The 112,427-nt window shown below is 63.6% G+C and carries 115 protein-coding genes and 1 tRNA gene (1 of these 116 running past the window's edge); 24 read left to right on the forward strand and 92 right to left on the reverse strand.

What is annotated here, in order from left to right; translation table 11 throughout:
* The first annotated feature begins 176 nt into the window (after window positions 1–176).
* Complete coding sequence (locus tag MTR66_RS01305) at window positions 177–1,214, forward strand: glycosyltransferase family A protein (protein WP_243917226.1); 1,038 nt, start codon at window positions 177–179, stop codon at window positions 1,212–1,214.
* Window positions 1,211–2,677 (forward strand): lipopolysaccharide biosynthesis protein, encoded by a 1,467-nt coding sequence (locus tag MTR66_RS01310; RefSeq protein WP_243917227.1) that lies wholly within the window; start codon window positions 1,211–1,213, stop codon window positions 2,675–2,677. The genes MTR66_RS01305 and MTR66_RS01310 overlap by 4 nt, the downstream gene beginning before the upstream one ends.
* A gap of 25 nt (window positions 2,678–2,702) precedes the next feature.
* Here MTR66_RS01310 and MTR66_RS01315 read toward each other — a convergent pair whose 3' ends face one another.
* On the reverse strand, window positions 2,703–3,620 hold the full coding sequence (locus tag MTR66_RS01315; RefSeq protein ID WP_243917229.1) for a hypothetical protein: 918 nt from the start codon (window positions 3,618–3,620) through the stop codon (window positions 2,703–2,705).
* Window positions 3,621–3,769: 149 nt separating this feature from the next.
* Here MTR66_RS01315 and MTR66_RS01320 point away from each other — a divergent pair, with 149 nt between their 5' ends.
* The 3 genes from MTR66_RS01320 (at window position 3,770) to MTR66_RS01330 (ending at window position 8,310) form a co-directional block, all read left to right on the forward strand.
* On the forward strand, window positions 3,770–4,660 hold the full coding sequence (locus MTR66_RS01320) for a retroviral-like aspartic protease family protein (RefSeq protein WP_243917231.1): 891 nt from the start codon (window positions 3,770–3,772) through the stop codon (window positions 4,658–4,660).
* A 59-nt stretch (window positions 4,661–4,719) separates the two neighbouring features.
* Window positions 4,720–6,540, forward strand: coding sequence for an ABCB family ABC transporter ATP-binding protein/permease (locus tag MTR66_RS01325; protein ID WP_243917233.1), 1,821 nt, complete (start codon window positions 4,720–4,722; stop codon window positions 6,538–6,540).
* 282 nt (window positions 6,541–6,822) lie between these two features.
* Window positions 6,823–8,310, forward strand: coding sequence for a SulP family inorganic anion transporter (locus tag MTR66_RS01330; protein ID WP_243917235.1), 1,488 nt, complete (start codon window positions 6,823–6,825; stop codon window positions 8,308–8,310).
* A 19-nt stretch (window positions 8,311–8,329) separates the two neighbouring features.
* Here the strand turns inward: MTR66_RS01330 and MTR66_RS01335 are convergent, their stop codons facing one another.
* The gene (locus tag MTR66_RS01335) at window positions 8,330–10,021 is read right to left on the reverse strand and encodes a dipeptidyl-peptidase 3 family protein (protein WP_243917237.1); all 1,692 of its coding nucleotides are present in this window, start codon (window positions 10,019–10,021) and stop codon (window positions 8,330–8,332) included.
* 81 nt (window positions 10,022–10,102) lie between these two features.
* Window positions 10,103–11,404: a cytochrome P450 gene (locus MTR66_RS01340; protein ID WP_243917239.1), complete on the reverse strand. Its 1,302-nt coding sequence runs from the start codon at window positions 11,402–11,404 to the stop codon at window positions 10,103–10,105.
* A gap of 86 nt (window positions 11,405–11,490) precedes the next feature.
* Here MTR66_RS01340 and MTR66_RS01345 point away from each other — a divergent pair, with 86 nt between their 5' ends.
* The gene (locus MTR66_RS01345) at window positions 11,491–12,117 is read left to right on the forward strand and encodes a trimeric intracellular cation channel family protein (protein WP_243917241.1); all 627 of its coding nucleotides are present in this window, start codon (window positions 11,491–11,493) and stop codon (window positions 12,115–12,117) included.
* A 41-nt stretch (window positions 12,118–12,158) separates the two neighbouring features.
* On the opposite strand, the gene MTR66_RS01350 is transcribed toward MTR66_RS01345, so the two are convergent.
* The 11 genes from MTR66_RS01350 to rplO form a co-directional block, all read right to left on the reverse strand.
* The gene (locus MTR66_RS01350) at window positions 12,159–12,701 is read right to left on the reverse strand and encodes a hypothetical protein (RefSeq protein WP_243917243.1); all 543 of its coding nucleotides are present in this window, start codon (window positions 12,699–12,701) and stop codon (window positions 12,159–12,161) included.
* 110 nt (window positions 12,702–12,811) lie between these two features.
* The gene (locus MTR66_RS01355; protein ID WP_243917245.1) at window positions 12,812–13,366 is read right to left on the reverse strand and encodes a hypothetical protein; all 555 of its coding nucleotides are present in this window, start codon (window positions 13,364–13,366) and stop codon (window positions 12,812–12,814) included.
* Window positions 13,367–13,479: 113 nt separating this feature from the next.
* Window positions 13,480–15,612, reverse strand: a complete 2,133-nt coding sequence (locus MTR66_RS01360) for a prolyl oligopeptidase family serine peptidase (protein ID WP_243917247.1) — start codon at window positions 15,610–15,612, stop codon at window positions 13,480–13,482.
* A gap of 112 nt (window positions 15,613–15,724) precedes the next feature.
* On the reverse strand, window positions 15,725–16,147 hold the full coding sequence (gene rplQ, locus MTR66_RS01365; protein ID WP_243917249.1) for a 50S ribosomal protein L17: 423 nt from the start codon (window positions 16,145–16,147) through the stop codon (window positions 15,725–15,727).
* Between the two features lie 123 nt (window positions 16,148–16,270).
* On the reverse strand, window positions 16,271–17,335 hold the full coding sequence (locus tag MTR66_RS01370; protein WP_243917251.1) for a DNA-directed RNA polymerase subunit alpha: 1,065 nt from the start codon (window positions 17,333–17,335) through the stop codon (window positions 16,271–16,273).
* A gap of 107 nt (window positions 17,336–17,442) precedes the next feature.
* Window positions 17,443–17,832 carry a 30S ribosomal protein S11 gene (rpsK, locus tag MTR66_RS01375; RefSeq protein ID WP_007011846.1) on the reverse strand — a complete coding sequence of 130 codons (390 nt, stop codon included), beginning with the start codon at window positions 17,830–17,832 and terminating at the stop codon, window positions 17,443–17,445.
* A 54-nt stretch (window positions 17,833–17,886) separates the two neighbouring features.
* The gene (gene rpsM / locus MTR66_RS01380; protein WP_243917252.1) at window positions 17,887–18,255 is read right to left on the reverse strand and encodes a 30S ribosomal protein S13; all 369 of its coding nucleotides are present in this window, start codon (window positions 18,253–18,255) and stop codon (window positions 17,887–17,889) included.
* A gap of 295 nt (window positions 18,256–18,550) precedes the next feature.
* Window positions 18,551–19,270 carry an SRPBCC family protein gene (locus MTR66_RS01385; protein ID WP_243917255.1) on the reverse strand — a complete coding sequence of 240 codons (720 nt, stop codon included), beginning with the start codon at window positions 19,268–19,270 and terminating at the stop codon, window positions 18,551–18,553.
* 44 nt (window positions 19,271–19,314) lie between these two features.
* Window positions 19,315–19,962, reverse strand: coding sequence for an adenylate kinase (locus MTR66_RS01390; RefSeq protein ID WP_243917258.1), 648 nt, complete (start codon window positions 19,960–19,962; stop codon window positions 19,315–19,317).
* A 50-nt stretch (window positions 19,963–20,012) separates the two neighbouring features.
* Entirely contained in the window at window positions 20,013–21,380 is a 1,368-nt protein-coding gene (gene secY / locus MTR66_RS01395; RefSeq protein WP_243917260.1) for a preprotein translocase subunit SecY, read from the reverse strand.
* A gap of 226 nt (window positions 21,381–21,606) precedes the next feature.
* Window positions 21,607–22,086 carry a 50S ribosomal protein L15 gene (gene rplO / locus MTR66_RS01400; RefSeq protein WP_243917262.1) on the reverse strand — a complete coding sequence of 160 codons (480 nt, stop codon included), beginning with the start codon at window positions 22,084–22,086 and terminating at the stop codon, window positions 21,607–21,609.
* A 215-nt stretch (window positions 22,087–22,301) separates the two neighbouring features.
* Between rplO and MTR66_RS01405 the strand changes: the two genes are divergently transcribed.
* Window positions 22,302–23,786, forward strand: a complete 1,485-nt coding sequence (locus tag MTR66_RS01405) for a hypothetical protein (RefSeq protein ID WP_243917264.1) — start codon at window positions 22,302–22,304, stop codon at window positions 23,784–23,786.
* A 5-nt stretch (window positions 23,787–23,791) separates the two neighbouring features.
* Here MTR66_RS01405 and MTR66_RS01410 read toward each other — a convergent pair whose 3' ends face one another.
* From MTR66_RS01410 to rpsL, 26 genes are all read right to left on the reverse strand, one after another.
* Window positions 23,792–24,991 (reverse strand): ankyrin repeat domain-containing protein, encoded by a 1,200-nt coding sequence (locus MTR66_RS01410; RefSeq protein WP_243917266.1) that lies wholly within the window; start codon window positions 24,989–24,991, stop codon window positions 23,792–23,794.
* Between the two features lie 149 nt (window positions 24,992–25,140).
* Window positions 25,141–25,317, reverse strand: coding sequence for a 50S ribosomal protein L30 (gene rpmD / locus MTR66_RS01415; protein WP_007011854.1), 177 nt, complete (start codon window positions 25,315–25,317; stop codon window positions 25,141–25,143).
* A 6-nt stretch (window positions 25,318–25,323) separates the two neighbouring features.
* Window positions 25,324–26,040, reverse strand: a complete 717-nt coding sequence (gene rpsE / locus MTR66_RS01420) for a 30S ribosomal protein S5 (protein ID WP_243917269.1) — start codon at window positions 26,038–26,040, stop codon at window positions 25,324–25,326.
* A gap of 2 nt (window positions 26,041–26,042) precedes the next feature.
* Window positions 26,043–26,381, reverse strand: a complete 339-nt coding sequence (rplR, locus tag MTR66_RS01425) for a 50S ribosomal protein L18 (protein WP_243917271.1) — start codon at window positions 26,379–26,381, stop codon at window positions 26,043–26,045.
* Window positions 26,381–26,914 carry a 50S ribosomal protein L6 gene (rplF, locus tag MTR66_RS01430; protein ID WP_243917273.1) on the reverse strand — a complete coding sequence of 178 codons (534 nt, stop codon included), beginning with the start codon at window positions 26,912–26,914 and terminating at the stop codon, window positions 26,381–26,383. The genes rplR and rplF overlap by 1 nt, the downstream gene beginning before the upstream one ends.
* Window positions 26,914–27,309: a 30S ribosomal protein S8 gene (gene rpsH, locus MTR66_RS01435; RefSeq protein WP_243917275.1), complete on the reverse strand. Its 396-nt coding sequence runs from the start codon at window positions 27,307–27,309 to the stop codon at window positions 26,914–26,916. The genes rplF and rpsH overlap by 1 nt, the downstream gene beginning before the upstream one ends.
* Before the next feature lie 14 nt (window positions 27,310–27,323).
* Window positions 27,324–27,629 carry a 30S ribosomal protein S14 gene (gene rpsN, locus MTR66_RS01440; RefSeq protein ID WP_207094711.1) on the reverse strand — a complete coding sequence of 102 codons (306 nt, stop codon included), beginning with the start codon at window positions 27,627–27,629 and terminating at the stop codon, window positions 27,324–27,326.
* A gap of 26 nt (window positions 27,630–27,655) precedes the next feature.
* Window positions 27,656–28,237, reverse strand: a complete 582-nt coding sequence (rplE, locus tag MTR66_RS01445; RefSeq protein WP_243917278.1) for a 50S ribosomal protein L5 — start codon at window positions 28,235–28,237, stop codon at window positions 27,656–27,658.
* Window positions 28,230–28,547 carry a 50S ribosomal protein L24 gene (gene rplX / locus MTR66_RS01450; RefSeq protein ID WP_243917280.1) on the reverse strand — a complete coding sequence of 106 codons (318 nt, stop codon included), beginning with the start codon at window positions 28,545–28,547 and terminating at the stop codon, window positions 28,230–28,232. The genes rplE and rplX overlap by 8 nt, the downstream gene beginning before the upstream one ends.
* A complete protein-coding gene (gene rplN, locus MTR66_RS01455) occupies window positions 28,547–28,915 on the reverse strand; it encodes a 50S ribosomal protein L14 (protein WP_188819707.1) in 369 nt (122 codons plus the stop codon). The genes rplX and rplN overlap by 1 nt, the downstream gene beginning before the upstream one ends.
* A gap of 92 nt (window positions 28,916–29,007) precedes the next feature.
* The gene (rpsQ, locus tag MTR66_RS01460; RefSeq protein WP_243917281.1) at window positions 29,008–29,295 is read right to left on the reverse strand and encodes a 30S ribosomal protein S17; all 288 of its coding nucleotides are present in this window, start codon (window positions 29,293–29,295) and stop codon (window positions 29,008–29,010) included.
* Between the two features lie 12 nt (window positions 29,296–29,307).
* On the reverse strand, window positions 29,308–29,511 hold the full coding sequence (rpmC, locus tag MTR66_RS01465) for a 50S ribosomal protein L29 (RefSeq protein ID WP_067735996.1): 204 nt from the start codon (window positions 29,509–29,511) through the stop codon (window positions 29,308–29,310).
* Window positions 29,512–29,513: 2 nt separating this feature from the next.
* On the reverse strand, window positions 29,514–29,945 hold the full coding sequence (gene rplP / locus MTR66_RS01470; RefSeq protein ID WP_067735993.1) for a 50S ribosomal protein L16: 432 nt from the start codon (window positions 29,943–29,945) through the stop codon (window positions 29,514–29,516).
* Between the two features lie 22 nt (window positions 29,946–29,967).
* Window positions 29,968–30,663, reverse strand: a complete 696-nt coding sequence (rpsC, locus tag MTR66_RS01475; RefSeq protein ID WP_243917282.1) for a 30S ribosomal protein S3 — start codon at window positions 30,661–30,663, stop codon at window positions 29,968–29,970.
* A 3-nt stretch (window positions 30,664–30,666) separates the two neighbouring features.
* Complete coding sequence (gene rplV / locus MTR66_RS01480; protein WP_243917283.1) at window positions 30,667–31,044, reverse strand: 50S ribosomal protein L22; 378 nt, start codon at window positions 31,042–31,044, stop codon at window positions 30,667–30,669.
* The gene (rpsS, locus tag MTR66_RS01485; RefSeq protein ID WP_243917284.1) at window positions 31,044–31,322 is read right to left on the reverse strand and encodes a 30S ribosomal protein S19; all 279 of its coding nucleotides are present in this window, start codon (window positions 31,320–31,322) and stop codon (window positions 31,044–31,046) included. The genes rplV and rpsS overlap by 1 nt, the downstream gene beginning before the upstream one ends.
* A gap of 6 nt (window positions 31,323–31,328) precedes the next feature.
* Window positions 31,329–32,165 carry a 50S ribosomal protein L2 gene (rplB, locus tag MTR66_RS01490; protein ID WP_243917285.1) on the reverse strand — a complete coding sequence of 279 codons (837 nt, stop codon included), beginning with the start codon at window positions 32,163–32,165 and terminating at the stop codon, window positions 31,329–31,331.
* 4 nt (window positions 32,166–32,169) lie between these two features.
* Window positions 32,170–32,487, reverse strand: a complete 318-nt coding sequence (locus MTR66_RS01495; protein ID WP_243917286.1) for a 50S ribosomal protein L23 — start codon at window positions 32,485–32,487, stop codon at window positions 32,170–32,172.
* The gene (gene rplD, locus MTR66_RS01500; protein ID WP_243917287.1) at window positions 32,487–33,125 is read right to left on the reverse strand and encodes a 50S ribosomal protein L4; all 639 of its coding nucleotides are present in this window, start codon (window positions 33,123–33,125) and stop codon (window positions 32,487–32,489) included. The genes MTR66_RS01495 and rplD overlap by 1 nt, the downstream gene beginning before the upstream one ends.
* 3 nt (window positions 33,126–33,128) lie before the next feature.
* Entirely contained in the window at window positions 33,129–33,887 is a 759-nt protein-coding gene (gene rplC, locus MTR66_RS01505; RefSeq protein WP_243917289.1) for a 50S ribosomal protein L3, read from the reverse strand.
* Between the two features lie 352 nt (window positions 33,888–34,239).
* Window positions 34,240–34,551, reverse strand: coding sequence for a 30S ribosomal protein S10 (gene rpsJ / locus MTR66_RS01510; protein WP_007011873.1), 312 nt, complete (start codon window positions 34,549–34,551; stop codon window positions 34,240–34,242).
* A gap of 218 nt (window positions 34,552–34,769) precedes the next feature.
* Window positions 34,770–35,123, reverse strand: coding sequence for a hypothetical protein (locus MTR66_RS01515; RefSeq protein WP_243917291.1), 354 nt, complete (start codon window positions 35,121–35,123; stop codon window positions 34,770–34,772).
* Between the two features lie 100 nt (window positions 35,124–35,223).
* A complete protein-coding gene (gene tuf, locus MTR66_RS01520) occupies window positions 35,224–36,414 on the reverse strand; it encodes an elongation factor Tu (RefSeq protein ID WP_243917292.1) in 1,191 nt (396 codons plus the stop codon).
* A gap of 95 nt (window positions 36,415–36,509) precedes the next feature.
* Window positions 36,510–38,603 carry an elongation factor G gene (fusA, locus tag MTR66_RS01525; RefSeq protein ID WP_243917294.1) on the reverse strand — a complete coding sequence of 698 codons (2,094 nt, stop codon included), beginning with the start codon at window positions 38,601–38,603 and terminating at the stop codon, window positions 36,510–36,512.
* Window positions 38,604–38,715: 112 nt separating this feature from the next.
* Window positions 38,716–39,186, reverse strand: coding sequence for a 30S ribosomal protein S7 (gene rpsG, locus MTR66_RS01530; RefSeq protein ID WP_243917296.1), 471 nt, complete (start codon window positions 39,184–39,186; stop codon window positions 38,716–38,718).
* Between the two features lie 179 nt (window positions 39,187–39,365).
* A complete protein-coding gene (gene rpsL, locus MTR66_RS01535) occupies window positions 39,366–39,737 on the reverse strand; it encodes a 30S ribosomal protein S12 (protein ID WP_007682177.1) in 372 nt (123 codons plus the stop codon).
* Window positions 39,738–40,516: 779 nt separating this feature from the next.
* Here rpsL and MTR66_RS01540 point away from each other — a divergent pair.
* Complete coding sequence (locus MTR66_RS01540) at window positions 40,517–41,104, forward strand: MarR family transcriptional regulator (protein ID WP_243917298.1); 588 nt, start codon at window positions 40,517–40,519, stop codon at window positions 41,102–41,104.
* A gap of 136 nt (window positions 41,105–41,240) precedes the next feature.
* Here MTR66_RS01540 and MTR66_RS01545 read toward each other — a convergent pair whose 3' ends face one another.
* The 6 genes from MTR66_RS01545 to MTR66_RS01570 all read right to left on the reverse strand — a co-directional run bounded on the left by MTR66_RS01545 (window position 41,241) and on the right by MTR66_RS01570 (window position 47,909).
* Complete coding sequence (locus MTR66_RS01545) at window positions 41,241–42,074, reverse strand: response regulator transcription factor (RefSeq protein WP_243917301.1); 834 nt, start codon at window positions 42,072–42,074, stop codon at window positions 41,241–41,243.
* 50 nt (window positions 42,075–42,124) lie between these two features.
* Window positions 42,125–43,495, reverse strand: coding sequence for an aromatic ring-hydroxylating oxygenase subunit alpha (locus tag MTR66_RS01550; protein WP_268740180.1), 1,371 nt, complete (start codon window positions 43,493–43,495; stop codon window positions 42,125–42,127).
* Between the two features lie 171 nt (window positions 43,496–43,666).
* Window positions 43,667–45,277, reverse strand: coding sequence for an MBL fold metallo-hydrolase RNA specificity domain-containing protein (locus MTR66_RS01555; protein WP_243917305.1), 1,611 nt, complete (start codon window positions 45,275–45,277; stop codon window positions 43,667–43,669).
* Between the two features lie 103 nt (window positions 45,278–45,380).
* Window positions 45,381–45,998 (reverse strand): hypothetical protein, encoded by a 618-nt coding sequence (locus MTR66_RS01560; protein WP_243917307.1) that lies wholly within the window; start codon window positions 45,996–45,998, stop codon window positions 45,381–45,383.
* Window positions 45,999–46,091: 93 nt separating this feature from the next.
* Window positions 46,092–47,090 carry a sterol desaturase family protein gene (locus tag MTR66_RS01565; RefSeq protein WP_243917309.1) on the reverse strand — a complete coding sequence of 333 codons (999 nt, stop codon included), beginning with the start codon at window positions 47,088–47,090 and terminating at the stop codon, window positions 46,092–46,094.
* Window positions 47,091–47,300: 210 nt separating this feature from the next.
* On the reverse strand, window positions 47,301–47,909 hold the full coding sequence (locus MTR66_RS01570; RefSeq protein WP_243917310.1) for a TetR/AcrR family transcriptional regulator: 609 nt from the start codon (window positions 47,907–47,909) through the stop codon (window positions 47,301–47,303).
* Window positions 47,910–47,982: 73 nt separating this feature from the next.
* On the opposite strand from MTR66_RS01570, the gene MTR66_RS01575 reads away from it, so the two are divergent.
* Together MTR66_RS01575 and MTR66_RS01580 are read left to right on the forward strand one after the other, a co-directional pair.
* Window positions 47,983–48,516, forward strand: coding sequence for a peroxiredoxin-like family protein (locus tag MTR66_RS01575; RefSeq protein ID WP_243917311.1), 534 nt, complete (start codon window positions 47,983–47,985; stop codon window positions 48,514–48,516).
* Between the two features lie 16 nt (window positions 48,517–48,532).
* Window positions 48,533–48,931, forward strand: coding sequence for a nuclear transport factor 2 family protein (locus MTR66_RS01580; RefSeq protein ID WP_243917312.1), 399 nt, complete (start codon window positions 48,533–48,535; stop codon window positions 48,929–48,931).
* A 95-nt stretch (window positions 48,932–49,026) separates the two neighbouring features.
* Here MTR66_RS01580 and MTR66_RS01585 read toward each other — a convergent pair whose 3' ends face one another.
* The 4 genes from MTR66_RS01585 to MTR66_RS01600 form a co-directional block, all read right to left on the reverse strand.
* Window positions 49,027–51,507 (reverse strand): PhoX family protein, encoded by a 2,481-nt coding sequence (locus MTR66_RS01585; protein ID WP_243917314.1) that lies wholly within the window; start codon window positions 51,505–51,507, stop codon window positions 49,027–49,029.
* Window positions 51,508–51,649: 142 nt separating this feature from the next.
* Window positions 51,650–52,186: a Crp/Fnr family transcriptional regulator gene (locus MTR66_RS01590; protein ID WP_243917316.1), complete on the reverse strand. Its 537-nt coding sequence runs from the start codon at window positions 52,184–52,186 to the stop codon at window positions 51,650–51,652.
* A gap of 394 nt (window positions 52,187–52,580) precedes the next feature.
* Window positions 52,581–52,982, reverse strand: coding sequence for a response regulator (locus MTR66_RS01595; RefSeq protein ID WP_243917318.1), 402 nt, complete (start codon window positions 52,980–52,982; stop codon window positions 52,581–52,583).
* A 32-nt stretch (window positions 52,983–53,014) separates the two neighbouring features.
* The gene (locus MTR66_RS01600; protein WP_243917320.1) at window positions 53,015–53,668 is read right to left on the reverse strand and encodes a sigma-70 family RNA polymerase sigma factor; all 654 of its coding nucleotides are present in this window, start codon (window positions 53,666–53,668) and stop codon (window positions 53,015–53,017) included.
* Between the two features lie 467 nt (window positions 53,669–54,135).
* On the opposite strand from MTR66_RS01600, the gene MTR66_RS01605 reads away from it, so the two are divergent.
* Window positions 54,136–54,930: a response regulator gene (locus MTR66_RS01605; protein ID WP_243917322.1), complete on the forward strand. Its 795-nt coding sequence runs from the start codon at window positions 54,136–54,138 to the stop codon at window positions 54,928–54,930.
* Between the two features lie 20 nt (window positions 54,931–54,950).
* On the opposite strand, the gene MTR66_RS01610 is transcribed toward MTR66_RS01605, so the two are convergent.
* Together MTR66_RS01610 and MTR66_RS01615 are read right to left on the reverse strand one after the other, a co-directional pair.
* On the reverse strand, window positions 54,951–55,367 hold the full coding sequence (locus tag MTR66_RS01610) for a hypothetical protein (protein ID WP_243917324.1): 417 nt from the start codon (window positions 55,365–55,367) through the stop codon (window positions 54,951–54,953).
* Between the two features lie 162 nt (window positions 55,368–55,529).
* The gene (locus MTR66_RS01615) at window positions 55,530–57,209 is read right to left on the reverse strand and encodes a CHASE domain-containing protein (RefSeq protein WP_243917326.1); all 1,680 of its coding nucleotides are present in this window, start codon (window positions 57,207–57,209) and stop codon (window positions 55,530–55,532) included.
* A 240-nt stretch (window positions 57,210–57,449) separates the two neighbouring features.
* On the opposite strand from MTR66_RS01615, the gene MTR66_RS01620 reads away from it, so the two are divergent.
* Entirely contained in the window at window positions 57,450–57,644 is a 195-nt protein-coding gene (locus MTR66_RS01620; RefSeq protein WP_327194465.1) for a NepR family anti-sigma factor, read from the forward strand.
* Window positions 57,637–58,173: a sigma-70 family RNA polymerase sigma factor gene (locus MTR66_RS01625; RefSeq protein ID WP_243917329.1), complete on the forward strand. Its 537-nt coding sequence runs from the start codon at window positions 57,637–57,639 to the stop codon at window positions 58,171–58,173. Before MTR66_RS01620 ends, MTR66_RS01625 begins: the two co-directional genes overlap by 8 nt.
* 22 nt (window positions 58,174–58,195) lie before the next feature.
* Here MTR66_RS01625 and MTR66_RS01630 read toward each other — a convergent pair whose 3' ends face one another.
* A complete protein-coding gene (locus MTR66_RS01630; RefSeq protein ID WP_243917331.1) occupies window positions 58,196–59,356 on the reverse strand; it encodes an MFS transporter in 1,161 nt (386 codons plus the stop codon).
* A gap of 279 nt (window positions 59,357–59,635) precedes the next feature.
* Here MTR66_RS01630 and MTR66_RS01635 point away from each other — a divergent pair, with 279 nt between their 5' ends.
* On the forward strand, window positions 59,636–60,079 hold the full coding sequence (locus MTR66_RS01635) for a GNAT family N-acetyltransferase (protein WP_243917333.1): 444 nt from the start codon (window positions 59,636–59,638) through the stop codon (window positions 60,077–60,079).
* A 117-nt stretch (window positions 60,080–60,196) separates the two neighbouring features.
* Here MTR66_RS01635 and MTR66_RS01640 read toward each other — a convergent pair whose 3' ends face one another.
* Window positions 60,197–60,799, reverse strand: a complete 603-nt coding sequence (locus MTR66_RS01640; RefSeq protein ID WP_243917335.1) for a superoxide dismutase — start codon at window positions 60,797–60,799, stop codon at window positions 60,197–60,199.
* A gap of 240 nt (window positions 60,800–61,039) precedes the next feature.
* A complete protein-coding gene (locus MTR66_RS01645) occupies window positions 61,040–61,309 on the reverse strand; it encodes a GlsB/YeaQ/YmgE family stress response membrane protein (protein ID WP_243917337.1) in 270 nt (89 codons plus the stop codon).
* Between the two features lie 299 nt (window positions 61,310–61,608).
* Here MTR66_RS01645 and MTR66_RS01650 point away from each other — a divergent pair, with 299 nt between their 5' ends.
* The 4 genes from MTR66_RS01650 (at window position 61,609) to MTR66_RS01665 (ending at window position 65,360) form a co-directional block, all read left to right on the forward strand.
* Window positions 61,609–63,306, forward strand: a complete 1,698-nt coding sequence (locus MTR66_RS01650; RefSeq protein WP_243917339.1) for an FAD-dependent oxidoreductase — start codon at window positions 61,609–61,611, stop codon at window positions 63,304–63,306.
* Entirely contained in the window at window positions 63,303–63,827 is a 525-nt protein-coding gene (locus MTR66_RS01655; RefSeq protein WP_243917341.1) for a CoxG family protein, read from the forward strand. The genes MTR66_RS01650 and MTR66_RS01655 overlap by 4 nt, the downstream gene beginning before the upstream one ends.
* A gap of 114 nt (window positions 63,828–63,941) precedes the next feature.
* A complete protein-coding gene (locus MTR66_RS01660; RefSeq protein WP_243917343.1) occupies window positions 63,942–64,829 on the forward strand; it encodes a TauD/TfdA dioxygenase family protein in 888 nt (295 codons plus the stop codon).
* Between the two features lie 84 nt (window positions 64,830–64,913).
* Window positions 64,914–65,360, forward strand: a complete 447-nt coding sequence (locus MTR66_RS01665; protein ID WP_243917345.1) for an RrF2 family transcriptional regulator — start codon at window positions 64,914–64,916, stop codon at window positions 65,358–65,360.
* 15 nt (window positions 65,361–65,375) lie between these two features.
* Here the strand turns inward: MTR66_RS01665 and MTR66_RS01670 are convergent, their stop codons facing one another.
* Both MTR66_RS01670 and MTR66_RS01675 read right to left on the reverse strand, forming a co-directional pair.
* A complete protein-coding gene (locus tag MTR66_RS01670; RefSeq protein WP_243917347.1) occupies window positions 65,376–66,155 on the reverse strand; it encodes an SDR family NAD(P)-dependent oxidoreductase in 780 nt (259 codons plus the stop codon).
* A gap of 22 nt (window positions 66,156–66,177) precedes the next feature.
* The gene (locus MTR66_RS01675) at window positions 66,178–66,822 is read right to left on the reverse strand and encodes a TetR/AcrR family transcriptional regulator (RefSeq protein WP_243917349.1); all 645 of its coding nucleotides are present in this window, start codon (window positions 66,820–66,822) and stop codon (window positions 66,178–66,180) included.
* Between the two features lie 138 nt (window positions 66,823–66,960).
* Here MTR66_RS01675 and fahA point away from each other — a divergent pair, with 138 nt between their 5' ends.
* Window positions 66,961–68,277 carry a fumarylacetoacetase gene (fahA, locus tag MTR66_RS01680; protein WP_243917351.1) on the forward strand — a complete coding sequence of 439 codons (1,317 nt, stop codon included), beginning with the start codon at window positions 66,961–66,963 and terminating at the stop codon, window positions 68,275–68,277.
* A gap of 93 nt (window positions 68,278–68,370) precedes the next feature.
* Here the strand turns inward: fahA and MTR66_RS01685 are convergent, their stop codons facing one another.
* From MTR66_RS01685 to MTR66_RS01840, 32 genes are all read right to left on the reverse strand, one after another.
* The gene (locus MTR66_RS01685; protein WP_243917353.1) at window positions 68,371–71,037 is read right to left on the reverse strand and encodes a TonB-dependent receptor; all 2,667 of its coding nucleotides are present in this window, start codon (window positions 71,035–71,037) and stop codon (window positions 68,371–68,373) included.
* Between the two features lie 473 nt (window positions 71,038–71,510).
* Window positions 71,511–73,361 (reverse strand): methyl-accepting chemotaxis protein, encoded by a 1,851-nt coding sequence (locus MTR66_RS01690; protein ID WP_243917356.1) that lies wholly within the window; start codon window positions 73,359–73,361, stop codon window positions 71,511–71,513.
* A gap of 362 nt (window positions 73,362–73,723) precedes the next feature.
* Complete coding sequence (locus tag MTR66_RS01695) at window positions 73,724–74,704, reverse strand: bile acid:sodium symporter family protein (protein ID WP_243917963.1); 981 nt, start codon at window positions 74,702–74,704, stop codon at window positions 73,724–73,726.
* 108 nt (window positions 74,705–74,812) lie between these two features.
* Window positions 74,813–75,739 (reverse strand): NAD-dependent epimerase/dehydratase family protein, encoded by a 927-nt coding sequence (locus MTR66_RS01700; protein WP_243917358.1) that lies wholly within the window; start codon window positions 75,737–75,739, stop codon window positions 74,813–74,815.
* A complete protein-coding gene (proB, locus tag MTR66_RS01705; RefSeq protein ID WP_243917360.1) occupies window positions 75,736–76,866 on the reverse strand; it encodes a glutamate 5-kinase in 1,131 nt (376 codons plus the stop codon). The genes MTR66_RS01700 and proB overlap by 4 nt, the downstream gene beginning before the upstream one ends.
* 320 nt (window positions 76,867–77,186) lie before the next feature.
* The gene (obgE, locus tag MTR66_RS01710; protein WP_243917362.1) at window positions 77,187–78,242 is read right to left on the reverse strand and encodes a GTPase ObgE; all 1,056 of its coding nucleotides are present in this window, start codon (window positions 78,240–78,242) and stop codon (window positions 77,187–77,189) included.
* Window positions 78,243–78,340: 98 nt separating this feature from the next.
* A tRNA-Ala gene (locus MTR66_RS01715) sits at window positions 78,341–78,416 on the reverse strand.
* Window positions 78,417–78,542: 126 nt separating this feature from the next.
* Window positions 78,543–79,295 (reverse strand): hypothetical protein, encoded by a 753-nt coding sequence (locus MTR66_RS01720; RefSeq protein WP_243917365.1) that lies wholly within the window; start codon window positions 79,293–79,295, stop codon window positions 78,543–78,545.
* Between the two features lie 149 nt (window positions 79,296–79,444).
* Window positions 79,445–80,185, reverse strand: a complete 741-nt coding sequence (locus MTR66_RS01725) for a Bax inhibitor-1/YccA family protein (RefSeq protein ID WP_243917367.1) — start codon at window positions 80,183–80,185, stop codon at window positions 79,445–79,447.
* 143 nt (window positions 80,186–80,328) lie between these two features.
* Window positions 80,329–81,135, reverse strand: coding sequence for a pyrroline-5-carboxylate reductase family protein (locus MTR66_RS01730; protein ID WP_243917369.1), 807 nt, complete (start codon window positions 81,133–81,135; stop codon window positions 80,329–80,331).
* A 45-nt stretch (window positions 81,136–81,180) separates the two neighbouring features.
* Window positions 81,181–81,687 carry a type III secretion system chaperone family protein gene (locus MTR66_RS01735; protein WP_243917370.1) on the reverse strand — a complete coding sequence of 169 codons (507 nt, stop codon included), beginning with the start codon at window positions 81,685–81,687 and terminating at the stop codon, window positions 81,181–81,183.
* Window positions 81,688–81,882: 195 nt separating this feature from the next.
* The gene (locus MTR66_RS01740; protein ID WP_243917371.1) at window positions 81,883–83,595 is read right to left on the reverse strand and encodes an SPOR domain-containing protein; all 1,713 of its coding nucleotides are present in this window, start codon (window positions 83,593–83,595) and stop codon (window positions 81,883–81,885) included.
* A 135-nt stretch (window positions 83,596–83,730) separates the two neighbouring features.
* Complete coding sequence (gene ftsZ, locus MTR66_RS01745; RefSeq protein ID WP_243917372.1) at window positions 83,731–85,290, reverse strand: cell division protein FtsZ; 1,560 nt, start codon at window positions 85,288–85,290, stop codon at window positions 83,731–83,733.
* Window positions 85,291–85,477: 187 nt separating this feature from the next.
* Complete coding sequence (ftsA, locus tag MTR66_RS01750; protein ID WP_243917373.1) at window positions 85,478–86,758, reverse strand: cell division protein FtsA; 1,281 nt, start codon at window positions 86,756–86,758, stop codon at window positions 85,478–85,480.
* A 64-nt stretch (window positions 86,759–86,822) separates the two neighbouring features.
* Window positions 86,823–87,761 carry a cell division protein FtsQ/DivIB gene (locus MTR66_RS01755; RefSeq protein WP_243917375.1) on the reverse strand — a complete coding sequence of 313 codons (939 nt, stop codon included), beginning with the start codon at window positions 87,759–87,761 and terminating at the stop codon, window positions 86,823–86,825.
* On the reverse strand, window positions 87,758–88,711 hold the full coding sequence (locus MTR66_RS01760) for a D-alanine--D-alanine ligase (RefSeq protein WP_243917377.1): 954 nt from the start codon (window positions 88,709–88,711) through the stop codon (window positions 87,758–87,760). The genes MTR66_RS01755 and MTR66_RS01760 overlap by 4 nt, the downstream gene beginning before the upstream one ends.
* Window positions 88,711–89,211 (reverse strand): DUF4262 domain-containing protein, encoded by a 501-nt coding sequence (locus MTR66_RS01765; protein WP_243917379.1) that lies wholly within the window; start codon window positions 89,209–89,211, stop codon window positions 88,711–88,713. Before MTR66_RS01765 ends, MTR66_RS01760 begins: the two co-directional genes overlap by 1 nt.
* Before the next feature lie 8 nt (window positions 89,212–89,219).
* Window positions 89,220–90,188 (reverse strand): UDP-N-acetylmuramate dehydrogenase, encoded by a 969-nt coding sequence (gene murB, locus MTR66_RS01770; protein ID WP_327194466.1) that lies wholly within the window; start codon window positions 90,186–90,188, stop codon window positions 89,220–89,222.
* The gene (gene murC / locus MTR66_RS01775) at window positions 90,185–91,606 is read right to left on the reverse strand and encodes a UDP-N-acetylmuramate--L-alanine ligase (RefSeq protein ID WP_243917381.1); all 1,422 of its coding nucleotides are present in this window, start codon (window positions 91,604–91,606) and stop codon (window positions 90,185–90,187) included. The genes murB and murC overlap by 4 nt, the downstream gene beginning before the upstream one ends.
* A complete protein-coding gene (gene murG / locus MTR66_RS01780; protein ID WP_243917383.1) occupies window positions 91,603–92,862 on the reverse strand; it encodes an undecaprenyldiphospho-muramoylpentapeptide beta-N-acetylglucosaminyltransferase in 1,260 nt (419 codons plus the stop codon). The genes murC and murG overlap by 4 nt, the downstream gene beginning before the upstream one ends.
* Window positions 92,859–94,055: an FtsW/RodA/SpoVE family cell cycle protein gene (locus tag MTR66_RS01785; RefSeq protein WP_243917385.1), complete on the reverse strand. Its 1,197-nt coding sequence runs from the start codon at window positions 94,053–94,055 to the stop codon at window positions 92,859–92,861. The genes murG and MTR66_RS01785 overlap by 4 nt, the downstream gene beginning before the upstream one ends.
* Window positions 94,055–95,425: a UDP-N-acetylmuramoyl-L-alanine--D-glutamate ligase gene (murD, locus tag MTR66_RS01790; protein ID WP_243917387.1), complete on the reverse strand. Its 1,371-nt coding sequence runs from the start codon at window positions 95,423–95,425 to the stop codon at window positions 94,055–94,057. Before murD ends, MTR66_RS01785 begins: the two co-directional genes overlap by 1 nt.
* Window positions 95,426–95,437: 12 nt before the next feature.
* Window positions 95,438–96,508, reverse strand: a complete 1,071-nt coding sequence (gene mraY, locus MTR66_RS01795; RefSeq protein WP_243917388.1) for a phospho-N-acetylmuramoyl-pentapeptide-transferase — start codon at window positions 96,506–96,508, stop codon at window positions 95,438–95,440.
* A 17-nt stretch (window positions 96,509–96,525) separates the two neighbouring features.
* Entirely contained in the window at window positions 96,526–98,007 is a 1,482-nt protein-coding gene (locus tag MTR66_RS01800; RefSeq protein ID WP_243917389.1) for a UDP-N-acetylmuramoyl-tripeptide--D-alanyl-D-alanine ligase, read from the reverse strand.
* Between the two features lie 2 nt (window positions 98,008–98,009).
* On the reverse strand, window positions 98,010–99,485 hold the full coding sequence (locus tag MTR66_RS01805) for a UDP-N-acetylmuramoyl-L-alanyl-D-glutamate--2,6-diaminopimelate ligase (protein ID WP_243917390.1): 1,476 nt from the start codon (window positions 99,483–99,485) through the stop codon (window positions 98,010–98,012).
* Window positions 99,482–101,287, reverse strand: a complete 1,806-nt coding sequence (locus MTR66_RS01810; protein ID WP_407673016.1) for a peptidoglycan D,D-transpeptidase FtsI family protein — start codon at window positions 101,285–101,287, stop codon at window positions 99,482–99,484. Before MTR66_RS01810 ends, MTR66_RS01805 begins: the two co-directional genes overlap by 4 nt.
* Window positions 101,284–101,823 carry a hypothetical protein gene (locus MTR66_RS01815; RefSeq protein WP_243917391.1) on the reverse strand — a complete coding sequence of 180 codons (540 nt, stop codon included), beginning with the start codon at window positions 101,821–101,823 and terminating at the stop codon, window positions 101,284–101,286. Before MTR66_RS01815 ends, MTR66_RS01810 begins: the two co-directional genes overlap by 4 nt.
* Window positions 101,807–102,811 carry a 16S rRNA (cytosine(1402)-N(4))-methyltransferase RsmH gene (gene rsmH, locus MTR66_RS01820; protein WP_243917392.1) on the reverse strand — a complete coding sequence of 335 codons (1,005 nt, stop codon included), beginning with the start codon at window positions 102,809–102,811 and terminating at the stop codon, window positions 101,807–101,809. Before rsmH ends, MTR66_RS01815 begins: the two co-directional genes overlap by 17 nt.
* Window positions 102,808–103,311: a division/cell wall cluster transcriptional repressor MraZ gene (locus MTR66_RS01825; protein ID WP_243917394.1), complete on the reverse strand. Its 504-nt coding sequence runs from the start codon at window positions 103,309–103,311 to the stop codon at window positions 102,808–102,810. Before MTR66_RS01825 ends, rsmH begins: the two co-directional genes overlap by 4 nt.
* A gap of 583 nt (window positions 103,312–103,894) precedes the next feature.
* Window positions 103,895–104,290 carry a hypothetical protein gene (locus MTR66_RS01830; protein ID WP_243917396.1) on the reverse strand — a complete coding sequence of 132 codons (396 nt, stop codon included), beginning with the start codon at window positions 104,288–104,290 and terminating at the stop codon, window positions 103,895–103,897.
* A gap of 16 nt (window positions 104,291–104,306) precedes the next feature.
* Window positions 104,307–105,305, reverse strand: a complete 999-nt coding sequence (locus MTR66_RS01835; RefSeq protein ID WP_243917398.1) for a cysteine synthase A — start codon at window positions 105,303–105,305, stop codon at window positions 104,307–104,309.
* Window positions 105,306–105,410: 105 nt separating this feature from the next.
* On the reverse strand, window positions 105,411–105,728 hold the full coding sequence (locus MTR66_RS01840) for a 2Fe-2S iron-sulfur cluster-binding protein (protein ID WP_243917399.1): 318 nt from the start codon (window positions 105,726–105,728) through the stop codon (window positions 105,411–105,413).
* A gap of 106 nt (window positions 105,729–105,834) precedes the next feature.
* Here MTR66_RS01840 and MTR66_RS01845 point away from each other — a divergent pair, with 106 nt between their 5' ends.
* Window positions 105,835–106,452, forward strand: coding sequence for a DNA-3-methyladenine glycosylase family protein (locus MTR66_RS01845; RefSeq protein ID WP_243917969.1), 618 nt, complete (start codon window positions 105,835–105,837; stop codon window positions 106,450–106,452).
* Window positions 106,453–106,458: 6 nt separating this feature from the next.
* Here MTR66_RS01845 and MTR66_RS01850 read toward each other — a convergent pair whose 3' ends face one another.
* The 3 genes from MTR66_RS01850 to MTR66_RS01860 form a co-directional block, all read right to left on the reverse strand.
* Window positions 106,459–106,863 (reverse strand): c-type cytochrome, encoded by a 405-nt coding sequence (locus MTR66_RS01850; protein WP_243917400.1) that lies wholly within the window; start codon window positions 106,861–106,863, stop codon window positions 106,459–106,461.
* A gap of 76 nt (window positions 106,864–106,939) precedes the next feature.
* Window positions 106,940–109,174: a catalase/peroxidase HPI gene (katG, locus tag MTR66_RS01855; RefSeq protein ID WP_407673017.1), complete on the reverse strand. Its 2,235-nt coding sequence runs from the start codon at window positions 109,172–109,174 to the stop codon at window positions 106,940–106,942.
* Window positions 109,175–109,325: 151 nt separating this feature from the next.
* Complete coding sequence (locus MTR66_RS01860; RefSeq protein ID WP_243917401.1) at window positions 109,326–109,616, reverse strand: 4a-hydroxytetrahydrobiopterin dehydratase; 291 nt, start codon at window positions 109,614–109,616, stop codon at window positions 109,326–109,328.
* 47 nt (window positions 109,617–109,663) lie between these two features.
* On the opposite strand from MTR66_RS01860, the gene ccmA reads away from it, so the two are divergent.
* The 4 genes from ccmA to MTR66_RS01880 all read left to right on the forward strand — a co-directional run.
* Window positions 109,664–110,242, forward strand: coding sequence for a heme ABC exporter ATP-binding protein CcmA (ccmA, locus tag MTR66_RS01865; protein WP_243917402.1), 579 nt, complete (start codon window positions 109,664–109,666; stop codon window positions 110,240–110,242).
* Window positions 110,239–110,898: a heme exporter protein CcmB gene (locus tag MTR66_RS01870; protein ID WP_243917403.1), complete on the forward strand. Its 660-nt coding sequence runs from the start codon at window positions 110,239–110,241 to the stop codon at window positions 110,896–110,898. Before ccmA ends, MTR66_RS01870 begins: the two co-directional genes overlap by 4 nt.
* 121 nt (window positions 110,899–111,019) lie before the next feature.
* Window positions 111,020–112,165 (forward strand): sulfotransferase family protein, encoded by a 1,146-nt coding sequence (locus MTR66_RS01875; RefSeq protein ID WP_243917405.1) that lies wholly within the window; start codon window positions 111,020–111,022, stop codon window positions 112,163–112,165.
* A 34-nt stretch (window positions 112,166–112,199) separates the two neighbouring features.
* Window positions 112,200–112,427 carry the 5' end (the start) of a carboxymuconolactone decarboxylase family protein gene (locus MTR66_RS01880; protein WP_243917407.1) on the forward strand. 399 nt of this gene lie beyond the right edge of the window, so the window shows 228 of its 627 coding nt (coding positions 1–228); the start codon lies at window positions 112,200–112,202; its stop codon lies beyond the right edge, outside the window.

The raw sequence follows: 112,427 nt of genomic DNA on the forward strand, positions 1-112,427 counted from the left end.
GCCAGTTCCGAAGGTAATGGACGCCATTGCCGATCTCAACGCGCACAGCGAGCGCCCCCCTTCCCGCGATACCAAAACCGGGCGCTCCAAAGCAGGCCGGGAGAGTCGCCGGAAATACCGTGCTGCAGAACGCACCGTAGAGCCTTGATTAACCAACCGGGCGCTATGACGCGCGCATGGCCAAGGTCATTTCCAAACCGGATTCCACGCAGGTGCCGCGCATCGCGGTGATCGTTCCTGCCTATGGCGTTGCCCGCTGGCTGGGCGAAGCGCTCGATTCTCTTGTCGCCCAAGACTTCACCCAATGGGAGTGCGTGGTCATCGACGATGGCGCGCCGGACGATGTTGCGGGCGCCGTAGCGCCATACCTGAACGATTCCCGCATCCGCTTCATCAGCACAGCGAATTACGGCGTATCCGCGGCACGCAATACCGCGATCGCTGCCAGCAGCGCGCCGCTCATCGCTCTTCTCGACGGCGACGACCGGTTCTGCCCCCACTATCTGTCTACCATGGTGGGGCTTCTTGAAGGCGATCCCGATATCCGTCTTGCCACCTGCAATGCGCGTATATTCGGTGCGGTCCCCCGCGAACGGCTGTGTTTCGAAGGCAAGCAGGGCTCCGGCGACGGTATGCGCGGCACTCTGGCCGACGTTCTGGACCGCAGCTTCGGCGTCTATATCGGCTCCACCTTTCGCCGTGAGGACTTCGACAGCGCTGGCGGCTTCGATACCACGATGGCCCATGCGGAAGACTTCGACCTCTGGGTCCGCCTGATGCAGCTGGGCGGCCACGCCCGCTATACAGACACACTGCTCGGCGAATACCGCGTGCGGCCCAATTCGGCCTCAGCCAGTTCCAACCGTATGCTGATCGGCAATATCAGGGTGTACGAGAAGGCTCGCAGCACCTTGCCCGGCGATGCGCCCGAGCAGCCTTTGCTGCAGCGCCTGATCGCGGAAAGCGAGGATGATCTTGCCTTTGAACACGCAATAGACCGCGTGATCGAAGGCGATACGCGCAACGGCTTGGCCGAGCTGCAACGCGCGCGCTCCCGCGTGGAAGGCATGGTCTGGACGCTGTCATTCACGCTCTGGCGGATTCTCCCCTCGCTCGCTCGCCCCATGCTGGCCTGGCGGCGCAAGGCGCACCGGCGTGGCAACCAGTCTGCCAGCATCATCGGCGCGTTGCTACCCAGGGCGTTCCATCCGTGACAGGTGCCACGGAAGCAAAGCCTGCAGGGCCGACTCTGCGCGAACAGGTGCGAAGTGCGGTCATCTGGCGTTCCGGGACGCAAGTCTTCGGCCAGATCATTTCCTGGCTTTCGACATTTCTGGTCATCCGGATCCTGTCGCCTTCCGATTATGGCCTGTTCGCCATGACTTCGGTCGTTCTGGGCCTGCTTGCACTGCTCAATGGCTATGGCCTTGCCAATGCCTATATCCAGCAGCGCGAAACCAGCGAACGGATGCTGCAGCAGCTTTTCGGCATGCTGATCGTCCTCAACGGCACGCTGGCCGCCATCCAGATCGCCGCCGCGCCTCTGGCCGCTGCCTATTACCGCCAGCCGATGGTTGCGGACATGCTGCGCGTGCAGGCGCTGATCTATCTTACCAATCCATTCCTGGCACTGGGCTATGCCATCCTGTCACGGGAAATGGACTTCCGGCGGCAGGCGCAGGTCAACATCGTTTCCGCCATCATCGGCGCGTTCGCGGCACTGGGCGGCGCGCTTGCGGGTTTGGGAACCTGGACGCTGGTGCTGGCGCCGATCGTGCTGTTCGCCACCCGCGCCGCCGGCATGGCCTTCGTGGCCAAGGCATTCGTAAAGCCCAGCTTCAATTTCAGCGGTGTGCGGCACATCGCCGGTTACGGCGGCATGATGACCGTCTCCAGCATGTTCTGGTTCGTTCAGACTCAGGCGGACGTGGTCATCGCCGGGCGCGCCTTCTCCCCGCATGAGCTTGGCATTTACACGACCTCGCTGTTCCTGGCGCAGATTTTCGTCACCAAAGTAGTGCCGCCGCTCAACGAAGTGGCCTTTTCCGTCTATGCCCGGGTACAGAACGACCGGGCGGCGCTGGCCGCCGGTTTCGTCGCATCGACGCGGGTCATCATGCTGCTGACCTTCCCCTTCTGCCTGGGCCTTGCCGTGACGGCGGAACCGCTCGTCGAAGTCGTGCTGGGCAGCAAGTGGCTGGAAGCAGCCCCCGTCGTGCGGCTTCTCGCGATGGCCATGCCGTTCATGACGCTGCATGTACTGCTGGCCCCTGCAACCAATGCAGTAGGCAGACCGGGCCTTGCCACGCGCACGACAGCGCTTGGCGCAGTGGTGATGCCAACTGCATTCCTGATTGGCGTTCAGTTTGGAAGTACCGGGATCGCGGCCGCCTGGCTTGCCGCCTATCCGCTGCTGGCCATTTGTGCGCTTGCCTGGTCCCTGCCCGCGATTGACGTCGATTTCCGGGCGCTGGCAAAGGCCCTCGCCGCGCCATTTACCGCAGCCGTTGCCATGGCCCTGGCCGTGGTGGTGCTGGACCATGCCCTTGGAGCCATTGCCCCGGTCCTTCGCCTGGCCTTGCTCGTCGCGGCGGGAGCGGCCGTCTACGGGCTTTGGCTGTTCAGCTTTGCCCGCGAGGCGGTCTACGAGATGATAGCTTTTATTCGCCGCCGTTAAACGTCGGGCTTCTCCTGCGCCGTGATCAGCCTTTCAGTGCGGCGATCGCCTGCCTTGTGGCGGCATCGTAGTACCCGCCGTGAAACCGGTAGGTTCCCACGAAGTGGACGAAGTTCACACCGGGCGGCGGAGCTTCGTTCCAGAAATTCATGTAGCGGGCATAGGGCAGCAGAACCGGCTCGTTTTCCGCCGAGATAATCACGTTGGACATGACCTGTTCGGTCCCCCATTCCTGCCAGCGATCGCGGCCCAGCAAGGCAGAAGCCTCGCGCGAATAGGCATCGGCCACCGTGCGATCGAAACCGCCGGGCGCGAACCCCGCGAAACCGGCGCATCCGCGCACATAGCGGCGCGGATGCGGCAGTCCGGCGCCGATCCGGTCCAGAGACGTTTCGGCCAGAAGCTGGACATGCGCCGAAGGATCGAGCGCGGCAAGATCCCCGGCATAGTCTTCCACCGGCAGCAAGGCCGAGTCGATCCCGCCGCACAAAGTGAAATTGCGCCCCGCCGCGACGGCTTCAATGACCTCGTCGACAGGACCGGCCGTAACGGTATCGGAATCCAGCTGGATCACGTAATTCTCGCGCCGCAGAGCCAGCAGCGTAAGCAGCCGTTCCCAGCACCCTCCCCTTGGGCAGTCGCCGGGATCGACATCCCCGATCGCATATATCTGCGGCTTGCCGAGATGGGCATCCAACACGGCCTTGTCCGCCGCCGTCAGCGTGCCGTCGTCAAGGATCGCGAAACGGCCTCGATCCAGCCGCGCATGAAGCGACTTTGCCGCCACGAGATAGGGCAGCAGCACTCTGGTGCCGATCATCGAGAAGATCACCACCCCATCGTCACGCGGCCGGGCCGGGGGCGTGTCCAGGATTCCCCTGGCCACGCGCCTGTGGCGCGCCTCGCGCATCTTGTGCTGCACACGGTCTATCAGCGTTACCATTGCCGTCAGGGCCTAGCAGCGGAGCGTTAAGCAAACGCCAATCCCGCGTTCTGTTTCCCAGCCCGAAATCGCGGCAACCTTTGCCCGAAAGCCGGTTTTGTGGCATAATTGCGGCAGGGCAGGTAACTTGCCCAAGGAGAGGTACACATATGGAAGCGGTTACGCTTGCCTTGGCGCTGACGGCCGCCGCCCCGGTAATTCTGGGCGCGTCTCCCACGCCGCTGACGATGCCCGACGATGCCGAAACCATGCAGAGCGAAGTGGACCCGCACGATCGCATGACCGTCAACGTCGCGCTGGAGGGAACCGGCCCCTACCGGTTCCTGATCGACACCGGATCGCAACGCACCGTGGTTTCGACGGCGCTGGCAGGAAGCCTTGGCCTGCTGCCGGGCCCGCAAGTGCGCATCGTGAGCATGGCGGGCGAAGACCATGTCGGCACCGCCCATGTCGAAACGCTGGGCTTCGGGCGTCAGGAACTTTACGGGCTCGTCGTGCCGCTGCTGGAAGATCAGCATATGGGGGCAGACGGTATTCTCGGCACGGACAGCCTGCAGGACCAGCGGGTGCTGCTGGACTTTACCAAGAACACGATCGCCATTGGCGGCGCACGCGAACTAGGCGGGCGCCGAGGGTACGAAATCGTCGTGCGCGCCCGCGAACGGTCGGGGCGCCTGATCATGACCAATGCCATGATCGACGGCATCCGGGTCGATGTCATCATCGATACCGGGGCCAGCACCACGGTCGGCAACTTGGCCTTGCAGCAGGCCATGCGCAAACACACGCAGGGATTTGCCACCCTGTCGAGCGTGACCGGCCAGGAACTGACCGCGCAAATCGGTATCGCGCGCAGGCTCGAAGTCCGCAACCTGGCGATCATCAATGTCGCCATTGCCTATGCCGATGCCCCGGCTTTTCGCGAACTGGGCCTGCGCAAGCGGCCCGCGATCTTCCTCGGCATGCGCGAACTGCGCGCTTTCAAGCGCGTGGCCATCGACTTTTCCTCGCACAAGATCCTGTTCGATCTGCCTGGCTGATGCCGCTTTCAATGGCGTCCGGCGATTGCTTCGGGCGGCAGATTCCCTAAATAACGGGGATGCCGCCCGACACTGCTGTTCACGATCCCCATGCCCGCCATGATGGCTGGCGCACGCTGCTGCGTTTCCTGCCCTACCTCTGGCCGAACGATAACAAGGCCCTGCGCTGGCGGATCGTGGCCGCCTGCCTGCTGATTCTCGCCTCGACCGGCACCCAGCTGATCCTGCCCTACCTGCTCAAGTGGGCCGTCGATGCCATGGGGGCTACAGGCCCCAAGCTGCTGCAGCTCGCGATGTGGACGGTGCTCGGCTATGCCGCCGGGCGCTTCGCGCAGACGGCGTTCAACAACTTGCGCAATATCGTCTTCGAACGCGTGGGGCAGGATGCGACGCGTGCGCTGGCCGAGAATGTCTTTGCGCAGCTTCACCGCCTGTCGCTGCGCTTTCACCTCGCCCGGCGCACCGGCGAAGTCACCAAGACGATCGAGCGCGGGACCAAAAGCATCGACACGATGCTCTACTTCATGCTGTTCAACATCGCCCCCACCGTGCTGCAACTCGCGATAGTCGCGGTGATCTTCTATCTCAATTTCGGCATCGGCCTTGTCGCCGCCACCACAGTGGCCATCGCCGCCTATATCTGGGTGACGCGCACGATCACCGAATGGCGCACGAAGCTGCGCGAGCAGATGAACCGGCTCGACGGGCAGGCGCTCGCCCGCGCGGTCGATTCGCTGCTGAATTACGAGACGGTAAAGTACTTCTCCGCCGAAGCGCGCGAGGAAGAGCGCTACGCCCAGGCCACCCGCGCCTATGCCGCCGCCGCGGTGAAGAGCGAGAACTCGCTGGGCCTGCTCAACATCGCGCAGGCCGTGGTGGTGAACTTGCTCATGGCCTTCGCGCTCGCCTGGACGGTGTGGGGCTGGTATCAGGGCAAATATACGGCGGGTCAGCTCGTGTTCGTGCAAACCTACCTGACACAGCTCTTCCGCCCGCTCGACATGCTCGGCATGGTCTATCGCACGATCCGGCAAGGCCTGATCGACATGGCCGAGATGTTCCGCCTGCTCGATACCGAAGTGGAAGTGCCGGACCGGCCGAACGCCCCTGCCCTCATCATCCGCAAGCCCTCCGTGATTTTCGACAATGTCGTGTTTGGGTACGAGCAGGACCGCACGATCCTGCACGGCCTCTCCTTCGAAGTGCCCGCAGGCAAAAACTACGCCGTGGTGGGCCCATCGGGGGCGGGCAAGTCCACGCTCGCCCGGCTGCTGTTCCGCTTCTACGATCCGCAAGCCGGGCGCATCCTGATCGACGGGCAGGACATCCGCCATGTGACGCAGGCGAGCCTGCGTGCGGCGATCGGTATCGTCCCGCAGGATTCGGTGCTGTTCAATGACACCATCGGCTACAACATCGGCTATGGCCGGGGCGATGCCACGCAGGCCGAGATCGAGGCCGCCGCGCAAGGCGCTGCGCTGATGGGGCTGATCTGCCGGCTGCCCAAGCGTTTCGACACCGAAGTGGGCGAGCGCGGCCTCAAGCTTTCGGGCGGCGAGAAGCAGCGCGTGGCGATTGCCCGCACGCTGGTGAAGAACCCGCCAATCCTGCTGCTCGACGAAGCGACCAGTGCGCTCGACACCCGCACCGAGCAGGAGATTCTCGCCACCTTGAACCGCGTGGCCGAACACCGCACCTCGATCTCGATCGCGCACCGGCTTTCGACCATTGCCGATGCGGACCGGATTCTCGTGCTCAATGAAGGGACGCTGGCGGAAAGCGGCAGCCACGCAGACCTGCTGCGCCAGGGCGGCCTTTATGCGGAAATGTGGGCCCGGCAGGCCGCCGAGGCAGAAGCCCTGCACGAAGCGGCGGAATAACGCCGAACTGATCCTCCCTGTTCCCGCAGGGAATGGGGAGGTGGCATTCACGCAGTGAATGACGGAGGGGTTTTCTCCCCCTCCACCACCCGCTGCGCTGGCGGTCCCCCTCCCCATCCCCTTGCGGGGACAGGGAGGATTCGGCCACTGCGCTTGCCCTTTTCCTCCCGATCAGGCATGGCCGCGCGCGAATTTGCTGCGGGTGCGAAGGCGCTCGCCTTCCCGAAATCGGCCGGGCCTGCTCTTTGCGCGTGGCGCGGCCCCTTGCGGCTGGACGACACTATGCCTTTCTTCGCTAACTTCCGTCAGGACTGGCTCGGCAACGTGCGCGCCGATACCCTCGCCGGGATCGTCGTCGCCCTTGCCCTCATTCCCGAGGCTATCGGCTTCTCGATCATTGCCGGGGTCGATCCCGCGGTGGGCCTGTGGGCCTCGGTGGCGATTGCCATCATCATCTCGTTTACCGGCGGGCGCCCGGCGATGGTTTCCGCGGCAACGGCTTCCGTGGCCGTGCTCGTCGGCCCGCTGGTGCGTGAGCACGGGGTGGAATACCTCTTCGCCGCGACCATCCTGATGGGCGTGATCCAGATCGTTGCGGGCCTGCTGCGGCTCAACCTGCTGATGCAGTTCGTTTCGCGCTCGGTCATCACCGGCTTCGTCAACGCGCTCGCGATCCTGATCTTCATGGCGCAGCTGCCGCAGCTGACGGACGTCACCTGGCATACCTATGCCATGGTGCTCGGCGGCCTGGCGATCATCTACCTGTTCCCGCGCGTGACGACGGCGGTGCCCTCCCCGCTGGTTTCGATCGTCGTGCTGTCGGCTATCTCAATCGGGATGGGCCTGCCGGTCCACACCGTGGCGGACATGGGCGATCTGCCCTCCGGCCTGCCCAGCTTCGCGCTGCCGCACGTACCGCTTACCTGGGAAACGCTGCGCATCATTGCCCCCACCGCCGGGGCCATGGCCGCCGTGGGCCTGCTCGAATCGCTGCTGACCGCCCAGATCGTCGACGACATGACCGACACCGATTCGTACAAGCGCTACGAGTGCCGGGGCCAGGGCATTGCCAATATCGTGGCCGCCCTGTTCGGCGGCATGGGCGGCTGCGCGATGATCGGCCAGTCGGTGATCAACGTCACCTCCGGCGGGCGCGGGCGTCTTTCGACCTTCGTGGCCGGGTTCTTCCTGTTCATCCTGCTGGCGATTCTGGGGCCCTGGGTCGGCCAGGTGCCGATGCCTTCGCTCGTTGCCGTTATGATCATGGTTTCGATCGGCACGTTCTCGTGGAACTCGATTCCCAACTTGCGCCGCCATCCCTGGCAAAGCTCGGTGGTCATGCTCTCCACGGTCGTGGTGGTGGTCGCCACCAGCGACCTGTCGATGGGCGTCGGCGTGGGCGTGCTGCTCTCGGGCATCTTCTTCGCGCAGAAAGTGCAGCGCCTGTTCCGCGTCACCCGCGAAGTGAGCGAAGACGGGCAAACCGCGACGTACCGCGTCTCGGGCGAGATCTTCTTCGCTTCGGTCCACCGCTTCACCGAACAGATGCAGACCGAGAAGGAAACCGCCCCCAAGGTCACGATCGATATGACCCACGCCCACTTGTGGGACATTTCCTCGGTCGATGCGCTGGACAAGATCGTCGGCAAGCTCGCCAAGGGCGGCGCGGACGTGAAAGTGATCGGCTACAACGAAGCCAGCGCGGACATCGTCGACAAGTTCGCCCTCCACGACAAGACCGGCTTCGAACTCGGGACGGTGCCGCACTGAGCGGCACCGGACCCGGAAATCAGATCGCGTCGGGATAGATCGGCCGGATATCGACCGGGATCGTCTTCATCGACGCAATCGCCGCTTCGGCCTCAGGATCGAGCTTCGCCCATTTCGCCATGAAGGCCTTGGTGCCTTCGTAGTCTCCCAGCGCCTGCAACATCAGAATGTCGTGCAGCAGGCTGCGCACGCCCTCCTCCATCTTCGCGTCATCGACCGTATAACGCCGGGCCGCCGGATCATACGTAAAGGCGCCATGCGCGCGCAGATAGGCGTATTGCAGCGCCGCGCCCTTGCCATGCGCCTCTACCGCGCCGAAACGCACCGCGCGGAAAATGCCGGTGAAATAGCTGGCAAAGAGCTGCGGCTTCTCTGCCGCCGGGATTTCGCCCTTGCGCATCATCAGCAGAATGTTCCACACCCCCGCGACATCGGCCTTGGCCTCTTCCAGCGCCGAGTTCTGTTCCCTCAGCGCCTTGTCCACGGTCGTCTTCTCGCCATTCACCACGATCGTGCCCGGGCCGAGGCTGTGCGACAGTTCGTGGAACAGCGTCTCGAACTGCATGTATTTCTTGGCGACGAGCCCCGCCTGCGCCGGTTTCAGCACCAGTGCACCCATAGGCTTCAGAATACGTTCGAACTTGGCGCCCAGCACGTTCGAGAGAATGACCTTCTTCGCCCCTTTGGCCTCGCGCACGCGCTCGTCATTGGGAAGGTTGAAAGCGATGGTCTGCACGCCTGGTACATTGTCGCCGCCGCCGTGGACCTGCTCGGCCACCGCGATCGGGCTGGCGAAACCGCGCTGGAAGTTCTTGTACTTGTCCTCGATCGGCAGGTTCGCTTCCATGTCCTTGAGGTAGTTCTTGTACTTGGCAAGCGCCGCCGACTGCACAGGATCCTTCAGGGTCACGAAGCTTTCGAACGCGGTCTTCGCGCCCATCAGGCGGTCGGTATAGACCTCGTAAGGCCCGATCGCGACTTCGATGGGCGTATCCTTGAGGTCCATCCACGCCAGTTCGCTGGCGAAATAGTCATCGGTGCGAAAGGCCTTGGCCCGCAGCGAAAGGAACTTCTTGAGGCTGGGATTGCTGGTCTTCGCCGCCGCCTGCTCCAGCAGCTTCGCCGCCGGTTCCAGCCACTGCCGGTACGCCACCGAATAGGGCACCGCGACCAGCTTGCCCCCTTCCCGCTTCACCACGGTATAGGGGCTGAGCAGCGCATCCTTCTGATCGGGATGGGCCGCGATGTAAGCTTCGAGTTCGCCGCGCGTCAGATCCTCGGGATAGAACCCGGCCCCTTCCGGCATCGGGGTGGAGCCCCAGAACGGATGGAGTTCGGCCAGTTCGTCCCAGGGGCCGAAATTGCGGTCGAACATCTCCACGAGCAGATCGCGATCGGCCCGCCGGTTCATGGAAATGGCCCGGCGCACTTGCGGGTTTTCGGCATAGCGCTGGCGCAAATATACTTCGCTCAGCAAATCGGATGCCTTGATCAGCAGGTTCACGACCTCGCGCTGTTCGGCATTGAGGAAGCCGGTATCGACATCCATCGTAACGTCCGCCAGCTTCGCTTTCTGCGCGGCAAGATCATAGGCGGGTTCGGCCGGAGCCACTGGCGCCGATGGCGCGGAGACCACTTCGCCGGGCCCTTGCGCGCAGGCCGCGCTCGCCAGCAGCAGCGCTGCGGGAGAGATACGTTTCACTATCTTCATGGGGGGAATTTCCGTCAATTCTCAGATGGCGGCACCCTAACCCGCTGCCGCGCCGGTGCAAGCCTGCCTCAGGCCCTGAGTCTAAAGCGGATCGAATTCCAGATGCAGACTCCTGAGCGCGCGCAGCACGTAAGTCGGCTCGTACTCGAAACGGCGTGCGCCTTTGGGGCCATGGTGCGCTTCGGAAAGGCGGATATTGCCCATCCGCGCCAGCAGCCGCTCGATACTGGTGGCCACTTCCCGCCGGGCCAGCGGCGCCCCGATGCAGGTATGCGCGCCGCGGCCAAAGGCCATGTGTTCCTTCAGCTTCGGCCGGTTCATGTCGAACGTGCCGGGATCGGGAAAGCGCGCGGGGTCGCGATTGGCGGCCATGTGGCTCGCCAGAACCGGCGTGCCCGCCTTGATCTCGACGCCGCCCAGAACCGTTGTCTTCTTGCAGATCCGCCCGGCGCTTTTCACCGAGCCATCGTATCGCAGCAGCTCCTCGATGAAGTTTTCGATCCGCTTGGGATCATCGCGCAGTTCCTGCTGGATATCGGGCCGTGTGGCGATGACCTTGAAGCCATTCGCCAGCAGGCGGTTGGTCGTATCCTGCCCGGCGCCGAACAGGAAAGCAGCCAGACCTGTAAGATCGACAAGCGTGGGCTTGCTGCCATCCGGATAAGTGGCCCTGGCCAGATCGCTGAGGATGTCTTCCTGCGCCAACAGCGCCCTGAGCGGTTTCAGCAAGGCGTGATTCGCCAGACGGCGCTTGGCGATCATCGCGAACAGATCCTTGCCCACCGGCACCAGCGGGTTTTTCATCATCTCTTCGGGCGTGGCGTCCATCGGCACGGGAATCGCGCCTTCCAGCAGCGTGCGGAATTTCCGGCGGGTCTTCTCCGACAGGCCGAGGAGGTCAGAGATCACCAGAGCCCCGTAAGGCCCGCCATACTGGCGCACGATGTTGACTTTGCCATCGGCATGAAACTCGCCGATCAGCCCTTCGGCGGTTGCCAGCAGCTGCGGCTGCAGTTCCTTCAACCGGCTGGGCGTAAACAGACGCGACAGGATCGAGCGCAAGTTCGCATGGCGCGCACCGCTTTCCGTGACGATCTGATCGGCAAAGGCGATCTGCTTGCGATGAGCCTCCAGCGCCTCGGTGATGTCATCGCCTTCGGGCGTGAACGGCAATTCGGACAAGGCTCCGGTAACCGCATTGATCTCCGAGAAGTGCTCCGTATCCCGCATAAGCTGGACCGTCTCTTCGTAGCCGACCACCGCCACCGCGCCCCGGTACGGCAAACGCACGACCGGCCCTTGCGCCCGCAAGTAGTCGAAATAGGCGTGCGGATCGTCAACCAGCGAAACGTCCGTGTACCAATCAGCAGTTTCGTATGACACGCCGTCGCTCTCCCGATATTTATGATCCTTTGTGTATCACATTTCAAAGGCAGTCAAGCAGAGCCCGGCGTGATAGAGCTGCCGCCATGCACCCGGCCGCTCCGCTCCTGCCCCCTGCCCTCGACCTTGTCGGGATCGCCATTTTCGCACTCACCGGCGCGCTGGTTGCGGCGCGGCTGCAGCAGACTTTCGTGACCATGACCTTCTTCGCGCTAATCACCGGTGTGGGCGGCGGTTCGTTGCGCGATCTGCTGATCGGGGCACCCGTATTCTGGGTGCAGGACCGCGCCGTCGCGCCGGTTTGCCTGGGCGTGGCGCTGTTGGCGTGGATCACGCCGGTGCGCTGGTGGGAAGGACGGCTGCTGGAATGGGCCGATGCGCTGGGCCTTGCCGTCTATTCGGTGCTGGGCACGATGAAGGCGCTGGCCTGGGATGTGCCGCCGGTCCCGGCCATATTGATGGGTGTGATTACCGGCTGCGTGGGCGGGATCATCCGCGATGTGCTGGCAGGCCAGCCCTCTGTCCTGATGCGGCCTGAACTCTATGTCACCGCTGCCGCGCTGGCGGCATGCCTTGCCGGAGCGGGCATGGCCATAGGCCTGCCGCCGGGACTGACCTGGGTTCTGGCCGTGGCGGCGGGCTTTGCCTTGCGCGGTGCGGCCATCCACTGGTCGCTGGGCCTGCCCGCGCATCGCGGCCCGGATCCGTCCTAGACTACAGGCGCGAACCGCTGCCGGATTTCAGAAACGCGTTCTCAGATCATCGCCCGCCCATCGACGGCCACCGAACGGATCCGCCCAGTCTCATCGACACTGCAAGCATAACCGCGCCCATCTTCCAGATGCCCTTCAACGCTGTAGCGCTCTCCCATCCGGCGCACGTTGTCGACCGAACCGATGCGCCGCTCTCCATCTTCGATCTCGCTGGCACAGGCGTCAGCCGCAGCATCGAAACTGACACCGGCACGCGGGCCGCCCGGATAGGCCGGATCACCATAGCCAGAGACCTGAGGCGTCCCGGCATAGCCGCTCTCGGCAGGCGAATCGTAGGGCCCGCCGGGATAGCGGACAGGCTCATCCTGCACGCGCTCGCGGTTCGACTTGCTTGCGGCACTGGCAATCGCCACCACCGCGCCGCCGATCAGCAGGCCTGCCAGCAAATTGCCGCTGCCGCTGCTGTGGTGATGATGGTGGCGGTAATGGTGGTGCCGCCCGCGCGCGAAGGCGGGGCTTGCCGTGAGGGACAGAGCCGCCAAGGCAGCCAGCGAAACAGCGGCACGCGAACGGAAGATTTTCATAAGCTACATATCCCACACCCGGCGTGCCCCCCGCATGCCGGTCCATAATCGGAAAGCTAGGCGGTTCATGCTGTCTTCGGCATGAACCGCCCACCCCTCAGGTCCGGCGCTCACAGGCCCCGGATACCCCTGAAATCGAGATCGGCGATTCGGCCGCGGTAATCGACCTTGCACTTGAACTTGCCCGAATCGTAGCCGCGCGCATGCCTGTTCCACCCCCGGTGATCATGACGCCAATCACGGTCACTGCTGCGCCAGTGGTGCGCCCTGGTGTTCACCACAATCCGGCCTTCGACCTTGTAGCCGTAGCGCTTGCGATCGACGTTGCGGATATCCGTGACCCTGGCCCGGCCGCCATAGCTATGCCGGTTGGCCGTACGGACCGCCGCTGCAGTACACCGCCGAACCGCGTCGCGCGCATTCATGTGACGGCGATGGCCGTACCGCCGGTGATCACGATCGTAACGCACATGGTAGCGCGTGCCATCGCGATCGCTGGAGGCTGCGGCCAGCGCTGCGATACCGCCGATCACCAGCGCACCGGCCACCACTTCGCCAGCGCCGATCCCGCCGTTGCCCTCACGGGCAAGCGCGGGGGTTGCCGCCGAAACCGCCATGGAACCAGCTGCGGCGGCTCCGATCAGAGTCTTGGTAAAGGTCTGCATGGCTTGTCATCCTCGCTTCCCGCCGGACCCGATGCCCGGCTATGAGGATGGTCTACCAAAGCAGCCGTGAGGTGACGCTGAACCCGCCTTGCAGCGAGCGTTCAGGTTAACCTTTACTTTTCTGAACCATCTGTAGGCAGGCCACCCACCTGCAATCCGGTCCACTGCGCCATAAAGCCCAGGATATCGGCCCCCTCCTCGATCACCTTGTCGGTTGGCTTGCCCGAACCGTGGCCCGCGCGAGTCTCGATACGGATCAAATGGGGCTTGGGCCCGAGGCCCGCCGCCTGCAGCGCCGCCGTGTACTTGAACGAATGGCCCGGAACCACACGGTCATCGGTATCTGCAGTGGTGACCAGAATCGCGGGATAATCCACGCCGCCCCGAATGTTGTGATAGGGCGAATAGGCGCGCAGAACCTTGAAGTCGGCCTCCCGGTCCGGGTAGCCATAATCGTCCACCCAATAGCGCCCGGCAGTGAAGCGGTCGAAGCGCAGCATGTCCATCACGCCAACTTGCGGGACCGCAGCGGCAAACAGGTCCGGCCGCTGGTTGGTGACCGCGCCCACCAGCAGGCCGCCGTTCGATCCGCCCTGGATGGCAAGCCCGTTCTTCGGGGTGATCCCCTGCCCGATCAGATATTCACCGGCAGCGATGAAATCGTCGAACACGTTCTGTTTGTTTTCCCGGCGTCCGGCATCGTGCCATTCCCGCCCGTATTCGCCGCCGCCGCGCAAGTTCGCGAGCGCAAAGGCCCCGCCCGCCTCCAGCCAGGCCATGCGCGTGGAGGAAAAGCCCGGGGTCAGAGAAATGTCGAAACCGCCATATCCGTAAAGCAGCGTCGGCAAGGGCTGGTTCGCCTTGGCCGCATCCTTGCTGCGGACCAGAAACATGGGGACCTGCGTGCCATCCTTGGAGGTATAGAAACGCTGTTCAACGGCGTAGCGCTCAGGATCGAAGGTCAATTCCGGCTGCGCGAAAATCTCGGATTTTCCGGTGCGGATATCCATCCGGTATACCGTCGCGGGCCGGTTGAAGCTGGTGAAGGAGTAGAAAGTCTCCGGATCTGCCGGCTTACCCCGGAAGCCCGACGCCGTCCCGAATCCTCCTAGCGAAAGCGCACGCGCTGGCTTGCCGTCGAGCCCGACGATGACCGCGTGGCTCGCCGCGTCGCGCAAGTAATTGAGCACGAGCTGATTGCCGATAATCGTCGCCCGTTCGAGGATGTCCTTGCCCTCCGGCACGACATCGCTCCACTCCGGCGTCTTGCTGGCAGCATCAATGCGGACGAGACGGAAGTGCGGCGCATCCTTATTGGTTACGAACCAGAGGACCGATCCCATCCCCTCCACGAGGTTCCACGAGTCGTCGAAGCCCGTCACCAGAGCCCTGCCCTGCCAGCCATGCTTCTTGCGCGCCTTGAGATCCACGACATGGATTTCGTAACGCGCATCCGTACCCACGGACGTCGTGATCACCGCATAGCGGCCATCCTGCGTGACTTCGGCGGTATGATTGTATTCGGGATGATCCGGCGTCGCATAGACAAGCTGATCTTCCGACTGCGGCGTGCCGATACGGTGGAAATAGATGGCCTGATTGTAGTTCAGGCTCTGGAACGCCTCACCCTCTTCCGGCTGCGGAAAGCGCGAATAGAGAAAGCCCTCCTCGCCCACCCAGGCCAGCCCGGTGAACTTCACCCAGCGTACCTCGTCTTCCAGCGGCTCGCCGGTTTCCACATCCAGCACGCGCAGGATGCGCCAGTCGCTGCCGCCGTCCTGCACGCTGTAGAGCAGCTTCGAGCCATTGTCCGAAGGCACCCAGGCGTCGAGCGCCGTCGCGCCGTCTTTCGCCCAGGTGTTGGGATCGATCAGCAGGCGTGGCTCGCCGTGCAGCCCCTTGCGCACAAACAACTGCGCCTGATTCAGCAGCCCTGAGTTGCGCGTGTAGAAATAATGGTGCCCGGCCTTTTCAGGCAGGCCGAATCGCTCGTAGTCAATCAACCCCTCGATGCGCTGTGCGAACCACGCCCGCTGGGGCAGCGTTTCCAGATAGGCATCGGTGACGGCATTCTCCCGCGCCACCCAGTCGGCGACTTCGGGATCGGTGCGCACGTCGTTTTCAAGCCAACGGTAGGGATCGGCGATGGTTTCGCCAAAGAGCGTTTCGGAAACTGTGCCGCGGCGGGTTTCGGGATAGTCCGGTTCAGTCATCTCGGCAGCGCAGATGGGCGTTCCAACAGCCATGGACAAGGCCGCAACGGCCCCTGCGATCTTGTGCAAGACACTCTCCCGAAAACAAAAGCGGCCGCGAGCTTAGCACTCGCGACCGCTTCCTCAAGTGTCTTGCGAAAGAAGATTACGCTTCGGCGTATTCTTCTTCCTGGCTCATGACCGGGCCCGAATCCTGGCCCTTGGCCTCGGTGTCGCGGTCGACCAGTTCGATGATCGCGATCGGGGCGGCGTCCGAAGCGCGGATGCCGGCCTTGATGATGCGGGTGTAGCCACCGTTACGGCCAGCATAGCGCTCGGCCAGAACTTCGAAGAGCTTCTTTTCCTGCACCTCGTCCATCAGGCGCGCGTGGGCCAGACGGCGGTTCGACAGGCCGCCACGCTTCGCCAGCGTGATCAGCTTTTCGAGGTAGGGGCGCAGTTCCTTCGCCTTGGGCGTGGTGGTCTGGATCTGCTCGTGCTTGATGAGCGCGGCGGCCATGTTGCGCAGAAGCGCGGCGCGGTGGCCCGAGGTGCGCTGCAGCTTACGCTGACCATACTTGTGACGCATTGTACTTTCTCCGTTCGTAAGGGGCCCGTGTGAGGTAGCCCGGTCCTGGCGATTGCTTGAGGGGAACCGCCTTTGCCCTGAAAACGATGATCCCGGCCGGAGCCGGGACCACCTGTGTCTGGTTTAGCCCAGCAGCTCTTGTTCGAGCTTCTTGGCCATCTCTTCGATGTTCTCGGGCGGCCAGCCCGGGATGTCCATGCCGAGGCGCAGGCCCATCGAGGACAAGACTTCCTTGATCTCGTTGAGCGACTTGCGGCCGAAGTTCGGCGTGCGGAGCATCTCGGCCTCGGTCTTCTGCACGAGATCGCCGATGTAGATGATGTTGTCGTTCTTGAGGCAGTTCGCCGAACGGACCGACAGTTCCAGCTCGTCCACCTTCTTGAGGAGGTAGCGGTTGAGCTGGTTGGCATCGCTCTCTTCGGGAGCGGCACCGCCAGCGGTCATGCCGATCATCGGCGCGGCGCCAACCGGAGCGATATCCTCGAAGTGGACGAACAGCGCGAGCTGGTCCTGGAGGATACGGCCGGCATAAGCCACCGCGTCTTCCGGAGCGACCGTGCCATCGGTCTCGACCGTGAGGCTCAGCTTGTCGAAGTCGAGCTCCTGGCCGATGCGGGCGTTTTCAACCTTGTAGCTGACCTGGCGGACCGGCGAGTACAGCGAGTCGACCGGGATCAGGCCGATCGGTGCATCGACGGGACGATTGCCGACGGCGGGGACATAGCCCTTGCCGGTGTCGGCGGTCAGTTCCATGTTCAGCGTCGCACCCTCGTCGAGGTGGCAGATCACGAGGTCCTTGTTCATCACCTCGATGTCGCCCGAGACGGCGATGTCGCCAGCCTTGACTTCGGCCGGGCCGGTCGCGGAGAGCTGGAGGCGCTTCGGCCCCTCGCCCTGCATCTGGAGCGCGATCTGCTTCACGTTCAGAACGATGTCGGTGATGTCCTCACGCACGCCGGCGAGCGACGAAAACTCGTGCAGGACGTTCTCGATCTTGATCGAGGTGATCGCCGCACCCTGCAGCGAAGACAGCAGCACGCGCCGCAGCGCGTTGCCGAGCGTCAGGCCGAAACCGCGCTCGAGAGGTTCGGCGACGAACGTCGCCTTCAACTTGGGGTCTGGTCCCGGCTTGATCTCAAGGCTGTTGGGCTTCTTGAGTTCCTGCCAGTTCTTAATGTTGACAGTCATGGACTTCCCCTGGGATTTCGATGGCGGTTACGTCCCAAAGCCTGGTGGAAAGGCCGGGATGTTCCGGAAAACGGACGGCGACCGGTTCGCCGTCCGAAAAGGCTCGATCAGACGCGGCGGCGCTTCGAAGGACGAACACCGTTGTGCGGGATCGGAGTCACGTCGCGAATCGAGGTAATGGTGAAGCCGACGGCCTGCAGGGCGCGCAGTGCGCTCTCGCGGCCCGAACCGGGTCCCTTCACCTCGACTTCGAGGGTGCGCACGCCGTGTTCGGCGGCCTTCTTGCCGGCGTCGTCAGCGGCGACCTGCGCGGCGTAGGGAGTCGACTTGCGGCTGCCCTTGAAGCCCATCATGCCGGCCGAGGACCACGAGATCGCGTTGCCCTGGGCGTCGGTGATGGTCACCATGGTGTTGTTGAAGCTGGCATTGACGTGAGCAATGCCGCTCGTGATGTTCTTGCGTTCGCGGCGCTTAATGCGCTGGGGTTCGCGTGCCATGTCCGTATATCCTGTCGATTAGTCGCTGCAGAAACCGTAGATCGGCCCTGCTGCTTACTTCTTCTTGCCGGCGATCGGCTTGGCCTTGCCCTTGCGGGTGCGCGCATTGGTATGCGTGCGCTGGCCGCGAACCGGAAGGCCCTTACGATGACGCAGGCCGCGGTAGCAGGCGAGGTCCATAAGACGCTTGATGTTCATCGCCGTTTCGCGGCGAAGGTCACCCTCGACCGTGTGATCGGCATCGATGGTTTCGCGAATCTGAAGGACTTCGGCATCCGACAGGTCCTGCACGCGGCGGGTGTGATCGATGCCGAGCTTGTCAGCAATCGCCACAGCCTTCGTGCGGCCGATACCGTGGATATAGGTGAGCGCGATGATAACGCGCTTGTTGGTGGGGAGGTTTACCCCGGCAATACGAGCCACTTAATTCTCCATGCTCCACAGGAGCCACACAACCCGGCCCCCATCTCAACGCTCAACACCCGGCATAAAGCAGCGGAAGCCCATCCGGCATCCCAAGAGGTGCAACAAGCACACTGTCTTGGACCATCCGGTTTGCCGAAGCTGACGAGTGAAGGGCGCGCTTAGAATGATTCGCGAGGGGTGTCAACGCTCCTCGCACAGGAAACGACGCGCCATCCCCCAAAGAACGGCGGACAGTGCGACAACGTTACCGTTGTTTAACCCAAGATAGCCCGGCAGTCAAAACAGCGCCCGGTCAGCGGCCGATAATCTCGCCCTTGCCTGCCTCGGGCGCCTTGTCCGGAAGCGGCAGCACTTCCGTTTCGGGCGGCCCCGCCGCGGGTGCGGAACCGGCCTTTTCCTCAATGCCAGGCCCCTCGGCATCCGGCATCGGGAACGCGGCTGCAAACGCACCGCCAAGCTTCGCGGCAAGATGCTCCAGCTGTTGCCCGAGCATAGTATCGACGCCGCCTGCCAGCTTTGGATAGGGTGTGCGGGCATAGCCGCCCACCACATATTCCAGCAGCACTTGCGTGCCTTTGCCATCATTCACCGGCTTGAGCTGGATCGTCAGAGTGCCTTTCAAGGCATCGGCCTGCAGCGGTCCCAGCGCCCCCGTCATCCGCAAGGCGCGCGGGCGCTCAATGTAGACCACGCGCATGTGCTCCACGCTGCCGCGCGGCGCGGCCTTGGGCGATTCCGGATTGGGCAGAATTTCGCAGAAGCAACCGCCTGCATGCGGATCGATCGAGAGATTCGCAGCGTCGCCTGACCAGGTATGATCGGAATCCCACCATTCGGCAGGCTTGAGCAGCATCGCCCAGGTCTCTTCAACCGTGGCAGGCACGTCCACGAGGTGCCGCACCACGAAACCGTTGTCCGCAACCGCCGTAACCTTGGCAACGGCAGAAGCACTGCCCCCTGCCGCCAAAGCAAACCCCAGTGCGGGGATCACAACGCGGGCGAACAGCTTCATCGCAGGCTCCTGTATACTTCACTCCGGCCAGGCCGGAACGGCCGTCAGGACGCGAGAACCGCCCCGATCGCGGCCGTTACCTCGTCCATGTCCGCCATGCCATCGACCTTGCTGACAATCCCTCGCGCTTCGTAGATCGGCAGGATCGGCGCCGTCTTGGCCCGATATTCGGTCAGGCGCGTGCGCACGGTTTCGGCGTTATCGTCCGGACGGCGCTTGAATTCAGTGCCTCCGCACTTGTCGCAAGTGCCCGGAACCTTGGGCTGCTCGAACTTGTCGTGATAGCCCTTGCCACACGTCGCGCAGGTAAAGCGGCCGGTGATGCGCTCGACCAGGGCATCCTCGTTCACGTCCAGCTCGATCACATGGTCCAGCTTGCGGCCGCGCCCGGCAAGGATGCCGTCCAGTGCTTCGGCCTGCGCCGCCGTACGCGGATAGCCATCGAAAATGGCACCGGCATCGGGTCCCATCGCATCGAGTTCATCACCGATCAGCGACGAAACGATAGCATCGGAAACCAGCTCACCGCGATCCATGACAGCCTTGGCCTCAAGCCCGGTCGGCGTTCCCGCCTTGACCGCCGCCCGCAGCATATCGCCGGTCGAAAGCTGGCGCATGCCATGCTTTTCGACGAGCCGCTGAGCCTGGGTCCCCTTGCCCGCTCCCGGCGGCCCCAGCAGAATTATGTTCACGCCTTACCCCTCAAAAATGCCTTATCGCCCCATGCCTTCGGCCTATGGCCTCAGCGCTGGCGGCCTTTCAGTTTCGCCTTCTTTATGAGGTCGCCGTACTGGTGCGCCAGCAGGTGCGACTGAATCTGCGTAATCGTATCCACAGTCACGTTGACGACGATCAGCAGACTCGTGCCACCCATGAACAGCAGCGGCAAGCCCGTCATCGACAGGAAATACTCAGGAACCGTGCAGACGATGGTGAGATAGATCGCACCGATCACCGTCACACGCGTAAGCACATAGTCGAGGTATTCGGCGGTACGTGCACCGGGACGGATGCCCGGAATGAAGCCACCGTTCTTCTTCAGGTTGTCTGCGGTCTCTTCAGGATTGAAAACGACAGCCGTGTAGAAGAAGCTGAAGAAGATGATGCCCGCGGCATAGAACAGCATGTAGAGCGGCTTGCCGTGGCCCAGGTACTGGTTGAGCGTGACCACGAACTGCCCCATCGTCGATTCGGGGCTCAGCGAGTTCCCGGCAAACTGGGTGATGGTCAGCGGCAGCAGCAGCAGCGAGCTGGCGAAGATCGGAGGGATCACGCCCGCGGTGTTGAGCTTGAGCGGCAAGTGGCTGCGATCGGCCTGCATCATGCCGTTCTGCGTGGCGCGCTTGGGATACTGGATCAGCAGGCGGCGCGTCGCACGCTCGAAGAAGCAGATCAGCAGGATCATGCCGATGATCAGGCCGATCAGGGTCACGATCAGCACCGAGCCGGTATCGCCCGCGCTATAGGCCTGCCCCAGGTTGCTGGCGAACTTCGGCATCTGCGCCACGATACCCGCCATGATGATCAGCGACACGCCGTTGCCGATCCCGCGCGAGGTGATCTGCTCGCCCAGCCACAGCAGGAACATGGTGCCGCCCACCAGCGAGATAACCGCGCCGACGCGGAACATGATGCCGGGATCGACCACCGCCTGCAGACCGCTGGAAGCGCCATAGGCCTCCAGGCTTACGGCCAGGAACCAGCCCTGCAACGCACAAAGGCCCACCGTGCCGTAGCGCGTGTACTGGTTCAGCTTCTTGCGCCCGGCCTCGCCTTCCTTCTTCAGCGCCATCAGCGCCGGATGAAGCGAAGCGGCGAGCTGCACCACGATCGAGGCGGTGATGTACGGCATCACGCCCAGCGCGATCAGGCTCATGCGCGAAAGCGATCCGCCCGAGAAGGTGTTGAACAGGTCGAGAATGCCGCCCTGCGTCTTGCTGTAGAGCGATTCGAGAATCAGCGGGTTCACACCCGGCAGCGGCACGAAGCTCAGAAAGCGGAAGACGATCAGCGCGCCGATCGTAAACCAGATGCGGTTCTTGAGCTCGGTAGCCTTGGAAAAATTGGCCAGGCTGAGCGAGCTTGCAATGTTGTCGGCGCGAGAAGCCATGACTTACAGAATGCCTCGATTTGTCTTGTCGGATTCGGCCTTAGCGACTGGCGCCTGCCTTGTCGAACCCCGGAGCGGAACTGGCCATATAGACATTCGTAGGATGTCTGAAAGGCCTGCGCCGCGAAAACACCATGTCCGGAGGAAACGCTGCCCCAGAAAGCACAGGAGGGCGAAGCGCCATGCGCCCGCCCTCCCGGATCTTCAGATCAGATCACGATGCCGCTCAGGCCTCGGCGGCTTCCTTGGCGGGAAGCACAACCGAACCGCCAGCCTTCTCGACCGCGGCCACGGCGCCCTTGGAAGCACCGGCAACGTTGAAGGTCACCTTGGCGCTCAGTTCGCCCTTGCCGAGCAGACGCACACCGTCCTTACCGCCACGGGCAAGGCCAGCGCCCTTCAGGGCCGCGTGATCGACAGTGCCCGAAATGTCGAGCTTACCGGCATCGATTGCCTTCTGGACCATGCCCAGGTTCACTTCGGCGTAGTCCTTGGCGAACTTCGTGTTGTTGAAGCCGCGCTTCGGCAGACGCATGTGAAGCGGCATCTGGCCGCCTTCGAAGCCGTTGATCGAAACGCCCGAACGTGCCTTCGCACCCTTCTGGCCACGGCCGCCGGTCTTGCCCTTGCCCGAGCCGATGCCACGGCCGATACGCATGCGGCGGTGACGGGCGCCCGAGTTGTCGCGGATATCATTCAGTTTCATAGTCTGCACTCGCTTTCGCTTTTGGTCGCGCTTGATAGGAAGCGGCGCCCGTAGCGGATGGCCGGGCGAATGTCACGCCTTTTTCGGTGCGTGCTGCTCCGGAGGAACAAAGCCCGGACCGACAGGACCGGGCTCATGAATTTAACGCAAAATTATCCATGGCAGGCTCACAACCCCACGGCTCCCCTCCATCCTCGAAGGCCCGCAGTGGACAGATGACAGGCATCGGCAATGAACAGGATCACTTTCCTGCCTGGTACGCCCTGGTGTTGCTGGCCATCGGCGTGGCCTTGCGCGCCAGTACCTTCGGTGATCCCAACCTGCATGTCGATGAAGTTTTCTACCAAACCGTCGGCATCGCCATGCACCACGGCGCGATACCCTACGTCGATGTATGGGACCGCAAGCCCTGGGGGCTCTTCTTCTGTTACTACCTGATCGCCTTCCTATCCAGCGCGCCACTTGCCTATCAGCTGGTGGCCACCGTTTTCGCTGCGGCGACAGCTTGGGTCATCGCCCGTATCGCCAGCCAGTGGAGCACCCCGCGAGCTGGTCTGTTCGCTGGCATCGTGTACTTGCTGTGGCTGGACCGGCTGCAAGGCTTCGGCGGACAGGGACCGGTCTTCTACAACCTGTTCATGGTCCTTGCCGGTTGGCTTGTCTTCCGCTCGCAGAGCCGCCTCCAGGCCGGACACGTTCCTGCAACGGTCCCCACAGCGATGCTGCTCGCGGGCATCGCCATCACATTCAAACCGACAGCCTTTTTCGAATCGTGCTTCTTTGGCCTCTACTGCGCGTTGCTGCTCTACCGCTCGCCTCTACAGCGCGGGCCGCTCGCCACGAACGTGGCCGGGTGGATGGCCCTCGGCGCGGCCCCTGCCCTGACCATATCCGCCTGGTACTGGCTCCACGGTTATTGGCACATCTACTGGCAGGCCATGTTTCTTTCGAACCTGCACAAGCCCTCGTTTCTCTACGCCGATACCATGCGGGCGCTGGTCACGTTTATCATCCTGGCTCCCATCATCACCGTGGCCACGCTATCGCTGGCGACCTGGCACGGTGGAAGCCGGCGTTTCGTGGGTTGGTGGGTGCTTGCCGCGCTGCTCGGCCTGATATCCGTACCCAATTTCTACATGCACTATTCGTTGCCGCTGCTGGTTCCGCTAAGCTTGTGTACGGCCGCCTTCTTCCAGCGCAGGGCCACGGGGCCCGCCGCGCTTATCGCGCTCACCTTGTGGTCGCTGCAAACGTCCCATGCGTTTGACTTTCAGCACACCCGCCAATCGAAGCAGGCCATGCATGACCTCGCAACAGCCATCCGGGCACACGACACCGGAGGAGATCTCTTTGTCGTCGATGGCCCTCCGCAGCTCTATGTCCTCACCGGGCACCGCTTTCCCACGCCTCTGGTGTTTCCGCATCACCTCGGTCATCTGATCGAAAAGGATCTGAGCCACCTTTCAACGCTCGGAGAAACCCGCAGGGTGCTTGGTTTGAAGCCCGGCATCATCGTTATGCCGGACAAACCCCGCCAAGATCCTCCCAACATGGAAGTCATCGATGCGGTAAATGCCTATATCGCCGCTCACTGCCGCAAGGTCGCCAGCATCGAAACGCCGGACCTGCTGACCAGCGCCCGCATGAACGTCTGGGCGGACTGCCGGAAGCCCCCTGCCCCCGGCGCGCACGGTCATTGAGTTCCTTACTTCCCGCCGATGCCGACCACCAGCTTGGCGCTCTCCGGCACCGGTGTGCCGAAAGCGTCGCGGGCAGGTGCCCAGTGAACGATGTCGATCGCGAGATCGCACAGTTCCTTGTCGAACTCCGGCGAATTGGAACCAGGTTTCATCGTGCACGATGTCGAATTGCCCTTGGCATCGACATCGAACAGCACCAGGTGCCGCGAGAACGGGCGCTGGCTCAGGACCTTGTTGTACCGCTCCTTGAGTTCAGCCAGCGCGTGGTTGAGCTCTGAAAGGCTGGTGTCGTCCCAGCGCGGCTTCTGGCGCAGATTGGCGAATTCCTCTTCCGTCACCAGCGGGCGCAGACGGCGGATCATCGCGGGCCAGCGCATGATCCTCGCGACCTGCAGCGGCGATTCGCGGTCGATTGCCGTCTGGCATGCCGCCCCGGTCGGGCTCGCCTTGGCCCTCAGCAACGCTTCGGCGGCAGGCCAGCGGTGATAGGAAATCGCCCAGGCAAGCGGCGTCATGCCGAACATGTCCGGCGCATCCACATCCTGCTTGTCGCGGTTGATCAGCACGTTGATGTCGTAGACCGAGCCGCGCCGCGCCGCCGCGCCCAGGCCGTAGGCCATGCGGGCCGGGCCGAGTTCGGCAAAACCGTATGGCAGCTCGATGCCCCGTTCACCGGCGTCGGAAAGGTCCGGCTTGCTTCCGGCGCGTTCCAGTTCGCGGCAAACGTCGGCGTATGGGTATCGCGGGTCCGAAAGCACGGCCGCGTTGTAGCGGCGTCCGAAGTCCGTCACTTTGTCATCCGGCCCCCGCCCCAGCGCCGCTGCTTCGTCAGGCACATAGGCGAGAACGCGCACAGTCCACGGCCGCAGGCCGCCAAGCACGCGGCACTGGGCGTCGTAAAGCTCCGTGGTCAGCCCATCAGGCGTAGTGGCCGCGGCAAGCCGGTAGTCCCCGGCATCGAGAGCCTTCTTCGCTTCCGCCACCGGATCGGGTTCTCCCCCGCCCGACAGCGCCTTGACCAGTCCGGCATCGGCGCCGCGCATGGCCTGAAGCTTTTCGGGATCGGCCCTCAAATCACCGCAATGCGCCACAGCGGCCCCGTCAGCCATGACATCGCCCGCCTTCTTCTCCTCACCGGAGGTACAGCCGGTGGCCGCCATCGACGCGAGACACACAAGACCGGTGGCGATTCCCTTGACGTTCAAGACTAGCTCCAGAGTGGAATTGGCGGCCCAGCGCATAGCACAAGCCTGCATTCGGGAAAGAGAGGCCTGCCCCTGAATGCCTCCCGCAAAAACGAAAGGCCCCGGCGTTTCCACCGGGGCCTTCCTGATCTGTACCGATGCCGAAAGGCTCAGTCGACAACCGCAACCATGTGCGGCAGCTTGGCGATCGCACCGCGCACTTCGGCAGTGTCCTCGATCTCGACGACCTTGTGCATCTTGCCGAGGCCGAGACCGATAAGGATCTTCTTCTGGCTCTCGGGGCGACGGATCGGCGAACCGATCTGCTTGATCTTGATCTTTGCCATGGTCGATTACTCCACGATAGCTTCAGCAGCGGCCTCGGCCTCTACTTCGCTGACGCCACCACGGCCGAGCAGGTCAGCGACCTTCTTGCCGCGGCGCTGCGCAACCGACTTCGGCGAAGTCTGGCTGTTCAGCGCGTCGAACGTGGCACGGATCATGTTGTACGGGTTCGAAGTGCCGACCGACTTGGTCACGACGTCAGCGACGCCCAGGCTCTCGAACACGGCACGCATCGGACCGCCCGCGATGATACCCGTACCGGCCGGAGCCGAACGGACGTTCACGCGGCCTGCGCCGAAGTGGCCCTTGCCGTCGTGATGGAGGGTGCGGCCCTCCTTCAGCGCGACGCGGATCATCTTCTTCTTGGCCGAAGCGGTTGCCTTGGTGATCGCCTCGGGAACCTCGCGGGCCTTGGCATGGCCAAAGCCGACGCGGCCCTTGCCGTCACCGACGACGACGAGCGCGGCGAAACCGAAGCGCTTGCCGCCCTTCACCGTCTTCGAGACGCGGTTGATGTGAACGAGCTTTTCGATCAGCTCTTCACCCTGCTCCTCGTCGTCACGGCGGCCACGACGATCGTCGCGACGGCCACGGCCGCCACGCTCACCGCGTTCGCCACGGCCACGGCCGCGGCCACGGCCGCCTTCGGGCTGCGCAGGGGCGCCAGCAGCGCCCTGCGTGTTCTCAGCCGCAACCGGCTGTTCGTTGGTGTTTTCGTCTGCCATGATCAGAACTCCAGCCCGCCTTCACGAGCGGCTTCGGCCAGCGCCTTGACGCGGCCATGGAACAGGAAACCGCCGCGGTCGAACACGACAGCAGTGATGCCCGCCTTCTTGGCAGCCTCGGCGAGCTCCTTGCCCACACGAGTAGCGGAATCGACGTCCGTGCCCTTGCCGCCAAGGGTATTGGCGGCGGCCACGGTGCGGCCCTGCGCGTCGTCGATGATCTGCGCATAGATGTGACGGCCGGTGCGGTGCACCGACAGACGCGGACGGTCGCCCGAACGGGCGCGAAGGGCGGTACGGACGCGCCGGCGGCGGCGTTCGAAAAGGGAAAGCTTTGCCATTACTTCTTCTTCCCTTCCTTGCGGAAGATGTACTCGCCGCGGTACTTGATGCCCTTGCCCTTGTAGGGTTCGGGCTTGCGCCAGCGGCGAATTTCGGCCGCGAGCTGGCCGACCTTCTGCTTGTCAATGCCGGAGATCTCGACCGTGGTGTTGTCCGGGGTCTTGATCTCGATGCCTTCGGGCACGTCGATGTCGACGTCGTGCGAGAAGCCGAGCTGAAGCTTCAGCTTCTTGCCCTGGGCCTGGGCACGGTAGCCGACGCCCTTGATTTCAAGGACCTTCGAGAAACCTTCGGTCACGCCCTCGATGAGGTTCGAGACCAGCGTGCGCTGCATGCCCCAGTGGCTGCGGGCAGCCTTCGACTGGTTGACGGGCTGCACGGCGATCGAACCGTCGTCGACCGAATAGGTCACGAGGTCCGACATGCCCATGGTGAGCGTGCCCTTGGGGCCCTTCACCGACAGCGTGCCATTGTCGATATTGGCGGTGACGCCGCTCGGGATCGCCACCGGCTTTTTACCGATGCGGCTCATCAGAACACCTCCGCAAGCACTTCGCCGCCGACGTTCTGGGTGCGGGCTTCGTTATCCGAAAGCACGCCCCGCGGCGTCGAGACGATGGTGATGCCAAGGCCGTTGCGCACCACCGGGAGTTCCTTGGAACCCGAGTAGACGCGGCGGCCCGGCTTGGAGACGCGCTGCACGTGCTTGATCGCGGGCTCGCCTTCGAAATACTTCAGCTCGATGCGCAGCTGCGGGTGAGCGCCGGTGGCATCTTCGCTGTAGCCACGGATGTAGCCTTCGCGCTGGAGCACTTCGAGCACGCGGGCACGAAGCTTGGAGGCCGGGGACAGGACGGAGTCCTTCTTCGCCCGCTGGCCGTTGCGAATGCGGGTGAGCATATCACCCAGAGGATCGGTCATAGCCATCTTCGTCTATTCCCTTACCAGCTCGACTTGGTCACGCCGGGGATCATGCCCTTGTTGGCAAGATCACGCAGCTCGACGCGGCACAGGCCGAACTTGCGGTAGTAACCGCGCGGACGGCCGGTCGTGGCGCAGCGGTTGCGAACCCGGGTCGGGTTGCCGTTGCGCGGGATCTCGGCCAGCTTCAGGCGGGCAATGAGACGCTCGGTTTCGTCGAGCGATTCATCGTCAGCGATCGCCTTGAGGCGCGCGTACTTGCCTGCATACTTCTTGACGAGCTTCTTACGACGCTCGTTCTTGTTCACGGAACTCAGTTTCGCCATGGACTTAAGCTCTCTTTCTCAGCGGCTCACGCCGCCTCCTGCTGTTCCGACTCTTCAGCCGGGAACGGGAAACCGAACAGGCGCAGCAGTTCGCGCGCTTCTTCGTCGGTCTTGGCGGTGGTGGTGACGATGATGTCCATGCCACGCACCTTCTCGATCTGATCGTAGCTGATCTCGGGGAAGATGATCTGCTCTTTCAGGCCCATCGCATAGTTGCCGCGGCCGTCGAACGACTTGGCGTTCAGACCACGGAAGTCGCGGATGCGGGGCATCGCGATCGTGATGAGGCGATCGAGGAATTCGTACATGCGTTCGCGGCGCAGGGTAACCTTGCAACCGATCGGCATGCCTTCACGCAGCTTGAACTGCGCGATCGACTTGCGGGCCTTGGTGATCACGGGCTTCTGACCGGCGATGGCTTCCATCTCGGCAGCGGCGGTCGTGACCTTCTTCTTGTCCTGGCTCGCTTCGCCCACGCCCATGTTGAGCGTGATCTTTTCGATCTTGGGCACTTCCATCACGTTCTTGTAGCCGAACTTTTCGGTCATCGCTTTCGCGATTTCCGTGTCGTACTTGGAACGCAGACGGGGGGTGTACTTGTCAGCCATCGATGGTCTCCCCGGACTTCACGGCCACACGGACCTTCTTGCCGTCCTTGACTTCGAAGCGAACGCGGGTCGGCTTGCCGTCCTTGCCGGCAACCGCGACCTTGCTGATCGCCATCGGCGCGGGCGTGCGGTCGATGCCGCCCTGCGGGTTCGTCTGGGTCGGCTTGCGGTGCTTGGTGGCAACGTTCACGCCCTCGACCACGACCTTGCCGTCCTTCGGGAGAACCTGAAGCACGGTACCGGTGCGGCCCTTGTCCTTGCCGGACAGGACGACGACCGAGTCACCCTTCTTGATCTTCGCAGCAGCCATCACAGCACCTCCGGAGCAAGCGAGATGATCTTCATGAAGCCGCGGCCGCGCAGTTCGCGCACGACGGGGCCGAAGATACGGGTGCCGATCGGCTCCTCGCTCTTGTTGATGAGCACGGCAGCATTGCTGTCGAAGCGGATCACGCTGCCATCGGGACGGCGCACGTCCTTCTTGGTGCGCACGATCACCGCACGGTGAACGTCGCCCTTCTTGACGCGAGCGCGGGGCTGCGCCTCCTTCACCGACACCACGATGATGTCGCCGACGCCGGCGAAACGACGCTTGGACCCGCCCAGTACCTTGATGCACTGGACGCGCTTAGCGCCGCTGTTGTCCGCGACGTCGAGATTGGATTGCATCTGGATCATTGATCCGGTTCCTTCTCAACTGGCTTGCCGGAACCAGTCCGGCAGTTCCAAAACACTACTTCAACCTGCTCTTCGTGAGCTTGTCGAAGCGATTAGTTGGCCGCCTCGACGTCGAGGTTGGCCTCCACCGCGGTCCCCTTGCTCGCCTGCAGGCGATCGAGCACCTTCCACGTCTTGGTCTTGGAGAACGGCTTGGTCTCCTCGATACGGACGCGCTCACCGGTGTGGTAGGCATTGTCCTCGTCGTGGGCGTGGTAGCGCTTCGAGCGGCGGATGATCTTCCCGTACAGGGGGTGCTTCACCTTACGCTCGACGAGCACGGTCACGGTCTTGTCGGTCTTGTCGGAAACGACGGTCCCGATCAGAATACGCTTGGGCATCGTGTTTCCTCCTTACGCCTTCGCCGCAGCACGCTCGGCCTGGAGCGTCTTGATGCGGGCGATGTCGCGACGGACTTGCTTGATGCGTGCCGGGGCCTCGAGCTGGCTCGTGGCGGCCTGGAAACGCAGGTTGAACTGCTCGCGCTTGAGGTCGGCGAGATCAGCGGTCAGCTGGTCGTCGGTCTTGGCGCGAAGGTCTTCGATCTTGGCAGCCATGATCAGCCCTCCAGGTGCGAGGTGTCGCCGAGACGGGCAACGACCTTGGTCTTGATGGGAAGCTTCATCGCAGCGCGGCTGAACGCCTCGGCTGCGAGCGGACCGGCAACGCCGTCGAGCTCGAACAGGATACGGCCGGGCTTGACGCGGGCCGCCCAGTATTCGACCGAACCCTTGCCCTTACCCTGACGGACTTCGGCAGGCTTCTTCGAAACCGGCACGTCCGGGAAGACGCGGATCCAGAGACGGCCCTGGCGCTTGATGTGGCGGGTGATCGCGCGGCGGGCCGCTTCGATCTGGCGGGCGGTGATCCGCTCGGGCTCCAGGGCCTTGAGGCCGTAGGAACCGAAGTTCAGGTCGGTGCCACCCTTGGCGTCGCCCTTGATCCGGCCCTTGAAGGCCTTGCGGAACTTGGTCTTTTTCGGTTGCAGCATGGTGCTTACTCTATCCTATGCCTCAGCGCGCCGGGCGAACGCCGGAGGTCTGAGCCTCCATCATCAGCCGGTCCTGCGCCGTCGGGTCGTGGCCGAGGATCTCACCCTTGAAGACCCACACCTTGATGCCGATGATGCCATAGGCGGTCAGCGCCTCGGCTTCGGCATAGTCGATGTTCGCGCGCAGCGTGTGCAGCGGCACACGGCCTTCGCGGTACTGCTCGACACGGGCGATTTCCGCGCCGCCGAGACGGCCGCCGCACATGATCTTGACGCCTTCGGCGCCCAGACGCATCGCGGACTGCATCGCACGCTTCATCGCCCGGCGGAAAGCCACACGGCGGATCAGCTGGTCGGCAATGCCCTGAGCGACGAGCTTGGCGTCGATTTCCGGCTTGCGGATCTCAACGATGTTCAGCTTCACTTCGCTCGACGTCATCGTGGCCAGCTTCTTGCGAAGCTTCTCGATGTCGGCGCCCTTCTTGCCGATGATGACACCCGGACGGGCGGCATAGATCGACACGCGGCACAGCTTGGCAGGACGCTCGATCACCACCTTCGAGATCGCCGCCTGCGGCACGCTCTCGATGATGAACTTGCGGATCTTGAGGTCTTCCTCAAGCAGCTTGCCGTAGTCCCGGCCTTCCGCGAACCAGCGGCTGTCCCAGGTACGGTTGATCTGCAGACGCAGACCGATCGGATTGCTCTTGTGACCCATGGATCAGGCCTCCTCGACTTCGCGAACGACGATCCGCAGCCGCGAGAAGGGCTTCAGGATCCGGGTGGACTTGCCGCGGCCACGAGCGTGGAAACGCTTCATGGTGATCGACTTGCCGACCGATGCCTCGGCGACGACAAGCGCGTCGACGTCGAGGTTGTGGTTGTTTTCCGCATTGGCGATCGCCGAAGCGAGAATCTTGCGGGCTTCCACAGCCATCGCCTTCTTCGAGAAAGCGAGGATGTTCATGGCTTCCTCGGCCTTCTTGCCGCGGATCAGACCGGCGACGAGATTGAGCTTCTGGGCCGAACCACGGATAGTGGTGCCGACCGCGAGCGCTTCGTTCTCGCCGACGCGGCGGGGTGCCTTGTCCTTGCTCATCAGCGCTTGCCCTTCTTGTCGGCGGCGTGGCCAGGGAACGAGCGCGTGGGCGCGAATTCACCGAGCTTGTGGCCGACCATGTCCTCGTTGACCGAGACCGGGATGAACTTGTGCCCGTTGTAGACGTTGAACGTCAGACCAACGAACTGCGGAAGGATGGTGGAGCGACGCGACCAGGTTTTGATCGGACCGGCGCGGGTACCGGCATCCTGCGCGACCTCGGCCTTCTTGAGAAGGTACAGGTCGACGAAGGGGCCTTTCCAGACGGAACGTGCCATCGTGTCTTACCTCTTCTTCTTGGCGTGGCGCGAACGGATGATCATCTTGTCCGTCTGCTTGTTGTTGCGAGTACGGGCACCCTTGGTCGGCTTGCCCCACGGGGTAACCGGGTGACGACCGCCCGAAGTGCGGCCTTCACCACCACCGTGCGGGTGATCGACCGGGTTCTTGGCGACACCGCGGGTCAGCGGGCGGCGGCCCATCCAACGCTTGCGGCCAGCCTTGGCGAGAGTCTGGTTCTGGTTGTCGGGGTTCGAAACCGCGCCAACCGTACCCATGCAATCGCCGCGCAGGTAACGCTGCTCGCCCGAGTTCAGGCGAACGATGACCATGCCGCGGTCACGGCCGACGACCTGGACGTAAGCGCCTGCCGAACGGGCGATCTGGCCGCCCTTGCCCGGCTTCATCTCCACGTTGTGGCAGATCGTGCCGACCGGCATCTGCGACAGGAGCATCGCGTTGCCCGGCTTCGTGTCGGTCTTTTCGCCAGCGACGATGACATCGCCAACGGCCAGACGCTGCGGCGCGATGATGTAGGCCTGTTCGCCGTCCGTGTACTTCACCAGAGCGATGAAGGCGGTGCGGTTCGGGTCATACTCGATCCGCTCGACGGTGGCTTCCATGCCCCACTTGCGACGCTTGAAGTCGATGTAGCGGTACTTCTGCTTGTGGCCGCCAGCAATGCCGCGCGAAGTCACGTGGCCCTTGTTGTTGCGGCCGCCGGTCTTGCGCTTGCCTTCGGTCAGAGCCTTGACAGGCTTGCCCTTCCACAGCGACGACTTGTCGACGAGGACCAGGCCGCGGCGGGCGGGGCTGGTCGGGTTGTAATGCTTGAGTGCCATCGGATCAGCCCTGTACGCCTTCGGTGATGTCGATCGGCTGCTCGCCTTCGGCCAGCGTGACGATCGCCTTCTTCACGTCGCTGCGGCGGTATGCCTTACCGCGCCAGCGCTTGGTCTTGCCCTTGGTGACCAGCGTGTTGACGCTCTTGACCTTGCGGCCGAACAGCGCCTCGACGGCAGCCTTGATCTCGGGCTTGCTCGCAGTGTCCGCCACCTTGAAAACGACGGCGTTGTTCTCGGAGACGAGCGTCGACTTTTCCGTGATGTGGGGAGCAAGGATCACGTCGTAGTGACGGATATCCACTTCCTGGGTCTTAGCCATTAGTTAGTCCCTCCCGGGAGGGCGAAACGCGCCTCCAGCTTTTCGACCGCGGCGCGCGTCAGCACCAGCGTATCATGCTTCAGGATGTCATAGACGTTGGCGCCCATGGCCGGGAGCACGTTGACGCCGACGATGTTGCGGGCGGCGCGGGCGAAGTTGTCGTTCACCGCTTCGCCGTCGATCACCAGCACCTTCTTGCCGAAACCCGCCTTGGCGAGCTGACCGGCCAGCGCCTTGGTCTTGCCTTCGCTGTCGAGCGTGTCGACGATCACGAGACCATTCTGAGCCTTGGCCGAGAGAGCCATCTTGAGGCCGAGAGCACGAACCTTCTTGTTCAGCGAGACGTCGAACTCGCGGCGGCGTGCACCGTGAGCCTTACCACCGCCGATGAAGACCGGAGCCTTGCGGTCACCGTGGCGAGCCGTGCCGCCGCCCTTCTGGCGGCCCCACTTCTTGCCGGTGCGCGCAACGTCCGAACGCTCGCGGGTGGCGCGGGCGATGCCGCGGCGGTTTTCGAGCTGCCAGGTCACCACGCGGTGCATGATGTCCGCACGCGGTTCGAGACCGAATACGGCATCCGACAGATCGATGTCGCCGTTACCGGCAGTGCCATCGAGGTTGAGGACTTGAACCTTCACGACTTAGCCCTCCTGGCCTTCGGTCGCTTCGACAGCTGCGGTATCTTCCGCAGGGGTGTCGGCAGCGGCCGAGTCATTGCTGTTGGCGGCCTGCTTCAGGCCGGCGGGATAGGGAGCCTCGGCGTGACGGTCGACCTTGACGGCGTCCGAAACCGTGAGCCAGGCATTCTTCGCGCCCGGGACAGAGCCCTTGACGAAGATCAGGCCGCGCTCGTCGTCCACACGGACGATTTCGAGGTTCTGCTGTGTACGCTGACGGTCGCCCATGTGACCGGCCATCTTCTTGTTCTTGAAGACCTTGCCCGGATCCTGGCGGTTACCGGTCGAACCGTGCGAACGGTGCGACAGCGAAACACCGTGGGTGGCGCGAAGACCGCCGAAGCCCCAGCGCTTCATCGCGCCCTGGAAGCCCTTACCCTGGGTGTGCCCGGCAACGTCGACCAGCTGGCCCGGCACGAAGTGCGAGGCGGCGATGGTCGCGCCGACATCGAGCAGCGCATCGTCAGCGACGCGGAACTCGGCAACGCGCATCTTCAGCGGCACTTCGGCCTTGGCGAAGTGCTCACGCTGCGGCTTGGCAACATTCTTCTGCTTGGCTTCGCCGGCACCGAGCTGAACCGCGACATAACCGTCGCGGTCTGCGGTGCGGACCGAAACCACCTGGCAATCTTCCAGCGCCAAGACGGTGACCGGCACGTGCCGTCCGTCTTCCTGGAAAAGCCGGGTCATCCCGACTTTCTTGGCGATCACGCCGGTACGCATGACCTGTACTCCTTACAGAGGCCTGCCCGGGCCCATCCCGAACAGGCGTGTCCAGCCCAAATTGTGATGCATGCCCCGTCCGGGCTGGGTGCTCCCTGCTGGCCCATTCGCGGGCTGCGGAAGCGAGACGGGGGACGCATTCCCGGCGCTTGGCCCGAAGGCGGCGCCGGAGGTATCCCTTGTGTCCCCGCCGGTTTCCCTTGGGGGCTCTGTCTCTGCGGGTTTCTCCCCGCAAAGCCGATCTCGAGGATCGACAAGGTCATCTGAACCCGAAGGTTCGAATATCGCTCCGATCGTTTCAGGTCCGATCGAAAAAGACCTTGGGGCCGCCAGAGGCAGCCCCGAAGCTGACTTAAGCCAGCTTGATCTCGACGTTCACGCCAGCGGCCAGATCGAGCTTCATCAGCGCATCGACAGTGGCGGCGTTCGGCTGCACGATGTCGAGCAGGCGCTTGTAGGTGCGAACCTCGAACTGCTCACGCGACTTCTTGTCGATGTGCGGACCGCGGTTCACGGTGAACTTCTCGATCTTCGTCGGCAGCGGAATGGGGCCCCGAATGAGCGCGCCGGTACGGCGGGCGGTGTCAGCGATTTCGCCAGTGGCCTGGTCGAGTACGCGATGGTCAAACGCCTTGAGGCGAATGCGAATGTTCTGAGCTTCCATTACCTACTACCGATGAGAAAGAGCCAAAGGGCTTTCGCCCCGATCAATTCGAAGCGCGCCCCTACACCGCGCCCGGGATTCGCGCAAGGCCTGATTCCGCTAAAAAAGCGCAATTCCGCGCGATCGCCGCGATCCACCCGCGCCGCGTAAGGAAATGACTCAAAGGCACCTTATCACGCACGATTCCGAAGTCATCGCCGCCACCCCCCCTGAGACACCTACCGCTGCTTCTTCTTGCCCAGCGTGGCGTTGAAATCCGGATCCTTGTTGGCGACCCAGCCCAGGAACTTCTCGATGCGCGGATCGAGCTTCAGCAGATCCACATCCAGCCCGTAGCGCTGCAGTTCCGAGTTGGTGAAAGTGGTAATCAACATGTTCTGGCAGATCGGGTGCATCGGCACGGTATCGCGCCCGCCCCGGCTCTTGGGAACCGGATGATGCCAGACCACGGTTTCGCCACAAGGCCTGCCGCAAAGCCAGCAATCGGGCGGCGGCGCAGCATCGGCTGCCTCGTCTTCGTCATCGCGAAACACGTCCTCGCGGGGACCGTGCTTTGAATATTTGCGTGCCATGCCGCTCCCCCTGCCCCGGCCTGCTCCGGCCCGCAACGAAAAAGCCCGGCCTCCTTGCGGAGACCGGGCCTTTTAACTCGGTTATCCGAGGATCAGCGAATTACTTCGTGATCTTCGCGACAACGCCCGAGCCGACGGTGCGGCCGCCTTCGCGGATAGCGAAGCGGAGGCCTTCGTCCATGGCGATCGGGGCGATCAGCTTGACCGACAGGGCAACGTTGTCGCCCGGCATGACCATCTCGGTGCCCTCGGGGAGGATCACTTCACCGGTCACGTCGGTGGTGCGGAAGTAGAACTGCGGGCGGTAGTTGGCGAAGAACGGCGTGTGACGGCCACCTTCGTCCTTCGACAGCACGTAGACTTCGGCGTCGAACTCTGTGTGCGGGGTCACGGTGCCCGGCTTGGCGAGAACCTGGCCACGCTCCACGTCGTCGCGCTTCAGGCCACGAACCAGCGCGCCGATGTTGTCGCCAGCTTCGCCCTGGTCGAGCAGCTTGCGGAACATTTCAACGCCGGTGACGGTGGTCTTCTGGGTGTCGCGGATGCCGACGACTTCGACTTCCTCGCCAACCTTGATGATGCCGGTTTCGACGCGGCCGGTGACAACCGTACCACGGCCCGAGATCGAGAACACGTCTTCGACGGGCATCAGGAACGCCTGGTCGGTCGGACGCGGCGGCTGCGGGATGTATTCGTCGACAGCCTTCATCAGCTCGACGATCGAGTTCTTGCCGATCTCGTCGTCACGGCCTTCGAGAGCGGCCAGAGCCGAACCCTTGATGATCGGAATATCGTCGCCCGGGAACTCGTACGAGGACAGCAGTTCGCGAACTTCGAGCTCGACCAGTTCAAGCAGCTCTTCGTCGTCAACCTGGTCGACCTTGTTGAGGTACACGACCAGAGCCGGCACACCGACCTGACGGGCGAGAAGGATGTGCTCGCGGGTCTGCGGCATCGGGCCGTCAGCGGCGTTCACGACGAGGATCGCACCGTCCATCTGAGCAGCGCCGGTGATCATGTTCTTCACATAGTCGGCGTGGCCCGGGCAGTCGACGTGCGCGTAGTGGCGGGCGTCGGTTTCGTACTCGACGTGCGCGGTCGAGATGGTGATGCCGCGCTCGCGCTCTTCCGGAGCCTTGTCGATGTTGGCGAAATCGACCGCTTCACCGCCGTAGACTTCGGCCATGACCTTGGTGATGGCAGCCGTCAGGGTGGTCTTGCCGTGGTCGACGTGACCGATGGTGCCGATATTGCAGTGCGGCTTGTTCCGCTCGAATTTTGCCTTCGCCATCTTTCAAACCTTCTTTCGTAATGAAATTGAATCTGCGGGTGTGGAGGCGGAGCCCGCGGAATCAGCAGGCGCCGCCCCTAGAACCATTCTTGCCCTCAGGCAAGCTTCTCCTTCACTTCAGCCGCGACGTTCGCCGGAACTTCGTCGTAGTGGCTGAACTGCATGGAGTACTGCGCACGGCCCTGGGTGAACGAGCGCAGCTGGTTGACGTAGCCGAACATGTTCGCAAGCGGCACGTTGGCTTCGACGACCTGAGCGTTACCACGGCTGTCGGTGCCCTGGATCTGGCCACGGCGGCTGTTAAGGTCGCCGATGACATCGCCCATGAACTCTTCCGGGGTCACGACCTCGACCTTCATGATCGGTTCGAGGATCTTGATACCGGACTTCGCAGCCGCTTCGCGCATCGCACCGCGGCCCGCGATTTCGAAGGCCAGAGCCGACGAGTCAACGTCGTGGTACTTACCGTCGAGCAGTTCGATGTCGAAGTCGACGATCGGGAAGCCGATGAGCGCGCCGGTCTCGGCGGTCTCGCGCATGCCCTTTTCCACCGACGGGATGTATTCGCGCGGGATGTTGCCGCCCTTGATCGAGTCGATAAAGTTGATGCCGGCACCGCGCTCACCCGGGGTGAGCTTGACCTTGACTTCACCGAACTGGCCCGAACCACCCGACTGCTTCTTGTGGGTGTAGGTCAGCTCGACCGGCTTGCCGAGATATTCGCGGTAAGCCACCTGCGGCGCGCCGACGTTGGCTTCCACCTTGAACTCGCGCTTCATCCGGTCGACGATGATGTCGAGGTGAAGCTCGCCCATGCCCTTGATGATGGTCTGGCCGGATTCGTGATCGGTCGAGACGCGGAACGAGGGGTCCTCGGCGGCCAGGCGCGAGAGGGCAACGCCCATCTTTTCCTGGTCGGCCTTGGTCTTCGGCTCCACCGACAGTTCGATAACCGGCTCGGGGAACTCCATGCGCTCCAGGATGATCGGCGACTTCTCGGCGCACAGCGTGTCACCGGTGGTCGTTTCCTTGAGGCCCGCAACCGCGACGATATCGCCCGCATAGGCCATATCGATGTCTTCACGGTTGTTGGAGTGCATCAGCAGCATGCGGCCGACCTTCTCCTTCTTGTCCTTCACCGAGTTCAGGTACGTGCCCTTCGACAGCGTGCCCGAATAGATGCGGCAGAAGGTGAGCGAGCCGACGAACGGGTCGTTCATGATCTTGAACGCCAGAGCCGCGAACGGAGCCGTATCGTCCGAAGGACGGGTATCGGCTTCTTCGGTGTCCGGGTTGATACCTTCGATGGCCGGAACGTCGATCGGGCTCGGCATGTATTCGACAACGGCGTCGAGCAGGGGCTGCACGCCCTTGTTCTTGAACGCCGAACCGCACAGCACCGGCACGAAAGCGCGTTCGAGCGTGCCCTTGCGGATCAGCTTCTTGAGCGTGGCCGCGTCGGGCTCGTTGCCCTCAAGGTACGCTTCCATGATGTCGTCGTCCTGCTCGACGGCCAGTTCCACGAGCTTTTCGCGGTATTCGGCAGCCTTGTCGGCCAGGTCGGCGGGGATGTCGACGTAGTTGAAGCTGGCGCCCAGACCGTCGTTTTCCCAGACCACGCCGCGCATGTTCACGAGATCGACGATGCCCTGCAGGTCGCTTTCCGCGCCGATCGGCAGTGCCAGCACCAGCGGGGTGGCGCCGAGGCGGTCGATGATCGACTGAACGCAGTAGTAGAAATCCGCGCCGGTACGGTCGAGCTTGTTGATGAAGCACATGCGCGGAACGCCGTACTTGTCAGCCTGACGCCACACGGTTTCGGACTGCGGCTCAACGCCGGCCACACCGTCGAACACGGCGACCGCGCCGTCGAGCACGCGCAGCGAACGCTCGACTTCAATCGTGAAGTCGACGTGTCCGGGGGTGTCGATGATGTTGATGCGGTGCTCTTCACCCTCGCCATCTTCCGCACGCCACATGGTGGTGGTGGCAGCCGAGGTGATGGTGATGCCGCGTTCCTGCTCCTGCTCCATCCAGTCCATGGTGGCGGCACCGTCGTGCACTTCGCCGATCTTGTAGGACTTGCCGGTGTAGTAGAGGATACGCTCGGTCGTGGTGGTCTTGCCGGCGTCGATGTGCGCCATGATACCGATGTTGCGGTAGCGTTCGATCGGATGGCTGCGTGCCATGGTGAAAATCCTTAGCAGGAGTTTGGAAGGAACCGGGGCTCAAATAAGCCCAAGCCCCCTGAATTGAAAGTGTGACGCCCGCATGACGTGCATGCGGGCCCCACGAAGCGTCTTACCAGCGGTAATGCGAGAAGGCGCGGTTGGCGTCCGCCATGCGGTGGGTGTCTTCGCGCTTCTTGACGGCATTGCCGCGGTTGTTGGCGGCATCCATCAGCTCGCCCGAAAGACGGGCCGACATGGTGGTTTCGGGACGGTTGCGCGCGGCAGTGATCAGCCAGCGGATGGCGAGCGCCTGTGCACGTTCCGGACGGACTTCGACCGGAACCTGGTAGGTCGCACCACCGACGCGGCGGCTGCGGACCTCGATCTGCGGCTTCACGTTATTCAGGGCATCGTGGAACAGCTGAACCGGATCGGCCTTGGCGCGGGCTTCCATGGTGTCGAGCGCACCGTAAACGATGGACTCGGCAACCGACTTCTTACCATCGAGCATGAGGTTGTTCATGAACTTCGACAGGACCTGATCACCGAACTTCGGATCAGGCAGGATTTCCCGCTTCTCGGGACGACGACGACGTGACATTTCTTAACTCCAAAATGTCCGGAGCGTAGCGGAGACCTTTAAACGTCATCCCTGCGAAGGCAGGGATCTCGGGCCTCCAGGCCGCTCGGTATGTTTCATACTGCTTCGTCGCGTTTTGCGGCCAGCAGCCCCAGCCTTCGCTGGGATGACGGGCGCTGCCATGCGACGTGGCGAGCGGCTTATTTCGGACGCTTGGCGCCGTACTTCGAGCGGGACTGCTTGCGATCCTTCACGCCCTGCGTGTCGAGCACGCCGCGCAGGATGTGGTAGCGCACACCGGGAAGGTCGCGCACACGGCCGCCGCGGATGAGCACAACCGAGTGCTCCTGCAGGTTGTGGCCTTCGCCGGGAATGTACGAAATGACTTCGCGGCTGTTGGTGAGACGCACCTTGGCGACCTTGCGGAGAGCCGAGTTCGGCTTCTTCGGGGTCGTGGTGTAGACGCGGGTGCAGACGCCGCGCTTCTGCGGGTTCTGCTCCATCGCCGGGACCTTGCTCTTGGCCTTCTGCGGCTCGCGACCCTTGCGGATCAGCTGGTTGATAGTGGGCATCTATACTCTTCTTTCAAAATGGGAGTGCGATGGATCCGGCCCGTACCGTGGGCGAAAACCGCAAGCCACGGGACGGACCCGTCGCACCCCGGGTCTGCGGGCCCGGCGCGTTTCGAAAGAAAGGAGAAGTGAGGGTTCACGCAAATATGGAAAGTTGCCCCTCCCCGTTATCCCGGGACCAGATACAACCTCACTTGCGTGAGCCGAAAAACACTCCACCCGGCTTCGATGCCACCGGATTACTTTGCCATCGCCTTCCGAAACACCCCGCACGAATCGCGCGGGGCTATCCTGTTCAGATCAGTCCCGCACAAGACGCGGAAAAGCCCCGGAAATGCTGACATGGCAATGTTCAGCTCTATGTCGCTTCCTGCGAGCAAGCCCGCAGAAGATGCGCGCCCTTAGGCGATCGGAGGGGCCGGGTCAAGGATTCAGCGGCTGAGGCGGCCATCTCACTGCAACTGGCCTTACCCTCGATCCAGACAAGCAATCCCGCCAAGAGAAGAGCATACTTGAAGAACAACGCTGACAGGCCATTTTATGGCACAAGAAATGGTGCAGCGCACACTTCGCAGGGTGATGGCGGCGCATGCTGCAGCAAGGCGGAAAACAAGTCAATGCGAGTGGAATTTAAAGGACGTTACAGAACATTCACATGATTGACTTTCGGTCCGGAGAGGCCAACCATTGGCAGCATCTTCTACGCAGAAATGCGTGAGGATGCTCTGGGGAGGGAGAGCAGCGGCGAGCGCATGCCCGTTGCCGTGGGAGATCATCGCATGACGACCAGAAGAATCCGCGATCTCACCGACGAACTCAACGAACTCATCGCGAGAATAGAGATTGCGCGCGATCCCGATGATCCTGCGGATCCGCAACTGCCATTCCCCACGATAGACGACTGGCTGGAAACGGCCCAGGACCTCTACGACATGCGGCGTCAGCGGGAGAAAATCTTCGGATCGCAGCAATTGTTCGGGGAGCCGACGTGGGACATCCTGCTCGACCTGTTCATTGCCGAACTGAAAAACACGCGCATGCAGACGACCAGTGTGTGCATCGGCGCGCAGGTGCCGCAGACGACCGCCCTGCGCTGGATCACGCTGCTGGAAAAGGAAGGGCTGGTACACCGCTATCGCGACAAGACCGACACCCGGCGCGTCTTCATCCAGCTGACCGACCGGGCCCTGCGCAAGATGGTGCAGATCTTCTATGACCGGTGCTTTACTGCAGCCAGCCAGAAAAAGGCCATCCTTCCGAAACTGGCCAAGTTGCCCTGCGGCAGTGGAACGCACGATGATGCGCGCGATGCGATCATGAACGATGTGATTGCCCAGATCAGAGGCAAGCGGCAGAACCTGAACTAGCGGGACTTCAGCCCCCGAATAGCAACGGCCCGCGCACCCATCTGGCTCATCCCTGCCGCATGGCGGCGATGAGAAACCGGATGGAAGCGTGGGCCGTGCACTTTACCTCAAGGCAAGCCCCCCCTGCCCTTGAGGTTCAGAAATCCGCGTAGGCAGCGAGGCGCAGCGCCTCGTTCGTCGAGTCCGTTTCCAGCTTAGAGATCATGTTGGCGCGGTGAATTTCCACGGTGCGCGGGCTGATCCCCAGCTTCATGCCGATAATCTTGTTCGACATACCCTCGGACATGTACTGCAGCACTTCGCGCTCACGCTTGGTCAGCAGCACCAGCTTGGCGCGCGCTTCGGCCCGCAGGCGGCCGTTTTCCATCAGCCTCTGACGCTCGGCCTTGTTCGAATTGATGACGTCCATGACGCCTTCGAGATCGGGCAGACGGTCGATGTAACCGATTGCACCCTTGAGCATCGCAGAAACGATGGAGTTGAGCGAAGCCGTTTCCGAATAGGGAATGATCGGGAACCACTGCGCCTGGCGGTTAACCAGGTTCAGCAACTTGTCGAGGTTGTCGCTATTGTCGCTGAGAAGTACGATGTAACCCGTCTTGCTCTCGGCGATGAACTCTTCGATCTCCTCGAACGGTTCAACGTGAAACCCCCCAGCAAACAGGGCGTTCGTGATCTTCGCCCGCTTCTGGTAGTCGTTTTCGATCAGTGCGATGGTGCGATAGTGTTCCATACCCCGATAGTACGGGGGATTGCGGTCCGGATTAATCCCTAAGACAGTCCAATCGGGAACTTTTTGCATCCAAAACGGAACGATCTCCCGGAGCGTGTTGCAATCGTTTGAAATTTTGCATTGCAACATGCCTGAAATATTTTTCGGAACTACCGTGCCGTAATGCCAAAACTGGCTGAAATCCGCGATTTTCGTACCGCATAGTACGCGAATCAGAGGCCGAATCGGGCTGGCCATACCCCGTCAAGACGGTGGAATTACACAGCTTGCCTATCCGGGGCCGAAACTCAGTCCGGATCCAGCCTGGTGGGGGCGCCCCTCCCTTCCATGAAGTTGGCGAGGTTGCGGTGCAGGTTAATCACCTTCTGCTCCTGGTGCGGGTTGGGCAGCGGCCCGCGGAAGCCGGAAGACTTCATGCCCTTCTGCACGAACTGCATGTTGGAGAAGTCCTGCGCCAGAACCGAGCCCCAATTCTCGCCCGTGGGGTCGGCATAGACCCATTCGGTCTGCGGCTCTTCACCTTCCGGGAAGCGTTCGAGAGCGTAACTTTCAAACACGCACTTGTCCGGATCGTCGCCATAAGGACGCACGCGGTAGCATAGCGCGAACGTTTCGCCGTGAAGGATGTTCTGGTTGGGGAACAGCCCCCATGCCAGCCCGGACTCCTGCTTGATCGCAGGCGGCACTTCCGGCCAGATCACCCCGCGCGCAGCATCGTCGGCCTTGGCGGACTTGAGCCAATGTCCGATAATTTCCGCAGGCGTCGCAGTTTCAGGCAGCTCATCAACCAGGCGGCTGGCAGCCTTCACCAGCGTTTCGGTGGAAGCGGAGTAGTTCACCGTCTCGTAGTTCTCGCGGATCAGCTCGTAGGTCGAGACACGCGCATCGTCGCCCTTGCCCGCGCGGGTGGTGCCCGCACTCTCGCTCATCTGGAACTTGGTCTCGCGCGTATCGTAGCTGGAGACCGAGTGCAGCCCGTACTGCTTCGAGAGCGCATAGTAATCGCCATAGGCCAGAAGCTGGGTATGCGTGCCTGCGACGTGATAAGGCTCCAGGAACGCCTCGATCGCCGTCTTCCAGTTGCAGTCGTAGATCGCCCACTGGCGCCACTTATAGCGCATCCCGGCGAGATCGAAGTGCTCCAGGATCTCGCCCGCGCGCCCCATCCACTCTTTCAGCGGCACGCAGTCCGGGTCCATGTTGATGTAGATATAGCCGCCCCAGGTATCCACCTGCACTTCGGACAGGCAGGTCATCTCAGGGGTGAGCTTGTTGTCCCAGTCCTGCGGATCGAGGATGTAGGTGTTGTTGCCCTCGGTATCGAACGTCCAGCCATGGAAGCCGCAGATGAAGTTCTTGCGGTTGGACCCGCGCACGTCATGCACCTTACCCGGCAGCATGTCCGGCACCGAGACGAGCTGGCGTCCCCGGTGGGGACAGACATTGTGGAACGCCTTGAAAGACCCGTCGTCCTTACGCAGCACGATCACCGATTCATCGGCGACGTTATAGGTCATCCAGTCGCCGGGGTTGGGCAAGTCCTCCACCCGTTCGACCATTTGCCACACCTTGGGCCAGAGCAGCTTCTTCTCGGCCTGGAGATAGTCCTTCGAAAGGAACGCCTCGGTCGGATAAGTGGACAGCACCTCGCCGTCCATATCCTGAGCGGTCAGACGGCTGGGTTCGAACTTTTCCGGCTTGTTCACGCTGCATCTCCCTTGGCCATGCGGCCTTGCACGCTGCGCGGGGACGTTCATGGCGCCCCTCGCTACTCAACACAGGTGTTTAGTAATGGATCGTGCAGCCGAGTTCCAGAGCGCAAAGCCGCCTTATCGCTCGCGGGATGCGTGTTTGCGCCGCCCGTCACGGTGCTTGGCATAGCTGTCCAGCACCTTGCGCATCTGCGCCAAGGCTTCTTCGCGGGCCTGCTCGCCTTCGATCCGTGCAAGGTCGCGCTTGAGGCCAGTGACAAAAGCCGCATAGGCATTCTGCCAGTCATGGCCGAGGTTTTCGGCAATGTCCTCGCGCCCGGTCTTCATGCGCCGTGCCGGAGCACCAGCGGGCAGTTCCCAGGTCTCTCCGATCGCAGGTACCACCATGGTAGCATCGGGAGCGCGCGTCTGCGCGAGCTGGCGCATCGTTTCCAACGCGCCATTTTCCCCATGGACGAGGAACAGGCTGCCATGGATCGGCGCGCGCGCGGCCACCCAATCGAGCAGTTCGCCCTGATCGGCATGGGCCGAATAAGAATCGATCCGCCGGACTGCCGCGCGCACATGCACGTCCTGCCCGGAAATACGCACCCGCTGCGCGCCTTCCAGGATCACCCGGCCCAGCGTGCCCGCCGCCTGATAGCCGACGAACAGCACGGTTGATTCCCGCCGGTATAGGTTGTGGATCAGGTGATGGCGGATGCGCCCGCCCTCGCACATGCCCGAGGCCGCGAGAATGATCGCCCCGCTCACCGAATTGAGCCGGATCGATTCCTGCACGCTTTCCACGAAGTGGAGCTGCGGATGCTCGAACACGCAGGAGCCATGCAGATCCTCCAGTTCGGCGGCATGGCGCTTGAACACGTCCGTGGCATGGCTGGCGAGCGGGGAATCGATGAACACCGGCACGGGCGGGATTGCCTTGGCGCGCAGCAGTTCGACGATATCGAGCAGCAGTTCCTGCGTGCGCTCCAGCGCGAAGCTGGGAATGACGAGATTGCCCCCGCGCTCCAGCGCGCCGCGGATTTCCGCCTCCAGCACCTTGCGCCGGGCCTCGATCGTCACCGTCTCGCGGCGGCGGTCTCCATAAGTGCTTTCGCACAGGACGTGATCGAAGCCCGAAGGCCCTTCGGGATCGGGATGGAACGCCTTGTTGTCCGGCCCGAGATCGCCCGAGCACATCACCCGCGCCCCGCCTGCCTCGATCTCGGCCGATGCCGAGCCGAGAATATGGCCTGCATTCCACAGCCGCGCGCGGAAGCCCGGTGCCGGTTCGAACCATTCCTCCCGCTCCACCGGGCGGCACATGCCCCAGGCAGCCATGGCATCGGCTTCGGTATAGAGCGGCTGGAACGGCTCTTCCCCCGCCCGGTCGCGGCGGCGGTTGCGCCGGGCCGTGTCCGCCTCATGAATGCGCCCGGAATCGGCCAGCATGTATTCAAGCAGGTCCGCCGTCGCCTGCGTGCACCAGATCGGCCGGCTGAACCCTTCGGCAGCGAGGCGCGGCAGGAGGCCCGAATGGTCGATATGCGCATGGGTGAGCACCACCGCATCGACATGGCGGGGATTGAACGCGAAGGGGCTGGCATTGAGCCCTTCCAGCGTGCGCGATCCCTGGAACATTCCGCAATCGACAAGCACGCGCGACTTGCCAGACACGAATTCGTGGCACGATCCGGTCACCGTCCGCGCGGCGCCGTTGAACGTCAAAGTGAGGGGCTGGGTCATGGCGCGACCATGGAACCGCCAGGACGGTACAACAAGGGGTTAGATCAAATTGCGGAACATGGCCTGAGGCCGCTGCCACACGCCCCCTGCCCCGTCCGGATGGCTATGCCCCCAGCAATTTCTTCCTGAACAGCCCTTTGATCAGCCGGTCTTCGAGGACACGCCCCACAACGTAGAGCGTCGCGAAAATCCCGGCAAAAACGTAAGCGGCGGTGGGCGAAGGTTTCCTGTCCTTCTTTTTGGCCCCGTCCTTGCCATCCTTATCCGGCTTTTCTGGCTCGGGCGCCCCAAGTGCCTTGTCTATCGGGTTCAGCGGCCTGGGGGCCTCTTCTTTGGCAGAGGCTTTCCCGGACTCGCTCCGGCTTTCGGCGGGCTCCGTCTGGAACTTGCCCACGGCTATGGTCAGCTGGGCAAAGCCCAGGAACAGCAGCGGCGCCAGGAAGCAGGCCAGCAGCGCCCGGCTGGTCAAGTCGTACCGCAGCACCGGACGGGCCGCCTCGTGTTCGATTTGCAGGACGCCGCCATCGAAGATGGACATTTTGTCCTGCGCCGCCTGATCCTTCTTGCTGAACCTCAGCAGGCCGTTTGCCCGTTCATGACTGGTGCCGCCCTGATGGAACAAAGGTTCGAGCCTGTCGAAGGCCTCGTCCTTCGATTGCTCCGGAGCCAGCGCCAAGCTGCCCCTCACGTGCCAGATCCAGTCGATTAGACGCAAGTTCACAAGACCCCCTTTGAAAGAACCTGGACAGCAGGCCGCGTTCCGGGGTGCCTGTGGCCGCCCCGGTCCGGGCTCTAGATATTGAATACCGCGAGGTTACGCAGGCGGTGCCGCACGCGGCACGGGCACTGCCACCGGCCGGGCGAACCGTTTCCGGATCGACTTCCACGCCTCTGTGAAGGGATAAGTCATCTGCTCGCGGATCGACATGCGGCGGCCGCCTTCCATGCCCAGCAGCTCGGCCTCGCCATCGACGCAGGTGCCGAAAATGCGGTCTATGAAAATATAGGTCCCGGCATAATTGCTCCGGGTCGCTTCATAGTCCTGCGAGTGATGAAGGCTGTGATGCTCGGTCGTGTTGAACACGAAGCGCCACCAGCGCGGCGTGTTGAAGCGGACATTGATGTGCTGATACGTGCTGACAGACAGCCCGATTGCCCCTGCAAGCAGAGCCGCGCGTGGCAGGAAGTCGAAGAATCCGCCGATCCCCAGCCCGATCAGGAAAAGCTCCACCGGATTGCCCACCGCGCCTTTGTTGATGTTCAGCTGGGTGATGTAGTGATGCACCGAATGGGTCAGCCACAGCGGATACCAGTTGTGCATCCCGCGATGCATCCAGTACTGCCCGAAATCGAAGATGAAAGAGATCACGAACGCCTGAACCAGCAGCGGCAGGCCCGTGAACCAAGAGAACTTGTCCCAGTCGAAATAGCCCTGGATCGCCTTGATCATGACATCGTCACCGATGAAGCCATCGACGAGGCGCAGCACGGTGAACCCGAGCCCGACATAGAACAGGTCCGTCGCCAGTTCTTTCCAGGTCAGCCGCCAGCTCTCATAGCGCGGGTTCACCCATTCGAGCGCGAGCAGCAGCACCTTGAAGCCGACAGCGATGCCGATTGCCGTCGAGGCCTTGGCGATGGAATTGGGCGCGTAGTACCAGAACGCGATCAGGGCGAAGAGCACCGTAGGCTGAAACCAGGTGAACACGAATTGCTTCACAGGACCGCCTTGCACGCGGGGAATGTTTTCCCACCCCACGGTGACCGGCGCATCAGCCCCAATCAACCTGTTACCTACGCGAACTCCGTCCATACGCCTGCCCTCGTAATATTGAGCCACCCAGTTCAGTAATACTAATTGCAAGCATGGTAATACGCATTGCGCGCGCCGTCTACATCATATCGCAAATCTTGCGCTTTGCCTTGCCCAAGGGAAACGGAAGGCACGTCAGACCTCCCGCAACCGTGACTGCGATCTGATGGAACGCGCGGCAAGAGAGAGCCCCTTTTCGCCCCGAAGCGGTCAGTGTGAGAGTACCATCCGTACCCGCGCGCCGATGTCTTTCTGCATACGGTCCTTGTTCCAGCCGGCACGCCCGCGGAACATGTAGCCCTGCCTGATATCGAACAGGAGCGCAGCCCGCTCACGCGAAGGAAAGTCCGGCGGCAAAGTGCCCTTCTCTATCTCGCATTCGAAACGGGCCACCAGCCTCTGTTCGGTGTCGTCGATCGCCGCTTCGACGCGCTCGGCGACACCATCCACTTGGCCGACCGTCGTCACGACGCACGAGGCGAGGAAGCAGCCCTTGGCCCCGCTCGCATGCTCTGTGGCGGAACGGATGACCTCGGCCAGGAAATCATGAATGGCTTTTTCGATGTCATCTTCGCCCTCAAACGCCACAATCGGGGCGCAGGCGTCCGCATTGCAGTAGTGATCGATGGTCTTCAGGTAGAGTTCGCGCTTGTCGCCAAAGGCCGCGTAAAGGCTGGGCCCAGTGATACCCATCGCCTGCGTCAGATCGCGCAGGGATGCGCCATCGTATCCCTTGGTCCAGAACACGGACATCGCCTGCACCAGCGCCTCGCCGTAATCGAAATTTCGCGGGCGGCCAATTTTTTTTGTATCGTTCAATATATATCCCTTGACGCACTATGCGCCCTTATGCCTTATATATCGAACGATACATAAGCCAGAAAGCCTCCCAATGACCAGCGTAAAACTTGCCGCCGGATCGGCGTTTCCGGCGATCACTCTTCCTGTGCTTGCAGGCGGCACGCGCAGCTTATCCGCCCCTCGCGACGGGTTCGACTGGATGCTCACGGTTGTCTATCGCGGCAAACATTGCCCGCTTTGCACCACTTATCTGAAAGAGCTGAATGCGGCGATGCCGGACCTGAAGGCCCTCGGTGTGGACGTGCTTGCGGTTTCCGCGGACAGCCAGCCCCGGGCCGCCGCCCACATGGCGCAAATCTCTCAGGAATTCGATATCGCCTATGGGCTGACCATTCCCCAGATGCAGGAACTGGGGCTCTACATCTCCGGCCCCCGCAACGGGATGGATGTAGAGGCTCCTTTCGCCGAGCCGGGCCTGTTCGTCATCAACGGCAATGGCACGCTGCAGATCGCCGATATCTCGAACGTCCCGTTTTCCCGTCCCAGCCTGGAATGGATCGCCAAAGGCATCGGCTTCCTGCGCGGGCCGCTGAAAGACTCCCCCATCAACGGCACATACGCCTGAACGCAAAGGAAAGATCATGACGGAAAAAACCGAAGCCGCGCTGCGCACCCGGATCGAGGAACTGATGCACGCCGGGGTCCGGGCCGACCGGGAAAAGCTGGACGCCCTCTATCACGACGATCTGCAGATCCTGTTTCTCGGTGCCGATGGCGAACTGATGACGGTAGACAAGCAGGGCTGCCTCGCCATGCTGGAACAGACCTTCAAGGACAAGAACCCGGACGATCACATGTGGGCGAAATTCCATGCCGCCACCGTTTCCGGTGATCGCGGGCATGTCCTGATCTCACGCAAAATCCCGATCGGCGGCCCCGAAACGCTGATCGATCTGAGCATAGATCTGGTGTTCGAGGATGGCCGCTGGCAGGTCGTCCGCGAAGTGAACTTCGTCCGCCCGGACGCCAAGGCCGCTTGATCTCCACGACGAACGGATCGCCGGAACGAAAAAAGGGGAGGAGACGCCGTAGCGTCCCCTCCCCTTTTCGCATTCTTCCCGAGGGAAGATCGGACTTAAAGGCCGATGATGCCGCCGTCGTCCTTGGTGATCGCAATGATCGCCGAGCGCGGACGCACGGTGGCGGCGGCCGAACCGCCCTGGCTGTCAGGCCAGTGGCTGGTCGGCGCAGCGGCATTGCCGCGTTCGCCCGGGTGCTGGATGCCCACGAACAGCGTGCGGCCGTCCGGCGTCATATCGATGCCGGTGATTTCACACTGAACCGGGCCGACCAGAAAGCGGCGCAGGCTGGCAGCCGTCGCGGCGGCACCGGCGAACGTCGCCTGTTGTGCGGTGGCGCCGTTCGAGTCCCTGTTGGTCAGCGTCTTCGCGCCGCCGTCACCGACATGGCCCGGCAGAGCGGCAAGCAGCATGCAGTTGGTGCGGTCGGTCAGGGCACCGTCGTCGGTCTCGATCCACAGCACCGGGTTGATCTCGCCCGCCGGGTTGGTGTCGCGCGAGAAGTAGAGGCCATCCGGGCTCGAAAAGTCGTTGCTGGTGGTAAGGCCCGAGACGTTGACATTGGCATCCGCCGGGTAGTCCGTGGCATCCGCGCCGAACAGGTAGATATCCCAGGCGAAAGTGGTGGCAGCGGTGCTGTCGCCATCCTCGCGCAGGCGGATGATATGGCCGTTGGGGTTGCCATAGCTGGTCGAGCCCGAGAGCTTCGGATCGCCATAGTGACGCGGATTAGCCGCATCGGTACCGTTCAGCGGGCGCTTCGAGGCGTTGCTGTTGGTCAGCGTAAGGTAGATTTCGCCCGTCACCGGATTGCCCGCCGTCCATTCCGGACGGTCCATCGGCGTGGCGCCCAGCGCGTCGGCGGCAAGACGGGTGTTGATGAGGATGTCCGCCTGATCGGCGAAGACATATTCGGGATAGGTGCCGGTAGCGGGCAGGTTCGGAACCTGGCCGAAGGTCAGCGGCAGCCACTCGCCGGTGCCGTCCTCATTGAACCTGGCGACGTAGAGCGTGCCGTTGTCGAGGTATTTGTCGCCCACGGCCAGGCGATCGCTGGCATCGGCATCGGCGGCATCGAACGCGGCGTTCGAAACGTACTTGTAGAGATACTCGCCGCGGCTGTCGTCGCCCATGTAGACGCCGACCGGCTGGCCTTCCGCGATGCGCGTGAAAGCACCCTCATGGCCGCAGCGGCCGAGCGCGGTGCGCTTGCGCGGGGCCGAAGCGGGATTGTAAGGATCGATCTCAACCACCCAGCCATACTGGTTAGGCTCGTAACGGTAGTCGTCTGCCGCGCTCGCGCCGGAGATCGTCGCGTTCCACTTCTGATACATCGCATCGGTCGAGGCGACCGTGGACCAGGCGTAGTTGCCGGTGCGGCTGGTGACGCCATAGCGGGCCAGCGCCCGCAGCTCGCTGCCCGTGCGCAGCGCATCGTCAGCGGCGTCACGTCGGAAGTAACCGGCCCAGTTTTCCTCGCAAGTGAGGTTCGTGGCCCAGCCGGAAATGCCGTTGGCGCAGTTGTTGATGGTGCCGCGCCCGGCATCGCCGGTGCTCGAATAGGCCGTAACGAGCATGGCCGAACCGGCAGCGGGGCCACGGATCGTCATCGGCGTCATCGGCGTGATACGGCGGTTGAAGCTGCTGTCCGCCACATAGGACCAGGTGCGGTCGCCGCCGTCCAGATATTCAGAGACCGAAACGCCGTGCGCCTCGATTTCCTTCTTTGCCTCATCGGCCGGGCGCGGGCCGGTGGAAACATTGGTCGGGCCATTGGGGTGCAGGTACTGGGTGCTCAGGTTCTCGTGGTTCTGCACCATGAGGCCGCGCGCCGAGCTGCTGTCGTCCCGCGAACCGGCAGCCGACAGGCCAAAGAAGTGCAGCGCGTCGCCATGGTCGCCGATACGCTGGGCAAAGTTGCCATCGGTGCCGTCGTTGGCATAGGCCGAAACGCCCGCCGCGAGCGGATCGCCCAGACGCGTCATGACCGTGACCGAATAGCCCGCCGGAACCACCGCGATGTCTTCCAGGCTATGCGCAACGGCCGTGAAGCCGAGGGCCGCAGGCGAAACGCGAATGGTCGTGGTGGCGCTGGCGCCTTCTCCGTCCGCATTGCTGGCGGCAAAGCCGAACGTCAGGTCCGTGGCGGTCTCTACGGCGGGCGCGATGAACGTGGCGGTAAGGCCGTCAACAGTCAGCTCGACATCCGGGCCGCTGTTCTGCGCCCAGGCGGAGGAACTCACCGTGGTGTTGTCACCCGCCGTGACCGAGCCCGTCAGCACGACGACGCGGCCAGCGCTGGTCGCGGCATTGTCTCCGGCCGAAACCACCAGCGTGGAATTGGAAATATCCTTATCGTCGCAGGCGGCAATAACGCCCGTGCCCAGCACGGCCATGGTGGTGGCACCGGCCCCGCGAAGCAGTGCCTGGCGGCGGGAATACCGCGCCTCAGCCAGGGCTTCGAGCGAGATCTGCGTAGTCGGATTGGTGTCGACGTCACCGTCGGTATAGCCGTTGGGAGGAAGAATGCCGGTCATGGTCTGGGGCCCGCGTTAGTGGTTAGCGGAGCGGTGCTAACGGCCGTTCATGGCAGTATCGCGCAAATCCGATGGCGGTTTCACGTCTTTGCAGTGACACTTTCAAGGCAACCGGCCCAAACGCGGGCTGCGGACACGGGCTTCAAGCCGCGGTATAGACTCCGCCCAGCGCTTGGCCGAAATGCGCAGAAACCTTGCGGTTACATGCGCAGGCCCGGCTTTGCAGGCCGCGCCGGTCAAGCACTTCGATACCGCCCCGGCGTGTGCGCAGCAGCCCCTCGCGCTTAAATCCCTGCAGCACCCGGCTGGCATAACTGCGGCCAATGCCCATCATCGCGGCGAGCTGTTCCTGCGTCATAGTCACACTGTTGCCACCCGTTCGCTGGACAGCCGCCTCCAGCCACTTGGCCGCACGCTGTTCGATGGAATGGGCGGCGTTGCACGCGATCGACTGGAACATTTGTGCCATCATGCAATCGGCATAGCGGGCGAACAGGCCCGCTATGGCCGGGGAGACGCGCTTGGCCGCTTCAAGATCGCGCAGCGCTATCCGCTGGAACATCCCGCCCTGCAGCACACCGGCCCGGGCATAGGCAGACATCACCCCTTGGCTGGCCACGCCGCCCAGCGCCCCTTCGCGCCCGATCAGCATGGCTTCGATCTCCGTGCCGTCATCCAATTCGACGAAATAGCAGCACAACGCCGGTCCTGCCGGCAGATAACAGTACTCGACAGTGTCGCCACGCCGGTAGATCTCTGTCCCTGAATCAAGCTGGCAATCGGTGCAATATCGCGCCAGCAGAGCCTGCTCCTGAGGCCGAAGCGCGGCAAGCAACCCGCTTTCAGGCCTATCGGAGGCTGATGTGTCAACCGCGGTGAGACGGGTATGGGACCGGCCTGATTGCGGCGAGGCATATTGCGGCAAGGCATACGGCATAGGCGATTTTCCCGGCAGAGGCGTTTGCGAAGCTAGGCCAGTAACCCCGCGGGAACAGGCCCGGTTCCCTCGCCTCAACCCGATCTTCGCACGCCTGGCGGGATCATTCGCCGCATCACCCCGGGGCTGCGGCGCGTCAATGCAGTGGTTCCAGATCGGCCGGACGGCTCGCATCCGGGCACCCGGACAGGACATAGGCGATCGCCGCGAGGATGGACTGACGGGTAAATGGCTTCTGGACGACCCCCACCGCCGTATCAGCCGGTGTGCCAATCTGCCCGGGGTTGGCCGTCACGTAGATCACCCGGGCGCCGAACTGCCCTGCAAGCTGGCGCGCCGCCACCGGTCCGGTGAGGCCATCGCGCAAATTGAGATCGACAAGCGCCACATCCGGCGCTTCGTCCAAGCTGTCCAGCGATGCGAGGTCGGGCGCGGTGCCCACCACCGCATGCCCTCCTCCGGCGAGAATATCTTCCAGTTGCAAGGCCAGCAGGAATTCATCCTCAACGATGAGGACTTTCCCTCTGCCTTCCATCATCGCTGCCCCCAAGGCACCAATTCCCTGTCCTGTCAGGCGGCGTATCTGGCGCCGCCCTCATAGTTTGCAATCTTGCTCAACTCGCCGAAGAAGGCCTCGATCGCCTCTCCCTTGAGAACGAAATTGTGCCGGAAATCGGGAAGCTGGCCCGAATCGATAACATTGGCCAGCATCGCGCGTGCGCGGCAAATGCGGCTCTTCACCGTCCCCAGCGCAACCCCGCAGATCTCGGCGATCTCCTCATACGAAAGATTGCCCGCCGCAACGAGCACGAGCGCCTCGCGATAGCTTTCCGGAATCGCAGTGAGCGCGCGGATCACGTCGGCCAGTTCTATGGCGCTTTCCTGGCCCGCATCGGCGCACAGGATGCGCTCGGCCGCCAGTTCATCATATTCGCCATGGAACCGCGCCCGGCGCGCTTCACTGTAGAAGTGGTTGCGCAGGATCGTGAAAGTCCAGGCCTTGAAATTGGTGCCCGCCATATAGCGGTCCCGCGCGGCCCAGGCGCGCAACATGGCTTCCTGGGCAAGATCGTCGGCCCGGTCGCGGTCGCCGCAAAGGCCCCGGGCGAAAGCGCGCAGATGCGGCGCAACGTCGGCAAGGGCCTGCTTGAATTTCCGGTCGCTCAGCGCCTTGCCGGCAGGCGCAGGCTTGGTCTGCGCTTCAGCCTCGGATGCTGCGGTCATGCGTTACCCTCCATTCTAACCAGTCCTGCCTTAACGCCCTTCGCGCCGGAAAAGTTCCCCGCCGGTGGCGATGCGGCGATGGCAAGACCATGAAAACCGCAGGAATTCCGGCAAAAAACGCTGGCAGAAATATTGTGCTTGCGTGGACAGAGCACCCGCCTGCCCCAGAGATTTCATGCCCCTGCGGGAACAACCGGGCTCCTGAAACCTTGAAGCCTCCGGCCGCCTGTTGGCGGCCGGAGGCTTCCGGGAACGGTTCACCACTGGTTGCGGGGGTGGGGTGGGGTGGGGGAGCCAGTGGTGATACTGGGCAAACGTGGAGAAACGGAACTGGTTCCCGGAAAAGATGAAACGTTCAAAAAATTTTCAGGCTGCCCTGCCTTTTCCACCGAGTCAGACTCTATACAGGGGCTGCGAAACCGCTCAGATTGCCTGCACTGCCAGCCCCAAAGGCCAGAGGAATATCCATGTCCGTCTCAGACCAGATCGCCCGTCAACTGCCCTATCTGCGCCGCTATGCCCGCGCGCTGACCGGCTCCCAGCATTCGGGCGACGCTTACGTTCGGGCCACCCTGGAAGCCGCGCTGGCCGACCGGGTCCTGCGCGACGAAATCGCGCACAGCCGTGCTGCACTCTACGCCGCCTTCACCCGCATCTGGACAAGCGGCCATATTGAACCGCCACTGCCGGAGAACGGCAGCCGGACGCACGAAGAGGCCGCGCAGACCCGCCTCTCCACGATCGCGCCGGCCCATCGCCAGGCCCTGCTGCTGTCCACCGTGGAGGAATTTACGCGTGAGGAAACCGCGCAGATCCTCGGCGTCTCCCCCGAAGACGCCGATGCGCTGGTGGCCCATGCGATTGCCGAAATTGAGAACGAGAGCAAGACCAAGGTCCTCATCATCGAAGACGAACCGCTGATCTCGATGCAGCTCGAAGGGCTCGTCGGCGATCTTGGCCACAGCGTCGTCGGCACGGCCGCCACCCGCACGCAGGCGCTGGACATCTTCGAGCGCTCGCCCGCGGGCCTCGTCCTCGCCGATATCCAGCTTGCAGACGGCAGTTCCGGTATCGATGCGGTGGAAGATCTGCTGAAGTTCGGCGATGTGCCGGTGATCTTCATCACCGCCTATCCCGAACGCCTGCTGACCGGCGAACGGCCGGAGCCCACCTATCTTGTCACCAAGCCGTTCCAGGAAGTGACAGTGCGGGCCGCAATCAGCCAGGCGCTATTCTTCGGATCAAGCAAGCCGATGAACTGAGGAGTCCGGCTCCTGCCGGGTCAGTTGGGCAGCGTTCCCGCCAGTTCGTAATAGTGATCGACGATCGAGAGGGCGAGAGCGCTCACCAGCGCCAGTGCGAAAGTGCCGCCCGACGATGTCGATTCGCGGTGCTGACCGCGCTGCCGCACCGTAGCCATGTGATGCCCCGCACCGGATGCGGAGGTCATGACCCGTGCCTCGTAAGGCAACAGCCGCAGCGCCGCCGTTTCACAGGCACCCGCCATCACAGCGCGCAGGATTTCGGCTTCGCCGGTGGCCGTGAGGCTGGCACCGCCGAGGCCTTCCGGCCGCATGCGCATCAGCTTACCCATCGCACGGACGTAACCGGCTTCCGCATCTGGAGATGCTACGGTCGACGAGAGGGCAATGTTGTCGACCTCGTTCAGCCACTCGGCAATGCGTGGGGGGGACGCCATTGGCTATTCGCTCCTAGATCACGTAACGTTCAACGGCCCCCACCGCTCTTTTCGCATTGCATCATTTGCGTACATGCAAGAGGAATATAAGTATTTACGCTTAACCGCAGGCCAATCGCCTGAGCGAACGCGAAGCCCTCCCGCAGCTGCCCCCGGCGGCGCTCACGATAACAGGTCTTTTGCGTCTTTTTCCGCGCGCAGAGCAAACTCACGCGCGGCCCGCACCGGTACCTTGAGGCAGCATTCCACGCCCCCCGGATTGAACTGGAGATCGACATCGGACTTGAGCTCGTGCGCGACGATCTTCTCGATCAGATCGCGCCCGAAGCCCCGCTTGTCCGGCTCGACGACAGGCGGCCCGCCCTCTTCCCGCCAGTGGATTTCGGCCAGTTCCGCCGACAGCAGAACCCAGTGGATATGAATGCGCCCCTCGATCGTGCTGAGCGCGCCGTACTTGGCGGCATTCGTCGCCAGCTCGTGAATCGCCAGCCCCAGCGACATCGCATCGTTGGGTGCCAGCTTGATATCGGGGCCGGACATTTCAACGTGGCTCTCATGCCCGCCCATGTAGGGTGCCAGCTCCGAGCGCACGATGTCGCCGATCGCGGCATGCCGCCAGTCGGACTGGGACAGCAGATCGTGCGTCGCCGAAAGCGCCCGGATCCGCGCTGTCAGGCTCTCGGTGAAATCGTCTATATTCTTCGCCCGGCGCCGGGTCAGAGCAGCAATCGACAGCACGTTGGCCAGCGTGTTCTTGACGCGGTGGTTCAGCTCGCGCGTCAGTGAATTGCGGATCGAGGCCTGGTTGGTCAGCCATTCCAGCACCCGGCGGTCCTCCGCCGCGCGCTTGGTGATAAGCCGCCCGATCGCCATGACCATCAGCGACGCCAGAGCGCCGAAGAACAGCGTGATCCGCGAAAGCGCGGACAGGACGCTGCCTTTCTTGTCGCTGACCTGCACGACCCAGGAATGATTGCCCACGTCGATGCGCCGTTCCATGGTCGAGCCGGTCACGCCCTCCGCCTGCTGCTCAGCCAGCAATGTGTCCCGCCCAACATGACCGTCGTAAATCGACACCTCGATGCGGTTGTTGCGATAGAGTTCGCCTGCGGAGTTGAGGAAATTGTCCGCCCGGAAAGGGCTGTAGACGAAGCCCTTCACATGCTGGCGCCCGCCCTCATTGGTTTCCACCGGCATGTAGATAAGAAAACCCGCGGCATCGGGATCGCTCTTGTCCTGAACCAGATGGACTTTCCCCGAAGCAACCGGGCGCCCCAGCTTCATCGCCTTTTGCATGGCCGCGCGGCGCACCGGTTCGGAGAACATGTCATAGCCGATCGCGCGGCGGTTCTTGGCCGTTGAGGGCTGCAGGAACACGATCGGCGTCGTGTATTCCGCATCGTGGCGCGGATAGGGGTATGTCAGAAAATCGGGCCGGCCCGCATCGTGGATGGCATCCTCGAAATCGGCAAGCCCCTCGGCCGGAACCAGCGGGGCCCAGCCCATGCCCAGCGAACCGTAGAGCTTGCCGTCACCCTGCAGGTCGTCGGCAAACTCACTGAACTGGTGGCCCGTCACTTCCTGTTGCGTTGCGAACAGAGCCGCTCCTGCGCGCAGCAGGGCAATATTCTCGGTCACGCGCCGCTGCAGGGCCGATGCGATCTCGGTCAGGTTGCGATCGAGCTCGACCTCACGCGTCTTGCGGTCCGCCCGCTCTATCGCCATGACCGATACGGCCGTGGTGATGCTGGCGATGACGAACAGCAGAAACGGCCAGCCGCGTGGATATTTGTGGAACCACGACTGCTTCTGCACCCGGTCCAGAAGCGCCTGATCAATCACCCCACACTTTCCAGTCTCCTGACGCGGCCGGTTTACGATCCCACATGTCCGCGCCCCCTATGGCAACACTTTGCATCCGGGGGAACCTTGCACGCTGCCAATTGTTCCACGATCGGACAGTGGCGGCATTGTCATACCGCCAAAAGGGCATGGACGCCCTCCTCGCTGCGGAGGGCACCCGCAACGGACTTGACCGGCCCCCTATCTCTCAGCAGGGTAGCCGGCGAAAGGGAGCTTGTGTTGAATCGACCCAATGGATCTGGGCCAGCCGGGAAAGTGCAGGGCCTGCCGCCCGGCATCGAGACGCCGCCCAAGGACGGCGAGCCGGGCTGGGCGTCGGGGTTGAGAAAGCTCTACAACTCCGTCGTAGAAGAGCCGCTGCCGGACAGCTTTCAGGATCTCCTGAAAAAGCTGGATGACAGCGACGATGCCTGAACGGATCAAGCCCAGCCAGACCGACGAGAGCTTTCGCCAGGAATTGCTCTCCGTCCTGCCCCACTTGCGCGCCTTTGCCCGCGGGCTGTGCGGACGGGCCGACTTCGCCGACGATCTGGTGCAGGAAACCGCAGTGAAAGCCTGGACCGCGCGGGAGCGCTATCAGGCCGGCACCAACATGCGCGCGTGGACCTTTGCGATCCTGCGCAACCACTACTTGTCCGAACTGCGCCGGAACAAGCGCCAGACCGACCTGGACGAAGGCGCGGCGGAGCGCATGCTGGTGATGGACGCCGATCAGGAAGCGCCGCTCCACCTCGGCGATATGGAGCAGGCACTGCACCAGCTCGCCGCCGAACGCCGCGAGGCGGTGCTGCTGATCGGGGCCTCCGGTTTCAGCTATGAGGAAGCGGCCGAAATCGCCGGATGCCCGGTCGGCACCATGAAAAGCCGAGTCGCCCGTGCCCGGGCGGACCTGGCGCGGATCCTCGACGGGGAACCGCAAGCCCTGAGCGCACGGACCGGCTGAGCGCTCCCCCAAGGCGGGCGCGTCAGGCCTCTGCCTTCAGCTTCGGCAGCAGTATCAGGCACATGGCCGAAATCGCATGGAACGCGAGCGCCGCACCCGCGACCGGGACAGTCCCATGCTCGATCCACGGCGAAACCAGCGCCGTGCCTGCCGCCGCCGCGCCCAGCACGAACAGGATCACCAGCGCGCTCCCCCGGGCGTCGTCCCCGTGCGAGGCAAGGATAGCGCGGAAGAAGCCCGGCGGCCCGCGCAATCCCAGCCCGGTATTGACCGGCACGAATAACACCGTGATCACCAGTGCCGAGCTGCCCCCCGCCAGCGCATAGAGGAACTGCGCCAGCGCGCCCGCCGCCGCGATCCCTGTTCCCGCGGCAATCACCTGCTCCGCACCATAGCGCCGTACTGCCCGTGTAGCGGAATTGGCCGCGATCATGAATGTGGCGATGCCGCAGACCTGCATCACGATGAAGTCGGTCAGCGTGCCGCCGTGAACGCGCACGAAGACGGTGGGCATGCCGAAAACGAAGACCAGCAACCCGCCCAGCACCAGCGCCTGGCTCAGCGCATAGCGCAGGAACACAGGATCACGCAGCAGGGCCATGAAACTGCCCTTCCCCCGGCGGCGCACTTGCGGCACGCCGCCCAAAGCCAGCAGCAGCACCCCGAGCACCGCTGCCGTTGCCGCCATGACATCGAAATTGAGCTGCCAGCCACCGATCGCCAGCAACGCCGCACCGGCAACGGGCGCAAGCGCGGGCGCAAGCGATTCGATGCTGCCCAGCACGCCAATCGCACGCACCGCGTTTTCCTCATCGAACATGGCATTGACGATACCGGGGGCAAAGACGGCAGGAGCGGCGGCCACCATGCCTTGTACCGCGCGCAAGGCGATCAGCGCTTCCATCGATGGCGCCAGCGAGCAGGCCAGCGAAAGCAGCGCCGTGGCAAATAGTGAACCAATGAACAGGTGCGGCGTCGCCACCCGGTCGCCCAGCACGCCGTATCCGAACAGGCCAAGGCACGAACCGCCGACATAAGCCGCCAGCACGAGCTGTGCCTGTGCCGGATCGCCGCCCAGCGCCTCAGGCATGCGGGGCACGGCGGGCAGAACAAGGTCCGTGCCCATCAGCCCGACGATCGTACTGCCCACAACCAGCGCCAGCGTAACCCATCCGCGATTCACGAAATTGCCCCCTGCCTTGCATTCCCTCGTTACCGGGCGGAGGGGATGGCAGCTTGTTCGCAGGTGCACAATCCCTGAGAAAGCCCCAGATGCCGCGGAAGGGAAGACTTCAATCGCGGCAGATTGGACGGACGGTTTTCAGCGCAGTCCCAGGAGCCTGCCGGATATTCGGAATGCTGGGTGAGCAGACATTCGAAAACCGGCGATAGGGGCTGTCCATGGACTTGCCGTGCGAAGCACCATCATTCAATGCGCCCTGCAAATTTGAAGGAGTTTGCCGTGAACGTCCGTTTGGCTTCCGTTTGGGATATCGACCTCTTGGTGCCTTTGTTCGATGCCTACCGTCAATTCTACAAGCAGCCTTCGGACATCGGCGCGGCTCGATCTTTTTTGAAAGAGCGCTTCGAACACCAGCAATCCATCATCCTCATGGCAATCGAAGACGGGGAAGCGCTTGGATTTACGCAACTGTATCCAGCGTTCTCATCCACGAGGCTTGCCCGGACTTTGATCCTCAACGACCTCTTCGTAGCCTCCGATGCCCGAAAGCGAGGGGTTGGCCGGGCGCTGCTCGACGCCGCCCGTGACTATGGAAACCGGATTGGCGCGGTGCGTCTCTCGCTTTCCACAGCGATCGGCAACACTACCGCGCAGAGGGTGTATGAAGACGCAGGATGGACACGCGATGAGCAATTCTATGCTTACGGGATTGCGCTCGCATAGAGAGGGCCGGCATTCCGCCGGAAGACCAACATAACAGGCGCCCGGACGCCAAGAAAAAACCCCCGCTTCCTTGCCGGAAACGGGGGTTTTCTCAAATCCGGTGAACCGGAAGCCGGATCAGGCCGGGTAGGTCCAGGCCGTGCCGCGCTCGAAGTTGTCCGAGGCGAACTTCCAGTTGATGAGGTTTTCGAGCACCGCCTTCACATAGGCCGGGCGCTTGTTCATCTGATCGATGTAGTAGGCGTGCTCCCACACGTCGATCGTCAGCAGCGGGTTCACGTCCGACGTGATCGCGGTGGCCGCATCGTGGGTCGAGATGACCTTGAGCTTGCCGCCGTCGACGACGAGCCAGGCCCAGCCGCTGGCGAAGTGGTTCACCGCTTCGTTGGTCAGCGCTTCGAGCAGCGCATCCATCGAGCCGAAATCGTTGGTGATGGCAGCCGCCAGGCTTTCGCTCGGCGCGGTCTTTTCGCCGCTCAGCGAGTGCCAGTAGAAACCGTGGTTGTAGGTCTGTGCCGCATTGTTGAAGAGACCGCCCGAAGCGGACTTCGCGATCTCTTCCACCGACTTGCCTGCATTCTCGGTGCCTTCGATGGCGGCATTGAGCTTGTCGACGTAAGTCTTGTGGTGCGCGCCATGGTGAATTTCGAGCGTCTTGGCGGAGATGTGCGGTTCAAGCGCATCCTGGGCGTAAGGCAACGGCATCAGGGCAATGGTCATGGCAAGATTCCTGTTTTGGTTTGCGAACGCGTGAAAAGCACCGGCGGGAGGAAAGCTGTCCGGCGCTTGAGATGACTTACGCGCCTATGTCTGGTGTCCCCTTCTACAATTCAACCGCTTGAAGGCTTCATTTTCATGATTTTTTTGGCCGCATTTCCTGCGGTCGCGCGCAAGGGCAGCAGAGCTGCTGCCGCCCCTGCGCGCTGCCGGGGCGGGGGGTGACGCCCGGCAAGCCGTGGTTCAGCGTACCGAACCGCGGCGGAACAGGTTGACCAGGGCGAGCAGAATCACCGCGCCCAGGAACGAGGTCAGCAACGAGAGGATATCGAACGAGCCGCTGGTAATCGGTGCCCCGCCCAACAGCGGCGTGACCAGAAAACCGGCGATCAGCGATCCAACGATACCGACGACGATGTTGAGGAATATTCCCTGCTGCGCATCGGTACGCATCAGGATCGAAGCCAGCCAGCCGATGATCCCTCCGACGATCAGAACAAGCAGAAACGTCATGGGCTCTTCTCCAAAATGTGTGTTCGTTGCCTGGGATAACGGATTGCCCGGTTTGTGGTTCCGGGCACCCCGGACAGAATCCGTTCCGGCCCCCGCTTCCCGGGTCTCGGCCTTTTGGCCAGCGTCCACATTGAAACAACGTGGGTGCTATACAACCCCCTATCATGCGAATTATTTTCCCAAAAGAAGAGGGGACAAAACTATTGAAACGAAAAGGTGTTTAATTACACAGGTAGCGGGCCGCGATTCTTCCGGGCACAAGGCAAGAACGCGAACCTACCCTTGGGAGAGGATGCCACATGCTCGACAACGCGCCGTCCGGCTGGGATGCCGAGACCGATTTCATTGCCGTGGGATCGGGGATCGGCGGCCTTTCCGCTGCGATCACGGCGCGCGAGCTGGGGCTGGATGCGATCGTTCTGGAAAAGGCCCCGCAAGTGGGCGGCGTCACCGCGCTGTCCATGGGCGAGGTCTGGGTGGCGGCGAACCACCATGCACGCGAACTTGGGCTGGAGGACAGCGTCGAAAGCGGCTTCCGCTACCTCCAGCGCCTCTCGATGGGCTACGGCAGCGATCTCGCCGTGCTCAACAAAGTGGCCCATGCCCACGAGGCGCTGGCCTATTTCGAAGAACGCATCGGGCTGAAGATGGAAGTGATCCGCGACTGCCCGGATTACTACTACGGCCACAGCAACGATGCGGTGCCTGAAGGGCGCATGCTGGAAGTGGCCCCCTTCCCCGCCGCTTCCTTGGGCGAATGGCAGGCAAAGACGCGCATCTCGCCGCAGATGCCCTATGGCATGACCCATCACGACATGCTCCAGGCGGGCGGCACTGCCAATATCGTGAAGTGGGACTTCGCGAAGATGGCCGAGCGGCTGACCCAGGACGAGCGCTGCCTCGGCCCGGGCCTTGCCGCCTATTTCGTGAAAGGCGCGCTCGACCGCGGCGTCGAAATCCTGACCGAATGCGGCGTGGAGGAACTGATCGCCGATGGTGAGCGCGTGGCGGGCGTGCGCGCGGTGAAGGACGGCAGGGACTTTTTCGTCCGCGCGCGCAAGGGCGTGCTGGCCGCCGTCAGCAGCTACGAACGGAGGCAGGACTACAACCGCACGCTCAGCCGCCAGCTCGAACTGGGCTCGATGGTGTTCGATACGGTCGATGGCGCCGCCTTCCGCCTTGCCGGGCCGCTCGGCGCACGGGTCGCCAGTGTGCCGGATATCACGTCGCTGGGCTTCACCATTCCCGGCATGGAGGGGGAGGACGGGCGCCCCTTGTGGAACAGCGCGCTGCCGGTGATCGGTCAGCCGCACACGATCGTCGTCAACCGCGCGGGCAAGCGCTTCGGCAACGAGGCGTTCTACCGCAGCTTCTACTACACCATCGATCACATCGACGGATCGGACCAGACGCATCCGAACTTCCCATGCTGGGCGGTGATCGACAGCCAGGTGCGCGAGAAATACCCGTTCGGCTCGGTCATGCCGGGCTCCGACTGGCCCGAGGGGCTGGGCGAACGGGCGGATACCTTGCGCGAATTGGCGAACAAGACCGGCATCGATGCAGACGCGCTGGAGGCCACCGTCGCCGCCTTCAATGCCAATGCCACGCAAGGGATCGACCCCGAATTCGGGCGCGGCGAGCATCCGTGGAGCACATGGATGTGCGGCGATCCCTTCCATCAGCCCTGCCCGGTTCTGGGCCCGCTGGAGAAAGGCCCGTTCTATGCCGTGCGGCTGGAGCGGATGGGCGGCACTGCCATCACCTCCAGCGGTATCCTCACCGACATGCACGGCGCCGCGCTCGACTGGTATGACCGGCCGATCCCCGGCCTTTACGTCGCGGGCAATTCGCAGGCGCGCATGGAAACCGGCGCGGTCATGCAATCGGGCATCTCCAACGCGCGCGGCATGACTTACGGCTGGCTCGCCGCCCGCCATGCCGCCGGGCAGCCGAGCGATCTGCTGGCGCGGGAAGCCGAAAGGCTGGGCCTTTGATCGAGACGCGCCAGACCGTCACCGTCTCCGCCCCCATCGATACGACATGGAACTATGCCCAGGAAGTGGAACGCTGGGCGGAAATCATGCCCGGCTACCAGTCCTGCGAGATCCGTTCGGATGACGATTCCCTCTGGACGCTCAAGGTGGGCGTGGGCGGGCTGGTGCGCACGGTGAAAGTCGCAGTCCATGTCGAACGCTGGGCCGGGCCGGAACGCGTGGACTTCACCTTCCGCCTGCAAGGCGATCCAGTCGAAGGCAGCGGTTCCTATGAGGCCTCGCCAGCCGGGAACGGGCACACGCAAGTGGAGCTTGCCGTGCAAGTGTGCGGCTCCGGCCCGATGGCGCCGATGTGGGAAGCCATGGGCGGCCCCGTCCTTCCCAAGTTCGCCAAAGGCTTTGCCGAGCAGCTCAAGACGCGGATCGAGGAACAGGCGGGAACCGCCGCCCCTGTCCCGGCGCGCGCGCCCTCGCTTCTGGCGCAGCTTTGCCACTGGCTGCGGCGCCTCCCTGCCCGCTGACCGGCAACGCCCCGGCGGAACCGCCGGATGCCGGAAATCCGCGATGGACAAGGAGCCCGCAGGCGCGCACTGTTCACCTGTACAGCATAATCCTTGGGAGAGGAGCGCAGCCGCATGACTATTACCGTTGAGCCCGTAAAGCCGCTGATCGGCGGCATCGTCCATGTCTCGCCCGAGCACCTGCTCGACGACGAGACGATCGAGACCGTCCGCGCCGAGCTGGAAAAGCGCGGCGTGCTGGTCTTTCCGCAGATCAATGTGTCCGACGAGCTTCAGCTCGCCTTCACCGACAGGCTGGGGGAGCGGGTCAATTTCACCCGGCAGGTTCCCGGCTCCGATGCCGAGACGGCGGACGTGTACAAGATCACGCTCGACCGCAAACTGAATGCCGAGCCGGACTATGTGCTGGGCACGTTCTTCTGGCATATCGACGGCGTTACCATCGACCAGCCGCTGCCCAAGGCCACGGTGCTTTCCGCCCGGCATCTGTCCGCCAGCGGCGGCGCGACCGAATTCGCCAATCTCTATGCCGCCTGGGAAAAGCTGCCCGAGGCGGAAAAGCGCGAGATCGAGAATCTCTCGGTCATCCACTGCGTGGAAGCCGCCGTGCGTCCCGTCCACGGCCACCCCAGCGAGGAACGCCGCGCGCGCTACAAGGCGATGGCCGCAGTGATGGAACAGCCGCTGGTCTGGACGCACGAGGACGGACGCAAGTCCCTGCTGCTCGGCACGCATGCGGACGGGATCGTCGGCATGCCCGGACCGCACGGCCGCGCGCTGCTCACCCGGCTGCAGCAATGGGCCGCGCAGCCCGATTTCGTCTATACTCACAACTGGACCGAGGGCGATCTCGTCATCTGGAACAACCAGGGCCTGATGCACCGTGTGGTGCCCTATACCGACGAAGGCCGGGTGATGCACCGCACCACCATCTCGGGCAAGGAGAAGCCCGGACACAAGGCCCGCGAGGCCGATGTGGAGCGTATCTACCAGATCGCTTGAGAAATCCGCCGAGCCACCTTGACGCGGCGGCGGTGACAGGAGCAAGGAGCGCGGAACACGTGTTCCACGAGACCTGCTCCTGCCATGCTTTCGCAGAAAACCCGCTATGCGATCCGGGCCATGCAGCACCTGGCAGACAAGTACGGCCAGGGCCCAGTGCCGCTCGCGGAAATCGCGCAGACGCAGAACATCCCGGCCAAGTTCCTGACCGTGATCCTCTCCGAACTGACCCGCTTCGGCGTGGTCGCCTCGCAGCGCGGCAAGGATGGCGGTTACTGGCTGGGGGTTCCCCCGATCGATATTACGTATGGCGATCTGATCCGGGTGATGTGCGGCTCGCTGGCACTGGTGCCCTGCGCCAGCCGCTTCGCACACGAAACCTGCAAGAACTGCCTCGACGAAAAGGACTGCCGCACCCGCGCGCTGATGCTGCAGGTGCGCGATGCCACCGCCAGCCTGCTCGACGGCATCCGCCTGTCAGACCCTATCGAACTGGCGCCTGTATCGCAGGATGAGAGCGAACCGGGCTGACGACGGGGCCTGCGCTCAGCCCCCCGTCATACTGAGCCCTGCATCGGCCACCAGTGTCTGCCCGGTAACCCGGTTCGCGGCCTCGCTGCCCAGATAGAGCGCGGTGCCTGCAATATCCTCCGCCGACGCGGCGGCTTTCAGCGGTGTGCGCTCGATCACCGATGCGCGAATCTTGTCGCGGTGGGGACCCATCTTGTCGAACCAGACGGTGTCCATGAAACCCGGCGCCACGGCGTTGATACGAATCTTCGGCGCCAGCCCGCGGGCCAGCGTCAACACCATCGTGTTAAGCGCGCCTTTCGAGGCCGAATAGGCAATCGAGGAGCCGTTCCCCGTCACTCCCGCAACCGATGACGTGGCCACCACGGCCGCCCGGTCCGACTGTTCCAGCAGGGCCCGGCAGGCACGCACGGCCTGGAACGTGCCCACCACGTTGACGCGGTAGACGTCGAGGAAATCCTCTCCCGTCAGTTTGTCGAGCTGATGCGCATGCGCAGTCACGCGCGTGGTCTTGCCCGCATTGCAGAACAGCGCGTCAATCCGGCCAAAGGGCGCCGCGGCCTCAGCAATCGCGATACAGTCGGCATCTTCGCCCACATCACCGCGCACGGCCACTGCTTCCGCCCCCAGAGCGCGCACCTGCCACGCGGTTTCCTGTGCTTCGCTTTCGTTGCTGGCATAGTTGATAATGACGGCCCGCGCGCCCTGATCGGCAGCGCCCACGGCAATCGCGCGGCCGAGCCCGGTCGAGGCGCCGGTGACGACGACAATGGCGTTTTCGTAAGGTGGGGTCATGTCCTCTCCGTGCTGCGCAGCCTCACTCGGGCGGCGACGTCATCACTTCACCATGCTGCAGGAAATGCAGCAGGCTGCGCGCCAGTTGATCGATCGCCATCTTCACGCTGGGGCCCGCACTGTCCTCGGTGATCTGCACGGTAGTGCCTTCGATCATGAACAGCATCATGTAGCATTTGGTGCGCTGCAATTCGCGCGCGGCGCGCGGCAGCGCATCGAGATCGAAACCGGCAAAGCGCCGCCCCAGCGTGGCAATGATATTGTCGTGATGGCGGAACACCGGATCGAGAATATCGGTCTGCAGATTGGCGCCCGCCCAGAACAGGTTCAGCGAATTGCGGCGCTCGTCCTGCTCTCCGCGCAGGCGCAGCAGCCACTTGCGCACCGCCGTGAGACTGAGCCGTTTGACCGTCACCAGTTCGGCGTAGATCTCCAGCTGGTATTCGAGGTCCTGCCGCATCAGATCCAGCAGCATCTCGTCCTTGCTGCGGTAGTAGAGATAGACCGTCGCGCGGCTGACTCCGGCCTTCTCGGCGATTTCCTCCACCGACGCGGGGAAGAAACCCTTGTCGTAAAAGACCTTGCGGGCGGAGGCCCGGATGCGCGCGATCGTCGGCTTCACTTTGGGGCGCGATGCCTTGCGCGAGGGCAATGTCGTCTCTGTCATAGACATGTGTTTAGCGGCATCGCTTCTGCTTGGGCAAGGCGCATGCAGAAACGCCCGGTGGACGCCACCCCGTGACCAATCGCTCCGGACGCGGTAGGGGAGCCTTCCCCCGAACCAGAAAACAAAGAGGCTGCCCCCATGGCCCTTGCCATGATCGACGAAACCCACGACCCGGCGCGCACATCCTGGGTCCCCGGCGCAGACGCGCATGCCGATTTCCCCATCCAGAACCTGCCGCTGGGCGTGTTCTCGCGCGAAGGCGAAGATCCGCGCGGCGGCATCGCCATCGGCAACAATATTCTCGACCTTGCCGCGCTCGCCCTCTCCGGCCTGTTGGAGGGAGAGGCCATGGCTGCGGCCAGTGCAGCAGCGGCCCCGGCGCTCAACGCCATGCTGGCGCTCGGCGCCGGTCCGCGCCAGGCGCTGCGGCGGCGTGTCTCCGCCCTGCTGGCCACCGGTGCGCCCGAACGCGAACAGGTGGAACCGCTGCTGGTGCCAATGGCCGAGGCCACAATGCACTTGCCCGCGCATGTCAGCGACTACACCGATTTTTATGTTGGCATTCACCACGCCACCAATATCGGCAGCCTGTTCCGCCCGGACAATCCGCTGCTGCCCAACTACAAACACGTGCCCATCGGCTACCATGGCCGCGCCTCGACGATCCGGCCGAGCAGCGTGCCCGTGATCCGTCCGCAAGGCCAGACCAAGGCGCCCGATGCCGATGCCCCTTCCTTCGGGCCGGTCAAGAGGCTGGATTACGAACTGGAACTAGGCGTGTGGCTGGCGGCCGGCAACGATCTGGGCACACCGGTGCCGATTGCCCGGGCCAGCGATCTCGTGGCGGGCATCACCCTGCTCAACGACTGGTCCGCGCGCGACGTGCAGGCCTGGGAATACCAGCCGTTGGGGCCGTTCCTCGCCAAGAACTTCCTTACCACCGTCTCTCCATGGATCGTGACGATGGAAGCGCTGGCCCCGTTCCGCCGCCCGCAGCCCTCGCGGCCCGAAGGCGATCCGCAGCCCCTGCCCTATCTTTGGGACGAAACCGACCAGCGCGAAGGCGCACTGTCGCTCGATCTGGAAGTATTCCTGAGCAGCGCGGCCATGCGCGAAAAGGGCCTTGCCCCGATGCGGCTGAGCCACGGCCCGGCCAGCGCGATGTACTGGACCATCGCCCAGATGGTGGCGCACCACGCCTCCAACGGCTGCCAGATGCAGACCGGGGACCTGCTCGGCAGCGGCACGATTTCGGGGCCCGAAGAGGGCTCGCAGGGATCGCTGATGGAAATCACCCGTGCCGGCAAACAGCCGGTGGACCTGCCCACGGGCGAGACCCGCACGTTTCTGGAGGATGGGGACGAGCTGTCGCTGACCGGGCACTTCCACGCCGAAAACGCGGTATCCATCGGCTTTGGGGAATGCCGGGGCGTAGTGGCTCCCGCCCGGATCTGACCCGCCCGCAGGCGCGAACGGACACGGCGGGCTCCGGTCTCCCGGAACCCGCCGCTTTGTTTTCAGCCAGTCGGCCGTTACCGGCCGGCCCCTTTACTGGCCGAACTTGAGCTTCAGACGAATGCCGTACATCCGCGGCTCGCCCAGCAGTGCCGAACGGAAGCTGCGCGAGGTGTTGTCGTTGAGCGAAACGTAAGTCACCTTGTTGGTGATGTTCGTCGCAAAGGCCGAAATATCGACCGGCAGGCCGCCGATATTCTCCCAGGTCGCATTCAGATTGAGAATGTAGGAATGCGGAATGCGGCCGCCATCGGGATTGACGTTGTCGACCCCGGCAATCGACGTGTTCGGACGGCCTGAAATCGCATTGATCGCATCGTTGGTGTAGGCCCCGGTAACGGAATCGACGTACCCGAACGTCTGAGTGCCGTCGAAGCAGCCGACATTGGCTGGCGGCGATGTCGTCGGATCGTAGACGCCGGGGCAGCTCGATGCCACGGCCTGATAGCCCGCCGTGTAGACCCATGTCGCGCCCAGCGTCACCTTGCCGATCGATTCATCGAGCGGCAGCGTATAGTTGGCCGAGATATTCAGCTTGTGCGGCTGGCTATTGGGGATCGGGCCCCCGACTTCAGGCGGCGTCAGAACAACCGACGAACCCAGATCGGGCGAAGTGAACGCCTGCAGCTTGGTATTGAGATAGGCATAGGACACCGCGATGTTCATGCCTTCGAACGGGCGCACGTTGAGGTCCGCATCGATACCCCAGATCCGCGACTTGCCCGCATTGGCGACCAGTGCATTCGGCCTTGTGCCGATGATCGCGCCCAGCAGCAGCTGCTGGTCGGAGAACTTGTTGTAATACCCCGCCAGGTTGAAGCTGCCCGGAATGGCCCCGTGCCAGGAGGTCTTCGCACCCACTTCGTAGGCATCGACCTTTTCCTGCTTGTAGGGCTGCAGGTTCTTGGTATCGCCCGGCGCACTATCCGGCCCGAACAGGGAAAGCCCGCCCGCGCGGTAGCCCCGCGACCACTTCGCATAGGCCAGGATATCCGGCGTGGGCTGATATTCGAGACCAAGAGTCCAGGTCGGCGCGCTGGACTTCTGGACCAGGTGCTGTTCGCACTTGTCGTAGCGGTCGGCCGGATCGAAGAGCGTGCCCGCCCCCGGTGCCGTCTGGTTCGCACAGAAGGCGATCAGGCCCGGCAGGTTCTGACCCAGCAATGGCCAGGGATAGACACTGACCGAACGAATACGCGCATCGGTCTTGTCCCAAGTGTAGCGCAGGCCTGCGGTAAGGCTCAGCGCTGATGTAATCTTGTAGCTGGCCTGACCATAGAGGGCATAGTCGCTGAACTTGGTCTTGGAGAGCTGATTGTTGATCGTCCCCAGCGAGAAGCCCGGCACGAAGCCCGCGCAATCCAGCGTATCGATATCGGTACAGGCCGTGAATGTCGCCGTCTGCACACCGGAGAAGTTGAGCGGGTTGTTGAGCTCCATATAGGCACCCGCCTGCCAGTTCAGCTTGTCACCCAAATTGCCCTGGAAACGCAGTTCCTCGACGAAGGAGGACTGGGCATTGGTATACCCCGCCACCGGATGCGAATGGGTATAGGCGAAGCCGGTAACCTGGCCAGGCGAGGTGACATCGGGGTTGGTCAGGTCCGGAAACAGATAGGGCGACGGGAAATAGGAGCCGAACAGGTCAAGGTTCAGCTTCTGGCGGAATTCGCCGTAGGACGTGATGTTCTTGACCGTCAGATTGTCTGTCGCGACCCAGGTAGTGGTGTTGATGATCTGCCACTGCTCGATCTGTGAGAACGAATCCGCGATCCGGTTTTCCACCGTCCAGGGACTATGGCCGCTTTCGCGCTCCATCTGCGCCTCGCACTGCGCGCGGGTGAGGATGCCCTGGGTCTGCGACGTGATCGAATCCGAGCAGGAAATGATCTTGGGAATGTTCCCGTTGCTCTTCGACTTGCCATACGTGAAGATGGTGTAGTTTTCGAGATCGGGGGTGAGTTCAGCCACGGTGCTGAGGCGGAAGGCCCAGTAATCGACATCGCCCATGCCGTGGTTGCCCTGCGAGCCGTCGCCCAGGCTGCTGATATTGTTCAGATAGCCGTCACGCTCCATGTGATCCATGCCCAGGCGCACCTTGAAGGTATCGGCCAGCGGCACGTTGATCACGGCCTGAAGGCGGCGCATGTCATAGTTGCCAAGACCGCCCTCGACATAGCCTTCGTAAAGATCCGTCGGCTTCTGCGGTACCAGCAGCACCGCGCCGCCCGTGACGTTGCGGCCCTGCAGCGTGCCCTGCGGCCCTTTGAGCACCTGGATGTTCTGCAGATCGAACAGCGCGCCCGGACCGGCGCCATCGCCGCCGAACGTCGCACCGGACCCGCGCAGCGCCACGACATCGGCGAAGTACACACCCACCGTGGCCGATGTGCGCTGCTCCTGCGTGAAACCGCGGATCGAGAAGTTCGTGCTGTCCGAACCGTAGCGGCTGTTGACCTGCAGGCCCGGCGTGAACGTGGCCAGATCCTTGGCGCTGGTCACGTTCTGGTTGGAAAGCTGTTCCTGATTGTAGACCGTGATCGAAATCGGCACGTCCTGCAGGCGCTGCTCGATGCGCTGTGCAGTAACGATGATGTCATTGGCACTGCCCTGATCCACCGACTGCGCCATGGCTGGTGCAGCAGTAAATCCGCCCAGTGCGCTTGCGGCAAGCAGAATCGTCCTGTGGTGTAGCTTCATGCACTCCCTCCCATTTTTCCCAAACCTCTGCCGCCTTTGGCGGTCAGTCTCCGTTCTGATTGTTCAGAATCGAGATGAATAGTTTTCAGTTTCGAACTATCGCTCCGGATTAAATTCCGTCAATCCGAAAATCCTGCCCTTCGTACACATATAGACAGTTGTCGAACAGCCGTGTCCTTCCCGCCACAGGCCGGTAACAGCGCGAGTGCCGCTCCAGTCAATTTCTGCGGCAGCAGGCAAGACTATGAGACATGGGAAATCATATTCTGAGGGAATTGCGGGAGTGGGCGCTGCACCCTGCGGGCCCGGCGCGGCTTTCAAGTCCACGCGAAATTCTAACAAAAGCCGTTATGTTGTATACATTCCTGCCGGGCCGCACAGACAAAACCCGCCTTCCCCCTGCTCCGCATCAGCGGAACCGGAGAAAGACGGGCCTTTGAGCCCACATGGGGTGCGGGTTTAGTGTCGTATGGTCAGAACTCTGCCCAGTCCGCCTCGTCGATGACTTGCGCGGTCGCCACCGAGGCGGCGGCGGCAGCCGGAGCGGGGGCCGGACGCGCGGCTGGAGTACGGCGGGGTGCGGGCGCTGCGGCCTGAGCCGGGCTGAACGGCACCACCGTATCGCTGCCGATGTTGAAGCCCCCAACCAGCGCGGCGAGATTGTCGGCTTCGCTGGCAAGGCTGCGGGCGGCGGCGGTCGCTTCCTCGACCATGGCGGCGTTCTGCTGCGTAACCACGTCCATCTTGCTGATGGTATCGTTGGTATCGCGCAGGTTACGCGCTTGCTCGGAGGAGGCCGTGTTGATCCGCGTGACGACTTCGGTTGCAAGATCGATCCGTTCGATGATCGTCTTGAGCGCCTCGCCCGTCTTGCGCACCATGTCGACGCCCGAGGCCACCTGGCCGGAGCTGGTTTCGATCAGCGCGCGGATGTCCTTGGCCGCTTCGGCCGACCGCTGGGCCAGCCCGCGAACCTCGGTAGCGACAACAGCGAAACCCTTGCCCGCGTCACCGGCACGGGCGGCTTCGACGCCCGCGTTCAGAGCCAGCAGATTGGTCTGGAAGGCGATAGAGTCGATGACGGCGATAATCTGGCCAATTTCACCAGTCGACTTCTCGATCTGCTCCATGGCAGTAACCGCCTGGCTGACCACTTCTCCGCCGCGCCGGGCTTCGCCAACGGCGGCATCGACGCTGCGATGCGCCTCGGAGGCATTGTTCGCGGTATCCTGCAGGGCCTGGCTGAGCGTGCTGACCGAACTGGCGGTATGCCCCAGTTCGCTGGCGTGATGCTCGGTGCGCTGGGCGAGATCGTCGGACGCCTGGCTGATCTCCATCGAACCGGTACGGATCGCATGGGTCGAACGCGACACCGATTCCATGGCTTCCCGCAGGCGCACGGCCGTGGCGTTGAAGTCCTTTTCGAGCTCGCGATAGGCCGCACCCAGATGCGGCAGTTCCACGGTGAGGTCGCCCGCAGCCATGGCGCGCAGCCGTTCACCGACCAGTTCGATCATGCGGCGAGCCTCGGCATCGTCCTTTTCCTTGCTGCTCAGGACATCGCGCAGACGCGCGGCCGCACGAGCCAGATCGCCGACTTCATCGGTCCGGTCGGTATTGGCAATCTCTTCATCAAAGCGCCCGGCCTCGATCGCACCGATCGCGGAGCGCAGCGAATCCAGTTCATCGCCGATGCTGTTACGGATGGCGCGGGCCAGCAGATAGGAAACCACGCCCGCCGCCAAGGCCAGACCCACGGTCAGGATCATGACCCAGGTTGCCAGCTTGCTTTGCGCCTCGGCAATTTCCTTGGCTCGCGCGATAACCGGATCGCGGATCTTCTCGATGTTGTCGTCGACTGCGTTACCGGCAGCGGAAACACGGTCCAGCGCAGCCTGGTTCGCCCGGCCCTGTGCAAAGGCATCCTGGACCACACCGACGTAATCCTGCGCCTTGCCGCTCACGATATCGACCTGCCCGATTTCCTGCCCATCGACGTGCGCACGGGTATCGCTGATCGACGTTTCAAGGTCCTTGGCGTTGCTTCTCCAGTCTTCGTCGGAAGCCTTGGTGCCGTAAACGGCATTGCGGAACACATCGCGCTCAAGCGAAGCGAAATCCTTCTCCAGCAACGCTGCATAGAGCGCCTGCTGCGAAGTCTGCTCCTGGAGTCCGATCATGCGGAACGACAGGAAGGAACCAACCGCCGCCGTAGCGACAAGACAGAGTGCCAGGACGACCGCAGTCACCGACTGCAGGCTGAGCCGGCGGGCGATAGACTGGCGGCGCAGCCAGCCTGCGCCTTGCACGGACCCAAAGGACATTGTTTTTTACCCCTCTTCAGTGCGGCCGAAATGGACTGCCCGCCGCTTCGCTATGATTGCCGGGGTAACGTTCATCCCTGAACATTGGAGCCTTGCGCTTATAAGAGGTTATGCGGATACAAATTTTTAATTTGGCACAAATGACGGTCACGCCGCGTCATTTGATTCTTTGCTTCCCGCGTATTTGAAGACACTAAGATTCCAAGATTTTCTATAAAGTTCATGCCCCATTCTCTGCCAAGACGGCAGCGCTTACCAATAATGCTTCGCAAATGCGGCAGGAAAAGTCCGGGAATTCAAGGCGAAAATCCTGCTCCGATACAGTGCAGGACAAGGAGGCGCTGTGGGACCAGAGCGTGCTGCTACGCTTCGGCTTCGGCTTCCGCCTGCGCGGCGAACCGGCGCGCCAGCACGGCGCAGACCATCAGCTGGATCTGGTGGAAGAACATCAACGGCAGGATCACCGCCCCCACTTGCGCCTGCGCGAAGAGCACGCCTGCCAATGGCACGCCGGTAGCAAGACTCTTCTTCGAGCCACAGAACAGCAGGACGATGCGGTCTTCCCGCGAAAAGCCCAGGATCTTGCCGACCAGCGTGGCCGAAATCATCACCACCGCCAGAATTGCCAGAGAAATCCCGGCGATCAGCCCCAGTTCGCCCAGCGTAACCCGGCTCCACAGCCCTTCCAGCACCGCCGCGCCGAACGCAGTATAAACCACGAGCAGGATCGATCCCCGGTCCACATAGCCGAGAACCTTCTTGTTCCGGGTCACGAAGTCCCCGATCCACGGGCGCAGGAAGTGCCCGGCGAGGAACGGCAGAAGCAGTTGCACGGAAATCGCGATCACCGGATCGGTGGAGAAACCGCCCCCCTGCTGGCCGGTGATCAGCAGCGCGGTCAGCAGCGGCGTCACGAAAATCCCGGCGAGGTTGGAAAACGAGGCACTGCACACCGCCGCTGCGACATTGCCCCCGGCAATCGCCGTAAACGCGATCGAGGACTGCACAGTGGACGGCAGCAGCGTCAGGAACAGCACGCCCATCGTCAGCGTGGGATCGAGGCCCGGAATCGCCTGCACGCCAAGCCCGATCACCGGGAACAGCACGAATGTCAGCGACATCGTCGTCAGATGCAGCTTCCACGCCTTGGCCCCATCGATGATCGCCTCGCGCGAAAGCTTGGCGCCATGCAGGAAGAACAGCAGCGCGATGCCCACATCGGCAACACCGCCTGCCACATCCGCCCAGATCCCACGCGCAGGCAGCACCGAAGCCAGCGCCACCGTGCTAACCAGCAACAGCAGGTAAGGGTCGATGTTCCACCGCGCGAGCAGGCGGTTCAGGCTAAATCCGGTCACGTGAGAAGGTGCTTTGTCATGGAACCGCCCTGTTAGCGCGAACCTGTTTTCACGCAACAGTCCCGTAACGCCCCTAAGTTTGATTCCGGACGCTCAGAGCCATTTGTTTTCGAGATACCACTGCGCCGTAGCCTTCAGCCCGTCCTGCGTGGCAATCCGCGGCTGCCACACCGGCGCGGGAACGGCGGCGTCTGGCGAAACCACCCAATCGGGATGGCTGAGGTATGCAGCGCGGTCCATCGTCATCTTGGCCTTGGTGCCGCGGAAAAAGCGGTCCGCCCTGGCGGCCATCTCCAGCGACTTGCGCGAAAGGCCCAGCACTTTCGGGCGCCGCCCCATGGCCATGCCGATCGCACGCGCCAGTTCGTCGTTACCCCAGCCCTGCGGCTTGCCGTCGTCAGGCTCGAAGGTCTGGCCGGAAACCCGGCCCGCACCGCGCGCCAGCACTACCAGCAGCCGTGCCAGATCCTCCACATGGATCACCGAAGCGCGTCCCTCTGCGGGCACCGGCACAAAACCCCAGCGCGCGGCGCGGAACAGCTCGAATATCTCCTTGTCCCGCGGACCATAAATCGCGGGCGGACGCACGATGGTCCAGTCGAGCGGGCTGGCTTTCAGCAGCTTTTCCGAGCGCGCCTTGGACGTGCCATAGTCGGAAAGGCCCGGCTCGCGCGCCGACAGCGAAGAAACATGCACGAAACGCGGAATGCCCCTGGCCACCATCGCTTCGATCAGATTGAGCGTTCCTGTGACATTGCCTGCCTCGAACCCCGCCGCATCGGGCGCATTGATCACACCCGCGACATGGATGGCGGCCTCCACCCCGCGCGTCAGTTCCGCCAGCGAGGCCCTGTCAGCCAGTTCGCCGCGCACCCACTGCACATTGTCCCGTTCGGGCTGCTCGCGCCGGGTAAGCGCACGCACGGCATACCCGGCCATCAAAGCCTCATCGAGCACGGCCTGCCCGACGAACCCGGTGGCGCCGGTCAGCGCAATGGCGGGCTGTCCATTCTGAGTCACTTGAGCACCATCTGATCGCGATGAACCACGGCGGATCGCGGCGCATAGCCCAGAACACTGGCCTGTTCGCTGGAATGCAGCCCGGTGATCGCCGCACATTCGGCTGCATCGTATTCGGACAAGCCATGCGCGATAACCTGCCCCGCATTGTCGGCAATGGCGACGGGATCGCCGCGTTCAAACACGCCTTCCACCTCAGTGATCCCTTTCGCCAGCAGGCTGGAACCGCGCGCCAGAGCAGCGGCTGCCCCGGCATCGACAACGAGACTGCCCTTGAGCCGCAGCCGCCCGCCGAGCCAGGCCTTGCGGGCCCCGGCATTGCGGCGCGGAAGGAATACCGTGCCAATCCCTTCCCCGGCGATCCGCGCCACGGGCCGGTCATGCTGGCCATTGCCGATGACAAGGCAGATACCCGCGAGTTCGGCGATTTCGGCGGCCTGCAGCTTGGAAACCATGCCGCCGGACCCCATGCCCGAATTCGATTCCGCGCTGGCCATCGCCTTGACCTCGGCCGTCACCCCTTCAACCACAGGGATCATCCGCGCGCCCTCTTCGCGGGGATGGCGGTCATAGAGGCCGTCGATATCCGAAAGCAGCAGCACCGCGCTCGCCTTGGCCGCCTGCGCCACGCGCGCCGCGAGCCGGTCATTGTCGCCAAAGCGGATTTCGTTGGTGGCGACCGAGTCGTTTTCGTTGATCACCGGCACCGCGCCGGCATCGAGCAGCCGGGTAATCGTTGCCGTAACGTTGAGGTAACGCCGCCGGTCCTCCAGATCCTCCAGCGTCAGCAGCATCTGCGCGGCGGTCAGGCCATGGCTGCCCAGCAGCTCCGTCCAGAGCCCTGACAGGGCGATCTGCCCCACGGCCGCCGCCGCCTGCGCGTCGGCAAGCGACCCGCGTCCTCCCTTGTCCAGCCCCAGCGTTGCCGCGCCCAGCGCAATCGCGCCCGAGGATACGACAATCACCTGCTGCCCGCGCCCACGCGCTTCGGCGATCTCTTCCACCAGCCCGGCAAGCCATCCGCGCCGCACGCCATCGTGGCCCACCAGCAAGGCGGAGCCGACCTTGATCACAAGGAGCGGGCACTGCGACGCGTCAGCAAGGTCGGAGAGAGCAGCGATAGGCATGGACGGCCATGCCTCTAGGAGAATTCCCGCGCCGGGGGAAGCGCTTCCCTGCGCGGCCAGTCGCGGCGGGGAACCGGATGGGCGGACGCAGCGGCTACCATCACACCATCATGCAGGCCTGCGCGCACCACATGCGCAACCACATGCCGGTACAAACCCACTGCATTATGTTCTGACGGCTCTGACAGCCTCCCCGCTAGGGAAGGCGAATTGGCTCCTGGGCTACTGGCCCCGGGAAACGCTGTTCAGTAACGCGGCCCGCCAAAACTGGATCGAGCCCGACATCGCGCCCCTGCCGTTCTGACCGGGGACGGCAAAGATCAGATCGGCGACCAGGGCTTTTCGCCTGCCTCTTCCTGCTCGCCTTCCGGCCGTTCGGTCACGGTCGCAGCGGGCAGGTATTCGATCACGGCGTCGAGCAGCTTGCTGATGCCCTTGCCGGTCGCGCCGGAAATCGGGAACACTTCATGCGCCCCGGCCTTGAGCAGTTCGCGGGCATAATCCGCTGCCAGTTCGTCATCGACGAGATCGATCTTGTTGAGCGCGACCAGACGCGGCTTCTCTTCCAGCCCGCCGCCATAGGCTTCCAGCTCTTCCTCGACGATCTGCATCGCCTCGACCGGATCGGCGCTGGAGATATCGATCAGGTGAACCAGCACGCGGCAGCGTTCGATGTGGCCCAGGAAACGGTCGCCAATTCCCGCACCGTCCGCCGCGCCCTCGATCAGGCCGGGAATGTCGGCCAGCACGAATTCGCGGTTCTTGTGATGCACGACGCCAAGCTGCGGACGCAGCGTGGTGAAGGCGTAGTCACCCACTTTGGCCTTGGTGTTCGAAAGCTTGTTGATGAACGTGGATTTGCCCGCGTTCGGCGTGCCGACAAGGCCGACATCGGCCAGCAGCTTCAGCCGCAGCCAGACCCACATTTCCTGCACGGGCTCCCCCGGCTGGTGCTGGCGGGGCGCGCGGTTGGTACTCGTCTTGTAACTGGCATTGCCGCGCCCGCCGAGCCCGCCTTCAAGCATGACCACCCGCTGCCCGGCTTCGGTAAGGTCCGCCAGAACCGTCTCGCGGTCCTCGTCCGAGACGATCTGCGTGCCTACCGGCACCTTGATAACCAGTTCCTTGCCCGCCGCGCCATTGCGGTTCTTGCCCATGCCGTGGCCGCCGCGCGGAGCCTTGAAGTGCTGGGTATAGCGAAAGTCGATCAAGGTATTGAGGCCAGCCGCTGCTTCGAACACCACGTCGCCGCCGCGCCCGCCGTTGCCCCCGTCGGGCCCGCCGTACTCAATGTACTTCTCACGCCGGAAGCTCACCGCACCCGGCCCGCCTGCGCCGGAGCGAATGTAGATTTTGGCCTGATCGAGAAAGTGCATGGGTTATGTTTCCGGCGGGTTGTCTGCGGCGATTTCTGGTCCGCCAAAACGCGAACGGCCGCAGCAATGTGCGGCCGGTCAGCAAAAATATCAATTACTGGTGGAGCCGAGGGGGATCGAACCCCTGACCTCGTCATTGCGAACGACGCGCTCTCCCATCTGAGCTACGGCCCCGTTCCAGTATCGCCCCGGTGCATTTCATGCCGCGCCGGGAGGCGACCCCTTAGCGAAGACCTCTTCGCCATGAAAGAGCAAAAATGCGCCAGGGGAAAGATTCCGCGCGAGGAGGCAGCCAGTCCCCTAAGGCTGATAGCTGTTCGAACTGGCCGCCTGCTGCTGCACCTGCTGATCGAAATCCGGACGCACCGTGATCAGATCGCTGCTGTAGCGGGCCTGCCAGGCCGCAAGGTCTGCCTTGTACTTCTCATAGCTGTCAAAGAACGATTTGAACGGCTTTTCCATCTTGGCCAGGCCCACGAAGGAATAGGCATCGAACTGCCCCGGCGCCACGGTTTCCAGTTCCGTGGTCAGTTCCATCGCCGCCTTGCAGAAATCGGGATCAACCGGCGGCAAGGCGAAGAAGTTGTAGACCTGGGTCTGATAGGATTCGCGCGCCACGATGGCCGCGCGCCCCCGGTGCTGCGTGCGGAAGCTGGCCCCGATTTCCTTGTTCGCGGCCGCAAGCTGCTTGGCATAGACATCCAGGAACCGCTTGTAGCCCGTCAGGATCGGCGCGTATTCCGGCTCCACGCAGTTGAGCGCAGCAACGTTATAGGCAGACCGCAGGTTCCACACCGCCTGCGAGGTGGAAATGCCGGAGTTGACCGTGTGCCGGTTGCCATTGGCATCGATCGGCGGAATGGTCATCTCCAGCGGAGCGCCCATCGGCGGCACCGGCATCGGCGGAATGACCACGACCTTGGGCGGCGGAGGCGGCGGCGGAGGCGGCGGTGTGGGCGCACAGCCCGAAAGCGCTGCCACGGTCAGAACAATCGCCGAACCTGCCAGAAGCGGCAGCCTGCGGCCAAGGCCTTTGAACTTGCGGTAATCCACCCAATCTCACTCCATCACGCCCAGTGATATCTAGCGCCAGCATGCGGTAAAAGAAATGCCCGGTGCGACGAAACGCACCGGGCATCCCTATCAGTCGAATCGAGACTGTGGATTACCGCGTCAATACGGCGCGATCACAGCTCCCAAGTTCAGTTGCGCTGACCCAGGAAGCTCAGCAGGAACTGGAACATGTTGATGAAGTCCAGATAGAGGCTGAGCGCACCGAGCACGACCGCCTTGCCGACGAATTCGGTGCCACGCAGGTGGTAGTACTGGTTCTTGAGCATCTGCGTGTCATAAGCGGTAAGGCCGGCAAAGATCAGCACGCCCAGAACCGAGATCGCCAGCTGCAGCACGGTCGAACCGACAAACAGGTTGATCAGCATCGCCACCAGAATGCCAACGAGGCCCATGATCAGGAACGTGCCGAAGCCCGACAGATCCTTCTTGGTGGTGTAGCCATAGAGGCTAAGCCCCGCGAAGGCCGCCGCGGTCGCGAAGAACGTGGTCGCAATCGAGCTCGCGGTGAAGACCAGGAAGATCGTCGAGAGCGACAGGCCCATGATCACGCAGAAGCCCCAGTAGAGCATCTTGAGCGTCGATTCCTGGAAACGGTTGGCGCCGCCGCTGATCGCGAAGACGAAACCGAGCGGGGCCAGCATCACCAGCCAGCGCAGCGGCGACGTCATCATCTGCATCGCCATGCCGGATTCCGCGAAGAGCATCGCGACAACGCCCGACAGCAGGACACCAGAGGCCATGTAATTGTAAATCGACAACATGTGCCGCCGCAGCCCCATGTCATAGGTGGCCTGGCCAGCCGCACGTCCGTCAAGGCTGGGCGACGCACCGAAGCCCTGACGGGGCTGGGGGTCGTTCCAATTCGCCATTTCAAACTCCCTTTCACGGGGGTTTCCGCACAACGCGGTCCCCGGACATCCTCAATATCGGGCCGTATTCCTAAAGATTCAAGAAAAACCGGGCCTGAACATTTGTGACAAATTGTACGAAGCTCCCTTAGAGGTGCTTCGGCTCATCCCTTGCGCGCTTCGGCCGCCATTTCGGCATTGCGGTCACGCGAGGCCGCCATCGCTGCGGCCACGATCTGCGCCAGTGCCTTATCCTGATCGAGCACGTTCATGCCCGCGCGGGTCGAACCGCCGGGACTGGCCACCTTGTCGGCCAGTTCCCCGGGCGAAAACTCCGAAGATGCGGCGAGCTGGGCCGCGCCTTCCACCATCGCCAGCGCCAGCCGCTGCGACTGCCCTTCATCCAAGCCCAGCGCCACGGCGCCAGCCGCCAGCGAATCGATAAAGCGGTAGACGAAAGCCGGACCACAGCCCGCCAGCGCCGTAACGGCATCGAACAGCGTTTCATCGGCCAGCCATTCCGGCGTGCCCAGATGCGCCATCATCGCCGTGACAGCGGAGCGGCCGATCTCATCGAGCCCCCGTGCATCAAGCGCGATGGGCGATTTGCCGATGGCAGCAGCCAGATTCGGCATGATCCGCACGATCGCGCCTGCATCGGGAAAGCGCGCCGAGAGACTGTCGAACTCGACACCTGCCAGGATCGAGAACAGCACCGTCTCGCGCCCGGCCAGCGGCGCCAGAACCGTGGCCACATCGTCCAGCCCCTGCGGCTTAACCCCCAGCATGATCGCATCGAAGCGGCCCTCGGGCAGCGTGCGCAGCAAAGTCACGCCATCGGGCACCTCGCTGCGGTGCGGATCGACGACAGTGAAACGCGAGGCCGGAATGCCTCCGGCCAGCCAGCCAGTGAGCATAGCGCCGGCCATGTTGCCGCAGCCGACGAGTAGAATGTTCTGAAAACGGTCCATGCCCGCCCGCTTAGGCCAGCATGCGGGCGCTGCCAAGGGGAGCCCTCAGGCTTCCCCGGCCGCATCAACCAGTGCGGCAGCCAGCGCCTCCTGCGGGGTCTTGTCCCCCCACAGGATGAACTGGAACACCGGATAGAAGCGGTCGCACTCCTCGATCGCGGCTTCCACCACCATCTGCGCCTGACCAGGCCCGAGCAAGCCGTCCTCGCCCAGCATCAGCCCGTGGCGGAAGAGCACCACGCCGCCATTCGACCAGACATCGAAGTGCCCCAGCCAGACCTGCTCGTTGATCATCGCCAGCGCTTCGAACACAGCCGCGCGCTTGCCTTCGGTAATACGGACATCAGGCAGGCACAGCAGCTGCAGCACCCGGTCCTCGGCGCGCCAGACCGCCTGGAGCTGATACGTTGTCCAGGCCCCCTTCACTTCCGCGGAGATTTCGTCCTCGCTGGAATATTCGAAGGGCCAGTCGCGCGCTTCGAACAGCGACGCAAGCATCTCCACCGGAGCTGCCTCATCATCGCGATCGATATCGTCCTGAACCGTCCTCATAAATTCCGACACAAACCCTCCGCGTGCTACGCCAGCATGGATGCTTTGCCGGGGCGGTGTAGCACAATGCAGCGGGCACGATCGGCTGCGTAAAACTGCACAAGTCTGTTTACAGGGTGTGGATAAGGCTAATCACGCCTTAACGAAAGCTCAGGAATTGAACTGAAATTCCTGAGCGTTTCGAAACAACCAGGATCAATTGACGGGAAGAACGTCAACCACTTGTCCCGCCGGACTGGTCCACGGCAGCGCATCGTTGAACCCCGCCTTCTTGAGATCGGCGATGAATTCGTTGGCCGCCTTTCGCGTTTCGAAAGGGCCAGCCAAGATACGGTTGGTTCGGCCCATTTCAGTGACATAGGCCTTGCGCCCCTTGAACAGCGCCGGTTCCCGACGGGTATAGCGCCGCCAGTCGAACGCAATCGCCTTCTTGTCACGCCCGACACCGATCTGCACCCAGATGCGGCTGGGATGCGCGGGCGGCGCAGGCTTCTGCGGCTTCGGCTTGGCTTTGGGCTTTGGCCGCGCTGGGTCGATCTGGCGAATATCGACAGCCCCCGAAGCTGGGGCCGCCCGCAAGGCCGGTTTGCCCAAATCGGCAAAAGCTGCGGACAGCGACGGTGCCGGAGCGGGCTCTGCCGTTCTAGGAGCCGGCTTGGCGGCCGGAGCCTGCTTCGGCGCGGAAGAAGACGGCGCGGCAGACGCGCCTGCAGACGGCAGGCTGGCGAGATTGAACCCCGGCGCCGGAGCCTTTGCGGGAGTCGTTTCCCGCGGCTTCGGATTCCGGACAGGGACAGCGCCGGGCGCTGGCGGCGAAGGCTTGCGCTCAGGCGCCGTGGCCGTGGCCGTGGCCATAGGCCGGGATGCGGCGAGCGGCGGAAGCTCGCCAGTGCTTTCGATCGCGGGCTTGGGCTCCGGCGGCGGTGTCCTGTCGGGATCGGCAGCGGCCACGGCAGCCCGCGAAGGCTTGCGGCGGTTCTTCTTCGCATCGGCCTTTACCGCCTTCGCATTCTTACCGCCACGGTCCAGCGCATCCCCCTTGGGAACAAGCGCGGCGTCCGCCGAAGCCACACGCGGCGGCGAATAGGCGGCAATGCGCGGATCGTCCTGACCAATTTCGGACGCACGCGGAAAGCGGCCAAGATTGGCAGCGGCAGCCTGCTGTGCCCGGGTGAGGCGCGGCATGTACCGCATATAGGGCGCCACGCTTTCAGCCAGCTTCGGCGGCAGGATGGTTTCGGTGATGTCCACTGCCTGTTTGGTCTCACCCGCGATGGCAAGGGCAAAGGCCCGCGCCCGCCAGCCCGGCTTGTCCTGCTTGCGCAGCAGCGGCATCAGCGTGGTTTCGGCGCCCTTCTGGTCGCCCGCGATGGCCTGGCTGATCGCAAGGCGCATGCGCACCTCCTCGCTGGGGTTCGCGAGCATGGCCATCGCATAGTAACGCTGCGCCGACGCGTTATCGCCCACGAGATCGTAAGCCAGACCACGGTCATCGGCGATCTGCGAAGGCACGGCCCCGGCCTTTTCGGCCTCGGTGAAATAGGGGATGGCCGTCACCGGATCGCCGCTCAGCACATATGTGCGCGCAAGCCCCGCCTTGACCCGGGCATCGTTCGGCACGATCTCGTTCGCGCGGCGGTAAAAGCCGATAGCCGCTTCCAGATCGCCCAGGCTGCGCGCGGCATCGCCCGCCTCCACCAAGGCATCGGTATCGCGCGGATCGCGGCCCAGCTTCGTCAGCGCATCGCTCAGCCGCTCCGTGTTCGGGTTGGGAAGCGCCTGCACGACCGGCTGGGAAACCACCGGAGCGCCCTGCGCGAACGCACCGGCAGACCAGATGGCAGACGCGCCAACGGCAGCGCCCGCCAATAACCGCAATACCTCTTCCACCCGCAAAACCCGAGACACCCTTGCCAAGACAGCAGCCGCGGCCCGGCTGCAAGCCGCCCTATGCAGCCCGTCCGATGAACCTCGGACGAACATCGCAGCGATCCGCCACCGCCCGGCTGCCCATCAGGGCATTCCGCCGCACGGCGCCGCCCGTTACTGGTTGTTCTGCCTGCCCAGAAAACGCGGAATGCTGATAGAGCCGTTGTCGTCCTCTTCCTCATCCTCGGGCAGCGGCTCGGCAGCAGACGGCTTGGGACGGGAAAGACTGGTCATACGCTCGAACAACGTGCTTCCGCCCGCTGCAGGCTTCGGCCGCGGGGGCACATCTTCCGCCTGCGGGCTGGCAGGCATGGCCTGCCCGCCATCCAGAAGCAGTTCGTCCTGACGTCCCGGCGGGGGCGCAAAAGGCGGCTGCTCGCGGCCTTCTCCGGCCTCGGGCTCCAGCGGCTTGCTGCGCGAGGCGCCAAGCCCCGAAAGGCTGGCATAGCTGCCGGACGATGCAGGCTCGTCCGCAGCTTCGTCCGTGCCAACCTCATCGCCAGCGCCGAGTTCCAGTTCGGCCGAAGGCTCATAAGCCTCGGGCATGGCGGCCGCCGCCGGTAACGGCTCGGGCTCGCTTTGCGGAGCGGGCTGCGGAGCAGCGGGCGTTTCGATGACGGCAGGCGCAGGCGCCTGCACGGCCGGACGCACCGGCCCGCGCGAAGCGCTGAGGTTGAGCGGGCGCGAAGCCTCTTCCGCCATTTCGGCAGTCTGCTCGATGCCGGTGGCGACTACCGAGACGCGGATCTTGCCCTGCAGGTCCGGATTGAAGGCCGAACCCCAGATGATGTTGGCGTCAGAATCGACCAGCTCGCGAATGTGGTTCGCAGCCTCGTCAACTTCGAGCAGCTTCATGTCGTCGCCGCCGATGATCGAGATGATCACGCCCTTGGCGCCCTGCATCGACACACCGTCGAGCAGCGGGTTAGCGATAGCGCGTTCGGCAGCTTCCAGCGCGCGGTTCGGGCCTTCGCCCTCGCCCGTGCCCATCATCGCCTTGCCCATCTCGCCCATGACCGAGCGCACGTCGGCAAAGTCGAGGTTGATAAGGCCCGGCATGACCATCAGGTCGGTGATCGAGCGCACGCCCTGCTGCAGCACTTCGTCAGCGAGCTGGAAAGCCTCCTTGAAGGTGGTTTCCGCCTTGGCAACGAGGAACAGGTTCTGGTTCGGAATGACGATCAGCGTATCGACGTGCTTCTGCAGCTCCTCGATACCCGCATCGGCCGAGCGCATGCGGCGCGTGCCTTCGAACAGGAACGGCTTGGTGACCACACCCACCGTCAGCACGCCCTTTTCGCGGGCGGCCTGCGCGATGATCGGCGCGGCGCCGGTGCCGGTGCCGCCGCCCATACCGGCAGCGATGAAGACCATGTGCACGCCGTCCAGCAGGCGGTCGATCTCTTCCAGCGTCTCTTCGGCGGCAGCACGGCCGACTTCGGGCCGCGAACCAGCGCCGAGCCCCTGGGTGATATCCGGCCCGAGCTGCACGCGGGTTTCGGCGATGGAATTGTTCAGCGCCTGCGCATCCGTGTTGGCGACGACGAAATCGACGCCTTCGATCTGCGCTTCGATCATGTTGGCGATGGCGTTGCCGCCCGCACCGCCAACACCCACAACAACAATCCGGGGGCGAAGCTCGTCGATCGCCGGCGGTCCGATATTAATGCTCATTCTGCTCTCCTGGCACTTCCGCGCGCGAAGAAATTACTTTGACCAGTCTGATTGCACGCTTCGACTCTTCGAAGCAAAGCATCGCAACCCTTTGTCCACAGCGAAACCGCCGATTCACGGCATTTCCCGCCATCCGGCCTCAGTCCCTGCACGGCTGGTCCGGCTGCCGTTCGCAGCCCGCACCGGTTCAAAAATATTCCTTAAGCGCATGATAAACACGGCTGACCATTCCCAGACTGCCCAGCTTCACGGTCTGCTGCATGCGGCGCCCCATCGAACGGATATCGACAGGATCGTTCGCAGCATAAAGCACCAGCCCTGCCAGTGTCGAGAAGCCCGGCTTCACATGGGCCTCGGGCAGTCCCGCCAGATGCGGCACCCGTCCGATACGCACCGGCTTGCCGATGGCGGCCTGCGCATAGTCGGCCAGTCCCACCAGCTCCGCGCCGCCGCCGGTGAACACCACCTGCTGGCCGCGCTGGCCGTTGAAGCGCATCGTCTTGAGCGCCTTGTTCACCTCTTCCATGATCACGCCGAGCTGGCCCGTGATCACACCGATCAGTTCAGCACGCGGAATCCGGTTCTTGTCATCGGCATGGCGCGCGCGCGGGCCGTTCTCTTCCTCGCCCGGGGCATAGACCGGGATCATCTCGCGGTGATCGTGCGGGCTGGCGATCGCCGAGCCGTTGACGCACTTGAGCCGCTCGGCCTGGAACCGGCGAATGCCGAAAGCAGATGCCACCACATCGGTAATATCGGCAGAGCCCATCGGGATGGCGATCATGTCCTTGAGCATGCCCTGCCCGTAGATCGCCACATTGGTGACTTCCGCGCCGAATTCGACCAGTGCCACGCCCAGATCGCGCTCTTCCGGCGAAAGGCAGGCCTGCCCCGCCGCGATGGGCGAGGCGACGACCGCCTCCACTTCAAGGTGTGCGCTCTGCACGGCCTCGGTCAGGTTGCGGATCGGCGCGCCGTCGGCCAGCATGACGTGGATATCGACGCCCAGCCGCTCTGCATGGAGCCCTTTGGGATTGGCCACGCCATGCGCCCCGTCGAGCCGGTACTGCGCGGGCTGAGCGTGGAGCACCATGCGCCCGTCCGGCCGGATTACCTCGCGCGCGGAGATCAGAAGCTGGTCGATATCTTCCTGCTCGATCCGGCGCCCGCCGATCTCTGCATCGAACTGATCGATACGGCTGGCGAGCCCTGCCCCGGAACAGCCGATCCAGACTTTCTGCACGGCGGTGTCGGCCATCTTCTCGGCCCGGTCGATGGCATCGCGCACGGCATAAGTAGCCGCCGCGATATCCGTTACATAGCCGCGTTTGATGCCCTGGCTGGCCCGGTGGCCCGATCCGAGCACGACCATGTCGCCCATCTCGTTGATCCCCGCGACGATCGCGGAGATGCGGAACGAGCCGATGTTGACCGCGCCGAACACGCGGGTGATGCGGGGTGCCGCCATTATGCGATGCCCTCGCGGTACTGGTTCATGTCATGCCCCATGCCGTGTTCTGCCCCTGTGCACCTCATTGCGCGTCCGCCTGCGCGGTATGCGGCACCGCACCGGCCTTGAGCGCCAGTTCCTTGCCCTCTTCGTCGGGGATGCGCATGTAGATGCGGTCCTTCGCGCGCATATCGAAAGCCGTGACCTTACCGCCCAGCAGCCGGTTGGTGCCATCCAGCCGGGCGAACGTAACCAGCGCGCTGGCCGATTCCCGATCCCCCTCCGGCAAGGCAAGAACCTGTCCGGTGTGGAACGTGAGATTCCAGCGCCGGTTGCCGATCCATTCCGCCTCGGCCACGCGCGGTTTCAGGGCGGGCGCGGCTTCAAGCAGGTGCGAAAGCTGCACGACCTGCTGCCCCGCGCCCGGACCGGACACGATCAGCTTGCCCTGCGCATTCTTGCGGCTGATCACTTCAAGTTCGTGCCCGGTATCGTCGATAAGCACGAAACGGTCCGCCTTGCGCAGCACCGCGTGCGGCTTGCGCTCAACGATATCGACCACCAGCGTATCGGGAAGCTGGCGCGACACCCGAGCATCCTCAACCCACGAAAGTCCCAGCAGTTCCTGGCGCAGCTTTTCCAGATTGACCAGCGGCATCGCCCGGTCCCGCTCGGCCAGCGCCTTTTCGTAGACCCGCTGCTGATTGAGGTTCTTCACACCGCGCACTTCCACGCGCTTCACCTCGAACCCGGTCTCCGCCGCGACATGCGCAAGCTGGTAACTGGCCATCGCAGGCAGCCCTGCCATCGATGCGACCACCCAGGCCAGCACCACCGCACCTCCGAGGATCGCGAAAAGGAAGATGCGGTGCAACTGCTCTTCGGAAAACGGCAGCCAGCCCATGACCATGTCGAGCACGGAACCGGTCTGCGCCCGTGCCGAGCGAACCTTGGCCTTGGTGCCCTGCGAAGCGGCAGCCTTGCGCGCGGTCGTCGCCTTGCGCCGGATCGTGGTGCTCATTTGGCCCCCTTCCGCTTCTCGGCATCCTTCAGAGCTTCGGCAATGATCGCCTCGACGAGATCGGGATAGTCCATGCCGCAAGCCCGCGCCTGTTCGGGCACGAGACTGAGCGGGGTCATGCCGGGTTGGGTATTGGTTTCGAGCAGAAACAGCCCTTCCACGCCCTGCGTGTCATCCCAGCGGAAGTCGGAACGGCTGGTTCCCTTGCAGCCCAGAAGCTGATGCGCCCGCAGCGCCAGATCCTTGCAGGCCTGCGTGATCTCGTCGGGAATGTCCGCCGGGCAGACGTGTTCGGTCATCCCGTCGGTATATTTGGCATCGAAATCGTAGAAGCCGGACTTCGGGCGCAGTTCGGTCACGAGCAGCGCCCGGCCGCCGATCACCGCGGTGGTGAGTTCGCGCCCGCGAATATAGGGCTCGGCCAGAAGCTCGCTGAATTCCTGCCACGGCCCTGCCACGTCCCGGCCGATGGGATTGCCGTAGTTGCTCTCATCCATGATGATGGCGACACCGACCGAAGACCCCTCGTTCACGGGCTTGAGCACATAAGGGCGCGGCATCGGATCGCGCTCGTGGATATCGGCGGACTTGACCACGCGCCCGCCCGGCATTGGAATCCCGTGCGGCACCAGCGCCTGCTTGGTCAGTTCCTTGTCGATGGCGATCACCGAAGTAGCGAGACCCGAGTGGGTATAAGTGAGCCCCATCAGATCCATCATCCCCTGCACCGTGCCGTCTTCCCCGGGCACGCCATGAAGAGCGTTGAACACGACATCGGGCTTCACTTCGGCTAGCCGGGTCGCGACATCGCGATCCATGTCGATGCGCGTGACCTTGTGGCCCTTGCTCTCCAGCGCCTTGGCCACACCTTCCCCGCTCATCAGCGAGACCGGCCGTTCATGCGACCAGCCGCCCATCAGGACTGCAACGTGGAGCTTGGGAAGGGACATCAGTGAATACTCGTTTCGTAGAGGGCGGGTTGTTGGGAAATCACATATTCGTCGCAGCCCTTCTCCCAAGGAAACAAGCCCTGCTGGGCTCCGGGCCAGACGATCTGGTAAGCCTCGCCAAGTTCAACGCTGCGCTGATTGCGATGATACCAGATGGCCCAACCCAAATGCTCCTTAATGGCGGCCGGGGCGGTTACGTGCCGCAACACGCAGTCAAAGCCCTCAAGCAGGCCCGATACTCGTGCGCCATCTCGCAACACCAAGCCATCCGCACACTGTCTGTGCATCTCATTGACCATCGAGTGCATCAGTTCATTCCGCAACCCGTACACAATGACTTCTGGTTGCCCCACCGAAACAGGAAAACCGATCGAATAGCTAAAATCAGGTTGTATGCCGTCAGGATCGAACACGAACTGCACCTGACAACCATAGTCGCGAATATTATCGACAACACACTGTTCGTGCCTATCGAGTTTTCGCGAGAACAGCTTGCCCATGACACCTTTCATGGCCGCCCCACCCGCTGGATTTCCCACTCAAGCGTAACGCCTGAGCTTTCCTTCACACGGCGGCGCACTTCCTCGCCCAGCGCTTCGATATCAGAGCTGGTGGCTTCGCCGGTGTTGATAAGGAAATTGGTGTGCTTTTCCGAAACCTGCGCGCCACCCATCTGCAAGCCCCGGCATCCAGCCTTGTCCACCAGTTCCCAGGCCTTGTGGCCATCCGGGTTCTTGAAGGTTGAACCGCCCGTCTTGCTGCGAAGCGGCTGGCTGGCCTCCCGGCTGGCGGAAATGCGATCCATTTGGGCTTGAATGGCTTCGGGTTCACCGGGCCGCCCCTTGAAGCGCGCGGCTACGACGATGGCGCCTTCAGGCAGTTCGGAATGGCGGTAGGTATAGCCCAGGTCCGCATTCCGCAGCGTCACCAGCGAGCCATCGCGCAGCACCACGTCGCAATCGACGAGAATATCCTTCACCTCGCCGCCATAAGCGCCGCCGTTCATGCGCACAAAACCGCCCACCGTACCGGGGATCGAGCGCAGAAACTCAACGCCCGCGATGCCGTTGTCGCGCGCGGTGGAAGATACCAGAATGCCCGACGCCCCGCCCCCGCATTCGAGCGTCAAGCCGGCCGTCTTCGTTACTTTGGCAAAGGCCTTGCCCAAGCGGACCACCACGCCCGGCACGCCGCCATCGCGCACGATCATATTGGAGCCCAGCCCGAGCGCCATGACCGGCACCGCAGGATCGAGATCGCTCAGAAACTGCTGCAGATCGGCCAAGTCCTTGGGTTCGAACAGCCATTCCGCCACACCGCCCGACTTGAACCAGACGAGCGGGGCCAGCGGGGCATCGGGGGTAAGCTTCCCTCTGACCCCGTTCGTGTCGAGCGAAGTCGAGACACCTGAGCCTGACGTGTCTCGACTTCGCTCGACACGAACGGATACTGGAGCAGCCGGCGTTTTCTGGCTCACACCACCCTCCGCGCCTTGATGGCATCGGCCAGCCCGGCGGCCCACTTGGTGATATCGCCCGCGCCCAGGCACACGACCATGTCGCCCGGCTGCACGGTCTTAGCCAGTTCATCGGCCAGCGCCTCCGGCCCGGCGATGACTTGCGCCGAACGGTGCCCGCGCGCTTTCATGCCATTGACCATGGCCTCGCTGTCGATGCCTGCGATCGGCTGCTCGCCCGCCGCATAGACCGGCGAGGCATAGACCACGTCGGCATCGTTAAAGGCAGCCTGGAAGTCATCCATATGATCGCGCAGGCGGGTGAAACGGTGCGGCTGGACCACGGCGATGACGCGGCCTTTCACGCCTTCGCGCGCGGCGGCGAGGACAGCGCGGATTTCCACCGGGTGATGGCCGTAATCGTCGATGATCGTGACGCCCCCGCCTTCCATGGCCACTTCGCCCACCTTGGTGAAGCGGCGCTTGACCCCGCCGAACTTGCCAAAGCCGGTCTGGATCACCGCGTCCGCGCAGCCCATCTCGACCGCGACGCCCACGGCGGCGAGCGCATTCTGCACATTGTGGCGGCCCGGCATCGGCAGTTCGATGCCCTCGATCCGGCGGAACGAACCGTCCCGCTGACGCAGCGCCACGTCGAAACGGTTGCCGCCGGGATAGGGCGTCACGTTCTCGCCGCGAATGTCCGCCTGCGCTGAGAAGCCATACGTGACCACGCGGCGGTCACGCACCTTGGGGATGATCGCCTGCACTTCGGGATGGTCGATGCACAGCATCGCCGCGCCGTAGAACGGCACGTTCTCGATGAACTCGACGAAAGCTTCCTTCACCCGCTCGAACGAGCCGTAGTGATCGAGATGTTCGGGATCGATATTGGTGACAACCGCAATCGTGCCGTCGAGACGCAGGAAAGACCCGTCGCTCTCGTCGGCCTCCACCACCATCCAGTCGCTCTCGCCCAGACGCGCGTTGGAGCCATAGGCGTTGATGATGCCGCCGTTGATCACGGTGGGATCGACCCCGCCCGCATCAAGCAGCGCGGCGACCATCGAGGTGGTCGTCGTTTTGCCGTGCGTGCCGGCCACGGCCACGGTGTTCTTGAGCCGCATCAGCTCGGCCAGCATCTCCGCGCGGCGCACCACCGGAATGCGGTGCTCCAGCGCATAGACCACTTCGGGATTATCGCGCTTCACGGCGGTTGAGGTAACGACGACAGCGGCGCCGTTTACGTTTTCGGCGGCATGACCGATCATGACCTTGATCCCGCGCGCACGCAGCCCTTCCACCACATAGCCTTCGGCGATGTCGGAACCCTGCACCGAGTAGCCGAGATTGTGCATGACTTCGGCAATGCCGGACATGCCGATGCCACCAATGCCGACGAAGTGGATCGTCCCGATATCGGTGCCGACGCCCTTCACTGTGCACGCTCCCTGGCCAGCGCTTTTCCGCCGGTGGCGGGCGAGGTCTTTTCCATGCGGATCACGTCCATGATCGGACTGGCACCAAAGCTCTCCACCAGATCGGCCAGATCGCTCGCTGCCTTGGGATAGCCGCAGTTCCAGGCCGCGTGGGCGGCATTGGCAAGGGTCTGCGGGTTCTTGGCGATGGCTTCGATCTGCAAGCACACGTCCTTGGCCATCTTCTGGAGAAGATCGGCCTGCTCTCTCAGCAAGGCGTTACGCCTGTCTCCGCGATACTTGTCGGCATTCTCAGTCGTAATCGCAGGCTGGCGGATGACGCGCGCACCGCCTGCCGCAACGATCTCGCGCGCATTGGCGGACTGGTGATCGTCCATCGCATAAGGCAAGGGAATGAGGATGGCCGGGCGCCCAACCGCGGTCAGCTCCGCAATCGTCGAAGCCCCTGACCGGCCGACGAACAAGTGCGCCCCTGCAAGGCGCTCCGCCATATCCTCGAAATAGGTGGCCAGTTCTGCGGGAATACCGTGCACGGCATAGCGCTGGCGCACCGCTTCGATATCCTCGGCACGGCATTGCTGGATCACCTGCAGCCGCGAACGCAAAGTGGGCGGCAACATGGCAAGGCCATCGGGAACCACCTGCGAAAGCACTCGCGCGCCCTGGCTCCCGCCGGTCACGAGAATGCGGAACAGGCTGTCTTCAGCAAATTCCGGAAAAGGCTGATCGCGCAGGGTCAGCACGTCTGCCCGCACCGGGTTGCCGACCAGCGTAACCTTGTCCGCATACTTGGAATCGAGCAGGTCCACTTCCTCGCACGACGTGGCGATAGCATCCACCTTGCCCGCGAAATAACGGTTCACGCGTCCCAGCACGGCGTTCTGCTCGTGCAGGACGATCGGCAGCCCGGCGGACCGTGCGGCCAGCATCGTCGGCATCGCTGGATAGCCGCCGAAGCCTACGACAGCACTGGGCTGAAAGCTGTCAAACAGGCGTAGCGCCATGGACCGGCCCTGCCAGATTCCGCGCGCACCCTTCAGCCAGCCGATAGGGTTCTTGCCCGCGATCCGGCCCGGCGGCAGCACGTGCGAGGTGAGATAATCGGGCTTCCCCGGAATCGCTGCCCCGCGCTCGTCGGTGATGAGCGCGACGTGGTGGCCGCGCTGGTGCAGTTCCGCGGCGAGCGCGAAAGCGGGGATAAGGTGTCCGCCCGTCCCGCCCGCGGCGAGCACATAGTGGCGGGAAACCGAACTCATTGCGTATCTCCAATAGCGCGCAGCGAAAACTTCTCGCGCTGGATGAACGGATTGCGGCGGGTAATCGCCAGCAGCAGCCCTATACACAGCCCCATCGCAATGGTGGATGAACCGCCGTAGCTGATCAGCGGCAAAGTCATGCCCTTGGACGGGAAAAGCTGCAGGTTGACGAGGATATTGATGAACGCCTGCCCCCCGAACTGGGCAGCAAAACCCGATGCGGCCAGCACTGTGAACAGGTCCTCCTCATTCACCAGCCGCAGAAAAATCCGGAACAGGATCGCCAGATAGAGCACCACGATCACCATGCAGGCGATCAGCCCGAACTCTTCACCGATGACAGAGAAGATATAGTCGGTATGCGCTTCGGGCAGCGCCATCTTGCGCGTGCCCATCCAGAAGCCAAGGCCGGTCCACCCGCCGTTGAGCAGCGTGCGCTGGGCCAGATCCACCTGATCGAAAGCCGTGCCGCCGAACAGGAAGTTGTCGATGCGGTTGCGGCCGTTGTCATAGGTGAAATACATCACGACAAGGCCAGCAAGGCCAACCGCGAAGAAGGCGGCAAGGCGCTTGACGTCGATACCCGAGAGCAGGATCAGCACCAGAAACGTGCCGGAAAACAGCATCGTCGAACCGAAGTCCGGCTGCATCATCAGCAGTGCCCCCAGAAAGGCTATGAGGCCGAAGCACATGGCCACTACCGGAATCTGCGGATCGCGCGCGCGCCAGGACAGGATCCAGGCCAGCAGGATCGGATAGCCGCATTTCAGGAACTCGGACGGCTGCAACGAAAAACCAAAGCGCAGCCAGCGCTTTGCACCGTTGACTTCATATCCGGCGATAGGAACCAGAACCAGCGCCGCCAGCATCGCAGCGGCAAGCAGGATGCCAAAGCGCCGCGCGCTGTCCTTGGACAAGCTCGAAGCCCAGAACATGGCGCCCAGCCCCAGCACCTGCCAGCGCACATGCAGATAGAAGAAATGGAGGGCGGGCAGCTTGTCATTCGCCGTGGAGAGCCTGCGGGCACTGGCGGGAGAGCCGGATGCCACGGCCACGGCGCCGATCGCCATCAGCACCAGCACGAGGATCAGCGTGCCACGGTCGATCTCTTGCCACCACACCGCCAGCCGGCCGCGCCGGTTGCGGTTATAGCGGCCTGCCGCAGAACCATGCACAGGCGCAGTCGTGGCCATCAGGCGTCCTCCCCTTCAGCGGAAGGCGGAGCCAACAAGGCTTCGACGATCTGACGGAAGGCATTGCCGCGCGCTTCGAAATCGCGGAACTGATCGAAGCTGGCGCAAGCCGGAGAGAGCATGACGATATCGCCCGGCCGGGCTTCCGTCATCGCCTGACGGATCGCCTCCGCCATCATCTCGGAGCGATGGACGCGGGTATAGGGAGCCAGCAGTTCAGCGAAGCGCGGCCCGGCATCGCCAATGGTATAGGCCGCCGCGATATTGCCGAAATAGGGCGCGCACTCGTCCAGATCGTCCCCCTTGGGCAGCCCGCCGAGAATCCAGTGAATGCGCGGCTCGGGCCCGTTGCCCCGGCTGGACGGCGGGAAAGCGGCAATGGCGGGTGCGGCAGAGGCCGGATTGGTCGCCTTGGAATCGTTGATGTAGATGACGCCGTCCGCTTCCGCGACCCGCTCCATGCGGTGCGGCAACCCACGGAAATTGCGCAGCGCCTTCTTCCATTGCGCCTTGCCGATCCCCAGCGCCTCGACAATGGCGATGGCGACAGCCGCGTTCTGCAGATTGTGCGGCCCCTGCAGAGATGGCCAGTCCTTCTGCAATCCGGCCAGATCGCTGCCATCGACAAGACGGACGAGGCCCGGATCGCGGCGCGCAGCTTCGATGCGGGCGACAGCGCGGGTTTCCCGGTCGCCAGTGCCAAAGACCGCGCGGCGGCCCTTGCCCTGCATTTCGAACAGCCGCGCCTTAGAGGCGGCATAGGCCTCGAACCCTTCGTAGCGGTCCAGGTGATCGGGCGTAACGTTCAGCAGCGCTGCCACCTCGCAATCGAGATTGTAGGTCAAGTCAATCTGATAGCTCGACAGTTCGAGCACGTAGACCCCGCCTTCCGGCAGCGGATCGGCGCTGAGGACCGGCACGCCGATATTGCCGCCAACACGCGCGGGCACACCCGCCACGGTCAGGATGTGATGCACCAGCGAAGTCGTCGTCGATTTGCCGTTGGTGCCGGTGATCCCGACAACGCGGTGCGCGGGCAGGCTCTGGCGGGCGAGCGCGAACAGCTCGATGTCGCCGATCACCGGAACCACGGCCCGCTTCGCCGCTTCGGCGATCGGATGGCGGTTCAGCGGAATACCGGGAGAGACCACTATGCCGTCATACCCGGCAAGGTCCGCCGTCACCGGATCGGCCAGCTCCACCTTGCCGCTGTCCACCCACTCGACCAGTCCCTGCCGCGGCTCGTCGCGGCTGTCCCACGCCATCACGTGCGCCCCGCTCGCCACCAGCGTCGAGACCGCAGCCTGTCCCGAACGGGCCAGACCGAGGACCGCGTAACGCTTTCCGGCAAAGGCGGGAGAGACGATCACGCGCGCGTCCTCCTATCGCAGCTTGAGCGTGGAAAGGCCGATCACCGCGAGAACGATCGAGATGATCCAGAAGCGGATGACGACAGTGGATTCCTTCCACCCCTTCTGCTCGAAGTGGTGGTGGATCGGCGCCATCCGGAACACGCGGCGCCCGGTGCGTTTGAACCAGAACACCTGGATGATCACCGAAACCGCCTCCAGCACGAAGAGGCCGCCGACAATGGCCAGCACGATCTCGTGATGCGCGGCCACGGCAATGGCGCCCAGCGCTCCGCCCAGCGCCAGCGAGCCGGTATCGCCCATGAACACGGCGGCAGGCGGTGCGTTGAACCACAGGAAGGCAAGACCCGCCCCCATGATCCCGGCACAGAAGATCGCCAGCTCGCCCGCGCGCGGCACGTGCGGAATGCCGAGATACGTCGCATAGTCCACGCGCCCCGCCAGATAGCAGATGATCGCGAAGGTGCCCGCGGCGATGATCACCGGCATCGTCGCCAGCCCGTCCAGCCCGTCGGTCAGGTTCACGGCATTGCCCGCGCCCACGATCACGAAAGCGGCGAAGACGTAATAGAGCGGCCCCAGCGGGATATAGCGCCCCGAAAGGAACGGCACATAGAGATTGGTATTGAGCTGGCTCACGATCATCCATGCGGCAATGCCCGCGACCACGAATTCCAGCACCAGCCGGATCTTGCTTGAAAGCCCCTTGTGGCTGCTCTTGGAGACCTTGTCATAGTCGTCCATGAAGCCGATCGCGCCGAACCCGATAGTCACTGCAATGCAGGCCCAGACGAAGGGGTTGTTCATGTCCATGAACAGCAGCATCGAAAGGACCAGCGCGGTCAGGATCATCAGCCCGCCCATCGTCGGGGTGCCGCGCTTGGCGAGGTGAGACTGCGGGCCGTCCTCACGGATCGGCTGCCCCTTACCCTGACGCACACGCAGCATGTTGATGAATTTCGGACCGATCAGCAGGCCAATGAACAGGGCTGTCATCAGCGCCGCGCCGGAGCGGAACGACTGATAGCGAAGGAGGTTCAACAGCCCCTCGAAATGGAACCACTCGGCTATAAGATACAGCATCTTGCGGGGACGACCCCCTACCCTTCCTGCTTGCTAAGCTCCGTCACGAGGGAAGCCAGCCCTACCGAATTCGAACCCTTGACCAGGATGGCGTCATCCCGTTCCAGCCCGAATGCACGCAGCGCATCGACAGCTTCCCCCACACTCGCGCAATGCGCGAAGGGCACGGATTTGCCAAGTTCGGCATTGTCCGCTTTCCCCAATTCCTCGGCCAATGCGCTCATCTCGCCGCCCACCAGCACCACATAGTCGGCATGCGCTTCGCGCAGCGGTTCCGCCAGCGCGGCGTGATAGTCCGGACCGTGACTGCCCAGCTCCTTCATCGCGCCCAGCACAGCAATGCGGCGGCGCGCCGGGGTGCGGCCAAGCTGGGCCAGCGTCGCGCGCATCGAGGCGGGATTGGCATTGTAACTTTCATCGATCAGCAGCGCCTTGCGCAGGCCCTGCTCGTCGGGTTCGCCGCCGGGCACATCGATTTCCAGCCGCGCGCCGCGTCCCGGCAGTCCGCCCATCTCGGCCAGCGCGACACCCGCCGCGCCCAGATCGCCCTTCACCGCGCGCACGGCGGCCATGACCGCCAGCGAATTAATGACATGATGCTCACCCGGTGCCGCGATCGTGTAGCACACGCGCCGGTCGCCCATGTCGACCGTCACCAGCGACCCGCCGCCGATAGCCGAAACGGTATCGAGCAGGCGCACGTCCGCGCCCTCGGCCCTGCCGAAGGAAACCACATGCGCGCCGCACCGCAAGGCCGCCTTGCGCAGCCGCTCGTAGTGCGGGCTGTCCGCCGGGATCACCGCCGTGCCGCCGGATTCGATGCCCTGGAATATCTCCGCCTTGGCATCGGCGATAGCTTCCTCCGAACCCAGCATCTCGATATGCGCGGGCGCGATCGTCGTGATCACCGCGACATGCGGGCGTACCTGACGGGTCAGCGCGGCGATTTCCCCCGCGTGGTTCATGCCCATCTCATAGACGGCGAACCGCGCGCGGCTGGGCGTGCGGGCCAGGCTCAGCGGCACGCCGACATGGTTGTTATAGCTCTTCACCGAACGGTGCGCATCGCCCCGGCTGGCGCGGTCGAGCGCGGTGAAGATCATTTCCTTCACCCCGGTCTTGCCCACCGATCCGGTCACACCGATCACCGGCCCGCGCGTGCGGGCCCGTGCGGCGGCACCCAGACGCACCAGCGCCTCCATGGTGTCGCTCACCAGAATGTGCGGGCCATCCACGGGCCGGTCCACCACCACGGCGGCCGCGCCCTTGGCGAAAGCCATGTCGACGAAGCGGTGCCCGTCCATGCTCTCGCCCTTCAGCGCGAAGAACAGATCGCCCGGCTGCACGTCGCGGCTGTCGATCTCCACGCCCGATACGGTGAAATCCGCATTGGCTGTGCCCTTGACGGCGCGGGCGATGGCAATCGCGTCCCACAGGACATGCGGGCTCTCTTCGGCCGCGTCCAAGGGCCAGTCGAGAATGCGGGCAACAGCGCTCATCGTCACTTTCCTCCCAGCGTGCCAGCCATTTCCCTGGCTACGGTAACATCGTCGAACGGCAGCACGCGCATGGTCTCGCCGCTGCCAATGATCTGCCCCTGCTCGTGCCCCTTCCCGGCAATGAGGACCACGTCCCCGGCCCGGGCTTCGGCGATGGCCTCGCCGATGGCAGCGCGCCGGTCGCCAATCTCGCGGGCACCTTCGCCCATCCCGGCCAGCACCATCGCGCGGATCGCGGCCGGATCCTCCCCGCGGGGATTGTCATCGGTGACGATAGCCACATCCGCACCTTCGCTGGCGATCCGCCCCATCTCCGGGCGCTTGCCCTGATCGCGGTCCCCGCCCGCGCCGAACACGGCGATCAGCCGCCCGGCCACATGCGGGCGCAGCGCCGCGATTGCCGCCTCCAATGCGTCAGGCGTATGCGCGTAATCGATATAGATGGGCGCCCCTGCCGGAGAGATCGCCGCGCGTTCGATCCGCCCCCGCACCGTGCCCAGCCACTTCATCGCATCGAACGTTCCGTTCGCATCGCCGCCGGTCGCCAGCACCAGCCCCGCCGCGACCAGCGCATTGGCAGCCTGATAGCCGCCGATCAGCGGCAGATCGATCGTCCGCGTCTGCCCCAGATAGTCAATCTCCAGCTTCTGCCCGAGCCCCCCGGGCGTGCGGCCGAGAAGACGGATATCCTCCCCCTTCGTGCCCACCGTGAACAGCTTGAGGCCACGCGCCTTCGCATGTTCGATGGCCTTGCCGGACCAGGCATCGTCGGCCCAGATCACGGCCGTGCCGCCGTCCACCACCACTTCGTCGAACAGGCGCATCTTCGCGGCGAAGTACTCTTCCATCGTCGCATGATAATCGAGGTGATCGCGGCTGAGGTTGGTAAAGGCCCCGGCGCTCACGCGCGGGCCTTCGATGCGGTACTGCGAGAGACCATGGCTCGACGCTTCGTAGGCAACGTGCGTCACCCCCTCGCGCGCCAGACCGGTCAGGTTCGCCTGGAACGTGACGTTGTCCGGCGTAGTCAGCCCGGTCGAAACGCTCTCGCCGGAAGTGGTCACGCCCAGCGTGCCGATGGAAGCCGCGCGCTGCCCGGCCATGTGCCAGAGCTGGCGGGTCAGTTCCGCCGTCGATGTCTTGCCGTTGGTGCCAGTAATGGCCACCAGCGTTTCGGGCACGGGCGTGAAGAACGGCGCGGCCAGCCGGGCGAACAGACGGCGCGGCTCGGCGTCGGCGAAATGCACTGCGCCTTCCACTTTCGCGTCCGGCGCGGCCACCACGGCAACGGCGCCTGCCTCGATCGCGGCGGGAATGAAATCCTCGCCATTGAATTTCGCCCCGCGAAAGGCTCCGAACACCGTGCCGGGCGCCACCTTGCGGTGATCGATGGCAAAACCGGTCACATTGATGTCCGCCACACCGGCCGCTCCGCCGGGGGCGATATTTGCAGCCTTACAAAGGGCGGAAAGTTTCATTCGCCGCTATCTCCCTGGGGCACCAGAGGCCTGAGGTCGGAAATGTCGATATCGCGCGTCTCGTCCGGCATGATGCCGAGCAAGGGCCCGATGCGCGGCACCAGCCGTCCCACGGCGGGGGCAGCGTTCCAGGCTGCTGTGCGCTGGTACGATGTCGCAGGCGTACCTTGCGGCTCATCCATCATCGCGACAACAACGTAGCGCGGCTTATCCATAGGAAATGCAGCGGCGAAAGTCGTGATCAGCGCATGCTTGCGATAGCCGCCCACGCCGGGCTTTTCGGCCGAGCCGGTCTTGCCGCCGATCCGGAAGCCCGGCGCGTTCGCCTTGCGGCCAGTACCGTAGTCCACGATCATGCGCAGCAACTGGCGGATGCGCGCGCTGGCCGCCGCGCTGAACACCCGGCGCCCTGCGGGCACGTCGGACGGATCGAGCTTTTCCAGCGTCGCCGGGCGCCAAATCCCGCCATTGACCAGTGCCGCATAGGCAGAGGCCAGATGCAGCGGCGTCACCGCCAGGCCGTGGCCGAACGAAACCGTCATCGTGCGCAGCCGGGGCCACTTGCCCGAAGGCCAGATCGGAAAACCGCGCGCGGGCAGTTCGATGAAGGGCCGCTCGTTCATGCCAAGCGATTCCATCGTCTTCTTCAACCGCGCCCCGCCCATCTCGTCCGCCACTTCGGACATGACGATGTTCGACGAATGGATCAGCGCTTCGGGCACATTGAGCGTATCGCCGTAGTTATGATCGTCATGGATGGTGAAGCGGCCGACATGGAGCGGCTTGGCGGGCCAGCGGCGGCTGAGATCGGTGATCGTCCCGGCATCAAGCGCGGCAGCCACGGTGATCGGCTTGAACGTGGAACCCAGTTCGTAGACCTGGTTGGTCACGCGGTTGAAGCCGTGCGGAACCTCTCCCTCTTTCGCCTGCGCCGCCGTGACCATCATGTCGCTGGGCTTGACGTGATTGGGATCGAACGCGGGCAGCGAGGCCAGCGCCAGCACTTCGCCGGTATCGACATCGAGCACCACGCCCCCGGCGCCCTTGGCCTTGCTGAGCGCCATCGCCTTGCTCAACTCGTCTTCCAGTGCGCTCTGCACCCGGAAATCGATCGAAAGCACAGACGGGTGCGTGCGCCCTTCGGGGCTGGTCAACTGCTTGTTGTAGACCTGCTCCATGCCGATGTGGCCCTTGCCATCGCTATCGACATAGCCGAGCACGTGCGCCGCCATCGAGCCTTGCGGATAGAACCGCGTCTCTTCCAGCGGATATTCCAGCGCCGGTTCGCCCAGGGCATGAACCCGGTTGGCCTCTTCGGGAAGGATCGAGCGGCGGATATATCCCGCCTTACCCGACGCCAGCTTTGCAATCACTTCCTTCCGGTCAAGATCGGGGAAGATGCGCAGAAGCCCATCGGCCACTTCCTGCGGCGTGTGGATCAGCGGCGATCCTTCGGTCATCGCCTTGGGGTTGAACCACAGCGAATAGACCCGGAAATCGCGGGCCAGAACCACGCCGTTGCGGTCCACGATCTCGCCGCGCGAAGGGACCAGCGCATCGCCCAGTTCGCCGCGGTGCGTGGTTGCCCCCGTCGCGCCCAGATAGCCGATGCGGGCAAGCGCACAGCCCCCGACCAGCACGAAAACGCCCAGCACCCAGAGCGAGCGAAGCTTGGCCACCAGCAAAGAGCGCTGCCGGACATTCGCAATCTTGCGGCGCCCGCTCGCAGTCGTGGCCGGAGCGGCCGGAATGGCCCCTCTTACTACGGGGATCGCCCCTAACGGATAGGTTGCCGCATTCACTGCCCCGCCTCAGCCACTTCGATCCGGGCCAGGCGCTGGCCCAGCGCCGCCGCATCCTGGGCCAGCTTCTTACGCTCGGGATCGCTTTCCCTGGCAGTTGCGGGCGCGGGCTCCGAGAGGGCAGCCGCCGTCGCATCGGTGACCGGAGAAACCATGGCGAGCAGCGACGAGCCCGTGTCCCGCGACACCGGCTTTTCGGCATTGGCATAGCGGATCGGCTGCGGCGCGCCCGGCCCGGGCGCCTTGCCCAGCGCCGCAAGCTGCCGCTCGCCTTCGATGTACTGCCCGGCGCCCGGCGCCTTGTAGCCGAACTCCAGGTCGTTGAGCTGCTTGAGCGCCTGCTGGTTCGAGCGGGTCTGGAATTCGGTCTGCAGGAAATCGATATCCTGTTTCAGCCAGACGATCTTCTTTTCGGTGTCGTAGACTTGGCTCTTCACCGCGTTGACCCGCAGCGTCAGCCCGATCGTCAGCGCGCCGCAGAGCAACAGCACCGAAGCCCATCCGATAGAACGGATACGGTCACTGGTGAGGTTCATGCGGCACTCCTGTGTTTTTTTGGGGCCTGTTGGTATCCCGGGCGGGGGCATCGGTGCGCACGGCGCTGCGCAAGGTGGCGGAACGCGAACGCGGGTTCGCGGCGAGTTCGGCCTCGCCCGGGCGCACGGCCTTGGCGACGGCGGAAAAGGCGGGAGGGCTCCCGGCGGCGACTTGCGGCAAGTGGCGCGAGGTTGCCTTGCCCGCGCTGCTGGCATCGCGCAGGAAGTGCTTCACCTTGCGGTCTTCCAGACTGTGGAAGGTCACAACGGCCAGCCTGCCTCCGGAACGCAGCAGTGCCTCGGCGCCGGCCAGCCCGGCATCGAGTTCGTCCAGTTCGCCATTCACGTGGATACGGATCGCCTGAAAGCTGCGGGTCGCCGGGTCCTTGGGCGCGCCGGGCCGGTGGCCCAGCGCCTTGCGCACGACACGGGCGAGTTCGCCAGTCGTCTCAATAGGCCGCGCGGCAACGATGGCGCGCGCCACGCGGCGCGACTGGCGCTCTTCGCCATAGAGGTAGAGCACATCGGCAATCTCCGCCTCGTCCGCTTCATTGACGAAATCGGCGGCGGACATTCCCTCCTGGCTCATGCGCATGTCGAGCGGACCGTCGGACGCGAAGGCAAAGCCGCGCCCGGCCTGATCGAGCTGCATCGAGGACACGCCGATATCCATGACGACACCATCGACAGCATCGATCCCGGCCTCGGCCATACCCTCCACCATTTCCGAGAAACGGCGCGGGTGGAGAACCAGACGGGGCGGGTCGGTTTCCAGCTCGGGCCATTTCGCGGGATCGGCACGGATCGCCGCGATCGCATCGGGATCACGGTCGAAGGCGTGCACGGTCGCCCCCGCATCGAGCAGGCGGCGGGTGTACCCGCCTGCACCGAGTGTAGCGTCGATAACGAGATCGCCCGGCTGCAGAGCCAGTGCGGCAACGACCTCATCGAGAAGCACGGGGATATGAGGGACACCGGGCGCGCTCATTTCTTCTTCGCCTTGACCAGTTCCGCCTCGGCCGCCGAACGGCAGATTTCAATCGCGCCTTCCAGCTCGGGATCGTCGGCCATCTTGTAGAGCTCTTCGGGGTTCCAGATCGTGATGAACTGGCCGACACCCTGAAAATAAAGCTGGTCCTCGACATTCGCGAGGCGAGCGAGCCCTTCGGGCAGAACGAAACGGCCGGAACCGTCGAACGGCACCTGCTGGAAGGTGTAGAGGGCCATGGCCTTCTTGACGCGGTTGAATGGGCGCCCGGCGGCATCCGCACGGGCCTGTTCACGGTCGAGTTCGTCTTCGAATTCAGCGACGCGGGAGAGGCCGAAGCCGACGAGGCATTTCCATTCGGGAAACTTGGCAAGACACAACACGTCCTTGCCGCTCGATTCGCGCACGGTGGAGCGAAGAGCGCTGGGCAGCACGAAGCGGTTCTTGTCGCGTAGAAGCGAAAAGCCCTGCCCGCTGAAGAAGATTGGCTGCCCCGCCATGGTGTTCCGTTGTCGCCCCTAAGGTCCTCGTCTCGGGAACAACAAAACCCGCCTCCTGCCACACACCCGCGCAGCAGGGTCCGCATCCCGGCAAGACGCGGCGAGACTCAGCCATTCCGATTGACTGTTTCCATATAACGGGAAATGCGGGGATTAAAGGGAAAACTGGGGATGAGTGGGAATTTATCCCCCAGTCCATCCGGAATCCAACCCTTTCTTCAAGAGCCACCCGCAGGTGGCCACACAGGAAATTCTAGCAAAACCATTATTTTTCAATGTGAAACTTGCGCCTCCAAGATGATCCCGGGAAATCCCCGCTTTTGAAGGTCATACCCCCAGCGATCCCCACTATTCCTTAGCCCGAAGCGGGAAGTGGAAACGCCCGCCACAGCAGGAACCTCGGAAAATCCGTATATTTTGCAGCAAGAACCTGCGCTTTGCGTGCTATCCCGTCTTTTCCCAAGCGAGAACCGGGCGTTGCCTTCCGCCCTTTCCCAGGCTTTCCCCGGCGCTGCGCATCCCTCGATTTCCCGTCCCCGGTTTTCCCGAACATCGCCTGCCCCGGCTTCGGCAGGCTAGCCGGTCAGGGCTGCGCGGGCGGATTGGCTTTGGCGCTGTCCGTAGGATCGGGCGTGAGAGCAGGCATAGGCGTGGGCGTGGGCGTGACTGCCGGGCTGGGCTCTGCCGCCGGGACGACACCGATATCCGCCAGCGGGTCCGTCGCCGGCTTCTTGGGCTTGGCATCCGCCGCGACGACCTCGCGGATCGGGTCCCCGGTGTCGGTCAGCCTGGCACGGTCCATGATAATATTGGCGAGCCCGACCAGCAGCAGCATCGCGCAGAGCCCGAACAGCCCCACTTGCAGGCGATGCACCGCCTGCGCACGCAGTTCCCGAGCCCCTGGCGCTGCATAGCGCCGGGCGGCCGTGATCGGTTCGACCATTTCCTTGACGATCTGGGGCGGAAGCTGTCCTGCCATCGGCAGAACTTTTACCTCAGCTTGCCAGCCAAGGGAAGACTGGAAGCCCCTTGGCCTTCAGCCACTCCGGATTGTAGAGCGAGGAGAGGTAGCGGAAGCCCGTATCGCACAGCATTGTCGCCACCCGCGCCTTGGGCCCAAGCTGCTTGCCCAGCGCCACTGCCCCCGCCACGTTGATGCCGGAAGAAAGGCCAAGGCACAGCCCCTCTTCCGCCAGCATGCGGCGGACCCATTCCAGGCCCTCTTCATCCGATATGCGGAACTGCGTATCGATCGGCGCGCCTTCGAGGTTCGCGGTAATGCGCCCCTGCCCGATCCCTTCGGCCACCGAAGAGCCTTCGGCCTTCAATTCGCCGTGGGCGTAATAATTGTACAGCGCAGCGCCGTGCGGATCGGTGAGCGCGATCGTGATCTTCTCATCGAAGGCCTTGAGGCCAAGCCCGGTGCCCGCGATCGTGCCGCCCGTGCCCGCCGCGCAGGTAAAGCCGTCGATACGGCCCTCCATCTGCTGCCACAGTTCGGGCGCGGTGCTTTCGATGTGGGCCTTGCGGTTGGCGATATTGTCGAACTGGTTGGCCCAGATCGCCCCTTCCGTCTCTTCGGCCAGACGGCGCGAAGTGTGAACGAAGTGACCGGGGTTCGAGAACGGCGCGGCCGGAACCAGCACGAGCTCGGCGCCCAGCGCCCGCAGCGTGTCCATCTTCTCGCGCGATTGAGTCTCGGGCATGACGATCACCGTCTTGTAGCCCAGCGCATTGGCGACCAGCGCAAGGCCGATCCCCGTATTTCCCGCCGTGCCTTCAACAATCGTACCGCCGGGCTTGAGCAGCCCCTTGGCTTCGGCATCGCGCACGATCCACAGCGCGGCCCGGTCCTTCACCGAAGCGCCGGGGTTGGCGAATTCGCACTTGCCCCAGATTTCGCAGCCTGCGGCTTCGCTCGGCCCCTTGAGCAGGACGAGCGGGGTATTGCCAATGAGATCGAGCGTCGAGCGCTTTGCGTGCGGTGCAGTCATGCTGGCTGAATTAGGATCAGCAGCGGCAAGGCGCAAACGATTTGCGCCATACCCCTGCCAAGCCGAACTTGCAGTGGAAGACTGTCTTCAGTCTTCCTGCGTGCCTCAATCTTCCTGAGCGATCGTGACCTTGCAGCCTTCCAGTGCCGAAGTGACCGGAATCTGGCAGGACAGGCGCGAATATTCGTTGCGGTGATCCGAACTGTCGAGCAGGTCGTTCTCGTCCTCGCTCATTTCCGGCAGCTTGTCCATGTAAGCGGGATCGAAGTGGACGTGGCAAGTCGCGCAGGAGCAGCAGCCCCCGCACAGCGCCAGCAGATCGTCGAATCCGCCGTCACGGATATTTTCCATAAGGGTGCGGCCTTCGACCGCCTCCAGTGTCGATTCTGCTCCCGACTGATCGACGACGATAATCTGCGGCATGCTTATAAATCCCCCTTGATACGCTCTCTTGCGCCGATGTGACTGTAGGCGGGTTTGCCGGAGGCTGCTAAAGGCTGCAACCCGCTTTTTCAAGGTGACTGACAACATGGGCCTGACCGCCGACAGATTGAAAACTGGCCTCGATGCGATTGCTGCCGCCGAACCAGCCATGGCGCGCGCGCTGGAAGTCGCCGGATACCCGGAACCGCGCATCCGGCCCACCGGCTATGCCACGCTGCTGCGCACGATCGTGGGCCAGCAGGTCAGCGTGGCGGCGGCGGCTTCGGTCTGGGCAAAACTGGAAGCGCTGCTGGGCGAAGGCCTGCCGCCCGGCGCCTTGCTCGCCGCCGATTTCGACGCGCTGCGCGGCTGCGGCCTGTCGCGCCAGAAACAGGGCTATGCGCGCTCTTTGTGCGAGCTGGTGGAGGCCGGGGCGCTCGATCTCAGTGCCTTGCCCGAAGACGACGAGGAGGCCATCGCCCAGCTCGTGCAGATCAAGGGCATCGGCCGCTGGTCAGCGGAAATCTATCTGCTTTTCGCGGAAGGCCGCCCGGACATCTGGCCCGCGGGAGATCTGGCCGTGCAGGCGGGCCTGCACAAGATTCTCGGCCTCGATGCGCGCCCCGGCGAAAAGGAAACCCGCGTGCTGGCCGAACAATGGCGCCCGCATCGCGGTTCGGCAGCGATCTTCACCTGGCACTGCTACAACAACCCGGCGCTGTGATGACGGCTACAGCGTCAGCAGGTAATCGACGACCGCCTTGCGCCTGACAGGATCGGCTATCCCCATGAACGGCATCTTCGTGCCCGGCACCATTTTCTGCGGTGAAGTAAGCCAGGTATCGAGGCTGTCCCGGTCCCACGTCAGGCCCGAGTTCTTGAGGGCTTCGCTATAGGCGTAGCCCGCAAGGCTGCCAGCCCTGCGCCCGGACACACCGGCCAGACTGGGCCCCACGATCGTCTTGCCCGCTTCGGTGGCATGGCACGCCGAACATACCGCGAAGGCCGCAGGTCTCGCGGGAGGCGGTGCCTGTACTTTGGCTTCGGCCCGCCCCGACGCACACCCCATCGCGGCAAGGCTGATCAGCGCCGCGAACGAAGCGCACAGTATCGTGACATTGAAAGCCTTGCTCATGGCCCAGTTCCCAAAAACCCGGGATAGAAAAAGGGCAGGCGGCCCCGGGGGGCGGCCGCCTGCCCTGCCGGTCAGTTTAGAACCGGTCGGCGTTCATCACCTTGGTCCATGCCGCCACGAAATCGTCAGCGAACATCTGGCCCGCATCGTCTGACGCGTAGACTTCCGAAACCGCGCGCAGTTCGGAATTGGAACCAAAGATCAGATCGACCGGCGTGGCCGTCCACTTCGTGGCGCCCGTCGTCCGGTCCTTGCCTTCGTAAAGGCCCGGCGTTCCCGCCGACTTCGACCAGACCGTGCCCATCGACAGCAGATTGACGAAGAAGTCGTTCGAAAGCGTGCCGGGACGGCTGGTGAACACACCGTTGGCCGATCCGCCCGCATTGGCATCGAGCGCTCGCATGCCGCCTACCAGCACCGTCATTTCCGGCACGGTGAGGTTCAGCATATCGGCCTTGTCCACCAGCGCCGGGGCCGGGGCTTCGTAGGAGGCTTGCGCGTAGTAATTGCGGAAGCCGTCCGCCTTGGGTTCGAGATAGCCGAACGAGGTCACGTCGGTCTGCGCCTGATCGGCATCGACACGGCCCGGCGTGAACGGCACGGAGACCTTGTAGCCCGCCTTCGCGGCGGCCTGCTCGATCGCGGCATTGCCGCCCAGCACGATCAGATCCGCGAGCGAGACCTGCTTGCCGCCCCTGGCGCTCCTGGCAAAGCTCTTGCGGATCGCTTCGAGCCTGCCGGTCACGCGCAGGAGTTCGGCCTTGTCGTTGACCGCCCAGTCGAGCTGCGGCTGAAGCCGGACGCGCGCGCCGTTGGCACCGCCGCGCATGTCCGTGCCCCGGAACGTGGAGGCCGAAGCCCAGGCCGTGCGCACCAGTTCGGGCACGGTCAGCCCCGATGCCAGGATCTGCGCCTTGAGCCGGGCCGCATCGCTCTGATCGATCACCGCATAGTCCGCCGCAGGCAGCGGATCCTGCCATGCGAACGTTTCCGTGGGGATGTCCTTACCCAGATAGCGCGCCTGCGGGCCCAGATCGCGGTGGGTCAGCTTGAACCACGCGCGGGCAAAGGCCTTGGCGAACAGCGTGGGATCCTTCTGCCAGCGTTCCAGCACCGCGCGGAACTGGGGATCGCGCTTCAGCGCCATGTCCGTAGTGAACATGATCGGCGCATGGGTCACGCCCGGAAGGTGCGCGTCGGGAACCAGGTTGGCAGCGGCGGGATCGGTCGGGATCCACTGCGTGGCGCCCGCCGGGCTCTTGGTCGTCACCCAATGGTAGTTCAGCAGATTGTCGATATACTGCGTGGTGAACTGCGTGGGCGCTGCCGACCAGGCGCCTTCCAGCCCGCTGGTGATCGTGTCTTCGGCATTGCCCTTGCCGCACGAATTCTTCCAGCCCAGCCCTTGTTCCTCGACACCGGCGGACGCGGGATCCTTGCCAAGGCACTCATCGGCCTTGTGTGCGCCGTGCGCCTTGCCGAACGTGTGGCCGCCTGCGATCAGGGCGATGGTTTCCTCATCGTTCATCGCCATGTGGCCGAACGCCTTGCGGATGGCTCCGGCAGCCGCAATCGGATCGTGATTGCCGCCCGGCCCTTCCGGGTTGACGTAGATGAGGCCCATCTGCGTTGCCGCCAGCGGCCCCTTGAGCTTGCCGTCCTTGCCGGTGCGATCAGCGGCCAGCATTTTCATTTCCGGCCCCCAGAACACCAGATCCGGCTGCCAGGCATCGATGCGGCCACCGGCAAACCCGATGGTCTTGAAGCCCATGTCTTCCAGCGCGACGGTGCCGGACAGCACCATCAAATCGCCCCAGGACAGCTTGCGCCCGTACTTCTGCTTGATCGGCCAGACGAGGCGGCGGGCCTTGTCGAGGCTGACGTTGTCAGGCCAGGAATTGAGCGGTTCGAAGCGCTGCTCGCCGCCGTCCGAGCCGCCGCGCCCGTCACCCACGCGATACGTCCCGGCGCTGTGCCAGGCCATGCGGATGAAGAACGGGCCGTAATTGCCATAGTCGGCAGGCCACCAGGGCTGCGAGGTATGCAGCACCTTGCGGATGTCCGCCTTCACAGCATCCAGATCGAGCGACGCGAATTCCTTCGCATAGTCGTAATCGGCGCCATAAGGGTTGGACTGGGCCTCATGCTGGCGCAGCGCCGAAAGGTCGAGGCTTTTGGGCCACCAGTCCTTGTTGGTCATGCCTTCGCGCACCGGCGCGGCCGTTTCCTGCGCCACTGCCCCGGGCGCAGCCATGAAGATCGCCGTGCTCACCAGCATCGAGGCGAACAGACGTTGGGATTTCCTGACCATTGTTCCTATCCTGTTGCAAAGCGGTTTTCGAGAAACCGGCAGGCAGTTACCCGCGGCGCGCAGCGCTTTGGAAACAGGACTGAGTCGTCACAGTGATCGGGATATTCGATCAAAAAACTGAACTTAAGTCATTTTACAGGTCACAGGCTGGTCATACGATCCCGTCGATGAACTGCGCCATGGCCACATCCCGGCGGCTCAGCCCCCCTGCATCGTGCGTGGTCAGGCGGATGCGCACCTTGTTGTAGACGTTGAACCATTCAGGGTGATGATCAGCCTTGTCGGCATAGAGCGCGACGCGGGCCATGAAGCCGAAAGCCGCGTTGAAATCGCCGAATTCCAGTTCGATCTCGATGGCGAGGCCGTCTTCGCTGAGTGCCCAGCCGGGCAGCTTGCCCAGCGCCTCGTCGCGTTCGGTATCGGTCAGTCGGGGGATGGCCATGTCACTCTCCTTGGCAGGGCTGCGGGTTTCAACTATCGCCCCCTGCCATGCAAGAGGCATCCATCGCCGTAAAAGACCTCGCGTGCCGTCGCGGCGACAGGATCCTGTTTCGCGGGCTGACGCTGCGCCTGAACCAGGGCGAGGCGCTGCAGATCGCGGGCAGCAACGGTATCGGCAAATCCAGCCTGCTGCGGATCGTTGCCGGGCTGGCCCCGGCTTTCTCCGGATCGGTGGAAGTCTGCGGCTCCATCGGCCTGATCGACGAGCGCCCCGCGCTCGATCCCATGCAACCGCTCGGCAAGGCTCTTGCATTCTGGCAGCGGATCGACGGCGCGGCCGACAATGAACTGGCGCGGCTGGGCCTTTCCGGCCTGCTCGACGTGCCGGTGCGCTACCTCTCGACCGGGCAGAAGAAACGCGCCGCGCTGGCCCGGCTGATCGGCCAGAAGGCACGCGTATGGCTGCTGGACGAGCCGCTCAACGGGCTGGACGTGCATGCCGTGGAACTGACCGAAAGGCTCGTGGCCGAACATTGCGCCGAAGGCGGCATCGCGCTGGTGGCATCGCACCAGCCGTTCGACCTGCCCGGCATGGGCAGGCTCGCCCTGGCGGAGCACGCGGCATGATCGGGCGGATAGGGGCTCTCCTCAAGCGCGATCTGGCGCGCCTGATGCTGGGCGGGCGTGGCGGCGGCGCGGTGCTGCCGGTGCTGTTCTTCCTGTCGGTGGCGATGCTCTATCCCTTTGCCGTCGGCCCCGACGCGCCACTGCTGGCGCGAACCGGCGGCGGGGTGATCTGGGTGGCGGCGCTGCTTGCCGCGATCCTCCCGCTCGACCGGCTGGTGGAGCCCGATATCGACATGGGCCTGTTCGACCAATGGGCCCTGCGCGGCATTTCCGAGGAACTGGTGATCGCCGTGCGCGTGCTTGCCCACTGGCTGAGCTTCGGCCCGCCGCTGATGCTGGCGGCCCTGCCCGCCTCGGCGCTGCTGGGGCTGAACGGAAACACCTTGCGCATTGTCGAGACCGGACTGCTGGCCGGAACCCCGGGGCTGGCCGCGCTGGGCGTGACTGTGGCGGCACTGACGGCGGGCCTGCGCGGCGGCGCGGCGCTCTCCGGGCTGCTGGTGATCCCGATGGCCGTGCCGATCCTGATCTTCGGCGCGGGAAGCCTGGGCATGGGCGGCGAGAGCGGCCTTGCGCTGACCGGCGCGGCCAGCCTTGTCCTGCTGGCCATTGCCCCGTTCGCGGGCGGCGCAGCGGTACGCGCGGCGCGCGGCTAGGGTCACTGCCGTATCCGCCAACATCGCCGCAGCGGTTGGCGCAGGGCACCTTCCCCCCGCATAGTGCGTCCACGATCCGGAAATAGCCGGACAGCACGCCCGATGGGGGAGACACCGGCCCATGGAACACGACAAGGACCTGATCGCAATCGCCCGGCGCGACACCGGCCTCGACGACTTCGGCGGCGACAGCTTCCGCGAGGGGCTGGAACAGCTGGTCACGTCGCTCAACACCGAAGCCCGGCTGAATGCCATCGGCGAACATGCCCTGCGTGACCGCATCCTGCTCCATCTGCGCCAGCGGCTGATGGTGGAGGACTGGTATCGCCGCCATCCCGAAATCGCGGATGAGGAGATCCGCGATCCGCTGTTCGGCGTCAGCCTGCCGCGCACCGGATCAACCGCGCTTTCGTTCCTGCTCTCCAGCGATCCGGATATCCGCTATCTGCGCGTCTGGGAAAGTTCGCAGCCCTGCCCGCCCCCTTCGACCGTCGAAGGGCCCGACCCGCGCCGGGGCGTTGCAGCCAGTGCCGCGGATGAACATCTCAAGGACAGCAAGCGCACGCCTTCGGGGATCGACGGCGCGATGGAATGCCAGGATCTGATGGCACTCGATTTCAAGAGCCAGATCTTCCTCGCCCTCGCGCAAGTGCCCAGCTATGCCACGTGGCTGCTGGAGGCGGACCTTACCGAGACCTATCTCTACGAAAAGCGCGTGCTCAAGCTGCTGCAATGGGGAGAACCCGCCCGGCCTTGGCGGCTCAAGGCCCCCACGCACCTGCTCTACCTCGATGCCCTGGACAAGGCCTTTCCCGATGCCCGCTTCGTGATGACGCACCGCGACCCTACTGACGTGATGCTCTCGGTCGCGACGGTCTATGCAGACATCATCGAGAAATTCACCGATCATGTGGACTATCGTTACATCGGCGAACTCAACGTGCACTGCTGGTCCGAAGGGATACGCCGGGCGATCGATTTCCGGCAGCGCGGCAACGATCACCGCTTTTACGACATCCATTTCCGCGCGATGCAGCGCGATCCGCTGGGCCAAGTACGCGGGCTCTACGCATGGCTGGGGCAGGACGTTTCGCCCGCCTTTGCGGAGGCCATGCGCGCGTGGTGGGAAAGCAATCAGAGCGCCGAGCGCATGACCAAGCCCGATCCGTCCAAGTTCGGTCTCGATTTCGATGCGGTGCGCGCGCAATTCGCCGATTACCGCACACATATGGAAACCTGGGCCCCGTTCCACGAAACGGCGGCCTGATCTCACGCAACATCCAACATTCGGGAATACGCAAATGGCAGAACCGATCACGGGGAAGTATGAATTCGACGCCGATGCGCGCATGGCGCAAACCGTCGCCAACGGGCCCCGCTACGCGCCGCTGACGCTCGACGAGGTCAGCCCGGAGGGCCATGAACAGGTCGCCGGGATGCGCGCGGCCTTCAATATTCCGGAAGACCGCCCCTTCCCCGATGTCAGCCTGATCACGCTGCGCCATCCCGGCATGTTCCGCGCGCAGATG

Source organism: Novosphingobium beihaiense (assembly GCF_022832375.1).
GTDB lineage: Bacteria > Pseudomonadota > Alphaproteobacteria > Sphingomonadales > Sphingomonadaceae > Novosphingobium > Novosphingobium beihaiensis.

Bases quoted from the DNA above. Each gene is read 5' to 3' on its own strand.
- MTR66_RS01305 (WP_243917226.1), top strand. From the start codon at position 177: ATGGCCAAGGTCATTTCCAAACCGGATTCCACGCAGGTGCCGCGCATC.
- MTR66_RS01315 (WP_243917229.1), bottom strand. From the start codon at position 3,620: ATGGTAACGCTGATAGACCGTGTGCAGCACAAGATGCGCGAGGCGCGC.
- MTR66_RS01320 (WP_243917231.1), top strand. From the start codon at position 3,770: ATGGAAGCGGTTACGCTTGCCTTGGCGCTGACGGCCGCCGCCCCGGTA.
- MTR66_RS01325 (WP_243917233.1), top strand. From the start codon at position 4,720: ATGCCGCCCGACACTGCTGTTCACGATCCCCATGCCCGCCATGATGGC.
- MTR66_RS01330 (WP_243917235.1), top strand. From the start codon at position 6,823: ATGCCTTTCTTCGCTAACTTCCGTCAGGACTGGCTCGGCAACGTGCGC.
- MTR66_RS01335 (WP_243917237.1), bottom strand. From the start codon at position 10,021: ATGAAGATAGTGAAACGTATCTCTCCCGCAGCGCTGCTGCTGGCGAGC.
- MTR66_RS01345 (WP_243917241.1), top strand. From the start codon at position 11,491: ATGCACCCGGCCGCTCCGCTCCTGCCCCCTGCCCTCGACCTTGTCGGG.
- MTR66_RS01350 (WP_243917243.1), bottom strand. From the start codon at position 12,701: ATGAAAATCTTCCGTTCGCGTGCCGCTGTTTCGCTGGCTGCCTTGGCG.
- MTR66_RS01355 (WP_243917245.1), bottom strand. From the start codon at position 13,366: ATGCAGACCTTTACCAAGACTCTGATCGGAGCCGCCGCAGCTGGTTCC.
- MTR66_RS01360 (WP_243917247.1), bottom strand. From the start codon at position 15,612: ATGGCTGTTGGAACGCCCATCTGCGCTGCCGAGATGACTGAACCGGAC.
- rplQ (WP_243917249.1), bottom strand. From the start codon at position 16,147: ATGCGTCACAAGTATGGTCAGCGTAAGCTGCAGCGCACCTCGGGCCAC.
- MTR66_RS01370 (WP_243917251.1), bottom strand. From the start codon at position 17,335: ATGACTGTCAACATTAAGAACTGGCAGGAACTCAAGAAGCCCAACAGC.
- rpsK (WP_007011846.1), bottom strand. From the start codon at position 17,832: ATGGCACGCGAACCCCAGCGCATTAAGCGCCGCGAACGCAAGAACATC.
- MTR66_RS01385 (WP_243917255.1), bottom strand. From the start codon at position 19,270: ATGAAGCTGTTCGCCCGCGTTGTGATCCCCGCACTGGGGTTTGCTTTG.
- secY (WP_243917260.1), bottom strand. From the start codon at position 21,380: ATGGCTTCTCGCGCCGACAACATTGCAAGCTCGCTCAGCCTGGCCAAT.
- rplO (WP_243917262.1), bottom strand. From the start codon at position 22,086: ATGAAACTGAATGATATCCGCGACAACTCGGGCGCCCGTCACCGCCGC.
- MTR66_RS01405 (WP_243917264.1), top strand. From the start codon at position 22,302: ATGACAGGCATCGGCAATGAACAGGATCACTTTCCTGCCTGGTACGCC.
- rpmD (WP_007011854.1), bottom strand. From the start codon at position 25,317: ATGGCAAAGATCAAGATCAAGCAGATCGGTTCGCCGATCCGTCGCCCC.
- rpsE (WP_243917269.1), bottom strand. From the start codon at position 26,040: ATGGCAGACGAAAACACCAACGAACAGCCGGTTGCGGCTGAGAACACG.
- rplR (WP_243917271.1), bottom strand. From the start codon at position 26,381: ATGGCAAAGCTTTCCCTTTTCGAACGCCGCCGCCGGCGCGTCCGTACC.
- rplF (WP_243917273.1), bottom strand. From the start codon at position 26,914: ATGAGCCGCATCGGTAAAAAGCCGGTGGCGATCCCGAGCGGCGTCACC.
- rpsH (WP_243917275.1), bottom strand. From the start codon at position 27,309: ATGGCTATGACCGATCCTCTGGGTGATATGCTCACCCGCATTCGCAAC.
- rpsN (WP_207094711.1), bottom strand. From the start codon at position 27,629: ATGGCGAAACTGAGTTCCGTGAACAAGAACGAGCGTCGTAAGAAGCTC.
- rplE (WP_243917278.1), bottom strand. From the start codon at position 28,237: ATGGCTGACAAGTACACCCCCCGTCTGCGTTCCAAGTACGACACGGAA.
- rplX (WP_243917280.1), bottom strand. From the start codon at position 28,547: ATGGCTGCTGCGAAGATCAAGAAGGGTGACTCGGTCGTCGTCCTGTCC.
- rplN (WP_188819707.1), bottom strand. From the start codon at position 28,915: ATGATCCAGATGCAATCCAATCTCGACGTCGCGGACAACAGCGGCGCT.
- rpsQ (WP_243917281.1), bottom strand. From the start codon at position 29,295: ATGCCCAAGCGTATTCTGATCGGGACCGTCGTTTCCGACAAGACCGAC.
- rpmC (WP_067735996.1), bottom strand. From the start codon at position 29,511: ATGGCTGCCAAGATCGAAGACCTTCGCGCCAAGACCGACGACCAGCTG.
- rplP (WP_067735993.1), bottom strand. From the start codon at position 29,945: ATGCTGCAACCGAAAAAGACCAAGTTCCGCAAGGCCTTCAAGGGCCGG.
- rpsC (WP_243917282.1), bottom strand. From the start codon at position 30,663: ATGGGTCACAAGAGCAATCCGATCGGTCTGCGTCTGCAGATCAACCGT.
- rplV (WP_243917283.1), bottom strand. From the start codon at position 31,044: ATGAGCAAGGACAAGGCACCCCGCCGCGTCGGCGAGAACGAAGCGCTC.
- rpsS (WP_243917284.1), bottom strand. From the start codon at position 31,322: ATGGCACGTTCCGTCTGGAAAGGCCCCTTCGTCGACCTGTACCTTCTC.
- rplB (WP_243917285.1), bottom strand. From the start codon at position 32,165: ATGGCACTCAAGCATTACAACCCGACCAGCCCCGCCCGCCGCGGCCTG.
- MTR66_RS01495 (WP_243917286.1), bottom strand. From the start codon at position 32,487: ATGGCTAAGACCCAGGAAGTGGATATCCGTCACTACGACGTGATCCTT.
- rplC (WP_243917289.1), bottom strand. From the start codon at position 33,887: ATGCGTACCGGCGTGATCGCCAAGAAAGTCGGGATGACCCGGCTTTTC.
- rpsJ (WP_007011873.1), bottom strand. From the start codon at position 34,551: ATGGAAGCTCAGAACATTCGCATTCGCCTCAAGGCGTTTGACCATCGC.
- MTR66_RS01515 (WP_243917291.1), bottom strand. From the start codon at position 35,123: ATGGCACGCAAATATTCAAAGCACGGTCCCCGCGAGGACGTGTTTCGC.
- tuf (WP_243917292.1), bottom strand. From the start codon at position 36,414: ATGGCGAAGGCAAAATTCGAGCGGAACAAGCCGCACTGCAATATCGGC.
- fusA (WP_243917294.1), bottom strand. From the start codon at position 38,603: ATGGCACGCAGCCATCCGATCGAACGCTACCGCAACATCGGTATCATG.
- rpsG (WP_243917296.1), bottom strand. From the start codon at position 39,186: ATGTCACGTCGTCGTCGTCCCGAGAAGCGGGAAATCCTGCCTGATCCG.
- rpsL (WP_007682177.1), bottom strand. From the start codon at position 39,737: ATGCCCACTATCAACCAGCTGATCCGCAAGGGTCGCGAGCCGCAGAAG.
- MTR66_RS01540 (WP_243917298.1), top strand. From the start codon at position 40,517: ATGACGACCAGAAGAATCCGCGATCTCACCGACGAACTCAACGAACTC.
- MTR66_RS01545 (WP_243917301.1), bottom strand. From the start codon at position 42,074: ATGGCCAGCCCGATTCGGCCTCTGATTCGCGTACTATGCGGTACGAAA.
- MTR66_RS01550 (WP_268740180.1), bottom strand. From the start codon at position 43,495: ATGGACGGCGAGGTGCTGTCCACTTATCCGACCGAGGCGTTCCTTTCG.
- MTR66_RS01555 (WP_243917305.1), bottom strand. From the start codon at position 45,277: ATGACCCAGCCCCTCACTTTGACGTTCAACGGCGCCGCGCGGACGGTG.
- MTR66_RS01565 (WP_243917309.1), bottom strand. From the start codon at position 47,090: ATGGACGGAGTTCGCGTAGGTAACAGGTTGATTGGGGCTGATGCGCCG.
- MTR66_RS01575 (WP_243917311.1), top strand. From the start codon at position 47,983: ATGACCAGCGTAAAACTTGCCGCCGGATCGGCGTTTCCGGCGATCACT.
- MTR66_RS01580 (WP_243917312.1), top strand. From the start codon at position 48,533: ATGACGGAAAAAACCGAAGCCGCGCTGCGCACCCGGATCGAGGAACTG.
- MTR66_RS01585 (WP_243917314.1), bottom strand. From the start codon at position 51,507: ATGACCGGCATTCTTCCTCCCAACGGCTATACCGACGGTGACGTCGAC.
- MTR66_RS01595 (WP_243917318.1), bottom strand. From the start codon at position 52,982: ATGATGGAAGGCAGAGGGAAAGTCCTCATCGTTGAGGATGAATTCCTG.
- MTR66_RS01600 (WP_243917320.1), bottom strand. From the start codon at position 53,668: ATGACCGCAGCATCCGAGGCTGAAGCGCAGACCAAGCCTGCGCCTGCC.
- MTR66_RS01605 (WP_243917322.1), top strand. From the start codon at position 54,136: ATGTCCGTCTCAGACCAGATCGCCCGTCAACTGCCCTATCTGCGCCGC.
- MTR66_RS01610 (WP_243917324.1), bottom strand. From the start codon at position 55,367: ATGGCGTCCCCCCCACGCATTGCCGAGTGGCTGAACGAGGTCGACAAC.
- MTR66_RS01625 (WP_243917329.1), top strand. From the start codon at position 57,637: ATGCCTGAACGGATCAAGCCCAGCCAGACCGACGAGAGCTTTCGCCAG.
- MTR66_RS01640 (WP_243917335.1), bottom strand. From the start codon at position 60,799: ATGACCATTGCCCTGATGCCGTTGCCTTACGCCCAGGATGCGCTTGAA.
- MTR66_RS01645 (WP_243917337.1), bottom strand. From the start codon at position 61,309: ATGACGTTTCTGCTTGTTCTGATCGTCGGAGGGATCATCGGCTGGCTG.
- MTR66_RS01650 (WP_243917339.1), top strand. From the start codon at position 61,609: ATGCTCGACAACGCGCCGTCCGGCTGGGATGCCGAGACCGATTTCATT.
- MTR66_RS01660 (WP_243917343.1), top strand. From the start codon at position 63,942: ATGACTATTACCGTTGAGCCCGTAAAGCCGCTGATCGGCGGCATCGTC.
- MTR66_RS01665 (WP_243917345.1), top strand. From the start codon at position 64,914: ATGCTTTCGCAGAAAACCCGCTATGCGATCCGGGCCATGCAGCACCTG.
- MTR66_RS01670 (WP_243917347.1), bottom strand. From the start codon at position 66,155: ATGACCCCACCTTACGAAAACGCCATTGTCGTCGTCACCGGCGCCTCG.
- MTR66_RS01675 (WP_243917349.1), bottom strand. From the start codon at position 66,822: ATGACAGAGACGACATTGCCCTCGCGCAAGGCATCGCGCCCCAAAGTG.
- fahA (WP_243917351.1), top strand. From the start codon at position 66,961: ATGGCCCTTGCCATGATCGACGAAACCCACGACCCGGCGCGCACATCC.
- MTR66_RS01685 (WP_243917353.1), bottom strand. From the start codon at position 71,037: ATGAAGCTACACCACAGGACGATTCTGCTTGCCGCAAGCGCACTGGGC.
- MTR66_RS01690 (WP_243917356.1), bottom strand. From the start codon at position 73,361: ATGTCCTTTGGGTCCGTGCAAGGCGCAGGCTGGCTGCGCCGCCAGTCT.
- proB (WP_243917360.1), bottom strand. From the start codon at position 76,866: ATGCCTATCGCTGCTCTCTCCGACCTTGCTGACGCGTCGCAGTGCCCG.
- obgE (WP_243917362.1), bottom strand. From the start codon at position 78,242: ATGCACTTTCTCGATCAGGCCAAAATCTACATTCGCTCCGGCGCAGGC.
- MTR66_RS01725 (WP_243917367.1), bottom strand. From the start codon at position 80,185: ATGGCGAATTGGAACGACCCCCAGCCCCGTCAGGGCTTCGGTGCGTCG.
- MTR66_RS01730 (WP_243917369.1), bottom strand. From the start codon at position 81,135: ATGGACCGTTTTCAGAACATTCTACTCGTCGGCTGCGGCAACATGGCC.
- MTR66_RS01735 (WP_243917370.1), bottom strand. From the start codon at position 81,687: ATGAGGACGGTTCAGGACGATATCGATCGCGATGATGAGGCAGCTCCG.
- ftsZ (WP_243917372.1), bottom strand. From the start codon at position 85,290: ATGAGCATTAATATCGGACCGCCGGCGATCGACGAGCTTCGCCCCCGG.
- ftsA (WP_243917373.1), bottom strand. From the start codon at position 86,758: ATGGCGGCACCCCGCATCACCCGCGTGTTCGGCGCGGTCAACATCGGC.
- MTR66_RS01755 (WP_243917375.1), bottom strand. From the start codon at position 87,761: ATGAGCACCACGATCCGGCGCAAGGCGACGACCGCGCGCAAGGCTGCC.
- MTR66_RS01760 (WP_243917377.1), bottom strand. From the start codon at position 88,711: ATGTCCCTTCCCAAGCTCCACGTTGCAGTCCTGATGGGCGGCTGGTCG.
- MTR66_RS01765 (WP_243917379.1), bottom strand. From the start codon at position 89,211: ATGGGCAAGCTGTTCTCGCGAAAACTCGATAGGCACGAACAGTGTGTT.
- murG (WP_243917383.1), bottom strand. From the start codon at position 92,862: ATGAGTTCGGTTTCCCGCCACTATGTGCTCGCCGCGGGCGGGACGGGC.
- MTR66_RS01785 (WP_243917385.1), bottom strand. From the start codon at position 94,055: ATGGCCACGACTGCGCCTGTGCATGGTTCTGCGGCAGGCCGCTATAAC.
- mraY (WP_243917388.1), bottom strand. From the start codon at position 96,508: ATGCTGTATCTTATAGCCGAGTGGTTCCATTTCGAGGGGCTGTTGAAC.
- MTR66_RS01800 (WP_243917389.1), bottom strand. From the start codon at position 98,007: ATGAGCGCTGTTGCCCGCATTCTCGACTGGCCCTTGGACGCGGCCGAA.
- MTR66_RS01805 (WP_243917390.1), bottom strand. From the start codon at position 99,485: ATGAAACTTTCCGCCCTTTGTAAGGCTGCAAATATCGCCCCCGGCGGA.
- MTR66_RS01815 (WP_243917391.1), bottom strand. From the start codon at position 101,823: ATGAACCTCACCAGTGACCGTATCCGTTCTATCGGATGGGCTTCGGTG.
- rsmH (WP_243917392.1), bottom strand. From the start codon at position 102,811: ATGAGCGCGCCCGGTGTCCCTCATATCCCCGTGCTTCTCGATGAGGTC.
- MTR66_RS01825 (WP_243917394.1), bottom strand. From the start codon at position 103,311: ATGGCGGGGCAGCCAATCTTCTTCAGCGGGCAGGGCTTTTCGCTTCTA.
- MTR66_RS01830 (WP_243917396.1), bottom strand. From the start codon at position 104,290: ATGGCAGGACAGCTTCCGCCCCAGATCGTCAAGGAAATGGTCGAACCG.
- MTR66_RS01835 (WP_243917398.1), bottom strand. From the start codon at position 105,305: ATGACTGCACCGCACGCAAAGCGCTCGACGCTCGATCTCATTGGCAAT.
- MTR66_RS01840 (WP_243917399.1), bottom strand. From the start codon at position 105,728: ATGCCGCAGATTATCGTCGTCGATCAGTCGGGAGCAGAATCGACACTG.
- MTR66_RS01845 (WP_243917969.1), top strand. From the start codon at position 105,835: ATGGGCCTGACCGCCGACAGATTGAAAACTGGCCTCGATGCGATTGCT.
- MTR66_RS01850 (WP_243917400.1), bottom strand. From the start codon at position 106,863: ATGAGCAAGGCTTTCAATGTCACGATACTGTGCGCTTCGTTCGCGGCG.
- katG (WP_407673017.1), bottom strand. From the start codon at position 109,174: ATGGTCAGGAAATCCCAACGTCTGTTCGCCTCGATGCTGGTGAGCACG.
- MTR66_RS01860 (WP_243917401.1), bottom strand. From the start codon at position 109,616: ATGGCCATCCCCCGACTGACCGATACCGAACGCGACGAGGCGCTGGGC.
- ccmA (WP_243917402.1), top strand. From the start codon at position 109,664: ATGCAAGAGGCATCCATCGCCGTAAAAGACCTCGCGTGCCGTCGCGGC.
- MTR66_RS01870 (WP_243917403.1), top strand. From the start codon at position 110,239: ATGATCGGGCGGATAGGGGCTCTCCTCAAGCGCGATCTGGCGCGCCTG.
- MTR66_RS01875 (WP_243917405.1), top strand. From the start codon at position 111,020: ATGGAACACGACAAGGACCTGATCGCAATCGCCCGGCGCGACACCGGC.